Genomic DNA, 115,343 nt, shown 5'->3' with positions numbered 1-115,343 from the left:
CTTGATCCTACTTTATTGTTATCAGTTGATAACTATCTTATGTTGGTTAATAGTGGGGCAACAGTAAATTTGACATCTGATAAAATTTTTGCCTATGTTCTTGATCAGACTTCAGACAAGTTGAAAATTGTAAAAGAGAAGGCTAAGAGTATGGATAGTGATTATTTTTTATTTGGTATAGAAACTTCGGATACTACTATAGAACAATGGTTGAATAATATATATCATTCTAAGTTTGTCATTACGGATTCATATCACGGTACAGTATTTTCCATTTTGTTCAATAAACCGTTTATGTTTATAGGGAATGAACGTCGTGGAAATTTTAGAATTGAGTCATTATTCTCATTGCTAGAAATTGAAAATACTGATAATTGTATGTTTGAATGGCAAAAGTATAATGATAAAATTTCAGAACTTCAAAAAAAATCCTTTAGATTTCTTCATAATGCATTAAAATCTTGATTTGAAATACTTATGTATAGTTGCTGTTAATATCAAGTACATATCTTTTAGAGAAGAAAAAATAAAAAAATAAATTAATATGAGAAGATTTTTATATATTTCATTCACTAGCGAACAATCTTTTACGGGAGGGTTACAATGTAGCCATAGAAATCTCCAATCAATAGAGGAGCTTTTTGGGAAAGAATATGTGGATTCATATATTATTAAACCATATCAGAATAGGAATTTCTTATCTACTAAAATAAAAAGAATATATGATATTTTTCAAGGGTATATGGGAGGGCTACAAAAGGAAAAGGAAAATGAAATCCTGAGAAAAATAGCGAAGAGTCACTACACTGATGTGTTTATAGATAGTTCCTTATTAGGATTGCTGTCCAAGAAAATTAAAAAGAAATTTTCAAATATACGAATCTATACTTTTTTTCATAATATAGAATATAATTTTGTTAAAGCGTCTGTTATAGTAAATCATGATTATTTACGTTATTATTGGTTGCCATTAGCTAGAATAAATGAAAAGTCTGCTTGCAAGTATTCAGATAAAGTTATTGTACTTAATGAAAGAGATGCTGCAGAACTTCAGATTATGTATAAACGGATGTCAGATGCTTGTATTCCCATTACATTCAAATCCAACTATATTATTGATTCTAGTGAAAAAAAACAATTAGTCGACAATGTTCATAAACAAGCTTTGTTTGTTGGAAGTTATTTTTATGGCAATGTAGAAGGGCTAAAGTGGTTTTGTAAAGAGGTGTTGCCTAATGTTGATTTACGTCTAACAATTGTTGGGGCTGGAATGAATCAATTGAAAAGTGATGTAAAAGAAGATGAAAAACTCATTATTTTGAGTGATGTACCAGATTTGACTCCATACTATGAGAAGGCGGATTTTATGGTATTGCCAATATTGTCTGGAGGTGGCATGAAGGTTAAAACAGCAGAAGCACTTATGTATGGTAAATATATCTTAGCCACAATGGAAGCCTTAACTGGTTATTATGTTAATTCTTCTATGGCAATCCAGTGTGATAGTGCTGATGAATTTATTTGTGCTATTAGAAATTTAAATTTGAAGTATAAATATAATGAATGTTCTCGAAAATTGTTTGATGAAAGATATTCATTTGATGTATCGTTAAAGTTATTTGAATTAATATTTAATACGAAGTGATTTATCAACTTCTCTTTATTTTTTTGTCTCTTCTGGTTATAGGAGAGGAATGTATTAAGCCAAAACAACGTAAATGGCTATTATTATGTGGAATATTAGCAGTAGGTTTATTTCAATCTTTACGCTGGAAAACTGGTACGGATTGGACTTCATATTATGATTTTTTTATTCATTCTAATAATTCTATTTGGCGAGAAGAGGCAGGTTTTGAACTTGGTTATACTTGCCTAAACCAACTGATAAGAGGTTTTTCAGATTCGTTTACCGTTTTCTTATTCGTAGAATGTTTCTTGAACTTGTTTTTTATTGCTCGTTTCGCCAAAGATATGAAAGTGAACCAATGTATGGTATTATTGGTTTCATTTGCGTTAATGGTATTTCCTATTAGATATACATTGGCAAATAGTATAATATTATGTTCGTATAAATATATAATAGATAAGAAGTTTTTCCCTTTCCTCTGTTTCTTTCTATTGGCATTTTCTATACATAGAAGTGTGATTGTATTCTTTCCTATGTATTTTCTTGTTAGAAAAGAATATTCTTTTAGTGTACTAATAGGAATTTTTACTATTGCTGTTATAGTAGGGTTATTAGGTGAAACAACATTTGCTAATGTGTTAAAGTTAATAACTATTTTATATGCTGGTGTAGGTGATACATTTCAAGAGAAATTGAATGCTTATGTTACAGGAGATATTCCTGATCGTTTGTCAATGAATCCGATGCAATATTTATTGACATATTTAAGCAGTATATTTTTTGTGTTATTATTTTGCTATTATCGAAAGAAGTTCTTTATGGGTAATCAAGTATATAATGTGTTATTGAATTTATATGTTTGTGGTATTAGCTTTAATAGACTATTTCTACAGATTATTCCTGATTTTGCAAGGGCTACTTCTTTGTTTACAGGTGGTTTGTCAGTAATGCTATTATTAATAGTATCTCAATATCATCGTCGTACTACAAAAATTGTCTGGTACATGGTATTAATCTTATATTTTTATTTTCAATTTAGAAAAGGTTCTATTGAAGGGTATTACAAAGATATATATATACCTTATTATAATATTTTTTCAGAAGGAGAGCGATTCGGATCTACAATCTAAAATGCATGTTTTGATAATTTCCAAAGTACTATATGTTATGGAATCAGAATTAATAAATGCAAAAATATGTTTTGAATGCTTTCGGCAAAAAATGTCTTTCAGTAATTTCCCTGAACGATAAGTCAGAATTGGTTATGTACGAATTCGATAAATGAACCTCAATATTTTATAGAAATACAAGAAAAATGGAAACACATGTTGTTATTATGGCCGGTGGTATTGGTAGCCGTTTTTGGCCCATGAGTACTCAAGAGTATCCCAAGCAGTTTATAGATGTAGTAGGGTGTGGAAAATCGTTACTTCAATTGACTGTGGAGCGTTTCTCGATGCTTTGTCCTATGACAAACTTTTGGGTGGTAACTAGCGAGAGATATGTAGATATTGTAAAAGAGCAATTGCCGGAATTGTCAGAAGATAATATTCTTGCAGAGCCGCTTCCACGTAATACGGCTCCTTGCATTGCGTATGCCTGTTGGAAAATAAAGAAACTGCATACTTTAGCAAATATTGTTGTTACACCTTCGGATGCTTTGGTTGTCGATATAGTAGAATTTCAAAGAGTTATAAATGCTGCGCTTGAGTTTACTGCCTTGAATAATAGTATCGTAACGATAGGTATAAAGCCTAATCGGCCTGAAACGGGTTATGGCTATATATATGCAGCTGAAAAGATTGGAAATACGGAGCTTTATCGGGTTGAAGCTTTTAGAGAAAAACCAGATTTAAATACTGCAAAGTACTATCTTCAAGTAGGTAATTATTTTTGGAATGCAGGTATCTTTGTTTGGAATGTGAATACTATTGATGAGGTAATTAGGCGATATACTCCCAGCCTGTCGGAGGTAATGGATGAAATGTCATTAGACTTTTTTACAGAGATAGAAAAAGCAACAGTCAGTAAGTTATTTCCTAAATGTGATAAGATATCCATTGATTATGCTGTAATGGAAAAGGCAGAAAACATATACACTCTTCCTGCTATGTTTGGTTGGAGTGATTTGGGTAGTTGGGGCGCACTCCGAATGTTGTTACCGCAAGATGAGGATGGCAATGCTTGTATTGGTGAAGATGTGAGGATGTATAATTGTCGAAATTGCATTGTTCATACGCAGGGAGAGAAACAAGTCGTGGTAGAGGGCTTGAACGACTATATAATAGCAGAAAATAAAGATTGTTTGTTGGTGTGTAGCTTGAAAGAAGAACAAAAAATTAAAGATTTTACAAATAAATAATAAGTGTCTGATTTTGACATCTTATTGCTTAGGTATGTTTTAAAAGGCTCAAATCTATTTTGAATTTTATTGTACAGAAAGCATGTTAAAGTATCTTTTATAATTCTGTGAAGTAAAGTTGAATGTTAATTATTGATGATAAATTAATTATGAAAAATGAAAATTTGGATTGATAATATAATTTTTAGTTTACAAAAGACAGGTGGTATCTCTGTTGTATGGTATGAGATTATTAAACGATTGTTATATTCTGGTGTAAAAGTTACAATTATAGAATATTCTTGTGTGAATAATATGCAACGTATGCAACTGGTAGTTTCTCCGGATTCCATAATCAAATATCCTCGTTTTATGTTGAGATATAAGCGCTATCTACCTGTAAGTTGTAAAAATGTAAGTGAGAGTTTTATTTTTCATTCATCATATTTTAGAATTAGTTCAAATCCAAATGCCATTAATATAACGACAGTTCATGATTTTACTTATGAATATTTTTATCATGGTTTACATAAATGGATTCACTGTTGGCAAAAGTATTATGCAATTCGTAAATCAAAATATGTTGTTTGTATATCAGAAAATACTAAAAAAGATTTACTTAAATTTTTACCTGATGTAGATGAAAAGAAGATTCATGTGATTTATAATGGAGTATCTGACGATTATCATCCTTTGGAGAATGTGGCAAGTGCTAATTTACCATATAGTTATAGGTCTTATTTATTGTTTGTGGGAGAGCGAAAGGCTTATAAGAATTTTAAATTAGTAATAGAAAGTATGTGTGATAAAGATTGGAGAATTATAATAGTTGGATCTGCATTAACTCAGGAAGAGAAAACTTTTCTAGATTCAAATATTGGTAATCAACGCTATTATTATGCTGGACGAGTTTCAAATAAACAGTTGAATATTTTGTATAATGGAGCTAAAGCTTTAGTCTATCCTTCTTCTTATGAAGGGTTTGGTATTCCTGTATTAGAGGCCCAGAAAGCAGGTTGTCCTGTAATAGCTTATAATGCTTCTTCTATTCCAGAAATAATAGGTGATACACCTCTGTTAATGAACACCTTAGATAAGGTCGAATTATGTAGTAAACTGGAACTATTGTCGGATGAAAGTCTTTGTTCAGAAGTGATACGGAAGGGGCTTGAGAATGTCAAGAGATTTAGCTGGGATAAGATGTATGAACAACTGATGTCTCTATATGAAGAAGCTTATAATGGGAATTTAAAAAATACAAAATGAAGACTATATTAATTATTACTGCAGTTTTTCCTCCTGAGCCTATTGTGTCTTCTCGATTATCATTTGATATTGCAGATAAAATGTCGGAAGATTATAAAGTAACGGTTCTACATCCTCGCTCAAGTCGTCCTTATGGATTTTCTTTTAATAAAAAAGCAGATAAAGTGAGCCAATTTGAAGAAATTACGCTTGACTCTTATGTATGCCCTAAATCTAAATTAATAGGCCGTTTTTATGAAAGCTTTAGTTTTGGCTTACATTGTAAAAAATATATTGAGAGATATTGGAATCGCTTTTCTTGTATTTATGTAAACTCATGGCCGCTATTTTCACAGGCTTTGATAGTAAAAACTGCTAAGAAGTATAAAATACCATGTATTGTACATGTGCAAGATATTTATCCGGAATCATTTACTAATAGAATAAAATCTAAATTTATTTCATGGGTTATACGTTCTACATTGTTACCTATTGATCAGTACATCCTTAATAATGCTACTCATATATTAGCTATTTCTATCAATATGAAAACGTATTTGATGAGAAGTAGGAAACTGAATGGGCGTATGATTACTGTTGTGGAAAACTGGCAGAATGAGAGTGATTTTATTGCATATAAAAACAGCCATGAAATGAGTGAGAAGAATTCTATTTTATCCTTTATGTATTTAGGGAATATTGGTCCTGTAGCAGGAGTTGAATTCTTAATTCATTCTTTTGTTAAAGCAAATTTGAAAAAGGCGAGATTAATTATTGCTGGAAGCGGTTCTAGAAAGCAATCATGTGTGGATTTGGCAAAATATTACCAAAGTGCAGAAATTGAATTCTGGGATGTTCCGGATGGTAAAGTTCCTGAGATACAAAGTCAAGCGGATATAATGCTTCTACCTGTAAAAAAAGGGGCAGCGATGAGTTCAATTCCTTCTAAATTACCAGCATATATGTTTTCACAGAAACCTATAATAGCTTCTTTGGATTTGCAAAGTGATACAGCGAGAGCAATTCTGGAAAGTGATTGCGGCTTGGTTGTAGAAGCGGAAAATGAGCTGGCTTTGATTTGTGCATTACAGGAGACAATTCAATGGCAAAATAGCGGCATTTTAAAGCGAAAAGGATATAATGGTTTTAATTATGCAATGGAACGATTCTCGAAGAAACACAATTTATCTTTGATAACAAATTTGATAGAAGCATATGTGTGTTGAGGTAAAAGAAATATCTATTAAAGATATAAATGCACTTGTTATTGTTCATAAACGCGCTTTCCCGGATTTCTTTTTGACTAGTTTGGGTGATCGCTTTTTATCATTATATTATAAAACGGTGAAAAAAAATAATCAAGGAATTCTTTTGGGGTATTACAGAAAAGAGAAATTGTTGGGTTTTTGCGCTGCAACGATGGTATCGACTTCTTTCCATTCTCGCCTTATAAAAGAAAATCTGCTTGATTATTCCTTTATTGCTTTTCGTTTGTTATTCTTTCGTCCTTTGTCTATTGCAAGGTTGTATAAAAATTTAGTGAAAAAAGGCTCTTCAGTAAAAGATAAAGGTAATTATGCTGAATTATTATCTATTGCCGTTGATACTTCTTGTCAGGGGGAGGGAATAGGAAAAAAACTGCTTAATGAATTAGAAAAAATAGTGATTGAAAGAGGGGGTGATTGTCTATCTTTAACTACTGATTTTGAGGATAATGCAAAAGCACAAGGTTTTTATACTTCTATAGGCTATAAAGTATTTTATGATTTTGTAGCCTATCCTAAAAGAAAAATGTATAGATACATTAAGAATTTAAATAAGTGATCGAATGGGAAAAATAGCATTAATAACAGGAATAACAGGTCAGGATGGCTCATTCCTTGCCGAGTTTTTAATAGAAAAAGGTTATGAAGTTCACGGCATTCTTCGTCGTTCTTCATCTTTTAATACAGGACGTATTGAGCATTTATATCTTGATGAATGGGTGCGGGATATGAAAAAAGACCGTCTGATCAATCTTCATTATGGAGATATGACAGATAGTAGTTCACTAATTCGGATTATCCAGATGGTACAACCGGATGAAATCTATAACCTTGCAGCGCAAAGTCATGTAAAAGTAAGTTTTGATGTACCTGAATATACAGCAGAGTCAGATGCTGTAGGGACACTTCGTATGTTGGAGGCGGTTCGTATTCTAGGCTTGGAAAAGAAGACAAAAATTTATCAAGCTTCTACTTCCGAATTATTTGGTAAAGTACAGGAAGTTCCACAAAAAGAAACAACGCCATTTTATCCTCGTAGTCCATATGGTGTTGCAAAGCAATATGGTTTTTGGATTACAAAAAATTATCGTGAAAGTTATGGTATGTTTGCTGTTAATGGTGTCCTTTTCAACCATGAGAGTGAACGACGAGGAGAGACATTTGTGACTAGAAAAATAACACTTGCCGCTGCCCGTATAGCACAAGGATTTCAGGATAAACTTTATTTGGGCAATTTGGATGCACGTCGTGATTGGGGGTATGCAAAGGACTATGTGGAATGTATGTGGCTTATATTGCAGCATGATGTTCCAGAAGATTTTGTTATAGCTACAGGTGAAATGCATACGGTTCGCGAATTTGCTACGCTTGCATTCAAGGAAGCAGGTATTGAACTTTGTTGGGAAGGCGAAGGGGTAAATGAAAAGGGCGTTGATGTAAAAACTGGTAAAGTATTGGTTGAAGTTGATTCCAAGTATTTCCGACCTTGTGAAGTTGAACAGTTATTAGGAGATCCGACAAAAGCGAAAACATTGCTTGGCTGGAATCCAACAAGGACTAGTTTTTCTGAATTGGTGAAAATAATGGTGGTGCATGATATGCAGTTTGTTAAAAAATTGTATGTCAGGGCGCAATTAGATGATTAAAATTATTGTTAATTATATAGCCGAATATGAAAATTCCATTTTCGCCCCCTTATATTGACGAGGCGGTCATCAACGAAGTCGTTGATTCGTTACGTTCCGGCTGGATAACTTCCGGACCTAAAGTGAAAGCATTGGAAGAAGAAATCAGAGTCTTTTCTAATGCTCAAGAAGTGCTTTGTGTAAACTCTTGGACTTCGGGCGCTATAATGATGCTCCGTTGGTTGGGAGTGACAGAGGAGGATGAGGTAATTGTACCAGCATATACGTATAGTGCCACGGCTTTAGCAGTGCTTCATGCTGGTGCAAAGCCAGTCATGGTAGATTCCGGGGAGGATTTTAATATCTCCGTAGAAGCTATTCGCAAAGCGATTACTCCAAGGACTAAAGCTATTATTCCAGTAGATATTGCAGGTTTTCCTTGTGATTATGATCGTATCATGAAACTGGTTAAAGAGCCTGAAGTGCAGAGTTTATTTCAGGTAGCATCTCCGGTACAGGAAAAGTTAGGACGCATTCTTGTAATGAATGATGCAGCGCACTCTTTAGGAGCTTATTACAGCAAAAATCAGCGTACAGGATGTGAAACAGACGTCGCTATCTTTTCTCTTCATGCTGTAAAGAATGTGACGACAGCTGAAGGAGGAGCCATCTGTCTAAATTTACCTGAACCATTTGATAATACGGAGCTTTATAAAGAGCTTCGTATGATGAGTTTGAATTGCCAGACTAAAGATGCTTTTTCTAAGTCGAAAGCTGGTGGTTGGCGTTATGACATAGTAGGTTTAGGTATGAAAATAAACATGGCTGATGTAAATGCGGCTATTGGTCTAGCTCAGATACGAGAATACCCCAAATTACTGAAGGAAAGGAAAAGAGTCTTTAATGCTTACTCGGAAGCATTTGCTGATTGTGATTGGACTATTTTACCCCCTTCGGTTGCTGGAGAAAAGGAAAGTTCATATCATATTTACGCTCTACGTATTAAAGAATTTACAGAAGAACAACGCGATCGAATGATTAATGAAATTGCGAAAAGCGAAGTTGCTGTAAATGTTCATTTTATTCCAATGCCGATGCTTTCATTTTTCAGCTCATTAGGATATGATATAAAAAATTATCCGCAAGCTTATGAAAATTTTAAAGGAGAAATTTCTTTGCCTATTTATCCACAATTAGATGGAGAAAAATTGAATTTTATTATTAGAGTTGTAAAGGAAGCATATTGGAAAGTGATTGGTGATAAATGATGATTCGTTTTTTTGATATTCTCTTTTCTCTTTTGGGCATAATTGTGCTCTTTCCTGTTTTTTTATTGTTATATATAACTATTCGTTTGGAAAGTAAAGGCGGTGGTTTTTATAAACAGTTGCGTGTAGGGCGTAATGGTAGAGAATTTTATGTCTACAAATTCCGTTCAATGCGTATCGGTTCGGATAAACAGGGCTTGATAACAGTAGGTGGACGTGATCCGCGAATTACTCGTATTGGATACTTTATTCGTAAGTACAAATTGGATGAATTGCCACAATTATTCAATGTACTGAAAGGAGATATGAGCTTGGTAGGTCCTCGCCCGGAAGTTCGGAAATATGTTGACCTATATACGGAAGAGCAAAGAAGGGTACTGTCTGTTCGTCCTGGGATTACAGATTATGCATCTATAGAGTATGTAGATGAAAATACGATTTTGGGACAGGCAGAAGATGCAGATCGTGCGTATATGGAACAAATTCTTCCAGATAAAATTCAATATAATATGAAGTATATCAATCACCGTTCTGTGAAAGAATATTTTAAAATTATTTTTCTGACATTTTGGAGTATTGTACATTCGTAAAGAAGCTGTTGAAATGTATAAAGGTATTATTTATACCTTATTATATATGGAAAAAATAATATCTGTTTAAATATTTATTTTTGATAACATTTATAAGCTCAAAAATAATACTCATACTGGCTCCCGGCAGACAATTATTGTCTTGTCGGGATTTTTTTTGTCCATAATTGAACAGGTAGCATCAGCCGGTGTTCTCCGGTAGATGCTACCCAGGATGAGTAAGCTTTAAAGTTCAAATTTCACTGCTGCCCAACGGTTTTTCTCCTGATGGTGTACAAAGTGTAATCCGTTACGTTCGGCCTCTGCCTGGATCAGAGGAATGTCATCCACATAGAATCCACTCATAAAGAGTTGGGAGCCCTTGTGCATGCAACGCACATACTGTTTCATGTCATTCAGCAGAATGTTCCGGTTGATGTTGGCGATGACTACGTCAAACGGACCTTTATCTTCCAGTGAAGAGGCATCTCCCTGAAATACAGAAATATTGTCTACGTGGTTCAATTCGATGTTTTCAAGTGAGTTACGAACGCACCATTCATCAATATCAATGGCAGTACAAGGTTCTGCACCACGCATGCGAGCAAGAATGGCAAGGATAGAAGTGCCGCAACCCATATCGAGAAGGGACTTGCCTTGCAGGTCGCTGTCCAGTAGTTCACCGATAATGAGGCTGGTGGTTTCGTGATGTCCTGTGCCGAAAGCCATTTGTGGATTGATAACAATGTCATACTCTGTTTGGGGAACATCGTGATGGAAGGTGCTGTGGATGACACAGCGGTCACCAATCACAATCGGTTGGAAGAAGTTCTTTTCCCATTCCTCATTCCAGTCTTTATCTTCGGCTTCTGTAAAAGTATATTCGATTTGTGTGTCCGGTAGGGGGAACTCGTCAATAGCTGCTTTTACAGTTGCTTCATCATACAAATCTTTTTGTATATAGGCGGCAATACCATCTTCTTGCTCAACAAAACTTTCAAAACCTGCATCACCTAGGATAGCGGAAAGCACATCGTTTACTACTTCTGTACAAGGGGAAGTGCGGAAAATAAATTCTAAATATTTCATTGGAATATAATTTATTGTTAAATGCAAAGCGATTGTTAGCGAAGCGAACCAGTTTCTTTGTATATTTGTTTACTAGCTGCAAAGATAATGCAAATCGAATGCAGAACTTTCATGCTTGCATGAAAAAGTTATGCTGAGATGCAGCTTATCTTCTATAAAGATAGGGCATTTAGGGAAATCCCTATAATCATTTGGGGAAATTCTCCTGTATGCGGTAAAATCCATCGCTATCTTTGTGACGTGATAAAATGGATTAATGTAAAACCTATAAACCACACCCATATGAAAAAGATTGTTTTTTTATCGCTTTTTGCCTTGTGCCTCCCTTGGATGGTTTCGGCGCAGAGCATAGATGACGACCTTTACTACATTCCTTCTAAGGATAAGAAGGAAAAGAAGCAGGAGAAGAAAGTTACAAGCTCTGCTCCGACTGAAGAAATTGTAGTAAAGTCGAATGCACCAACTACGGTTTATACGTCGCCAGGTAATACTACTGTTGTAGTACAGGATCGTAAAGGAAATACACGTGATGTAGACGAATATAACCGTCGTTATGATTCTCGTGAGAATGACTTCGTAATGGAAGATGATACCTTATATATTAAGGAAAAAGCAGTGCCCGATCCGGATGGTGAATGGGTAAATGGCTTCGATGGTTCGGAAGATGATTATGAATATGCTATGCGTATCGTACGTTTCCGCAACCCGCGTTATGCGGTGAGCATCAGTAGCCCGTATTATTGGGATATCGTTTACGGTCTGAATTCATGGGACTGGAACGTTTATACTGACGGAATGTATGCGTATGCTTTCCCGACTTTCTCTAACCGCTTATGGTGGGATTGGCGTTATAACTCCTACGGATGGGGAGGCTATCCTTATTATGGTTGGGGTGGATACTCACCTTATTACAGTTACGGTGGCTGGGCCTATGGCTGGGGCGGTTTCTACGGTGGCTGGAGTTGGGGATGGGGACATCATCACCATCATTATTATCCTGGCGGTGGCTGGTATCCCGGTGGCGGTGGACACTGGGGAGGCAACCATTGGAGCAACAATAATGTTTATACGAGCAGGCGTTCTTATGGAAATAGAGTGTCCTCAGGAAATCGTGTATCAGGTTCATCAACTGCACGGAGATCTTCAGGTTCTACAAGTGGCTATCAAACAAGACGCAGTGCTGGTTCTACAAGTGGAGAAGTGAGAAGAAGCTCTGGTACAAGTTCAACTCGCCGTGTGGTAGGGACCCGTGCTTCATCCGAACGTCCGGGAATGAGTACACGGACAGACGCTGCTTCATCACGTCGTTCAACATATACTCGTCCGAGTAGCACTCGTAGTGGTGCATACAATAGCAATGTGCAAAGTGTACGCAGTAGTAGCAATCGTGGTAATTCTGCGGTTCGTCCTTCCGGTACCAGTACACGCAGTAGTAGTACACGTAGTTCGTCAACTTATAACCGCGGTAGTTCATCTGCTCCACGTAATTATGACAATGGTGCAAGTAGTCGTTCCAGTAGTCGTTCTTATGATTATAATCGTTCTTCTTCCAGCACTCGTTCTTCTAGCAGCTATTCATCAGGTGGCAGCTCACGCTCTAGCGGCAGCTATTCTTCAGGTAGTGGTGGAGGTTCTACCCGTTCAAGTGGTGGCGGAGGCGGTTCTTCCAGTAGAGGCGGTGGAAGAAGATAAACAGATACGTGAATGTAATAATAGTTTTGAACTAGAAAGAACATTGATTATGAATAAGAAACTGACTTTAGTCGCCCTTTCATTGCTTGTCTCAATGGGAATGGGTGCGCAGACTATATATGATGTTACAAAGATGACAGAGAAGGATTTGAATGGAACAGCTCGTTTTGTTGGTATGGGCGGAGCCATGGGGGCATTGGGAGGTGATATGTCTACCATTGCAACTAATCCTGCAGGTATAGGTATTTATCGTAGTAATGATGTTACTGCTTCATTTGGTTTTTCATCAACCGGAACAGAAAGTACGTATGGTGGTAATACTTTCAATTCAAATAAGAACCGCTGGCAATTGAATAATGCTGGTTTTGTACTTTCTAATAAAATTGGTAATGAGACCACCTTGCGATATGTAAACTTCGGTTTCAGCTATAACCGTTCCAAATCATTTAATAAAACGACGTCAATGGAGGGGTTGCTTAATCTGACACCTGACGGGCAGGTTGTTTCGCAAACTTTTTTGATGGCTTCACAAGCTGGAGGAATGTTGGAAAATGGGTATGATATAAAATATATAGATGATAATGCTACTCCTAATAATAATGTATTTAATAATAATAATGTAGGTTGGTTGGCTGCTTTAGGATGGGGTGGCTCACTTTATGATCCCTTATATGAGGATGTGAATAATAAAGACAGATTGACAGGATTTGGTGCTTTTCTTCCCCAACCTTATAGTAAGTTCAGATCACGTGAAACTGGTGGGGTGGATCAATATGACTTCAATATTTCTTTCAACTTTAATGATAGGGTGTATTTGGGAGTAACTGTAGGTGCTTATGACTTGAATTATACCAAAAGTTCCATTTATAGTGAGGATTATGACACAGGGGAATATTATGACTTAAATAGCTGGACAAAGATTGACGGAACAGGATTTGATTTTAAATTGGGAGCAATCATACGTCCTTTTGAAACATCTCCTTTGCGTATTGGACTTGCAATACATACTCCTACATTTTATAAGTTGACCTTGGCTACTAATGTTTTTCTTGAGTCTGGTATCTATGGGCAGAATGATAAGGGGGAAACTGAGTTTTATAAAACAACAGTAGATAGTTATGATTTTTTGGATAACAAAGATATGACTTATGATTATGAACTCCGTACTCCATGGAAATACAATCTAAGTTTAGGATATACAGTTGGTACAAATCTTGCTCTCGGTGCTGAATATGAATATCAGGATTACTCAAGTATACGTCTTTATTATCCTGAAGGGGATGAGATGGGGTATGAAAATTCTACAATCAAAGAAATGCTGAAAGGAGTAAGTACATTCCGCATAGGTGCAGAATATAAGGTGATACCTGAGTTTGCTTTGCGTGCCGGATACAATTATAGCACGGCAGCATATAAAGACGGAGCATATAAGGATTTGCCGCTGAACTCTGTTATGACAGATACGGACTATGCTAATGCTAAATCCAAGAGTAATTACACTTTAGGTATTGGTTATCGTGGTTCATTAGTTTATGCAGATTTGGCGTATCAATATAGTACTTACAAATCAGATTTTTATGCTTTTGATGATGAATATCTAAATAAGACAAAAGTGACAAACACACGTAGTCAAGTGATATTTACTTTAGGTATGCGCTTCTAAAAGAGTAACAATATAAGCAAATAACCTTTCATTGCAAATACCTTGTGTATTAACTAAATCCCCAGAGTCTGCATCACAGCACTTTGGGGATTTTTTATATTGCTATAAATTAGGCGAAAATTTATGGTGGTATTTGTATAAATTGTTAAAATGGTTGTATGTGGCTGCTTAATGATCTCTTTCTTGCTTTCTTTAAACAAAATTTACTAAAAATATATATGTTTAAAATAAAAACATTATCTTTATAACAGTTCTGCAGAATTAGATGAGACTTAATGTATTACTATTAAAAGATTAATATTATGAATATTAGATTGAAACAAGTAGGACTACTATTAGCTCTATTCATTGTAGGATCATGTTCTAATGATATGATTGAAACAAGTAATAATTCATCATTAATTGAAGAAAGTTATGATGAAATAGACCTAAACTCTTTAAAAAGTGAATTTTCATTTGCTTTGGCTAGAGTTCTTAATGAAAGTGAAGGTGCAAGAAAGCTTATAAAAGAAGAGGCGATAAAGCAGTTTGATCATGATTATGATGTCCTATACATGTTAGTTAAAGAAAAACGATTAAGTGGAGAGGGTACATTGGAAGAACTTTTATCGAAATATATGAGCAAAGAAAACTTGCAAGTTTTATATAGGAAAATGCCTACTCTTACAATTTTTGTTCCAGTTCTTCCAGAAGACATCTTTTCAGCAGAAAAGTGGAATGTTGCTCAAGAAATACCTTTCGTTGCTTATAAAAACAAAGAAGGTCAAATATGGTATGTGGATAATACTGGAAAAGTAGATATAATTGCGAATAATGAAATACCAGCTTTTCCTATTGTTGTAGTAAAACCATCTGAAAGGGTTGTGTTACAGTCTGCGTTAACTAGGAATTATGATAACTCTTGTGTTTTGCGTGCAGAAAATGGTATGAATTTTGTATTTGAATATAAGGAGTTCAATAATCTTGTTAAAGCAAATACTAGGGTTTCTTCTTTAGATATTCCTGCTAGGCTTCAGAAAGTTTTTGATGCAAAGAAATATGCAGATCGGAATGGAGTTTGGCAAAGGGATTATGTTTATTATGATATTATGGAGAATAATGGTAGAGGTGCCTTTTGCAAGGAAATGTCGGAATGTATATATTATCTTGAACTACTGGGAAACCCTAATACTGTATATGGTAATATATCTGATCAAGACGATGACCCACATCATTATGACGAGCAGCTTCAAGCAACAAGAGATCATCCAAACAATAGGGGGCCTGAGAATTTTTGGTTTAATGGGAATTATGAGTTTATTGTAAAAGTTTATGTTAGCAATATTAATTTAGTATCTAATGAGATAATAAAGGGAATATCCATTCCTCCATATGATTTATTTGAACTCGATTTACAAACTCAAGGAAGATATAGGCCTAATCTAATTAAAGGTGTTAAAAGTATAAAGAAATATTATCTGCCCGAACCTTTACCATTGTTTGATTGGAATATTGAGGAATATTCTACTTCTGTGAAAATATCTATTCAAGAAAAGGATTTGCAGACAACGACACAGAATGTAGTAGAAACAACAACTACTTTTGCTACTAATTTTGACTTTGATATAGGTTTGGAAGAGAAAGTGAAAATTGGGGCAAAGTTTGGTATTTCCACTACTGTACAACATAGGGTATCCACTACTGTTACAACGTATTTAGATAGTGATGAGCTAGGAGATGTGATCGTTAACTTTGGTGATGATATTATAATTAAGGATGAGATGGATAGTGTAGGATTTACTTATTGCGGAAAACGCGGTGAATATCATTGTCCTGTTTATGAGCCTGCTTTGAATCCCAAATATAACTCTGGGTATTATAGGATTGGAATAATTCCTTTGGCACAATATTAGATTCAGATACTACTATTTGAACTCTATATTCTTTTTTTAGATGAAGAATAAATTTGTGAAAATCCCCGGAGTCTGCATCACAGGACTTCGGGGATTTTACTGTTTTATAATACTTTGAAAATGATTGTTTTACAAGGAGTTAATTCCTTGTTTACAAGAAGTTAACTTCTTGCTGACAAACTCTTAACTTCTTGTTGACAGCCTCTTAATAAGTTATCTTATCTTCCTTCTCACTCCATGTTTCAAAAGCCTTGATGGCTTCATTGTGTAGTAATACTTCTGAGGGTAGTTTGCGATCGGCAGGTTTTAAAGCGATTTCATCATATATGAAAGAGTCGTCGAAACCTATATTTTTGGCGTCAGTCTTGTTGTTTCCATAATACATTTTGTCCAGTCGGGCCCAATAGATAGCACCGAGGCACATGGGGCAGGGTTCACAAGAGGTATAGATTTCGCAACCACTGAGGTTGAAAGTACCTAGTGCCGTGGCTGCTGCACGAATGGCACTGACTTCGGCATGTGCTGTCGGGTCACATGAAGATGTCACACGATTCGTACCGGTAGCTATGATTTCTCCATCTTTGGCAATGACAGCACCAAACGGGCCGCCACCGTTAGCGACATTCTCCGTAGAAAGTTCAATCGCTTTTCTCATAAGTTCTTCTTTGGTCATAATACAATGATTGGTTTTAGTAATAAGGCAAAGATAAGAAATCTTTTTGCTTTATCAGCTAAAACCAATCGATATTGCTGGTGTAGCGCTCTTACCAGTACCAGCCTATGCCTATAGAAGCCGGATAGAGCTCGGGTCCTTTATTCTTTTCAAACAAAGAAGTGAGAGCGAAACGGGCATTGAACCCCAAGCAACCGTAACCAGCCTGTAGCAGCAGATTCATGCCAAGCGGATGGGTATTCAGCTTGCTACTCAAAGTATGTTTCTTATCATCATATTTGGCTCTGGATTTAACCCCTACACGCCATTCCACTTCCGGACCAGCGGCAATGAAAGCACGGCGACTGCCGAATTTGGTTTGCCATTCCAGACTGACAGGCAGACGGAAAGCCCAATAGCGTAGCCAACTCTTTTGATAATCCACATCTTCGGCTTGCCGGCAAACGGTGATGTCGTCTACTTTCTCAAAGCCGTAATTGTCATCCAGTTTATAGACGATACGTGCTAAACCGAGGGTGGTGGTCAATCCCCAATGATTGTTACGGGTTATGGCAACTCCGGTATTAAACAGATTGATACCCCATTCCCAGGATTTCGAGCCAAGTTGAGGTACTTTGGCAGAGTACTGAAATGTATTGCTTGCCAGTTTGTTAAAGCCGAAATAGATGGCGGGGTAGTGAGGATCAAAGCGGTAATAGCCTTTTTTCTTCTTCACAAAAGGCACGGAAACCGTTGTGGTTCGTTCAATGCTGCGGCCGTCCAGATACACACCTTCAAATACCTGGGTGTTTTCGATGGTGTCATTGTCGGCTTTCGCCTCATACATTTTCACTTTGATTTTGCCATCATGTTCTTTAATGATGATCTTCCGTCCGTTGAGATAGAGAGTTGTATCTTGCGGGATGCTTTCTTGTGCCACGACTGTCATGGAAGTCATGATAAGGAATAAAAAGAAAATTCGTTTCATAAGTTTTATTATTTGTGATTTATAAATTTCAGAATTAGTCTTTGCTGAATATCAGTGTGACAAGGTCGTCACTGTCTATTTCGCCTTCGATATAGATAAGTGTGGCTTCTCCTTTCTTGCCGAGCCGGAATAGTATGAAGCGGTTTATTTTATCTTTTACCGGAGGCAACTGGTAGTATCCCGATTGAATACGTCCGTCTGTCACCACTTCTTTTATTTTTCTGGCATGTTCCCGGTCGGATTCCAGACACCGGTAGATATCCGGTAATGCTTTTTCTGCCTTTGTCAGTTTCAGGCTTTGGTAATGGGTGATGTCCCAATTCTTGGATAACATCTTGGACAGTTCCACGTAAGTGGCCCCTTTCTCATTGCCGTATTTCTGAAATACGGATGCTATTTGCAGTCCTTTCTGGGCATACATGCCGGTACTGAACAAGAGCAGCAGGCAGCATAGCAGGGTATGAGTGAACTTTTTCATAATTGTATCTATTAGTTCTTTTTATTATTCAAACATCAGATCAAGCACTTCATCTTCCGTAGTTCGCATATCTCGGAAAGCAGCAAGGGCTTGTTCATGCACCAGGTTTGCATCGGTGTATTGCTTACCGTCGATAATGACGTAATTTTCCGGAGTGGGGTGAAGGTATCGCTGCGTACCGGCAATGCCGATCACTAATAAAATTCCGGCTGCTATTCCTCCTGCCGTGTAAATAAAGCGACGGCGGAAGGTAAGTTTTTTAGCAGGAGTACTTTCTTGCCGGAATGCTTTTGCTTCCTGATCCAGGCAGACAAACAAGGGACGATATACTTGTAACGATTCCGGTACATTTTCTTGCGTGAAGAAACTGCGTAATTCGCGTTCTTCCTCACATGAGGTCTGTCCTTCGAAATAGCGGTCTATTAATTCTTCTATCTTCATGCTTGTTTCCTCCTTATTTTTTCTTGTACGGTTTGCAGGTAAATTTCTCTCACTTTCTTTCGCGCTCTCGACAGGTTACTTCGGATAGCTTCCGGATTACAGCCTGTGATGTCGGCAATCTCTTCCGTTTCGTACTCCTCGATGTCTTTCATCCGCATGATGGTGCGCTGCAAGGTAGGCAATGAATTAATAATTTCATGCATCAGACGGATTTCGTCTTTTATCTCAAGCAACCGTTCCGGTGTTCCACCGGGAGTGGCATCCTGTACATACTCTAACGGTACGCTGGCAGTATGCCTGGTGCGCCACATATCCATGCAGAGATTATGCGTCATGGTCATGGCGAATGCTTCAATGTTGCGGTACTGTTCCAGTTCAAGCCTTTTGTTCCATAGCTTGAGCAGGACTTCCTGTACGGCATCTTCTGCATCGTCCGGACTTTCGGTCAACTTCCGCGCATAATTCAATAGCTTATTGCGGAGGGGTAGAACGGATATTTTAAATTGTTTGAGTTCCATTTACATTACTAAGACGAACGTGTAAAGCGAACGTGACATCAAAAATAAAAAAAAGTGTTGCACAAAGCAATTTTTTGTTTTGCTTTGGCAACACTTACCATTTGGGGAGAATATGAACTACTTGAGTGGTTCCATATCACTTCATGCAATTATAAGGTCAACCGGACAGAGACTATGCTGTTACCGGACAACAGTACATATACACCCTCACCGGATTCCAGCATCTCAGTACTGATAACTTCCATATTTTTATTTTCATTTGTTTCAACGGCACTTGCACGCTTCATTCCTGCCAACGGTATTTCTATACACTGGGTGGCTCCGGTGAAATTCAGCAATACAACTGTTACTTCATTTCCTGCCTCATTGATGTAGGCTGTGGCACATACCCCTGTATTATTCGAGACAGCTTTAATGCGGGTAGTACCTGTGGCGTACTGCGCGTAATGGGCCATGATGTAACCATTCTTGGCAATTTCACCTTCACCCACCGGGCTGCGCTTGTCATTATCGCCCATCAATCCATAGAAGCGTTTTAAATACCAGTATACGTATGCACTGCAATAGCCCTCCATACACATGTGGATTTCTTTGCCAAGATGGTTGAGGCAGTATTGCCACTTTTGGAATTCCCATGCTGACGGATCATCTGATTTTTCTCCGTCATTAAAGAGATGTTCCGTCATCCACCAGGTCTTCCCTTGGATGCGAGGATAGAGACCGCAGATGTAATCGTGACGATTTTTGACGTATCCATTATCCAGGTCTGTAAAACCTTGATAAAGATGTCCTGCAATAATATCGGTCTGTGCAAATGCTCCGGCATCGTTGATTATCGGATCCGTGTATTCGGGCGGCGTACCGCATGCTTCGGGAGACATCAGTCTGACTCCGGTTTCACGGATTTTGGCACCGTATTGCTTCACAAAATCTACTACTTCCTGAGGAGTCCAGTAAGTAAAGTCCATATCCGGTTCGTTCTGAACAGATATGGCATAAAGATCTACTCCATTCTGTTTCATGAAATTGATGTAACGGATAAGATGATCGGCGTATGCTCCATAGTTTTCTTTTTTGAGATGTTTTACTTCTTTGCCGTTCACCTTGATTTGCTCGGAGAGAGCATCTGTACAGTCCCACGGACATGCAAAAACTATTGCTCCATTGGCCTGTGCCGCTTTAGCCGCTTCTACATCAGCATTCCAATCAGATTCGTTGGGATAAACCATCAGGCGAAGGATGGAGTAGCCCAATCCGCCCTCACCATACATTTGGTCTAATTGCCGGGCAGAAATGAGGTTTCCGCCACACCAAATTTTAGGATTGTACATTCCACCGAATCCTGCTATCGGCTGATATTTCACCGTAGGGTCAATATTAAGTGTAACAGACTTGAACGCTGGTTCCTGTTCTATCAATAAATCAGTAGTCTGTTTGTTGGTTTTGTCAGTAATGTGAATAGTCTGTGTACGTTGTTTCATTGAAGCGTTAGCATTGCAAACCACTTGAATTTTTGTGTACTGCTTTTCTCCATCACTGCTTCCACCTGACATCGGAGTTATACTTTTTACAATATCTCCCTGTTCGAAGGTTATCTCCCAGGAGGTTTTTGCCCACTCTATAACGACCTCCGTCTGATTTTCACCGGCACTCACTGTAATTGACTTTTTAGGGAAGAGCGCATATGCGCCCTTCCCGTTATCATCAGTCTCCGCATTATTATTATCAGAGCATGCCCAACATGACATTCCCATCAGAAAAATGCATAGATTTCTAATAAGTTGTTTCATTATACTTCGGGTTATTTCAATCCTTCAACTATTCCTTCATACATTCCATTTCGATTGTATCCCGAAGTCCAGGGGCAAATCTTGTTACCGGTACTGGTTTCGGTCATACTTGAAATGGATATGCCATATTGCTTGTCCGATGCGATAGTCTTCCGGTATTCTTTCATGATGAAAGCTATATAGTTGGCTGCGGCACTCCGTTCATCAGCAGTCAGTTTACTGGTCTGGATGAACTTACCCTCTGTATCTTCCACCATCATGCTGAGGTCGGATACACGTATCAGTTTACCGGTCTGTGCCAGCTTGTCGAACAATTCGGAAATCATCTCTTCATTGGCTTTCTGGGAAGTGGCATCTTTGGAATAAACCGCATGGAGAAGGATGTTGTATCCGTCAATATGGGTTACATCATCTGCTTCCCAGGATTTTACCAATGCAATCAATTCATCGGCTTTCTGTCCCATCTCATCAGATTGATTGAATGTATTGCTGACGAAGAGGTTGAGATCAATTTTCGCTGTGTCACGGGCTTGTTTCACGGCTGTACGTGCATATTCTACTTCGCCCAAGTATTCACCCCAGTTGAAGGTGTTGGCATCCATGGTTTTGTCAAGTGGTTCGCCTACAATATTCCATACTTTTACAGACTCACCACCGGCATTTACTATAGCACCGATCCATTTATTCATCTCTTCTGTGAAGATGTTCTTTTTCTCTTCGGGAGTTTTCTCGATGATGGTATCATCGGCTTTCCAGTGGAGGTTGATATTATCGATGTAAGCATGCCACTCGCCCGAGCCTGAACCTACGGCCAGTTCTATCTCGGTCAGATCCTTCAGGGAATTGGGAATGGCGATCTTTCCACTTCCCGCAGTTTCACCTTCTTTCAGGAATGTGATATAAATCTTGTCTCGTCCCCATTTGTTAGCTTCACAACCGAAGTTGAACGGTCCTTGGCCACAGTTGAACTCTTGTCCATTAATTACTACCCGCATGCCGTCACCCCAGCCACCTTTGCCATCTATCAGGTACATGTCGAGAGAAAGACCTATGTAGTCACCTAACGTTCTTCCGTTTTGCAATTTTACAGTGAATTTAGGATAAGATCTATTGCAAGGGGTGGCAGCCGTACCTACGTGTAATACTTTGCCACTGCCTTCTGGATCATTCTCTACAACGGAAGAGTTTCCGTTTGTCATCGGATAAGATGTACCAAGTTCATCTTTTTCAAAGTCAATTTTAGTGACACCTGTTCCGGGAAGCTCATAATTCATCACGATGTTATCGAGAAAATATTGTGCTCCTCCAGAGGCGGATCCAACGGCAAGCTCAAATTCAGTAAGTCCTTTCATTTCATCCGGCAATATGAAGCCTGGAGCTGTGGCGCTATTTAAGCTGATGACCGCTCCACGATTCCAAGTGTTGGGATTACAACCAAGTCCTTGGGCATTTGTACCTACGTTAAATTCTTGTCCATTGATAAAGACTCTCATACCTGCTCCATATATACCATCACTGTTTACAATACGCATATCAATGGTCAGATTGACGTAATCGCCCAGTTTTCGGCCTTCCGGTAACTTGACGTTGAACTTAGGATGTGAATAGGCAGCTTTGTTGTCATCGGTACCTACATGCAGTGCTTTGCCACTCTTCCCATCCGGATCGTTTTCCACCACAGCCAGACTTCCCCCGGTCATACCATAAGCTGTGCCGAGTTCATCATTCTCGAAGTCACAAATCACAGTTTTGCCTTTCTCGGGTACGAAGGGGATAATAATGGGCTGTATCAGTTCATTATAGTAAGCGGTGCGTTGTCCTTGGTTGGAACAGAGCGTACCACCATAAAGCGTTATGTCCGTTCCTTTGACAGCATCAGATACTAATTGCATTCCGCCAAAATCGAAGGAACCATCCTCTTTCAATGAATTGACAGGTATGAAGGAATCGCCAATATCTATACCATCAAAATTACTAAGTATGGTGCTGTAAGCAATGTCTTTTTTTAAAAAGTCTGTTGCAGACAAGTTTGCCGTAAACTTGAATGGTGAACCGGCATCGCGGGTAATGTACGATTTCAGCAAATCGAAGCTGGCCAGGTATTCGCTGTTGGCCACTTCTTCAGGCTTTTCTACCTGAAGGTTGCAATCGTACTTATCGGTGCATGCCATAACCGTTACACACATCATGGCAATACCGATTATCTTATGATTAAAGTATTTCATGTTTTCTTTGTTTAAACGTTTATACCAGATAATACTATCTTATTTCTATCTCGAATGACTTGCCACCTTGTACGGCACGACTGCTTAACACCAACGTATCTTTGGTGGCGTACTGCATGTTTTTGGTTTTAAAGTCAATTGTATAGTCCAGATAGATAGCATTACGATCTTTACCGCCAAGGCTGTTCTTTTCGCCCTTCTTCACAAATTTACCGGTACCGGAGATGATGAGATCGTCGGAAGTACTACCTACTGTGCAATTTCCATCTTCGGTAAAAGTCAAGCTGAGGTTGTAATTGAAAAGATTACCTTGCGCGTCCTTGGTTGATAAGGATAGAATATTGTCTTTCAGGCTTTCAGTTGTAATATTTACTTTCTCATCCTTCTCTACATATTGCTGGTGGCGTACCAATTGCGAAGAAACACCGTTTATCACAGCTTGATCCACTCCACGACGCAGGTATTCACCATGCCAGGGATTGACATACTTTACAGCATAAAGTACAAAATTCTTGGGTTGTACACTCCAGTCGCCACTATTTGTCAACATGGGGTTTGCTACGACTGCCTTACCCTGAAGGATGGAGTCTGCACCCTGTACGCCTGTCATCTTCAGAGGAATCACGTAATAATTATCAAGAGTCTTTTTATCGGCAAAGAATGCATCGGTAAACTGTACCTCCACACCACCTATAACTTCACCCTTGGGAATATTGATCTGGTTGGCGGCCAGGGTGTAGTAGGAGGTGGGCATAGGGGTAACAGGAGTGTTACTTCCTTTGAAATAGAGGTTTTCGCAAAGCGATTCATCTACTTGAGTATCAATAATTACATTCTTGCGGTTGGTATAACCACCACCCCAAGCTGCTTTAATGGATATTTTGTGCTGATTATCCAAAGAGTTATCGAGGAATTCGTCTTCTCCCAATTCAATGGTACGTAAACCATATTGATTGGCAAAATATACAGTTTGATAATCGAAGTCGGAGAATTCATTGTCAGAGCTTTCGCACGCAGTGAAAGACAAGAGTAATGAAGCCAGACCGATATATGCTAATTTCTTTTTCATATCATGCTATTTTATTAATAGTGTTCACAATTTTGTTTATTTCCATCCTCTATTCTGGATGAGGTTGCTGTACTTCAGTATCTCAGAGTTGGGGATAGGGCAACAGTACATATAATCTTCATACGAACGTTCTTCCACGGTTATTTTCTGATAACTGTTACCATTCCAGCTAATGCCATATACCGGTTCGTTCAGGTCGACTTTCCAGCGACGGAGATCCCAAAAACGGAATCCTTCGAAGCAGAGTTCCAATCGACGTTCGTTGCGGATCAGTTCACGCATTTTGTCTTTGCTTGCAGCGCATGCTTCCAGATAAGCATCATTGATACCACCTATGCCGGCACGTTTCCGGATGGCTTTGATTACATCGTAAGCGGAGTAATCTCTGCCGTTGGCGTTTTTCGGTCCCCAAGCTTCATTGGCTGCCTCAGCATAATTCAGGTACATTTCAGTATAACGGATACGGGGTGTGTAATGCGGCTGTTTGGAAATGGATGCCGGATTACAGTTCACATCCATGCGCAAGCGTTTTCTCATGTAATAGCCTGTTCGGGTTGAGCGGTTTTCGGTCACGTTAACGCCGTCTTGATTTCCCTCATTGATGTTGATTGTTATACTCTTCTCACTGATTGTACTTCCATTGTAAAAAATGTATTTGCCCAAACGGGGATCGCGTCCAGCATAAGGATTGTTGGCATCGTATCCGCTGGCTGCGTCATTGATGGGGTATCCATTGGCCATGGGGAATACATCGACCAGATTCTGCGATGGATTCATGTAACCATTACCGTACAAACTCGGTGGGAAATTTTGTGATTCCTGATCGTTATCACCACTTCCTTTGTTTCCTCTCCATAAGATTTCATTTGGATTGGCACCATCCTTAATTGTATTTATAATAGTGGGTGAGTAATATTCCACTCCGTCGGATGCTAATCCTGATAGACCTCCTTTGTAGTCTATTACAGCAGCTGCGGCATTAGCGGCATCCGCCCATGTGGCAGCGTTGGAAACATCTTCAAAGAAGGGACTGGCAGCCAGTACGGCTGTGCGTGTACGGAAGGCACGGGCTATGATTCCATTATACAACTGACGTGCTTTGGCACCCATAACGGTGTTGTATTTACCGACGTCTTGTGTGAGACTCTGGAAATCTGCAGGAACGCTTCCTGAAACATCTTCATACTCATAAGGAAGTCTTTTCTCTGCTTCGGAAAGATCATTGTAGATTTGTTCTACACAAGCCTGAAACGAAGCACGCGGTTGATTGAAATCCGATTCTATTGTCTGAGGTTCTGTAAATATGGGCACACCGAGCAGTTCGCCATTTGCACCAAAACCGGCATGGGCACGAAGCAGATAAAAATAGAACATCCCACGGAGTCCGTAAGCTTCGCCAGTGAGGCGTTGCGCAAACAATTTGTTCAGTTCTTCATCATCCGACCATTTTACGCCTCCCACATTCTCCAGGAAGAGGTTGATGTATTGAATGGCACCGTAGGAATTGGTCCACTGATTCTGTGGATTATATGAACTTGTAGTCCAGGCACCGGTGGCCATTTGCAGATACACATTACTTGGCTGGTTGGTTACGGCGTCATCCGTGCCATACTCGCTGTTATCGTAATAGCCCGGAATCAGACTGTATACATTGTGCAATATTCCCCGTGCGTATTCCGCATCGTTGTACATGTTTTCCACGCCTTGGAAGTTTTCGATGGCTGGTGAAAACAAATCATCACAACCGGTGAGCATCAGGGCACCTATTATAAAAGGTATAATTTTCTTTTTCATAATCTTCTTCTTTATTAATCAATAAAATCAGAATGCAGCCTTGAAACCTGCATAGAAGTTACGGCATTGAGGGGAACCGGTACTCAGCTCCATATGCTTCCGCTCTTTAGAGATGGTAAGCAGATTGCTACCTCCGCAATAAACACTTAAACCACGAACAAACGTTCCTTTGAAAGTATTTTCAGGGAAATCATACGTCAATTGCACTTGGTTCAGGCGGAAATAGTTACGCTTATACATCCAGAAAGTGGAATTGCGGTAGTTATTGTCACCATTGGTGGTGGTCAGGCGTGGGTAGGTGGCCACATCCTTTGTATCTTCGGTCCAACGTCCCCATACCACTTCTGAGAATTTGCTCGTACCGCGGTTCCAGTAGTAGGAACTGCTTTTAAAGTCTACAGAGCCGGTTTGACCTGATCCCATGGCAAATAGCGAGAAATTTTTCCACTTCACAGTTAAGTTCAATCCGAAGGAGAAAGGAGGAGCTGACCAACCGTTCTTTCCTAATTCAATTTGGTCCTTGCTGTCGATTACACCATCCTCGTTAATGTCTTTGTACTTCAGGTCACCGGGTTTTACCGTACCAAATGTTTGACGGGCATGATTGTCTATGTCAGTCTGATCCTGGAAGAAACCTTCGCATACATAACCGTAGGAAGCATCGAGTGCACGACCTTTGCGATACTGGTAATCTTCGTCGTAAAGTTCGTCACGTTTCAGAGCTTCGGAGGAGTACACCATACCATTGAAACCGAGTGTTACGTCAAAATCGCCGAATTTCTTGTTGGCACTCAGCGCGAAGTCAAAACCACTGCGTCTGTCCTCGTTATAATTGATCCAGGGCATGAAGGTGGAGTTACTACTTAAAGCAAAGTACGTAGGATATATGGAAGAGGAACCTTGGGTAAGTAAGCCTTTCGTGTCCTGCCTGAAATAGTTGACGTTCAACTTTAGCAGACGGTTGAATAGCGTAGCATCAATACCTGCACGGAACTCTTCACGTGTGACGAAACCAAGGTTAGGATTATCGCCACGTTTAGAGGCTGGAGTCCATCCGCCCGCTGTGCCATCGTGCCATTGTACATAGAATCCTTCATTTTGTCTTTTGGAGAAAGTTCCTTTATACAGGTAATAATCGGAGATGTCAAGATCTTGATGCAGGTTGGCATAAGATGCTGTGATTTTCAGATCGTTTATAAACTTTACATTTTCCATAAACTTCTCTTTGCTGATTCTCCAGCCCAAAGTGACTGACGGAGAGAAAGCGTTACGCTTGCCTTCGGGTAATTTGGCCGAATGGATCACGGCACCACTGAAATCGGCATAATACTTATGATTGTAATTGTAGGATGCCCGTAAGCCTAAGTTCACATTACTGGTACGGTGATAATCACTGCTTTCATGGTTTTCGTCAGCAGAATTCTGCGTTTGATAACCCCAGCCTATGAATGTGGCTGCTACGTTGTGGTATTTTGCGAACGTGCGGGCATAGTCAAACTGTGCACTGAACGTCATGGTCTGATCGTAAGTGGACTTGCCGACATATTCATTGGGATCTTTTTTGTCTTCATTGTGTTTCTTCAAGGCAATAATCATATCTTTGCCATTCACCTGAGACCATGTAGGTTCATAAACGGCGTAGGTCTCGCTGAAAGCTTCCGAATAGTAAGAAGTATAGTCTACACTATAAGAAGTCTTAAACGTCAGGCCTTTCAATAAAGAACCCAGATCGGCGGCAAGGCTGACATCGAACATAAACATACGTGCCTTTTCCTTGACATATCCGGCAGCCAGAAGATCTGCAAAAGGATTGGTCATGTCGGAGGAAGTTCCTCCAAGCAGATATTTGCCGTCAATCAGGTGATTACTGTTGGTAATATATTCCTGTATTTGAGCGACGCTGGTATCCATCATGTCGATGGGTAATAGCGGAGCAAACCAATTGGGACGCAAGGTGGATGCAGTTCCCCAAAAGTTTCCGCGACCTGCATACTGATTGGTAAAGACAACTGCCGCATTGGTAGTAGCCTTTAGCCATGAGGCAAGTGTCATGTCTACGTTACCGCGTACATTGAAACGCATATTGTAGGCATTCTTTGATTCACCATATTTCAGCAGGTCGTTACTATAATCCATACCAAAATTCAGGTAATAGTGTGTGCGATCATTGCCTCCATATACTTCACCTGTCACATCTGCATTATAATATGCCTTTTTCAGATAGTCCGAACTATAGAAATCAATGTTCGGATAACGATAAGGATTGGTTCCCATGGCAGTGTTGTAAATATCTGATGCGCTGTATTTGGGGGACAGCCCGTCATTACGGCAAGCTTCATTGTAAAGGGTCATGTAGCAGTCTGAATCCAAATATTTGGGATAAGATTTGGGAACATTAATGCCTGCATTGCCCCGTACGTCGATGCGCATCGGTTCATTTTTACCGCGTTTAGTAGTGATCAGGATAACGCCCTTTGCCGCACGACTACCATAAAGTACCACGGCAGCAGCATCTTTCATTACCGAAACACTTTCTATTTCCGAAGCGCGTACATTACTTGCACTACGGGGTACTCCATCCACTAGGACAAGTGCTTCTTGCCCCCATACGTTGCCGGTGTATCCACCTATCAGACTTTCCAGTCCAACTAAGCTACTGGAACTATTTACTTTTTTGATCAGTTCGGACGTGTTGACTGTAGAAATGGCATGCGTCAAGTCTTCCTGGGCAACCGTACCGAAAGCCACATTCACCAGGCTATCTTTGTTTTCTTCTTGCGCCTGGATGCCTCTTGCATGAAACAGAGACATGGCGAAAACAGTACAGCCAATATATATAAACTTTCTATTCATTTTTTGCGTCATTATTAGTTAATACGTCAAGATTACCATCCGGGATTCTGGTAGAACCCTTCATACATGCTAACATCCTTTTTAGGGAGCGGATACCAATAGTGTCTGTCGGTATATTTACGCTCAAGCAATACTACTTCACGCAAGTTCTTGATAGCATTTTCTTCCGGTTCGTCATAATTATAGTCACTAGGATCGGCACGGTCGAACTCAATCTTGGTCTTCAGTGTGTAAGGATATTGGGTGAGAAGCATCCAGCGGCGAAGGTCGGCAAAACGGAAACCTTCGAAGGACAGTTCCACGGCGCGTTCACGGCGTAATTCGCTCAGGAAGTCAGCAGTACTACCTAGGAACTTGTCGAGTACGGGAGCAACCCCGGCACGTTCGCGGATCTTGTTCAATGCCTCTTCGGCTGTGAGTGAGTAGGTAGCAGCTTTACCCTTCGGACCGTTGTAGCCTACAGCCGTAGCTTCAGCATACATCAGATATACATCTGCTAGGCGCATAAGGCTGAGGATCATGATATTGTTTTCTTTATAACCGTCAACCGTATTCATCAATTGCGGACAGAGTTTGCTGTTCATATAGGCTGTGAAGCAGCCTTTCTTTTCATTTGCTTCTTCACTCTCTCTACCTCCGGTGAAAAGTTCTGCCGTTCCACCTGCACCACCGGTACTTTTCCACTTCACACCATCGAACATGATGGTTTTATAGAAGCGTGGGTCGCGGTTTTTCCAGGGATGTGTGGGATCATAGCCTGATTCGGCATCTGCCTTTGTCATGTCATTAATCGGGTAACCGTTCTGCATGCCATAGTAGTTTACGTAGTTGGCGGTAGGATAGCATTTAATACCGGAATACTCAATGGATTGAGGTCGGAAGTCGTTAACCATATTCCAGCGCCAGCGTCCACTATAATCCTTGATATTCTCCATAAAGATGGACTCTTTTACTCCGTTCAGCTTGCCGCTTGAGTTATGCAACAGGAAGATGTCGTTATATTCGGAGAAGTCAGCCAGTTCGTAGCGGTTGGTCGATTCGGTGAGGGCAAGGGCTTGTCCGAGAGCATCGGCACCTCGTTTGCACAACTCTGCATTGTATTCCTTTGCGCCTCCGGAAGCCCAGTTCATCAACGGACTGCCTGCCCAAAGCAAGGTCTTGCCTTTATAAGCTAAAGCCATGATACGGTTGATACGCATATTGTTTTTGCCTAAAGTCACTTTACCGGCGGTGGTTGCATCCCAATCAACAGGAAGTAGACTGGCTGCATGTTCAAAGTCGGCTACGCATTTTTCCGCACATTCTTGCCATGTAAGACGGGCTAACGTGGGAGCTACATCCGAAGACAACACTGTATCAATATACGGCATGCCGCCCCACCATTCCATTAGCATAAAGTGGTACCATGCGCGGAAGAAGTAAAGTTGCCCTTCTATGAGATTACGTTCTTCCTCGGTGGCGCTTATCAGATTGCCGAGGTTGGCGATGCCGATATTGGCCTTACGGATAGCATACCAGGAGTTGGCCCATAAGTGACCTTTGTCAGTTCGGTTGTCTGAACCTGCCGAGCCTTGATTGTTGGGGTAACCATAGTAAACAGTAGTCCAGGCCCAGAAGTCTCCGTTGTCCACACTACGGGCTTGCATACGCATTTCCTGTGGTTCCCAGTATTCATCTTCACCATAGTTGAAGCAAGTATGTCCGGCATCTTTGTTGTTTGAAACTACCGGGATACAATTATAGAGTTCTTCAGTGAAACCCTGAAAGTTCTTAAAATTCTTGTAGGGGTCATTATCCTGGTAGTCACTTTCCGGAGCTTTGTTCAGATAGTCTGTACATGAGGTCATCCCCATTATGCCAGCCATTGCAATAGCCGACATCATAAATAGTTTATTTATATATTTATTCATAATTATCTCTTCGTTATTATAAGGTTATGTCGATACCAAAATTGAAGCGGCGTACCGTAGGGTAGGCACCGTCCGAAGAGCCTGTACCGTAGTTGGCTTCACGGTCATCCGGCATGTCGGTCCACATGTAGAGATTGTCGCCGTTCAAGTAGAGACGGCAGGAATTGATGCCCATTTTCTTCAGCCAATTGTTCTTGAATGTATAGGATAATTCAACATTCTTCAGACGAAGGTAAGCACCATCATACCAGTAACGTGTTCCGGTAGCAGCTGCGTCTACAGTAGTTCCCCAGCGTGGAGTGGGTAGGGTGGCATTACCTCCCGGTGTCCAGTATGAACCTTCTGCATAAGCTACGTGAGCTGTAGAACGGAATGTCGGGAAATTGACTTCACGGGTTACATTGGTTACGCCATAGAATTGGGCAAAGCAACTGAACCCTTTCCACTCAAAACCGAGAGAGGCATTATAGGTGTTCTGCGGTGTACTGGCATACTGATAAGGAGCACGGTCGTCGTTGTCAACTATACCGTCACCGTTGAAGTCTATAATATTGTAGTCGCCCGGTAACTTCATGTCATTTCCGGTTGTCCAATTACTACTACCTATCACATCGTCCCAGGTAGCCAGATTCCCATGGTCGATATATGAATATACTTGGTTAATTGTATGTCTGGCTCCCTTCTGATAAGCAGGTAGCAAAGGAGCGTCATCTCTGAACTTGATTTCATTGATGGCATGAGTCATACTGGTGTTCAGCCAGACACGTAGACCATTGTTGAATACATGATTCAAACGTAATTCCAATTCATAGCCGTGGCTGTTGACTTTACCTAAATTGGTTCGGGGAGCCGTTGTACCAAAATAAGACGGAATGGCACGGCTGTCACCACTAATTATAATGTCCGTACGGGTATCGTTGAATACATCTACTGAACCTGCTATCAGTCCATTAAAGAAAGCGTAGTCTAAACCAATATTACGTTTCTCTACAGTTTCCCAAGAGACATTCGGGTTACCCAGAGAAGAGATTTTCCAGTGAGTATAAGGAGAGTTGTCCGGATTGATGCTACCCATGACAGTGTTACCACTATAACTCAACTGATCTTTGTATAAGAAACGACCTGCTGTAAATCTCTGCCACGGAGCGACCACGGCATCATCACCTACTCGTCCCCAAGAAGCGCGAAGCTTTAACATATCGACGAACTTCAGTTTTTTCATGAAACTCTCTTCACTGATCATCCAACCCAGTGAGAGAGAGGGGAAGAAGGCGAAACGATAATCAGGACCGAATTTTTCGGAACCGTTATAAGCACCATTCGCTTCGAAGAAATAGCGCATGGCGTAATTATAGGTAAAACGGAATACCCAGTCTTCCCGATAGATAGGGAACACACTTCCCTGTGCCTCTTTTAATCGGCTGAAAAGGCCAAGACCGGTTACTTCATGCTTGCCGAAGGTACGGGCATAGTCAAACTGCATGGAGTAGTATAGTTTACGATAAGTGGCTCCAATGTTTGCACTACCGGATTGTTGTAACCAATAGATCGGATTAGTGACTTTGTCGAGTCCTGTTCCTGTATCAGGGTCATATTTATAGGAGATATTGCCTGTATCCGGATCCACCCAGATGCGTTGTGCATCGTTGTACTGGTCACTGAGGCCGCGTTTGTTTTCCGCAAAAGTGTAGTCCATAGAGAAGTTCGCCTTGAATCTCAGTCCTTTGGTCAGCATAGCCAGGTCCTGCTCCAAAATGAAGTCAGTGGTCATTTTGGTGGTGGTACGTTTCTCTTTACCGCCTACGGCCAGGAAATAGGCAGAGTTGGGTACGTCGGCATCACGCGGCGCGTACCATCCCCACATACCATTGGAGTAGACGGGACGCATGGCATCGGGAGCGGATTTATAAGCTGAGTTCCAGAAACCGGTGTCATTATCGCTCATATCCCAAGGCAGCTGACGTTGTGCATTCGAACCAAACAGGTTGGTAGAGAATTTGGTCGTTTTTGTTAAATGGAAGTCCAGGTTACTGCGTACGTTGATGCGGTTATAGCCAAAGCCGGAGTTGTAACCACGTCCGTTTTCAAAGCTCTTGAACAAGTCACCTTCGTTTACGAAATCTACAGCTGCGAAGTAACTTACAACTTTAGTACCACCTGATACGTTGACGCTGGTATTATAGGACATAGCGACTTTCTTGAAAAGCTCATCCTCCCAGTCCACATTAGGATAGCGGTCCCACTCTTCGGCATTGGCCGGATGACGATACTTATCGATGATGGCTGCCGGTGTGTAGTTTGCCCATCCGGCAGGATTGAGACAAGCTTCGCGCTCAATGGAGTTATTCATCAAGTAGAATGTGTCATAAGCATCATACTTTTCAGGGAGTTTTGATACTACTTTAGCTGTCATATTTGCCTTGATCTGTACGTTGGCTTTTCCTTCCTTACCGCGTTTGGTCGTAATAAGGATTACTCCATTAGCACCTTTTACACCATAAACAGCAGTAGCGGATGCATCTTTCAATACAGAAATGTTCTCCACTGAGGAAATGTCTACTGAACTCATCTCACGTTCGATACCGTCTACCAGTACTAGGGGTTCGCTATTATTCCACGAGCTCTGTGTGCGGATAATAATCTTCGGGTCTTCCGCACCGGGCATACCGGTAGAACTGGAAGTAATGACTCCCGGTAGGTTACCCGTTAAGGCAGCTCCTAAATTGCTTACTCCAGACCGCTCCAGCGTTTTTCCGGAAGTCTGTGTAATGGCTCCTACTACCGACGCTTTCTTTTGCTGTCCGTAACCTACTACTACAACTTCGTCCAGTAGTTGTGTATCATCTTTCAGAACTACTTTGATTGTCCCTTTTGAAGAAGCCTTCACTTCCTGCGGCTCCATACCTACAAACGAAACGACAAGGACAGACTTTTCATTGGGCACGGTCAACACAAAATTACCGTCTATATCTGAGATCGTACCTATTGAATTATTCCCTTTTACAACTACCGAGGCTCCAATTATTGTCTCGCCATTGTCGTCTACGACTGTTCCTTTCACTGTTATTCCTTGTTGTGCCGAAGCTGTCAGGCAGCTAAAAAGCATCAAAAGAAACAAGTAAGGAATCCTTTGAATTTTCTTTTTTACATTTTTCATTACCATTAGTTTAAGATAGTTAATAACTATGTTTTCTCTGATGTCATAAAGTCAGGATTAACTGTTGTCATACATGCTTTCCATAATTCTTTTAGTTTTAAGATTAATAAATAATGATAAAGAACCTTTTTGTTCCCGAAGCAAAAGTAGGAAGTATAATAATAGTAATAAATATGTTGCTATTGCAGAAAGATTAACTGATGTTGCATTCTATATTAGGGGTGTATCATAGACTTTAATTGATGTAACACAGCCTTATTTTTTTAACTCGTAATATGTTCAAAAGTATCTGTTACAGTGATCTTTGGCAGGCTTCTGGAAGCCGTGTACCTTTGTTTCATAGTATTATTAATCTAATTTATTTCTACATGATGAGAATATCATTAAAAACACGGATTGTCTGCCTGCAACTTTGTCTCACTCTGGCTTCGACACTGCAAGCGGCGGATAAGTTTGTCTCTTTCATTCGGGAAGAAGGTACGTTGGAGCTTGTAACATCTCAACAAAGGAGTTTCAGTATTTTATGTGCTGATGAGGAACATAAAGGAGTATTAACGGCTGTACATAATTTACAGGAGGATTTTTATAGAGTGGCCGATATACGTCCTGCGTTAGTGACCGATGCAAAACGGAAGGGAAGTACGGATGGGCAAAATGTACGTATTCTTATTGGTTCTTTTGACGAGTCTCCATTCATAAAGCAATTGGTGAAATCGAAGAAACTGGATGCCCGCGAGTTGAAAGGCAAGAATGAGAAGTTTATAATCACCACAGTAAAAGATCCGGTGGAAGGAATACCGGGTGAAGTGTTGTTAATTGCTGGTAGCGATAAGCGTGGAACTATCTATGGAGTTTATGAGTTATCTCGTCAGATAGGGGTATCTCCCTGGTATTGGTGGGCGGATGTTCCGGTGGAACGGCATGAGGAACTCTATATTAAAAAAGGTGTATATACCGACGGAGAACCGGCAGTGAAGTATCGCGGTATTTTTATTAATGATGAATGGCCTTGCATGGGAGGTTGGACCACGGAACGTTATGGTGGCTTCAATAGTAAAATGTACGTGTATGTGTATGAATTACTGCTTCGCCTGAAAGCCAACTTCCTATGGCCTGCTATGTGGAGTGCTGCTTTCTATGTGGATGATCCCATGAACAGTCCATTGGCTGATGAGATGGGGATCATAATCGGTACTTCCCACCATGAGCCTATGGCGCGTAACCATCAGGAGTATGCTCGCAATCGTAAAGTGTATGGAGCCTGGAACTATCAGACAAACAAAGATGGTATCGACCGCTTTTTTCGTGAAGGTATAGAGCGTATGCGGGGTAAAGAAGAAGTGGTGACCATTGCGATGCGTGGTGACGGTGATGCACCGATGGGACCTGATACGGATACAAAACTGTTGGAAAATATAGTGAAAGAACAGCGTCGTATCATAGCCGAGGTTACGGGAAAATCTGCTTCTAAAACTCCACAATTATGGGCGCTTTATAGTGAGGTACTGGAATATTATGATCAAGGTATGCAGATACCGGATGATGTAATGATTCTGTTATGTGATGACAATTGGGGAGATGTGCGCCGTTTGCCCGAGCCGGGTGTTAAACGTCATCCCGGTGGTTATGGCATGTACTATCATGTGGATTTGCATGGTGCTCCACGTGCTTATCAGTGGTTGAATATGACTCAAATCCAGCATATGTGGGAACAGCTTTATCTGACGTATACTTATGGTGTGGATAAGATGTGGATATTGAATGTAGGTGATTTGAAACCGAATGAGTTTCCTACGGATTTCTTCTTGAAAATGGCATGGAATCCTGATGCTTTTAATGCGGGTAATCTGATGGATTATACAAGAGAATTTTGCCGCCAGCAATTTGGCAATGAATATGCTGATGAAGCTGCGCGAATTTTAAATCTTTATTGTAAGTATTGCGCTCGTGTGACGGCAGAGATGTTAGATCACAAAACCTATAATTTGCAAAGTGGTGAATTTAAAGCTGTGGCCGATGAGTTTCTGGCATTGGAAACACATGCTGTCCGTCAGTTTGCTTTGCTGCCGGAGAATAGGCGCGATGCTTATAAGGAGCTGATATTATTCCCTGTGCAGGCTATGGCCAATCTTTATGAAATGTACTGTGCTACCGCCATGAACCGGCAGTTGGCTGCTGAAAATGATGTGCGTGCCAATGTCTGGGCGGATCGTGTGGAGTATTGCTTCCGGAGAGATGCGGAGCTATGTGCCGATTATAATAATAATATTGCCGGAGGCAAATGGAAACACATGATGGATCAGCCCCATATAGGCTATACTTCATGGGATGAACCGAAAGGAGGAAATATAATGCCGGAAGTAACCCGTGTGGATGCTTCCCGGAACGGAAATATGGCAATGGGGGGGTATGAATACGAAGAGAGCAGTAGGGTAGTGGTAATGGAAGCGGAGCGTTTTGCTACATCCGTGCAGGAACCCGGTACGCAATGGACTGTTATACCGGACTTGGGACGTACACTCTCCGGACTTGCACTGATGCCATATACCAAACCGGTATCCGGTGCTTCATTGACCTATCAAATTCGATTAAAGTCTGACTTGTCCGGTGTACGTGTACGTCTGATATTGGATAGTACCCTGCCTTTTATTAAAGGAGGGCATAGTTATGCCATTCGTTTAGATGACGGTGAAGAACAAATCGTAAATTACAATTCGGACCTGACTTGGGCCAACTGTTATTCAAAAATGTATCCTGCAGGAGCGGCACGGGTGATAGAGTCAAAAGTTACTTTTCCTGATGTCACTCTGGAGGCCGGGGTACATACTCTGACTATTCGCCCTCTCAGTCCGGCGATAGTATTGCATAAGATCATAGTAGATTGCGGAGGCGATATGCCCGGTAGGCTTAACCTAACGGAAAGCCCTCGGACAAGAACTTTAAAATAGCTATGTAAAAGATGCCATCTTTTTTATTAAAAGTTGGCATCTCTTGTTGCATAAGTTGGCATCTTTCACATCAAAAGATGTCATCTTTTGTTTTATCCTGTCCCATATGGCGTTCCATATACTCTGATGGTGATATGCCATACATTTCGCGGAATGCCGTGGCGAAATAAGTGGGATGCGTAAAACCGGTTAATGTGGCTACTTCTGTTATGCTATGCCGCTTGTCGGCCAACAGGGTGGCTGCCTGCTTCAGACGCAAGTTACGAATGAGTTGCTGTGTAGTCTGATTCGTGAGTTCTTTGAGCTTGCGATGCAGATGTACACGGCTGATACCTACTTCCGTACTGATCATTTCGACAGTTAATGCCGGATTACCTAAGTTCTCATTGATAACACGCATGACACGTTCCATAAGCCGGTCATCGGGAGATTTTACTTCTGGGAATGAGATTTGTTCCTCCTGATTCTGACGGCCACTGAAAGCATTACGCAATTGTTCCCGGCGGCGGATGAGGTTTAAGACAGTTTTTCTCAGCAACTCAATGCTGAATGGTTTCATCAGATAAGCATCGGCACCGGTATCCAACCCTTCCAGATTGTCCTCCTCGCTGGTACGGGCGGTAAGCAGGATGATGGGTAGATAGTTGATGTTCACATTCTGTCGTATCTTGCGGCAGAGTGTCAAGCCATCCATTTCAGGCATCATCACATCGCTGATTATCAGATCGGGCGTATGGGATAATATCGATGCTAATGCTTCTTTTCCGTTACTGCATTCGGTCATGTAAAAGTCATTGCTCAGTTCGCGGCAAATGTAGTGGCGAATCTCTTCATCGTCTTCTACCACAAGCACATGGCGACGACTGCGGGCACGGACTTTACCGCTGGCTTCTTCATCATCGTCATCATAAGGTAGCGGGGAAGCTATGGTGGCTGGTTCTGCCGCCGGGATATTTATTATGGTGTTGGCGGTTGTTGCTTCTTCTATTTCTTCCTTTTTCAAATGCCCGTTTCCTAGCGGTAGCCGTATGATAAACCGGGAGCCCGGTTTGCCTTCGCCATTGTCCTCTACGTGAATATTTCCGTAATGCAGCTCTACTAAAGAGCGCGTGAGGTGAAGTCCGATACCTGTTCCTATATTTGAGTTGTTCTGACTGTTGCGTATCTGGTAGAATCGCTCGAATATATGTTCTCGTTCAGTGGAAGCAATGCCGATACCACTGTCCGCAACTGTAAGCTCAACATATCGGCGCAGAGGTGCATTTTGGGGAAGGTGGGTATCCTCACCTGTGCTGAGGCTGATTTCCACTTGTCCGTTTTCAGGCGTGAACTTACAAGCATTCGACAGCAGGTTCAGGATGATCTTGTCAAAGTTCTTGGGATCTATCCACATTTCTATTTCAGGAGCAGAGGTGTGGAATTTTAAGTCGAGTTTCTTTACTCTTGTCTGTTGTTCGAAGGTTTCTAACAGGTTGCGGGTGAAACTAACTATTTCAGCTTTTTTAAATATGAGGGACATTTGTCCTTTATCTATTTTTCGGATATCCATTAATTGGTTTACCAATTGCAGGATGCGCTCGGCATTCCGTTGTATAGTATTGTAGAGCTTTCTGCATTCTGCATCCTTATCTTTTGCCATCAGTTGTTGCAAGGGACTGATGATAAGCGACATTGGAGTTCGTATTTCGTGGGAAATATTAATGAAGAACTGTAACTTTGCTTCGTTAATTTGTTCGGCATGAATGTGTTGCAACATCTTTTGATGCATACGGTAACGATGATGCACCTGCGTCACAATGAATCCGATGATTGATAATATTAATAAGACGTATATTAATTTAGCCCAACCTGATACCCACCATGCCGGATCTATCTGGATGATGATTTCTTTCTCTTCCGAGTAGGCTGTATAGTCTTTGGCTTTCATCCTGAAGTGATAAGTACCCGGTGCCAGATCACTGAAAGAAACTCTGTTGACGCCCGGAGCTAATGCCATCCAGGTTGCTCCATTCATGGAATAAAGATAGGTGATCCGTTCCGGATTATAAAATTCCATGGCTGAGAATTCGATGCTGAACGAGTTATCTCTATGACATAAACGGAATCGGCTGGCTTCCTGTACTGCTGTTTCTATAACTTCGTGGTTACCGGAACGTGTATCTTTCTTTACAGCTTTGTTATGGATGTAGAAGTCGGCAATTCTAACCTCGGGATTTTTGACTTCTGTAGTGATTTCTGCTGGTCGGAAAAAAGTGATACCATTGATACCTCCAAAGATGAGATATCCATCTTTATCTGTACAGGCTACATTTTTGCTGAATTCATTTCCTTGTAACCCATTGCCTGCATAGTAGTTGATAAAGGTACCTGTTTCCGGGTCCATGTTTGTGATACCGTAATTGGTGCTTATCCATAATCCATGTTGTTTATTGCCTTGAATGGCACAAATGGTATTATTGGGCAATCCATCGTGTGTAGTATAAGTTTTAGAGCTTCCACTTTTCCCGTCTATATGAATGAGCCCTTTGGTGGTACCTGCCCAGATGTCACCTTGTTCATCCTCGAAGAGGGTCAGTATGATACTGCCACTGAATATCCTGTTTTTCCCATAGGTTGAGGCGAAGTTCATTGTGGGTATGTCCAGACATCCTAAGCCATCGTAGGTGCCGATGTATAACTTATTGTTGCGGGTGTACAGCAATGAGGCTACCCAACGGTTGTGGAGTACATTGTAATTCTCCTGATATTCTTTTCCGCTTTCAAAAGTATCGCATCTGTTGACTTTTCCGGTTTTTAGATCGATGTAAAACACGCCTCCGCCCATAACGGCCACCCACAATCGTTCACCGTTCTTGTCTGATGTCAGATACGATATATTTTTCACTTCATTTTGATGATGGTCCTGTAATTTATAGTATCGGCACAGGCCGGTCTTGGGATCCATCTCTGCCAGTCCTTCCAAAGGTGAAGCCAGCCACAATCTGCCGTCTGCTGTCTGGTGGATGTGGTTAATTGTGGACGGCACGGAATTAGATGTTTCTTTGTGCTCAAAGTGCAGGGAAGGCTTATTCTTTCCTTTTATACCATATATACCGTCATTTGCCGTTCCGAGCCATAAAGTTCCTTCATTGTCTTTACATACTGCTTTTATACTGTTAGAACCTATTTTATTGGTTGTTACAGACTTGTAGCCCATGTACTTGAATTGGTTTGTTGTAGCCGGAAGAAGCATAACTCCTTTGCCATTGATACCCAGCCATAAGTTGCCAGCTCGGTCCTTTGTGATGGCGTGTACATCAGCTTTGCTGAAATCGAAAGTACTGAAACTGAACTCGCTTTCCTTTATCTTCTGTGTATGTATGTCATATACTTTTATGCCGTATCCTATGGTTCCGATATAGATTTTTCCTTGTCCGGCAGCATACATTGTATTGATAGGCAGGTTAGGAAGTACCGGACAGGAGATAGGGGTAAAAGAATCTTTCTGCTGGTCGTAGATGAATATTCCTTTATTTATGTTACTGGCATAGATATTTCCTTTTTCATCCAGACAAATAGAAGTGACAATATTCCAAGCATTCTCTTTTCCGATGAAATAGTGATAGGTTTGACCCGATCTGTCAATGCGGTATAACCCCTTGCCTTCTGTAGAAACCCACAGGTTTTCGTTGGGGTCTTCGAATAGATATGTTATGAAAAAGCTGGGAACTGGTAGTTGTGCCTCTTTGATAAGAGGTTCTGTTTCTCCTAATGTTAATGAGTAAATGCCATGACCGGAAGTACCAATTAATAACTCTCCATTCTTTCGCTCCAGGATCGTACTGATATGTGCGCTCATGTTGATTCCTGATTGGTACAGGATAGGGATTTCTTTAAAGAGGTCTGTTGCCGGGTCGTAAAGTTGTAGTCCGCGTTGTGTACCTACCAGGAAGTTCCCTTTGCTGTCTTCGAAAAGTATTCGTACATTGTTATCCACTAATGAACTGTCATTTCCTTCTTTGTGTTTGTACACACTGAACTTGGCGCCGTCGTAGCGATTAAGTCCGTCTTCGGTGGCTATCCAGATAACTCCGTCTTTGGCTTGATAGATCTGATTGATATTGCTGTTTGATAATTCACGGTCTACCGTAAATAGTTTTTCTGATTGACTGTATCCGTAGGTTGCAAAGAAAAGGAATAAGATGGATAATAGTGTTTTCATGATTACGTTGGGATTAGCAATTGTGATACAAAAGTAACTGAAAACATATATTCTCACAAACATAATATGGAGGAAAACCCCTTTATAAAAGGGGGATGTAACGTATAGCAAATGATGTGTTACATTTCGTGGGATAACTTGAGAGGGGATGAATAGTATTATAGAAAAAGAGGTTACCAGAATGGCAACCTCTTTCCCCTAAAAATACTAAAAAGGATTATTTCTTGAAGTAACGGTTGTACAGACCTTCAAAACCTTTACCGTGACGAGCTTCATCTTTTGCCATTTCATGAACAGTGTCATGGATAGCATCCAGATTCAGAGCTTTTGCACGAGTGGCAATACGTTTCTTGTCTTCGCAAGCGCCTGATTCAGCGTTCATTCTCTTTTCGAGGTTAGTTTTGGTATCCCATACACAGTCACCCAACAGTTCAGCGAACTTAGAAGCATGTTCGGCTTCTTCCCAAGCATAACGCTTGAAAGCTTCAGCTACTTCGGGATAACCTTCACGGTCAGCCTGACGGCTCATAGCCAAATACATACCTACTTCTGTACATTCACCCATGAAGTGGTTGTTCAGGTCTTTAATCATTTCGTCATCACAACCTTTAGCTACACCGATCACGTGTTCGTCAGCAAAAGACAGAGGACCGCCTTCTGTGGTTTCTACAACTTCTACGAACTTGCTTGCAGGAGCTTTACACAACGGGCATTTCTCAGGAGCGGCATCACCTTCATATACGTAACCGCATACAGTACATCTGAATTTTTTCATTTTCTTTTTGATTTAATTGAATTAGTTATTCGTTCGTTTTATAAAAACGTTAGTCTTCTTTACATTGTTTACAGATTCCTTTGTAATAATAATGGATTTCCTGCACTTCGTGTCCGTCCATATCCGTATCTACCACTTTTTTTATTGCATCGTCACACGGCAAGTCATAGATTCTTCCGCAACGTTTGCATAAAAAATGTGAATGTGGAGTGGTGTCGGCATCATAGCATGTGTTACGCTCATCGATGGTAAGCGTTTGTGCGGCTCCTTGTTCGCTCAAAATCTTCAGCGTGTTGTAGACTGTAGTTTTTGAGAGTGTCGGTATAGTAGGAGATAATGCCGTATAAATCTCATCTACCGTCGGATGTGTGCAGTGCTCCATAAGATATTTCATGATAGCAATACGCTGTACCGAGGGTTTAATGTTATGTCCTTGCAATCGTTCTACTACTACTTCCATATTTGCTTAATTCAAACTTGTAATAATTACATTTTTATTTCGCTTGCAAAGATAAAGACTTATTCGATTTTACCAAAAGATTTCCATTCTTTTTTCCTCCTTTTTATTAAATAGTGTGAATTGGCTGGTAAGGTATTTCTATCCAGAACTCGGAACCTTTACCTATTTCGGAAGAAACTCCGACGGTGGCATGCATCTTTTCGGCAATCATTTGGCAAATGGATAAGCCAAGGCCGGTACCTTGTTTGAAATTGTCCAGCTTTACAAAACGTTGGAAAATGGCTTTCTGCTTTTCGGGAGAAATTCCGCAACTGGTGTCCCGCACATAGAATCGCATGTTTCCGTCTTTGGGTGGATAGTAGCCGACGATGATACTTCCCTCGGTGGTGTACTTGATGGCATTGGAGAGATAATTGCCAAGTACTTGATTCAGACGATTCTTTTCTGTACGGATGTAACATTTCTTCATGCCAAACTCTGCAATACATTCCACATTTGCAGGCATTCTAAAATGGAAAGCATCTTCAAGTTTACGGATACAGCCGTTGATGTCTACTTCGGTATAACAGAAGTCCAGCAAACCGGCTTCTATCCTGGATAGGTCGAGTATATCGTTAATGAGTTGTAGCAACAGGCAGTTGTTGTCTTCAATAATCCGGATATATTCGTGGCTTTCAGGGGTATTAGCCGTTTCGGCAAGGATACTGGAAAAGCCCACGATAGCATTGAGCGGAGTGCGTATCTCATGACTCATATTAGCAAGAAAAGCAGATTTGAGACGGTCGGATTCTTCGGCACGTTCCTTGGCAAGAATCAGCTCCTTTTTATGCTTTTGGGATGAATATAATAGAAGATATATAGGATGAAAAATAAAGCGATAAATAGGGTTGTCATCCAGATATAAGTCTTATACTGCTGATAGAAAGTAGGAGGCTGGAAGAAGTAAATAGCGTCTTTGGGATATAAATTTTCTGATATCTTGCACCATTTCAGGTCGGCAAAGTTCAGATAAGTATGTGCAACTCCGCCATTCTGGTAAGGAATGGAAGAGGCTGTTTCTCCCGATAGGATGCGGCTGATTGTGGACATTACCGTATCCGTGAAATCGCGGATAGAAATATAATGCCCGCCAGCATAGAGATTTTCTTGCAGGTTTAAGTCAGCTAATGTAAATACGGGAACTTCCAGGAAACTGGGAAGTATCTTTTTGAGATGGTCCGACAGATAGTAATTCTTGTTATTTCCATATTGCCGGAGCCATGCGTAATAGATGACGCCGGTGGTTTTCCTGTAACTGGTAAGTGTATCCAGTAATTCTTCTGTACTTATTTGCTCTGAAGATAAAAGTTCCAGTTTCAGATCAGGAAAATCTTTTTGCATCACCGCACTCACGGCTTGGCGGGTAACTGTGCTGATATAGCGATTGTCGGAAATAAAAGCAATCCGGTTGACTTCCGGCTGAAGCTGTCTGATAAGTGTCAGAGTTTCCTTGATGTAGTAGGGTTGTTTCAGTACGGTGATATTATAGTTTTTGTTAAATTCTTCGATAGGGATACTGTTTACTTCTGTCAAAGGAGTTTTTGCTAATAATGTTTGCAGAGTAGAGGGAATCCGTTCGCGTGAATAGCAAAGTATGACAGGGATATTTTTCCAAGGACCGTCGAAAATGGGCGCACTGACCAACCATCCCGGATCTCCTACGATTATGACAACTTTAGGTGGTGTAGGAAATGTTTGCAGAAGATTATCTTGGGCTTGTTTGACTTCTTCTTCATTGGTAAGCACTGGGACTGCCAGAAAGTATTCACGTAATTCGATATTTCCTTCATAAGGGAACCGTTTTTGAAGTTCGTTCCGGAAACCGTGGATCCATGCTTCTTCTACATTGACGGAACTGAGGAATAATATATACTCTTTTTCTTTAGCGGAAACTGACAGGCACCCGATTAGAAGTATCAGGGAAAGTAACCATTTATGGACTGTACTAGGAGCTTTCATGAGTTTTGCATAACGTGTTTTAAAAATGCCGCTAAAAGTACTAATAATTTGGGATATACTGAGTGAAAGAAATGATAATTTTGTGTTTGTGGATAAATAAGCGTATTTTTGCCATCAAATATTATAAATGACATCCTTATGAATTACGGATATGTAAAGATAGCGGCGGCTGTGCCCCGTGTCAAGGTGGCGGACTGTAAGTTCAATGCCCGGGAGATTGAAAAGGAAATAATCATTGCCGAAGGGAAAGGCGTGCAGATTATTGCATTCCCCGAATTGTGTGTGACAGGATATACATGTGGCGATTTGTTTGCCCAGCAATTATTGCTTGAAGAAGCGGAAATGGGATTGATACAGATTGTAAGTAACACAAGGCAGTTGGATATTATAGCCATACTTGGCATGCCGATAGCGATGAACGGAGTATTGCTGAATGCCGCGGTCGTAGTTCAAAAAGGAAAGGTGTTGGGAGTAGTGCCCAAGACTTACCTCCCCAACTATAAGGAATTTTATGAGAAACGCTGGTTTACATCTGCTGTGGATGTGAGCGAAAGGAGCGTACGCCTTTGTGGACAGGTGGTTCCAATGGGAACTGACTTATTGTTCGAAACTGTGGATACAACGTTCGGCATTGAAATCTGTGAGGATTTGTGGGCACCTATTCCGCCCAGTTCTTCACTGGCATTGCAAGGTGCGGAAATTCTGTTTAATCTGTCGGCGGATAATGAAGGGATTGGTAAGCACAACTATTTGTGTTCTTTGATCAGCCAGCAGTCGGCTCGTTGCATTGCCGGTTATGTTTTCTGTTCGTGTGGGTTCGGTGAGTCTACTACGGATGTGGTATTTGCAGGGAACGGACTGATTTTCGAAAATGGCAGCCTAATAGCTCGCAGCAAGCGTTTCTCTTTCGAGGGACAGATGATTATCAGTGAAATAGATGTGGAACATTTGCGCACGGAACGTCGTGTTAATACAACTTTTTCCGCTTGTCGGGCGCATTGCGCGCCGGGAGAGGCGGTACGTGTTTCTACAGAATATGTAAATAGCAAAGAACTGAACCTGACGCGTAGTTTTGACCCTCATCCTTTTGTGCCGCAAGGAGTTGAGTTGAACGAGCGGTGCGAGGAAATATTCTCCATACAAGTTTCCGGTTTAGCTCAGCGTCTGGTACACACTGCTGCCAAGAGTGCGGTAGTCGGCATTTCCGGTGGCTTGGATTCTACATTGGCATTACTGGTGTGTGTCAAAACCTTCGATAAATTGGGATGGTCTCGTAAAGATATTATTGGTGTAACAATGCCGGGGTTTGGAACAACAGACCGCACGCATACGAATGCCGTAGATCTGATGAATTCTTTGGGAATCACTGTTCGTGAAGTCAGTATCAAGGAAGCCTGTATTCAGCATTTCAAAGATATAGACCATGATATCAATGTGCATGATGTAGTTTATGAAAATGCTCAGGCGCGCGAGCGTACGCAGATACTGATGGATATTGCCAACCAGACTTGGGGAATGGTAATTGGTACGGGCGATCTTTCGGAACTGGCATTGGGCTGGGCTACTTATAATGGAGATCATATGTCCATGTATGGTGTGAATGGAAGTGTGCCTAAGACTTTGGTTAAATATCTGGTGAAATGGGTAGCCGAGAATGATATGGACGAAGCTTCACGCATGACGCTGCTGGATATTGTGGATACTCCGATTAGTCCTGAATTGATTCCGGCAGATGAAAACGGTAATATCAAACAGATAACGGAAGATCTGGTAGGTCCTTATGAGCTGCATGATTTCTTCCTGTATTATTTCCTTCGTTGTGGTTTCCGTCCTTCCAAGATATTCTTCCTTGCAGCGCGTACATTTAAGGACGTGTATGATGAAGAGACAATCAAGAAATGGTTGCAGACATTCTTCCGCCGCTTTTTCAATCAACAATTTAAGCGCTCTTGTCTGCCGGACGGACCTAAAGTAGGTAGTATTTCCATCAGTCCGCGCGGGGATTGGCGTATGCCAAGCGATTCATCATCAGAGATGTGGCTTCGGGAAGTAGAGAGCCTTGCTTGATGCTATTAGTTTCAAGGCATGAAACTAGGAATGGAAAAGAATAAAACCGGAAGTTCCCTGTGCGGAACTTCCGGTTTTATTGTATAAGCTTGTTTGAAAGGAACTTATCTTTTATTTGAAGTCCGGTAATATTTACGGTAGATAGATTTAAACTCATCACTGTTCCGAAAAGTCTGAAGCCAGCTGTTGAGGCTGTCCAATAGAACAGGTGATTGTTTGCTGACTCCCCAGGAATAGAACTGGGTAAAGCTGATATCGGTATTGATATCTATCTGTGGAAGACTATCCGCCACGGCACGGGCGATGCTTTCATCGCATACGGCATAATCTATATCCCCATGAGCTACAAGTGATATCAGCTGTTCCGAACCGTATTTATCTATTTCCTTAATATATATAGTGTCACCAATTTCGTTTCCCAGATTACGAATACGGAGGATGGAAGGCGATCCTTTCACTACGTGCAGGGTTTTGCCTGCCAGGTCTAACTGACTTTTAACGAATAGAGAGTCAGTGGGAGATATGGCTTTGCGCTGTACGAGAACCTGTTTATTAAGTACAATCGGAGTAGTAAGGAGCAAAGAGTCTTTCAGTTCACTGGTGGCGAGAATACCATAAGCGATAACATCGAACTCGCCTGTTGCAAGTCCTTCCAGCCGTTTGTCAAAACTCATTTCGGGAGTGATGGCAGCTTTCCAGCCATGGTCACGGGCAAACGCTTCTATCAGTTCATAATGAAAGCCCGATAGCGTATCTCCGTCAACATAGAAACTGATGGAGTTATATTCTGTGGCAACACGGATTATTTTCTCGGCTGCAATTTCTGCATAGTCACGCGGATGCCCTTGCTGCTTCTCCTTTTTAAAAAAGAAGGTAGCAATGAAGGCAGCTATTATACCCATAGCAGCGTATTTCAGAATCTTGGCTTTCGGGATCTTCATGTGGAAAGAGTTTTAATCGTAGAAATTCCACGAAACACCTAGCTTAAGCAGGCTCGGGTTGATGGGGTAGTGCGGTACAAGGAAAGAATTACGCGTACCCATGCCTTGATTTACGTGAGAGTACATAGCGAATAGCCGCGTACGCTTCAGTTGCAGGTTTGCATAAATGTTCACTATAGGATAACCACCTATCTCTACCTGGTCATTTCCCGGTTGCAGGTGGAATTGTTGAACGGCAGGCGTATAGGCCGGCGCATTGTATTTGGTGAAATAGCGCACATCGGCTCCCAATTGCACCGTAAGAACTTTCTTTGCCAACTTGGTCAGAATGTATAAGTTGGAGTATAGTGAAAGTTGTGGCAATGGGAGAATTGTTTCATTGCTTGACTTTTGCCAGGTTACTTCGTTATCCAAATGGAAAATACCTGCACGGAAGTTCTGTTTCAGAGTTGCTGAAAGTATTTGTATATTACCGCTATACTGCTCGGGTACGGCTTTCTGGTTGAAATAGGTATAGTTCTTGATGTTTTCTACACCGGCACTAAGATTAGTACCCCAGCGGTCAATGTTTAATTCGCCTTCTACACGGGTACGGAATTCTTTCTCCATGTTGTCATTGTCCCAGAAGAAGTGGTTGGAGTGATAATGCCGCATATAGAAAGAGGGCAATGTATTCGTCACAAAACCTCGTGCGATAAGGTTTACCGTATCTTTTCCCAATCGGAAATTCAAATCCATATTACCATGTACACGGAATTGCCCCAGCGCTTTGTCCATAATACCTATTTCACCATCTATGGAATAGTGAAGGACTTTACCTTGTCGTTTGGCAAGTTCACCGCCCACAAATATTTCTTGTTCTGTAAAGCGGTCTACCGTCATGGAATCTGCATTCATCAGGTCATAACGGCTGAACTTATGAGAGATATAAGCGGTTAATCCTGCTTTGGCATATTTGTTGAAACCTTCCAACAGGGCTATGCCAAAGATGTTCTTTATGCTGAATGCTGTGGTGGAGTCCCGGCTGATACTTCCGTTTTTGTTGAAGTAAGTGTTTTCATACATACCCTCCGGTTCGTTGTATGATTGGAAACGATGGCGTGAGCGCTCCACTTTAAAAGTATGAATGAAACTTGTGACAGGGACGAATTCTTCAACGTAGTTGGTATCTTCTGCCAAGGCAGTGGCGTTGTTAAGGCTATCCAGACTCAGGCTTTTTCTCATTGCAAGCCTTTCTGCTGAAAGGCTGTCGGTGCCTAAACTGTCAGCACCTAAACTATCAATACCTAAGCTGTCTGTAATGGCAGTGTCGGGAATCATGGCAGTAGATGCTGCCGTGGGAGCGAAGTTCTGTTTAACATTATTGTTTTGGGCCACTTCTTTCAATACTCTCCGCTTGAATCCTAGCCGATAGCGTTGCGTAAGGTAAATATAGAAGTCTTTGTTACGGTTGGAAGTTTGTTCCAACTTCACAGGAATAGTGGTGGATTCGTATTCTTTCTTACCGTCAGCCATCGTATCGGGGCGGGTAATGTAGCCGTCATTAGCTATACCGCCGTTTTCATTCATCTTCATGAAGAAGTTGTTGTAGACGGCTTGCAGTTGGTAACGTTCGCCAATATAACTTCCGAATATGCCGGCATTGAAGTGCGAAGTAGACTGATTGGAGTAGTATCCACGTCCGTACAGGTAATCGAAATTGAAACCAAATGCCAACCGTTTGTTTACATTGACAGAAAAATAAGATTTGAATCGCTCTTCACCGTTTACTTTATTACCCGCTTTATAATAAGTCAGATTTGTATAAGGAACATTACTGTTAGTGAAGAATACCTGATCGGGACGAACAAAGAAACTGGAGAATGGCGTCATAAAAATAGTCGGTTCGGTGCTTTCACGATCAAAGAATATACGTGAAAGACGGGGAGAACCGAGATTACCCAGGAAATTATATTGTCCCGTCATACCGTCTACCAGATTTGTATTCTGGAAATTCAAGGAAAGAGTGTCGGCAGGAACGATGGTCCGGTTACCCAGAGTCTCGCTTAATTGCCACATATAGAGTTTAGGCGGAATACTTTGAACATCAGTGCTGGTATCTAGGCTATCTGGTTGTGTTGACGGGTCAACCTGATTCCCATAGCGGTCACGGTTATCCAATGTATTGAGTGTCCGCTGTGCCTGTGCCGCCAGCAATCCCAATACGAATAGAAATATATATGTCAGTAGAATGCGTCTCATAATTAGGCGCAAAGATACAATAAAAAATTATTCGCTTGCGGAATTCAGTCTTTTTTGCCTATTTTTACAAACGTACTTTTTATTTCTTTGATATAAATATGGTAACTTATAAAATAAGCCCTTGCAAAAAGAAACTATTGCAAGGGCTTATTGATTTATCGTGAGAGTCAATGGAATTATACCTCTTTAATCAATTCCATTCCTTTTTTAATCGCTTCCTCATTCATCGGTATCAAGTGATGATGACGTTCGGGCAATGTCTTCTTCAAGCCTTTGAGTACGCTATCCAGCGTAACCATCGGTTTCAGTTTCAGTAATCCACCCAGCACAATCATGTTGAATGCTTTGGCATTATTCATTTCATTGGCTGCATCCATTGCGTCAATACGATATACTTTGATATCCTTACGTGTCGGCGGGTTGATGATACCATATCCGTCGTAAATCAGGATACCGCCTGTCTTTACCTTACTTTCGAATTTTTCCAGTGAAGGCTGGTTCAGAATGATGGCGGCATCGTACTTGCTTAGGATAGGAGAGGAGATTTTCTCATCGCTTACGATCACCGTAACGTTGGCTGTACCGCCACGTTGTTCCGGTCCGTAAGCGGGCATCCAGCTCACTTCCTTATCTTCCATCAGTCCCGAGTATGCCAAAATCTTTCCCATAGACAATACTCCTTGTCCACCGAAGCCTGCTATAATGATTTCTTCTTTCATTGTTCTTAGTCTTTTAGCATGTGATTATTTGTCTTTCAAGTCACCCAGCGGATAGAACGGGAACATGTGCTCTTCCATCCATTTGTTAGATTGCGCAGGTGTCTGTTTCCAACCGGAGTTACAAGTAGAAACGATTTCTACCAGGTTGGAGCCTTTGCCTGCCATGGAGTTCTCGAATGCTTTCCGGATGGCTTTCTTTGCTTTGCGGATAGCACCGACTGTTTGTACACTCTGGCGGGTAACGTATGCGGTTCCTTCCAGTTGTGCGGCGATATCTGCCATCTTCAGCGGATAACCGTGCAAATGAACATCACGTCCGTAAGGACTGGTAGAAGTCTTCATGCCGACCAGGGTAGTAGGAGCCATCTGTCCACCCGTCATACCATAAATGGCGTTGTTGATGAAGATGATAGTAATGTTCTCACCGCGGTTCAGTGCATGGATTGTTTCTGCCGTACCGATACATGCCAAGTCACCGTCTCCCTGATAAGTGAATACCAGCCTGTCCGGCCACAGGCGCTTGATTGCAGTGGCAAGAGCGGGTGCACGTCCGTGTGCAGCTTCCTGCCAGTCAATATCCAGATAGTTATAGATAAACACGGCACATCCCACGGGGGAAATACCTACTGCTTTGTCTTCCATGCCCATTTCTTCGATTACTTCAGCTATCAGCTTGTGTACCACACCGTGGCTACATCCCGGACAGTAGTGCATGGGATTATCGTTCATCAGAGTAGGTTTCTTATAAACCAGATTCTCAGGCTTGATAATATCTTCTTTTGTCATAATCACTTCTCCTTATCTGTTGGTGAACCGTATAAAAAACTCCATCAGCTTAACGAATATTGCCGCGCCACAAACGTAGATGAACAGTTTGAAGTCATCCTTTGCAACAAAATATACGATGATAGCTGCCAAGGCAAGTATCATAAAGAGTATATTCAATACGCTTCTTATCTTATCAGGGTTCATTTCTCGATTAATTTTTCTTTCAGTGCACTTACAATCTCTTCCGGATCGGGTACGATACCGCCGAGACGTCCGAAGTGTTCTACTTTTATTTTACCATTCACAGCGAGGCGTACATCTTCAACCATCTGTCCCGCATTCAATTCGGTAACCAGCATGCCTTTCACTTTTTCGGCATAGGCTGTAATGGCTTTTGTGGGGAAGGGCCAAAGGGTAATGGGGCGCAGTATGCCGACTTTGATACCTTCTTCGCGTGCAAGTTCCATTGCTTTTTGTCCGATACGGGCCATTGAACCGAAGGCGATAATCAGGTAAGCGGCATCTTCACAATTGATTTCTTCGAAACGTACTTCGTTTTCTTCAATCAGTTTGTATTTAGCCTGGAAGCGGATGTTGTTCTTTTCCATCTCTTCCGGTTTCAATTCTAAAGAAGTAATGATATTGGGCTTGCGTCCGTTTACTCTGCCGGTAGTAGCCCACGGGCATTGCTCGATAACTTCTGCATCTGTGCGGCGGGGCTTTTGCGGAGGCAATACAACCTTTTCCATCATCTGGCCGATAACACCATCGGCAAGGATAATAGCCGGGTTACGATATTTGAAGGCAAGATCAAAGGCCAGTCCGACGAAATCAGCCATTTCCTGTACGGAAGCGGGAGCCAAAGTAATCAGACGGTAGTCACCGTGACCTCCACCCTTAACAGTCTGGAAGTAGTCTGCCTGGCTGGGTTGGATGGTTCCCAATCCGGGACCGCCACGCATTACGTTTATAATCAAACAGGGTAATTCGGCACCTGCCAGGTAGGAGATACCTTCCTGTTTCAGGCTGACACCGGGGCTGGACGATGAGGTTAATACCATCTTTCCACTTCCGGCACCGCCGTACACCATATTAATAGCTGCCACTTCACTTTCTGCCTGCAGCACTACCATGCCGGTAGTTTCCCAGGGTTTCAGTTCGGCAAGAGTTTCCAATACTTCCGATTGCGGAGTAATAGGATAACCGAAGTATCCATCAGCACCGCAACGGATAGCGGCGTGGGCGATGGCTTCGTTTCCTTTCATTAATACAACTTCTTCTGCCATATTCTACTGATTTACAGATTTATTCAACTTTTACTTTAAAAACAGAGATACATCCGTCCGGGCAAACCTGGGCGCACGACGCACAGCCGTTGCAGGTATCTTCCAATATTTGGTGGGCATAGTTATACCCTTTTACGTTCACCTCTTTGGTGAGGGCTATTACATGCAGAGGACAGGCTACCACGCATAGATTGCAGCCTTTGCACCGTTCGGTGTCCACTACGATTGCTCCTTTAATCTTTGCCATAATTTACGTTACTTTTATATGTTATTGATTATACATATCCTTATTGAAGAAATTCAGGATATCCATTGCCATACGATAGGCTTCACGGGCAGGGCTGTCGGGATTGAGGTCGATAGCATACTGGTAGTTGTTCAAAGCCAGTTGCCAGTTACCTTGTTTACGGTAGGCATTTCCCAGGAGATAGAAAGCTTCGTCCCGGTCGGTAGAGTCGGTGATCAGATATTCATCGAGCTGCCGGATAGCTTCTGCTACATCTCCTTGATTGATAAGCTCTTTGATAGTTTTCAGTTGCTCCATATCGTATTGAGTTCCGGATTATTGGAATACAAAGATAGTTTTTATTTAGAGACAACGAACAAGTATTCTGTGAAAAATAAGAAAAATGGGGAAATAAAAAGCCCGAAGTTGAATGAAATTCTGTCAGAATGTCACGACTTCGGGCGTATATGATATAAAATGTGGTTCCGCTACTTTACAAGTTTTCCATTTATATAGAGATTTTTGAACGTAACGTCTTTAGCTCCTTTTATGTCATTTCCATCTTTGGCAACATTATTAAAGTGGGAGTCTTCAACGCTGATATTGTACACATGATCATCGTCGTCGAGACCGATAATAAGGACACCAAGTTTGCTCTTTTCGCAGGTTACATTCTTTAGGTGAACGTTGCGGACAGTAGGAGTAAAACCGCGGTTGCAGTTCTCGCGGTTTTCGTATTGCAGGTTGATGCGCAGCACGGCTTCGCGACATTGCCCTACAGTGACATTACGCACGAACACATTTTCAATCAGTCCGCCGCGGCAGGTGCTGGTCTTGATGCGGATAACACGGTCGAGGTCCGGGCTATCCATCTTACAGTTTTCTACATACAGGTTACGGTATCCGCCGGAGATTTCGCTACCGATGACTACGCCTCCATGTCCTTTCTTCATGTAGCAACCGCGTACAATGATGTTCTCGCTGGGAACACCCCATTTGCGTCCGTCCTGGTTACGTCCGGACTTGATAGCAATACAGTCATCTCCGGTATCGAAGGTACAGTTCTCTATCAATACATTTTTGCAGGATTCAGGGTCGCAGCCATCGCCATTGGGACCGCGATTATAAACGTATACGCCGCGTACGGTAAGGCTTTCGCAGAATAGCGGATGAATAACCCAGAAAGGAGAATTCAATAAAGTTACATCTTCTATCAGCACTGTATTACATGAGTACAGGTTGATAAGTTGCGGACGTAATCCGTCTTCAGGTGTCATTACACGTTTATAAATAGGAGTGGAGGTTTCACCGTACATCAGCAGGCGTTCACGTCCTCCGTTGCGCTGTGCCACCATACCTTCTTTCCAGCCATAACGGGGAGCGCCACACATAGGCCACCAGGTTTCGTTGGAGCCTTGTCCGTCGATAGTCCCTTTACCGGTGATGGCGATATTTGTTTCACCGTATGCATAAATCAACGGGCGGGCATTATAGCAGTCTATTCCTTCCCAACGGGTGATAACTCCGGGAAAGTAGAGACTCGGATCGGTTGAAAATTTCAATACGGCTCCTTCTTCTACATGAAAGTTGACGTTGCTTTTCAGTGTGATGGGACCTGTGTAGAATGTACCTTTGGGAACTACAACCGTACCACCACCATTCAGGCAACATGTAACGATAGCTTGGTTGATTGCCTCATGACAGGGAGCATCCGGAGTGTCGGGGGTGGCGCCAAAGTCCGTAATGAGATACGTCTGTTTTGGGAAAGATGTTTTCTTGATTTGCTTTTCAATCTTTGCACTCTCTTTGAAAGCCTTATCGAAATCTATCGAGTTGGCGGTTGCCAATGTGGCCGAGAGAAGCAGGGAAATAATTCCGAGTACTTTTTTCATGCGTTTCCAGTTTTACTTTTAATGGTTATTAGATATGTGGGCAAAAGTACGGAAAGCGACTCTATTATAGGGAAGAGTTTTTGGCATAAAAGGTGTAAAAATTGATGTGTTTATACTTCTTTGCTCTGAAGAAGGTGTATAAACTAAACTAAAAAACACTTGCGGGTGTGTAAGCCTTCACTACTGCAAGTGTTGCCTTATACATCCGCAAGCGTTGCCTTACACTACTGCAAGTACCAGTTCCCGCACCTGCAAGTGTAATTTCAAGTTGAGATGATTATCTCACCGGTATCTTTTCAATACGTTTCTGATGACGTCCACCCTCAAACTGTGTGCTGAAGAATTCTCTCATAATCATATCAGCTTCTTCGGTGCTGATGAAGCGTCCCGGCATGACGAGTACGTTGGCATCATTATGCTGACGTGCCAGATGGGCAATTTCCGCTGTCCAGCAAAGTGCGGCACGAATGCCCTGATGTTTGTTCAGTGTCATGCTGATACCTTCACCACTTCCGCAGATAGCAATACCTGGGTAACACTCTCCGGCTTCAACGGCCAATGCCAAGGGATGAGCAAAATCTGCATAGTCGCAGCTCTCCGTTGTATAGGTTCCGAAGTCTTTGTATTCCCATCCTTTAGTTTCCAACCACCCCTTGACGTATTGTTTTAATTCAAATCCGGCGTGGTCGGAACAAATTCCAATTGTTTTCATTTTCTGTTGTAGTATGATTGATTTACAGGCTCTATAAGGATACCAGATGAAAAATATTTCGCCCCTACAAGCCTGTTACAACCTGTAGGGGCGAATAATTATTCGCCCGGTATGCACCAGGGCTTTTTATAACATTGCTTTTACTTGCTTATAAACATTCTCAGCAGTAAAACCTAACTTCTGATCCAGTACTTTGTAAGGAGCTGAGAAACCGAAAGATTCCAATCCCCAAATTTTGCCGTGAGCACCTACCAAACCTTGCAGGTTTACAGGCAGACCGGCTGTCAGACCGAAGACTTTGGCATCAGCTGGGATAACACCTTCCTGATATCCCGGAGCCTGGCTACGGAACAAACCTTCGGAAGGAGCAGATACGATACGTACTTTCACGCCGTCTTTGCGCAACAATTCGGTTCCTGCCACCAGCGTAGATACTTCTGAACCCGAGGCTACCAATATTACATCCGGGTTCTCATCAGAACCAGCTACGATGTAAGCACCCTTAGCAGCCTGAGAGTAGTCATTTCCAGCGGGCAGCATAGCGATATCCTGACGAGAGAAGATCAAACCGGTCGGAGTAGTAGTATTCTCCATAGCCAGTTTCCATGCAATTGTTGTTTCTTCTGCATCTGCCGGACGGAGAACCAACATAGAGTTGTGTCCTTTGTGGTTTTTCAGTTTTTCCATCAGACGGATCTGAGCTTCCTGTTCTACCGGTTCATGAGTAGGACCATCTTCGCCTACACGGAATGCATCGTGTGTCCAAATGAACTTCACGGGAACTTCCATCAGTGCAGCCATACGTACGGCAGGTTTCATATAGTCAGAGAATACGAAGAATGTTCCGCAAGCTGGGATTACACCGCCATGCAGCGCCATACCGATACAGCAGCAAGCCATAGTCAGTTCGGCAACACCAGCCTGGAAGAATGCACCGCTGAAATCACCTTTCTTGAAAGCATGCGTCTTTTTCAGGAAGCCGTCTGTCTTATCAGAGTTTGAAAGGTCGGCGGAAGCAACGATCATGTTTTCTACCTGAGTAGCAAGAGCGCCCAGTACGGTAGCTGATGCAGCACGTGTGGCAGCACCTGCTTTTTGCTCGATAGCTGCCCAGTTTACTTCAGGAGCTTTACCAGAGAAGAACAGGTCGAGTTTGGCAGCCTTTTCAGGATTAGCCTTTGCCCATTCTGATTTAGCTGCATATTTCTTAGCCATAATTTCCTTCAGTTCGGCGGCACGTTTTGCGTACAGTTCCTTCACTTCGGGGAAGATTATGAATGGATTCGTCGGATCACCACCCAGGTTCTTGATAGTATTTACATAAGCGTCACCACCCAGAGGAGCACCGTGAGTCGCACAGTTGGCTTCGTAGCTGCTGCCATCTGCCTTGCGTGCACCCTTACCCATTACGGTATGACCGATAATCAGGGTTGGACGTTCGTTTTCTGCTTTCGCTTCGTTCAAAGCGCCACGGATAGCATCGGGATCATTACCGTTGATCTTGATCACCTTCCAGCCCCAAGCTTCGTATTTCTTGGCAGTATCTTCGATGGTTACGTCTTTGGTTTCAGTAGAAAGCTGGATGTCATTGGCATCATAGAACATGATGAGGTTATCCAGCCCCAGTGCACCTGCGATACGGCCTGCACCCTGAGAAATTTCTTCCTGTACACCACCGTCCGAAATATAAGCGTAGATGGTTTGTTGCATCACTTCTTCGAAACGGGCTTTCATGAATTTAGCTGCGATAGCTGCACCCACTGCGAAAGTATGACCTTGGCCGAGCGGGCCGGAAGTGTTTTCAATACCACGCATGATGTCGCGTTCAGGGTGTCCCGGGGTAGGACTGTCCCATTGGCGAAACTCCTTCAATTCATCCAGTGTAAATTTGCCTGTCAATGCCAACTGAGAGTAGAGCATCGGTGACATGTGACCCGGGTCCAGGAAAAAGCGGTCACGACCTTCCCATGCAGGATTTTCGGGATCATACACCAGAAACTCAGAGAAGAGTACGTTCACAAAATCGGCACCGCCCATGGCACCGCCCGGGTGACCGGAATTAGCTTTCTCAACCATAGAAGCAGCGAGGATACGGATATTATCCGCTGCACGGTTCATAAGTTTGTTGTCGTTCATATTGATATTTATTTGATTTGAATACTATAATAAAGCTGGTTGAAGTGTCACATGTTAATTTTAACAGCGACAAAGATAACTCTTTATGCGTAATTCGCAACATAGAAAGAACCTCTTTTTTTGCGGCACTTCTACCTGCTTCTTGTTTAAAATACAATAAGCCTTTTCGACTGATTTACTGTAACTCTATAGTAACAATAGACTTGGCTGGTAGTTTTATCTTCAATACGCCTTTATTGATTTTTACCTCTTTGAACGGAGCTAATTTTATATTATTGGGGTTCTCAAAAGAGTTGTAATCCGTCAGGTTGGCAGAAGTTAGGATTTCACCAACGGCTTTCTTAGCCTTCACATCCGGCAGGTTGATAGTAACTTCCTGTGCATTGTCGGCATCGATATTAGACATTGAGATGTGAATTTTGCCGTCCTTGTCTTTAGAAGCTGTAGCACTTACCATAGGTACTTTACGATTGTCGCGCACATCCATGATCTCGCAGTTCAGATCGAGTGGGAGGTAAGTGGCATCTTGGTGTACATTGTACATCTTGAATACATAATAAGTGGGAGTCAGCACCATGTCTTTGCCTTTTGTCAGGATCATGGATTGCAATACATTTACTATCTGGGCAATATTAGCCATTTTCAGACGGTCGGTGTATTTGTGGAAGATATCGAAGCTAAGAGATGCGACGAAAGCGTCACGCAATGTATTTTGCTGGTAAAGGTGTCCGGGAATGGTGCCGGGTTCTTCGTCCCACCAGGTACCCCATTCGTCGAGCATAAGGGCTACGTTCTTTTTAGGATCATATTCGTCCATGATGGCGCAGTGCTTTTTGATAACGTCTTCTATCTCACGACACTTGCCCATTGTCCAGTAATAATCGTCTTTGTCGAACTTAGTGGCTGCTCCTTTACTTCCGCTCCAGCCGGTTACGGTGTAATAATGGAGAGAGAGTCCGTTCATACGTCCGCCTACACGGTCCATCAGGACTTTAGTCCAGTTATAATCGTAATCGCTGGCACCACTGGCTATCTTAAACAGATGGTTGCCGTCGTAGTTGCGGCAGTAGGTGGAGTAACGGCGATACAAATCAGCATAATATTCAGGACGCATGCTTCCGCCGCAGCCCCAACTTTCGTTACCTACACCGAGGTATTTCACTTTCCATGCTTTGTCACGACCGTTCTGGCGGCGGAGTCTTGCCATCGGAGAATCTCCTTCGGAAGTCATGTATTCTACCCATTTTGCCAGTTCTTCTACAGTACCACTACCTACGTTTCCGCTGATATAAGGTTCAGTACCCAGCATTTCGCAGAGGTTGAGGAACTCATGTGTACCGAAACTGTTGTCTTCAATTGTACCTCCCCAGTTATTGTTTACCATTTTGGGGCGATTCTCTTTCGGACCGATACCGTCCATCCAGTGATATTCATCGGCAAAACAGCCACCCGGCCAACGAAGTACGGGAACCTGAAGTTCTTTCAGTGCATTGAATACATCGGTACGATAACCTTTGATATTGGGGATATCCGAATTTTCTCCTACCCAAAGTCCACCATAGATGCAAGTACCGAGATGTTCGGCAAACTGGCCGTAGATTTCTTTGGGAATAACTTGTGTGCCTTGGTCGGCATGAAGCGTGATCGTTGCACTCTTTTGTGCGGACAGCGATACGGATGCAGCTAAAAGAACGCTGCTGAATAATAATTTGTTTCTCATAATGGTTATTAGTTATATGATGTTTGTAATGTTATTATTTGAGTAAGCGAACCTCATAAATGGCAGGTGTCCACTCTGTTCCGTCGGGGCTGAAGCGTATCGGATAGCTGCCTGCACTTAACTTTTGGGGTAAAGAATAACAGATCGTTATAAAACCCTCTTTATCAGGTTTGCTGATCGTAGGACTAACGGTCAGTTTTTCATTGTTAAGAAGGATGGCTACCTTGGTATAATCCTCTTTCCGTACAGTGATCATAAGCTGGGTGGCTTCTTCTTTTACTTTGAGGTTATAGCTGAACCAACCTTTGGCACGCCGGAAGTGACGGTCTTTATTGATTCCTGTTTCTGCCTGTTCATATAGAATGCCATGATCCGATTCAGGCTGTTGTTCACCAGGGAAAATGAGATCTACAGTCTGGTTGGCAAGTTCCATTGCTTTACGCTCGCTCAATGCCACTTCTTTGCGGATACTTTCTACTTCAGCTTCGGTTACCTGATGGAAATAAACAGCATAACGGGAATCGTGAAGGCGGAAGAAGGGAATCAATTTCAACGCTTCTTTCTGTGCCGGATAGACACTACCGGTATAGGTAAATGCAACCAGGTCGTCGTTTATCCTGCGGAGTGATTGAGGCAGAGACGTGGCGGAACCTATCAGCATCGGTATTTCTTGCAAGGAAATCTGTTTGCCATGGGCAATGTGTCCGCCACGGCTGTCATCTGCATAAAGCCCGTCCATATTCTCTGTCCCTGTGGGGCTGGCAAGTACGATAGGGCCATACATGAATGCATAGAAATTTTCCCGATCCGGTATTTGCTCCAAGGCAACCTGCATGGGCATATTCAGGGTGATTTCATCTCCGGCTTTCCATTTGCGGTGGATGGTCAGGTACTCTCCCGGTTGGGCGTTCGTTTCCTGTACTTTACCATTGACGGATACGCTGGCTCCTTTAGCCCAGGAGGGATAACGGAGTTTGAGGCTGAATGCTTTCTTCTTGCTCTTTTCCACGCGGAAGCGGATTTGCTCTTCGTCGGGGAAGCGGGTTTCCTGTACCAGGGTTACCTTTTTCTCTTGCCAGGTCAGACGGGAGGGGATGAAGAGGTTTACATACAGCGTATCTTTTGCATGGGCGTAAATAAACTCTCCGTATTTGGTGTGATTCTCCAAACCGGAACCGACGCAACACCACATGGATGTTTCCGGCTGCGAATAAACGCGGTAGTGTCCCGGACGCATAGGGGTGAAGTAAACAAATCCGCCCTTTGTAGGCTGTTGCGAGGCAAGAATATGGTTATATAAGGCACGTTCGTAATAATCGGCAAAACGAATGTCGGGAGAAGTCTGGTAAAGCATCTTCGTCAGGCGAAGCATGTTGTAGGTATTGCAGGTCTCCGGACCTTGCACATCATTGAGCATGGATGTGAAGTTGTCTGCCGGATGAAAGTGTTCACGTACACTGTTGCCGCCGATGCAGACGGAACGATGGTTTACCACGGTGTTCCAGAAGAAGCGGGCGGCGTGATCCCATTCGGAAGCATGATTCCAGTCTTTATCATTTTGTGCGAGGTCGGCGATACGCTTGTAGCCGATAACCTTTGGTATCTGTGTATTGGCATGCATGCCTGTCAGGCGATCTTCATCCTTCACAAGAGGGTCCAGAATCACTTTATGGGAGAAGCGGCGTGCCAGTTCCAGGTATTTCTTGTCACCTGTGATTTCGGCAACATCAGCGAAAGTTTCGTTCAGTCCTCCGTGTTCGCTGCGGAGCATGTCTTGCATTTGCTGGTCGGTGAGTCCGGCGGTGATGTCTATCATCCAGTCGGTGAGGGCCACTAACATCTGGCGGGCAAGGTCGCTTCCGGCGTAGAGGTAAGCGTCGCGCAGTCCGGCATAAGTCTTGTGTATATTGTATAGGGGTACCCATTTGCCATTGAGGTCGAAACCTCCGGCACGAATATTCCCGGCTTTAATTTCTTTCCAAAGTTGCAGGCTTCCGGGAGTGCCTCCGATGAATCCGGTGCCTACGGCTTGCTGTGCACGATGTAGTTCGTTCAGCATATAGTTCAGCCTATTGTATATGGCTGTGTCTCCGGTAGCGGCATACATCATGGAGAGTGCAGAAATGTAATGTCCGCCGATGTGTCCGTCCAGTCCGGTGTTTTCCCAGTTGGTATAACTTGGCGCTTTGGGCGTCAGTCCGGCTTCGCGCAGGAAAGGGGCGGTTAGGCGGTCGGGCTCCATGGCCATGATGTAGTGCAGGTCGGTCTGCTGGGCTTGCAGGAAGGGGCTTTCCAACAGCTTGACGTCTTGCAAAGGGAAATAGGAAACTTCTTGTTGGGTTTGAGCTTTCCCGGTCAGGAGAAAACAAAAAAGGAACAGGTAAGTAATAAGGATCGATTTCATATTATATTATATTTGAGGTATAGGGATTATTTGCTTACTGACGAAGGTGTTTCGTCAGAGCTGACGACGATGCTTCGTTAGGACGGGCAACGATGCCTTGCCTGAGCGGGCAACGGTGTTTTGCCTGATTCAATGCATTGTCCGAGCTTGTAGAACGAATGTATGGGGAGTTGCTTCGGTGCCAACAGCACCCACGTGGCAGCCGGAGCTTCTCCCTCTATTATTACATTCGTTTATTCCTTGAAGCAGGAATTACTTTTTGAATCTTACCGCCGCTTCTTCGATGGGCAGTGCTGCCTTGTAGTTTTCGATGTATGCGTTGAAGCCTGCCACATCTTCCGCTGTAGGCGCTATCTCAACACCCGCGTCTCCGCCAAACACTTGCTCGTCCAGGAAAGCGTCGAGAGGTTGCTTCTTCTGGTTGTTCACAAGGAATGAAGCCAGCAACGCAATACCCCAGGCACCACCTTCACCGGCAGTTTCCATTACGGAAATCGGTGAGTTTAATGCTGCTGCAAGTACTCTCTGACCCACATTCTTAGTCTTGAACAAGCCTCCGTGTCCTGTGATTCTGTCAACTTTCACCTTTTCTTCTTTGAAAAGAATGTCATTACCAATCTTGAGGACACCGACAGAAGCATACAAGTGCGTTCTCATGAAGTTCGCAAGGCTGAACTTGTCATTGGCCGAACGTACAAACATCGGTCTTCCATCTGCAAATCCTGTTACAGGTTCGCCTGAGATGTAATTGAATGAAATGAGACCTCCACAATCCGCATTGCCTGTCAGGGCATGGTTGTAGAGTTTTCCATATACTTCGTTCATATCTACAGGTATACCCAGCAGTTCCTGGTATTCTTTGAACAGGTTGATCCATGCGTTGAGGTCAGATGTACAGTTGTTGCAATGTACCATGGCTACGGGACTTCCATCGGGAGTAGTAACCATATCGATCATTTCGTAGGGCTTTGACAGATCTTTCTCCAATACAATCATGGAGAATGAAGATGTACCTGCCGATACGTTTCCTGTACGCTGCTTAACGGCATTGGTTGCAACCATACCGGTACCTGCATCTCCTTCGGGCGGGCAAACCGGTATTCCAGCTTTCAAATGGCCGGATACGTCGAGCATCTTAGCGCCTTCCGGTGTCAGGAAACCTGCATTTTCACCAGCCGGCAATGCCTTGGGAAGAATATCCAGCAATTTCCAGTCATATCCCTTCGGAGCGATTAACTCGTCGAACTTGGTCACCATTTCAGCGGAGTAGTTTTTGGTAACCGGGTCTATAGGGAGCATACCCGATGCATCGCCGATGCCCAATACTTTTTGACCTGTTATCTGCCAATGGATAAAACCTGCGAGCGTTGTCAGATAATTGATATCTTTCACGTGTTCTTCGTTGTCCAGAATGGCCTGATACAAATGAGAAATGCTCCAACGCAGAGGAATATTATAAACGAACAGCTCTGATAAAGCAGCCGCAGCCTGACCTGTATTGGTGTTTCTCCAAGTACGGAAGGGCACGAGAATCTCTTCTTTATCATTGAATGCCATATAACCATGCATCATGGCGCTGACACCGATTGCCGCCAAAGCTTCTATCTCTATGTCATACAGGCTCTTCACGTTTGAGCGAAGGTCGGCGTAACAATCTTGCAGTCCATACCAGATGGCCTCAACGCTATATGTCCAAAGTCCGTCAACCAACTGGTTCTCCCAGGTGTGACTTCCTTGAGCGATGGGCTTGTTTTCCTGGTCAATCAAAACAGCCTTGATTCGAGTGGAACCGAATTCTATGCCAAGAATGGCCTTGCCTGCTTCGATGGTTGATTTTGCGTCTGGTTTCATAATTAACAAAGCGCTTTGTTCAACATGTAATATACTTCATTCATGCGCAGTTCTTTCTTGAACTCGCTGATAGTTGTATTTTCATCGATAACTACCATTTCGATACCTGCCATTTCTGCATAATCTTCCCAATATTCTACGGTCAGATCATAAGAGAAACTGGTGTGGTGAGTACCGCCTGCCAGAATCCATGCAGCAGCACCTACTTCGAGGTTCGGCATCGGAATCCACAATGCGCTGGCAACAGGAAGTTTGGGCAGCGGTTTGCTCTTGATACATTCTACTTTATTCACGATGAGGCGGAAACGGTTACCCAGGTCAACGATAGTAGCGGCTACGCCTTCACCTTGTTTGCTGGTGAATACAAGACGTGCAGTTTCGCTATCGATACCAATGGCAAGACGGTGTACTTCCAGTTTCGGTTTTGCTTCAGCAATCAGCGGACAAACTTCCAGCATGTGTGCCTGGAGGATAGCGCTCTTTTCACCGTCGAAGTGCAGTGTGTAATCTTCCAGGAAGGAGCAGCCTTTCGGCATACCTTGGCTCATAAACCAAGTGGTACGATACAAAGCGGCAGTTTTCCAGTCACCTTCCGCACCGAAACCATACCCTTCTTCCATCAGACGTTGAGAAGCCAATCCCGGAATCTGATCAAAGTCACCAAGGTCGTTGAAGTTGGTAGTAAATGCTTTTGCACCTGTGTCTTTCAGGATACGACGGAGAGCGATTTCTGCTTTTGCAGAGTTCCAAACTTTGGTATAAGCTTCAGTTCCGGTCTTTTCCAGTTCAGGAGCATGGTCGTATTCTTTGAAGTAAGTATCTACCATTGCCTGTACATCTTTGTCTTCCACTGCATTGTAGTACTTCATCAGATCGTTTACCGGACAGTAGTCTACGTGGTAACCCAAAACTTGTTCAGCGGATACCTTGTCACCATCAGTAACAGCAACGTTGTTCATCTGGTCACCGAAGCGGATAATCAGCATATCCTGAGCGTCAGCCCATCCGGCGCAAACACGCATCCATGTTGCAATCTGGCCTTGTGCTTTTTCATCTTGCCAATGGCCTACCACTACCTTACGGTTTTTACGCATACGGGTTACAATGTGGCCGAATTCACGGTCACCGTGAGCTGACTGGTTCAAGTTCATGAAGTCCATATCCATGGTATCCCAAGGAATTTCTTTGTTGAACTGAGTATGGAAGTGCAGCAACGGCTTCTTCAGTTCCTGCAAACCGTGAATCCACATCTTGGCAGGAGAGAAAGTGTGCATCCAGGTGATAACACCGATACATTTCTCATCATTGTTAGCAGCTTTGAAAGCTTCAGTTACTTCTTTAGAAGAGTTTACCGTACCTTTATAAACCACCTTTACCGGCAATTTGCCGCTGGCGTTCAATCCGGCTACCATTTCATTACTGTGTGCGTCTACTGCGATAACTGCGTCACCTCCGTACAGGAGCTGTGCTCCGGTTACGAACCATACTTCATATTGATCAAATGCGTTCATAATTCTTTAATTTTTAGTTGTTAATTTTTAATTGTCGATTGTTTACTGTCCATAGTAAGCGTTAGGCCCATGCTTGCGGTTGAAATGCTTTTCTACCAACAGCGGATTCATGGTCAGTTTCGGATTGACGGCATAAGCAATGCTTGCCATCTTAGCCACTTGTTCCATTACCACTGCGTTGTGTACAGCATCGTGCGCATCTTTTCCCCAAGAGAAGGGACCGTGATTCTTTACCAGTACTCCCGGTGTGTGTACAGGGTTTAGCCCTTCAAAGCGCTTCACGATTACATTTCCGGTTTCCATTTCATACGCTCCTTCCACTTCTTCCTTTGTCATATCTGCCGTGCAAGGTATGGCATCGTGGAAGTAATCTGCGTGTGTCGTTCCGATATTCGGAATGTCACATCCGGCTTGCGCCCAGGCAGTAGCGTAAGTAGAGTGGGTGTGTACCACACCGCCGATTTCAGGGAAAGCCTTGTAGAGTACCACGTGGGTCGGAGTGTCTGAAGACGGTTTCAATCGCCCTTCCACTACCTTGCCATCGAGGTCAACCACCACCATGTCTTCCGCCTTCATATCGTCATAACTTACACCACTGGGTTTGATGACTACCAGCCCCGTTTCACGGTCGATAGCCGATACATTTCCCCAGGTGAAGATAACCAGTCCATGCTTCACCAGTTCAAGGTTGGCATGGAATACCTTTTCTTTCAGTTCTTCCAGCATAATTTATAATTTAAAATTCGGTGCCTTGCGGTATGCCTTCTCATTGAATTTGTATAAGGCAGCTCCGCGTTTGGAACCTGTTTTATCAATCTTATCTGTTTTTTCAATGTAGTCCATTTCGGCTATCCGTTTACGGAAGTTACGCTTGTCTATCTGTTCACCGTAAATAGCTTCGTAGAGGCTTTGCAGTTGAGACAGCGTGAATAACTTCGGTAACAGGTTGAAGCCGATGGGCTCTGTGGATGCTTTCTGTTGCATCAATTCCCGTGCTTGTTTCACCATTTGCGGATGGTCGAAGATCAAAGGCGGTAATTCATTGATGTTTACCCAGTAGGCATTATGCTGGTGCACCAGTTCGCGGTCGTACTCGTTGATGTTGATCAATGCATAGTAAGCAACAGAGATAACCCGTTCTCCCGGATCACGTTCCACTTCGCCGAACGACCCTACTTGCTCCATATATACATTTTCCAAACCGGTGAGTTCCGCCAGTACACGTTTGGCAGCATTATCCACACTTTCACCTTGTTGCACGAATCCACCCATCAGAGACCATTCACCCATTGCCGGCTGAAAATTTCGTTTCAGCAATAACAGGCTCAGTTCTCCTTCGTTGAAACCGAAGATGATGCAGTCGATACCAACGTAAAAGGTTGGATTTGAACTATAGTAATTACTCATCATATATTTTTAGTTACGAGCTGCATGCTACAAGCTACAAGTAGGTTGTGCTATCATACCCGGACGACACTCGTAACTTGTAGCCCGTAGCTTGTAACTGTTTTACCAGAAATAGATATAGAAAGCGGCAGTGATACCCAGGATAATAACCGTATGGATAATATCCCAATGGTTCCAACTGACGCGCGTTTCCGCTAATTGTTCTGGAGTTGAAGTACCAAATACCAAGCCTTGTATTTTCTCCGCACTTGGCGCTTTCGTAGCCAGGCTGACCAAGATAACTACGATGATACAGAATAAGAACATCCATCCACAGAAGAACAACCAGTTCATATCATAGAACAGATATTTGAATGTACCGCCTGCCACGTCGCCTGCGTTACTATAATATACTTTGGCTCCCAAACGAGTCAGACCAATAACCATACCGGCAATCAATCCCCACATACCACCTTGTGCAGAAGTACGCTTCCAGCAGATACCCAACAGGAAGGCTGCGGCGATACCCGGTGCCAATACAGACTGTACGTCTTGCAGGTAAGTATAAAGTACATCACCTACGCTACGCATGATAGGTATCCATAAAATACCCAGAATCACAATTACAACAGTTGCTGCTTGCCCGATACCCACCAATTTCTTTTCAGATGTTTTGGGCCTGAAGCGTTTGTAGAAGTCAATTGTAAACAACATAGCTGAGGAGTTGAAAAGAGACGCCAGTGAGCTCATCAAAGCTGCCAGGATACCGCAAACTACCAGACCTTTAACACCTGCCGGCAATAGTTTTGCTACCAATGTCGGGAAAGCTGCATCGGCATTTGCCACACCGTTGTCCAGCATCGGCAAGAAACCTTCACCACCGGCACCCAGATACTTCTGATGCAATGCAAAAGCAATCATACCCGGAATCAGGAATAAGAATACGGGTAACAGTTTCAGATAGGCACCGAAGATAGTACCGCGACGTGCTTCTTTCTGGTTCTTACCTGAAAGAACACGTTGCACGATGAATTGGTCGGTACACCAGTACCAGAAACCGATGATAGCTGATCCTATCAATGCTCCCAGCCAGGGGAAGTTAGGGTCACTATTGCTGCGGATTAATTCCGTCATAGTATTTCCTTGATCGTTTACGGTAACTGCACCACAAATTCTCATCATTTCGTCCCATCCACCTAATTCTTTGAAACCAAGAACGAGAATAATCAGTGAGCCCAATAACAAAATAGGTGTTTGCAATACAGAAGTATAAAGTACAGACTTCATACCACCAAAGATTGTATATAACGCAGTTATCAAAACCAGACCGATTGCTGCAATCCAGAAGAAATCAATTCCCCAAAGTTCTTTAATTCCGAATACTTGTTGGAAAACCAAACCACCGGCATATACCGTAACTGCTACCTTAGTCAATACGTAACTGATTAAAGAGATAACAGACAATATGGTACGTGATTGCGGATTATAACGACGTTCCAGGAATTCAGGCATCGTATATACCATACTTCTTGAATAGAAAGGCACGAATACCCATCCCAAAATAAGAATCATCCATCCCTGAATCTCCCAGTGTGCCATAGCCATACCACTGGAAGCTCCTGCGCCTGCCAAACCAATCAGGTGTTCCGAACCGATATTTGATGCAAAAATAGATGCACCAATCGCAATCCATGTAGCATCACGTCCACCCAAGAAATAATCTGCTGAGTCGTTCTGTTTTTGTCTGACAACCCAAACAATAATACCTATCAGAGCCAAAGCGAAGACTCCAATTACAATCCAATCTAATGCTTCCACAATACTTATGTTTAAAAGTTAACTATTATTTCTCTACTGAGAATTTAAAAATACATTCGCTGTTGTAAGTTTGTCCCGGCTCCAGTACAACGCTCGGCCATTCGGGCTTATTGGGACTGTCGGGATAGTGCTGTGTTTCCAGGCAAACGGAAGCACGTTGATTATAAGTGATACCTTTTTTGCCGGTTACGGTTCCATCCAGGAAATTGCCTGTATAAACCTGTATACCCGGTTCGTTGGTGTAAACTTCCAGTGTAATACCACTTACCGGTGATGTCATTTTTGCAGCTACCTGAGAGAGGTCGCCCTTTGTGTTCAGCACCCAATTGTGGTCATAACCGTTTCCATTCTTCAACTGTGCGAAATCGAAGTTTGTGATGTCTTGTCCTACAGTCTTGGGAGTAGTGAAGTCCATCGGAGTATCTTTCACGGTTACAATTTCTCCTGTAGTCATAAATGTGCTGTCTACTGGAGTGTAATTGTCTGCATTTACATATAAGATATGATCTGTTGCAGCATTTGCAGGATTACCGGATAAGTTGAAGTAGGAGTGGTTGGTCATGTTGATAACCGTTTTCTTATCTGTGGTAGCACTATACTTTATATCTATAGCGTTGTCATCAGTCAGTTTGAAAAGAACTTTAGCTGTTACGTTGCCTGGGAATTTTTCATCTCCGTCCGGTGAAATACGAGTCAGTTCCAAGGTAGTGTCGTCAATCGGATTGGCTTCATATACCTGATATTGCCAGCCTTTGGGACCACCATGCAAGCAATGCCCGAAGTTGTTTTGCGGTAATTGGATAGTGTCTCCGTCCAGTACGATTCTTCCCTGGTTGATGCGGTTTGCATAGCGGCCGATAGAAGCACCGAAGTCACTCGGAATGTTGACATAGTCGGCAATGCTGTCAAAGCCTAGAACAACGTCCTGCATATTCCCGTTTTTATCGGGAACCATAATAGAAACGATACGTCCTCCGAAGTTAGTGATGCATACTTCCATGCCCGACTTGTTCTTCAAGGTGTAAAGGTCTGTTTTGGCATTGTTCACTTCTGTTTGAAAATTCACCGGATTCAGACCGGACAAAGTCAACTTCTGAGCTGGCTTGTTATTGCACGCAGATAACATCAGTGCGGCAATTCCTGCAAGTAGAAAACTGTTTTTCATGGTTCTATTTTTAATGTAAATGAGATAATTATCTGATTTTGGGTGTAAAAGTAACACTTTATTTGAGTGTATTAGTAACACTTGTATATGTTATGTAACATAAAAGTAAAAAAATAGCCTTAGAAGTTGGATGTCCGAGGCTGTTTAAAAGCTCAGATTCCCCCCCCCTTCCTCTAAGTCCGTATCAACTCCTTATCAACTCTCTACCAAGTTCAAGTGTATAGATACGGAGCAGATATGGACTAGATACGGCTCAAATCCTATCCGGATGTTGACGGGAACTTATCTCATTTTTTCTTTTTACCCCAATATGTCTTGCTGTTGGTATATCCTGCATAGACAATCGTATGAGTTCTTGGGCTGACTTCCCAATCTGCTTCTCTTTGCAGGCATACCTCCACTCCATTGCTGAATGTGATACGCTGATTGTCTGTATCATAGTTCCATGTTGCACCTTTCCAAGAACCATCGGTTACTTTATGATCGGCAGAAAGTGTCATTGTATTGGATGTTTTCTGCTTTCCGTAAGAATAGGAGAGGTCTATATGTTCCCAACTCCCTGTCAGTTCATCTTCTGTTATAGGCAGTTGGGGCACGGCGCCATAACGTTCCGGCATTACTACCGGCCATCCCGTACTGGTCCATTTGATGGAACGTACATGCCCCATCATCACGGCATTGCTCGCATTGATACCCGGTATATCTTTGGGCAGACGTCCTTGCGAGGCATAATACCAATTCCCATTTCCATCGTCAAAAATAGCACAGTGAGCGATACCTACCCATCCGTTGCTGTTGCTGAACTTGTAGGGGTGTGTAACGATGGGGAGCATTTCGCCGCCGAATCTGGTGAGATCTGTTCCGTCAATGCCTAAGTAAGGCCCCAAAATGCTTTGAGAACGACACACGCGTGTGTTATAAGGTACATCCAATGCATCATAAGCCATGAACAGGTAATAATATCCAGTGTTTGGATTATAAATGATTTCCGGTCCTTCGGATGCCTGCCAGCGATTCCCAATTTGGCGGGTGACGAGTAGTTGCCCGTAAGGAGCTATATCTTCTTCCGTTCCCCAAGGCTTGGGCAATGTATTCAGTGGCTTTCCGGTGGCTGCATCTACTTCCAGCGCCGCTATGCCGCTATGCCATGAGCCGTAAACCAGATAGTGCTTGCCATCTTTGTCGATAATATAACTGGGGTCGATTGCATTCCATTTATAATAGCAATTTGTCCAGTCATCGGGCTTGACGTTGAAATTTAATTCTTTATCAGAGGCATTTGTGATGACGTATCCTTTGTCTTCCCAACCTCCATTATTGGCAGGGTCGGTGTTTTCCATCATGCCGATAAAGGCACGTTCGCCCCAAGTGTTCTCACCGTTGAGCAAGCCCGGGCATACGATGGAATAGTACATGCGGTAAAGCCCGTTTCTGACTTTCCGGACACAAGGTGCCCAATAACCAAAGGTATTTATGGCAGGCTGAACTTCATTCAACCCCATGGCTTTGCGTATTTCGTTCAATTTAGGAATCACCCAGCCGGGTAGTGAGTTCATGGTACCTCCCATGTATTCCCAATTCACGAGGTCTTTGGATCGACGGCAGTGAAAATGTCCGCCGTATTCATGCGCATTGCCATACGAGGCATCCGTCTGATACATATAATAATAACCGTCTTCAGCTAGTACTATACTGGGGTCATGTACATTGGCTAAATTCCATTGGCTTCTGTTGCTCCAGTCTGCAATGCTGGTATAATCATCAGGATAGGAAGGAGCTATGTATTTGTCCAATTCGGAAGTAATGCTGCGGGCTGCTGTTGTGAATGAAATTTCTGTTGAATAGACAGGACTTCCATTGGCTACAGTAGCAAAAGCCTTGGCATAGTATTTAGTTTCAGGCTCAAGTTCCGTTATGGTCAGGTTGAGTGACAGACCTGCGCTGCTCATTTCAACAGTCCGGTTGGAAATGGTCGGATTAGACTGGGTATCATAACAAATACCTTTCTTTAAGATAGCGGATGGGGTATTTGTTGTGATAGTCGCAATTATAGTTGCTCTATCTTCCGTAACATTTGACACAGATGGTGCCGAAATGGAAATAGTTGTCTCGTCTATGTCAGGCTCATTGCTTTCGCTGCTGCACGCTCCTGATAAAACTGAATAACTGAAGAGTAATAGGGTCCACTTGAAGAACTTCATAAGTAAATTGTTATTGGTAAATTAGTACTATAGAGAAACAAATTACGAGTTACAATTTAAAAGCGTTGCTTTTATAATTGTAACTCGTAATTAATATAGTTTTATTCAGTAGGGGTTTCTTCTGAAGGTGTTTCCGGTTCTGTTACTCCTACAGTCATTTCCATTTCAGGCGAATAAACTACTCCATTAGGGTAAAGAGTAGCAAAAGCCCGTACATAATATACAGTATTGTCTGCCAACTCAGTCAGAGTTGCTTCCATCTTTCCATTCTCAGGAAGAGTTTTCACTGTGGCACTGTAGATGGTAGGATTCTTGGAGGTATCATAGCAGAAACCATAGGTCATTACTCTGATAGTGCCTTCATCCAAATCTTTTTGACTGACCATTACATCAGAAGTTGCTATGGCAGTAGGGGCTGCAATCTCGGTCAGTACGGGAGCACCGAGTGAGAGTTCACCGTAATCGTTATCATCGTCGTCACAAGCGGTAAAACCGATTAGCAGTGAGCAACTCACCACTAGTATACTTAACCATTTATTAAGTTTCATATTTTCGGAGTTTTAATGAGTTTATTTTTTTATTGCATTTCCCAGCCGGGATTTTGTCCTAAGTTAGGCAATCTCTTGATTTCGGCATCCGGTATGGGGAAGTAGTAGTTCTTCGGACTGTTGAATGCACGTGATTGGTGCATTTCCGCCGGACCGTAATTGAACACCGTACTTTGCCCCGGAGTTACAGCTACACCGTAAAGGTTGTAAACCTGCTGGTAGTAGGGCAGATTCTTTTCGCTGGCGGCACTTTTGCTTTCGAATAACTTCCAGCGGCGCTCGTCGAAGAAACGATGGTCCTCGAAGCAAAGTTCGATGCGGCGTTCGTTGCGGATACGTTCGCGAAGCTGCGACTGGCTCATTCCACTGTAGGGTGGCATGCCTACACGGGCACGCACTTCGTTCACATATTGATAAGCATTGTCTGGACCTTCAGCTTCGTTGATGGCTTCGGCAGCATTCAGCAATACTTCGGCATAGCGGAAGATAGGACAGGCGTGTGTATAAGTAGTCGGACTCTTGAACGACATATTATTCAGGAACTTCTTAGTATAGTATCCGGTGAGTGTTCCACCGTGCAGTTCATGATAATCTTTGCCGGAACCATAAGTAACATCTACTTCACGTTCTTCATCTTGTTTTGCATCTCCCCAGATAGAACCGTGGTGCAGAATGGTTTGCTCCAAACGTGGGTCACGGTTGGCGTACGGATTCTGCGGATCGTAAGACGGATCTTTATCTATAGGAAGACCATTTTTAGTTTCATAGCTATCCACCAGGTTCTGTGTCGGATTGGTACGTCCGGTTGAGTTTACACTACCACTGAATCCGCAGGGAGCCAGGAACAGTTCAATTTCACGGGTTTGCCATTCTGAACGACTCAAGATATACTCGTTGTTCAGGTGAGGCGTGGAAACGAAACATTCATAATAGTTCTTGTCCGTATCATTATCTGCCGTAGTATACAGTCTGTACGGATTGCTCTGGGTTCTGTTTTTCGTGATGAAGTCTGTTGCAGCCGTTGCAGCTTCCCTCCATAGGGAAGCGTCATTGTTAGGATTGTGCAAAGGTGATGCTCTGTACAACAATGCTCTTGCTTTCAATGCATACGCTGCAGCACCGTTCACACGTCCCCAGTTCAGCTCTTCCTGTGCATACCGGAAAGGCAACACGTCTTTTATCTTATCACATTCGTCAGCAATCCATTTCAGTGCATCGGCGCAATTGGTGCGTGCCATGTTCATTTGTTCCGGATTGGTGTATTCGAAAATGATGGGCTCGCCGTTCTCATCTTCACCTACGATGGGGATATCGCCGAACCAACTGGCCTGGTCGAAGTGGAAGATGGCACGGAGCAGTCGGGCTTCAGCCATGTAACGGTCGTACAAACGGTTGTCGTCACCCTCCATTTCAGTATTCTTCACAACGCTTTCGCGGGCATACTTCAGAAAGTTGTTGGCGGCACGGATGCCTTTGAAGTTCTTTGGCCAGAAATCTTCTGCAAACGAATGTTTGGTTGCGGAATAAGCGTCTGTCAATACACTGTGATAGTAATGTACACTCCAGAAAGAGAGTGCATTATCCGTCATACAATCGCGTGATGCACCACGGAACTGGCCATCTGTATAACCTACGAACGCATCCGGTAGGTAGGTATATATATTTGCCAGATAGCCGCGGGTATTCTCAAATTTCTGGAACACCTGTTCCGCATCCAGGGTCAAGTCTACCTCTTTGTCTAAGAAGTCGCTGCAAGAGGTGAAATTTACAGCCAGCAGTGCGGCTGCCATATATTTGAATATCTTTTTCATATTTCTCTGTTTTTCATATTAGAAACCAATGTTTATACCGAATGTAAATGTCCGGGTTTTTGGATACCACCATACGTAGCTCATCGGCTTTTCCGGGTCACAACCATCGGGTACGCTGCTCCATGTGCAGAGGTTATATCCGCTGAAGTAGAGACGGCACTTGGTCAGGTTGGCCTTTGCAATCAACCGTTTGGGTAATGAATAACCTACTTCGACGTTGCGGAGTGACAAGAAGTTGCCGTTTACAATCCAAATGTCATTCTGATAAGTTCCCGTATCGCGGTCACTGTCGATGGCATTATAACTACCGTAAGTAGGACGAGGATAGGTTGCATTCACGTTGTGCGGATCAAGCGGATCGTCTGTATAGTAACCCCATGTTTTTACCACTTCGTGGGTACCTTGATTACCCCATCCTGACCAGGCAACAGCCGGAGACAAGAATACATCACGGTTCAGATAAGCGGTGAATACGGCACGGGCATCGAAACCTTTCCATTCGAAACCGAAGTTAAGGGTCGGAATCAACTCGGGGATAATGGTGTATGTATCCGGTATCATGTCGTTAGAGTCAATCTGGCGGTCGCCATTTAAATCTTTGAATACGGCTGTACCGAGTTTCTGTGCACCATTGGAGGCTGCATTATACGGATATTTTTCCGGATGGTCAATAGCATCCTGCTGGCTGGTTGCAATCAGGTTGGCGTCGCTGGCCCATTGAATGAATTTGTAACGGTTCCAACCGCCGACACCGTTGTTGAATGAGCTTTCGTATAGGCCGGCTACAGAAGTGTAGTCATAGATACGGTTGCCTGTTTTACGTTGCCATTCCACGTTAGGTTCTGTTTCGTCCATTTCGGTAATCTTATTCGTATTGTAGGTTAACATACCTTCAATATAGTAGTTGAAATCACCAATATGATGACGATGTCCGAGTGTAACTTCAAAACCTTTCGTTTCAGCTTTTCCGTATGAGTCTTTTGCTACGGAGATTCCTAAAAGAGAAGGTACACTGGTGCGAGTAACCAGAATGTTAGAACGCCATTCTTGGAAAGCATCTACCGAACCATAGATTTTTTTATTCCAGAAGTCGAAGTCCAACCCGATATTCAGCATGTCCGAGATTTCCCATTTGTTATTGGCGTTACCAGCCATTGTTTCCGCAAATCCGTTGATGTAAGAACCGGAATATCCAAAACCGTAACCGGTAGCGGAACCATACGTATTTTGATAAGCGTAACGACCTCCGCCTGTGGTGGATTGTCCGGCACGACCGTAAGAAGCGCGAAGTTTCAAGAGGTTGATATTTTTATTTTTCAGCCAAGGCTCTTCGGAAGCTACCCAACCTGCGGATGCACCGTAGAAAGTTCCCCAACGTTGGTCTTCCCTGAAATTATCACAACCCATGCGTGAGATGTTTCCAGAGAAGATATAACGGTTGGCGTAGTCGTAAGTTACTTGTCCGTTGTATGAAAGATAACGGTTGGAAGATGCATATCCGTTCGATTGGTTACGGTAAGCGCGAGCGAATGCGCGGGCTTCAACGGTGTGTTGACCGAATTTGTTGCTGTAACCTAAACCTCCCATCAAGTTCAGATTGTAGTAGAACTCACGCTGGTTAGGAGTCGGATCACTCAATGCGGAATACGTGGTGTACTGCGTATATTTGAATTGTGACGGATCGGTTACATCCATATTCATATAATCATAGTTATATGAATTTACACTGTTCCTTTGAGTGGATTCGAACGTTTCATAGGAGTCAAAACTAATGGTTGCATTCACTTTCAGACCTTTCAATATGGGGCTTAAATCACCGTTGACGTTCAATGTAGAATACAAATTACGACGACGGTTCTTTTCCTGACCCGAAGCGGCGAGGTAGCGACCTGCATTGTTAGCGGTACTGGAGGCGTAGATCTGACCATTCGGTGTGAATACCGGTTCCATCGGATTGGCTTCGACAACTCCAAATGTAGTTAAATTGAACACACCTTCTGTGGGCTGGGTAATGTTGTCGATACGTCCACCTAAGTCAAGAGATACGTTGAGGTGCTTGGTTACATCAATATCGATGTTCGAACGTAAGTTCCAGCGGTTCAATGTATGACCGGTGTTGTAGTTCTCGTTGTAATTAGTCCACTTGTCATTCCACATGCCTTCCTGACGGAGGTAAGAGAATGAAACATAATAGCGGGCACGTTCGTTACCACCACTGATTTGCAGGTTAGTCTTGTACATAGGAGCTGTTTCGCGATAAAGTTCGTCGGCCCAACTGGTATTGAAGTATCTGTATTGATCGATACCTTCCAGTGTTTCTCCGTTGCATACGCGGCGGTACATTTCAATCTGTTCGTCGGTGTACATGGGATCCTGACCATCCAAATATTTCACCCGGTTGCGTGTCAGAGCCATGTTATAAGAATTCTGGTTTTCCATTTTGTTACTCAACATCTGGAAACCTACCTCCTGCGTGAAGTCGATATTCGTCTTTCCCGCACTACCGCGTTTGGTAGTTACCAGGATTGCACCATTGGCACCGCGCATGCCGTAAATTGCAGTGGCGGCAGCATCTTTCAGGATGGTGATGTTCTCAATAGGGAACGCGTCGAGGAAAGAAAGGTCACGTTCCATATTATCCACCATAACCAGCGGGGCACGTGCACCGGTATTCATGGTACGGATACCACGGATATACATGGCTGTTTCCGTCCATCCCGGTTCACTGGACCATTCGTAAGTTTCCATACCGGTAACGGTAGAGGTGAATGCATTCTGAAGCACTGTGATAGGATGCTTTTGCAATTCTTCACCGGTTACTACAGAGGTTGATTCGGTAACCAGCTTTTTGGCTTTGCGCCCGAATGCCACAGGGGTGGTGTGGAGGTATTCGTCAAGGTCTGATTCCAGTTCAATCTTGAAACCTTCATTAAAGTCTACCGCTACTTGTGCATTTTTATATCCCACGCTGCTGATGCATATTTCATCCGACGCTCTTACATTCTTCAAACTGAAGTACCCGTTCTCGTCGGAGAGGACGATGCGGCTTTCTTCGGCTACATTCACCACGGCTCCGGCAATAGGATTGCCTTCCGTGTCCACAATACGGCCTTTCAACGTCTGTGTGTTCTGTGCCCAGACAGCGCCGGTGGCAAAGAGTAAAGTTACCAGCAGCAAGGCTTTGCCTGCTCCGGTCATTTTCTTTATGATATGATTCAAATTATACATATTCTATAGTTGATTTAAGGATTACCATTCCGGATTGTTTTCAATTCCTGTTTTCCAGTATTCACCTTCAGGGATAGGATAGAGGTACATCTTCTTTTGGAACACGCGTTTTTGGGCCACTTTGCGGGTGATGGTTCCATTGGCAGCTACATCGATACCGATGATATTGCGTCCCAATGCCTCTTCCGCTACATTCCAGCGGCGTACGTCCCATGCGCGATGTTCTTCGAATGCCAATTCTACCGTGCGTTCTTTGCGGATGAAGTTGCGCATCTTCTCTTTGGTGTTCAGATCTGTACGGTCGGCAACATTGCCGGTGATGCCTGCGCGATGCCGAATCAGGTCGAGTTGGTCGTATACTTCCTTACAAGGACCTTGCACTTCATTCAGTGCTTCGGCATAATTCAGCAGAATTTCCGCATAGCGGATGATAGTCCAGAGACGACGTGAATTACCGCTATGGTTTGCACTCAGGATGGTTTCCGGCATGTATTTGCGTACATAATAGCCGGTCGGGGTAGCGTTAGCATTTCCTACAGGATTATCACGCTGTCCCTTGACAACATTGATTACACCATTCCCCCAGGATACGCCATTATAAAGAATGGAAGCTGCCAGACGTCCGTCGCGATTAGCCCACATGTTGGCATCGCTGTAACCACTTGCGGCGTTGATGCTCGGATTAACCCCGTTATAAACTGGGGCTCCGGTTTCGTCGTACTCCTGAAAAGGAGAACTACCGTCAATCATGTCATACATGTCTATTAGGTTTTGGGACGGGCAGAGACCACCACTGCCTCCTTCACCTACCGGGACATCATAGCGAATGTTATTCCATGAGATGGTTCCATCATTGCGATAGAAAATCATTTCTTTATTGCTTTCTTCATATGGAGTCAATAACCAGGCATTGGTTAATGCTGTCTTTGAGTCCGTACCTTGCATCAACGAGTAGTTACCGCCGTAGGTTTCGATGAAACCTTTTGCTGCATCGGCTGCCTGTTGCCACGTGATGCTTGATTCGCTACTGTAGCGCGGGCTTGCCATATACAGCATAATACGGCTATAAAGCGCGCGAGCCATAGGTTGTCCGATACGTCCTGCAACATCTTGGTCTGAAGCGTCTTTATAAACCATCAGGCCTTCTTCACATTCGCTCAGTTCTTTTAGAACAAAGTCAACAACGTATTCCTTTATACTTGGACGGGTTGTATAATTACTCAATAAATCACCATTAGGGTCGAGTACCTCCGTTACTATAGGAATAGGACCGTAACGCAGGAAGAGTTCCCAATAGAACCAAGCACGCAAGAAACGCGCTTCAGAGATGATATAAGTTTTGTGTTTGATATACTCATCTTCTTTCAGGTCTATATTTTTGGGGACGCTTTCTATGCGCGTAAGTATCATGTTGCATTTGCGAATACCACGGTAATAATGTTCCCAAGTACCGCTTAGTTCGGATGCGCCACCGCTGCCGTAATAATTACCTATGTTGAATGTAGTACGCACGCCACCGGTCGCGTAACTGGTTTCTGCCAGGTCTGTAGCGGCATCCAGCCATGAATTATTGATGCGGCAGGCACCGTGGCGCAGAAAGTTGTAGGTATCGTAATGGAACTGTAACATCAGGTTCCAGTCGCTGAATACTTCTTCGCCCGTCAACTCATTACTGGGCTGCTTGTCAAGGAAGCCTCCAAACATATCTTCGCAGGAAGTAAGTGTGGCAGAGGCGATGCTCAGGGCAAATATGCCATATAATAATGTCTTCTTCATTTTATCAGAATTTAATGTTTACACCAAAGTTCACAGTCTTCATAATCGGATAGCGGTTGGAACCGTTACTTTCCGGGTCACACAGATCATCCAGATGATCCCAAGTGATGAGGTTGTTACCGTTTACGTAGAGGCGGCAGTCACTCATGCCTACTTTTTCTACCCATTTGGCAGGCAATGTATAGCTCAACTCAATGTTCTTCAGACGCATGAAAGCACCGTTCTTCAGGAAGAAGGAGTTCTGGCGCTGGTTGTGGTCACCGTAACTATCGTAGTGCAGCAATGGATATTTGGCACTTGCCAAATTCTCGGATTCCGATTTAGTAGGATTCCAACGATCCAGATGGTGTTCTTTCACTTTACCGCCACTGACGAAGGCATACATAGCTTCTGCATCATAATAACGGCTTACGTGATCGACGCCTTGGAACATTACGCTGAAACCGATACCTTTGTAATTGCATCCCAAGGTGAGTGCATATGTGTTTTCGGGCACATCGCTATAGCCGATGAATGTTTCGTCTCGTTCGTCAATAAAACCATCATTATTCATATCGCGATATTTCAAATCGCCTACCTGTACATTACCAAAGGTTGATGTCGGGAAATTAGGATCAGCCACGTCGGCGGCAGTTACGAAGCCGTCGCATACCAGTCCGTAGTACTGACCGATAGGATGACCTTCGCGCTTGCGATAGTCTGTTTTCAGTGCGGGCTCGTCCATGTTCTTAATTTCATTCTTGGCATGAGAGAATGTCAGGCCGACGTTGTATGAAAAGTCTTCGCCGATACGGTTGTTGTGCTTTAACTCAATCTCGAAACCGCTGTTTACGGTTTCACCCAAGTTACCGGCAGCCATTGTTACGCCTACCCATTCCGGGCGCGTCAGATAGTTGGTCAGGATATCGTTACGCTTTTCATAGAAAAGGTCGATGTTACCGTTCAGCAATCCGTTCCACAATCCGAACTCCAAACCGATATTGTACTTGTGGGCACGCTCCCAAGTAACGGCATAGTTAGGATATTGAGTTTCGTAGATGCCGGACTTACCACTGGTGCCGAAAATATAGTCATTGCTGATCTGGCTCCATTTCTCTTCATAGAGGAAGCGTTGTGCCACTCCGCCTACGGTATATACATCGTTACCTACCTGACCGTAAGAAGCACGCAACTTCAGATTGTTTAGCCACTCCTTAGTACTCTCCATGAAAGATTCATTACTGATGCGCCAACCTAAAGAGAAAGCGGGGAAGAAACCGAAACGTTTGCCTTTCATGAAGTTTTCTGAACCGTTGTAACCGAAGTTAACCTCTGCCAGATAACGATCGTCGTAGCCATAGGTGGCACGACCTACAAGACCTTGATAACGCTTGGCAAGATCAGCTCTGTAGCGATAGTCATTTTGATTGTAGAGCACCATAGCTGTTACATCATGTCTGCCGAACTTGCGAGCATAGTTGATTTGCGCTTCCATGTAAAGCTTATAGATTGTGTAAGAATCTTTGCTACCTGCTAATTCGCCATCAGCATCGAAGCGGTTGTAAGCATCGATATTTCCGAAATCATCGCGGTTGTTCAGCTCGTAAGTGGCGAAAGTGGCCTGGTAAAGGGTTTTGTCGTAGGAGTTATAGTCGAATGAAGCCATACCCTTTACGCTTAATCCTTCAGTCAGCCAGTCCATCTTGTAATCAAGGATGAAGTTGGTTTCATTGATGGTATTCGTAGCTTTATAATATCCGCCTTTGGCCAGGGATGCTACGATGTTTTTCTGATACTGTGAGCTACCGCCATAGATGGTTTCCTGTCTTTCACCGTTTTGTACTACTGTAGATACGGGGAAAAGCCATCCGGGGGTGTGGTTCATTTCATAGAATATCTGGCTATAATCAGATCTTTCAGTCGTATTGGAACCCTTACGTTCTTCAAAACGAGTACCGAAGTTGACAGAGAAAGTCAGATCTTTCGTCAGGAACAAGTCCATATTAGCGCGGAATGCATAACGACGGAAGCTTGGGCTTGAAGAATTGCCATATTTGTCATTACTCAAATTCTTAATCAACCCTTTTTGGTCGTATAGTTCACCGGAAGCATAATAGCGCATACGCTTTGTACCGCCACGTACACTGACGTTATAACGTTGTGCGGGAGAAGAACTCTTCAATACCTCATCATACCAGTCTACATTGGGATATAGCATTGCCTCTAAGCCGCTCAATTCGCCGGCAACCGATCTGCGATACATTTCCAGGTCGTTGGCGGAGAATTGTGAAGGAAGTCCGTCGTTGGCGAGGGCTTCTTCCAGCAGGCTGACAGACTGGTAAGAGTTCAGGTAAGTATCCGTGCGCGTTGGGCTTTGTATCTGCCAGTTGGCGGTCAGGCTTACTTCAGGTTTCTGTTCTCTACCACGTTTGGTCGTAATCAACATAACGCCGTTTGCGCCACGTACACCATAAACGGCTGTTGCCGAAGCATCTTTCAATACTGAAATAGTTTCAATATCGTCCGGGGCTATCTGTGAGAATTCACGTTCCACGCCATCTACCAATACAAGCGGTTGGGCATCACCGGCAAATGTAGCACGACCACGGATATAGATTTGTGTATCATCCGAACCGGGAGCGCCGGAAGTCTGTGATGTGATGACACCTGATATTTTACCGGCAATGGCTTGGGATACGTTGGCGGCAGGAGATTGGAGCAACTCCTTGGAAGATACTTGCGAGATAGCTCCCACAACACTTTCCTTTTTCTGTGCGCCATATCCTACTACCACAACTTCTTCCAGCATCTCTGAGTCTTCTTTCAATGTCACGACAAAAGAAGTCTTGCCTGCCGTGTTGATTTCTTGCGTCTGATAACCGACGAAAGAGATTTGCAATACGGCTTTGTCGCCTACTGTTAATTTGAAGTTTCCGTCAAAATCTGTTATAGTACCATTAGTAGTACCTTTTTCAACTACGCTGGCACCTATGACAGTTTCTCCGGTGACGTCTTTTATGACACCTGTAACTTGCTTTGACTGGGCGAACAGCATTTGTCCTGCCAGTAGGAAGACGAATGCCAGCAGCATACTCGCCAAGCGTGGGGCTGTTGATATTGTGATTGTTTTATTGTCCATAATATATTCTTGTTTATAGAGGTTATTACTTGAATAACGGAGTGTACAGATAGCAATTTGAATTATCCATCTTGAGATGAGCTCCATCCACGATAAGGAATGCCCGTACTGTCTGGTTTCCATCACCGCAGTCTGTCACAAAAGCTTCTTTATATATATTGCCATTTTTGCTGGTAGCTACCGCAGTAGTGGTTACCGTAGCACCGTTACGCTGGATGTCGATGACTACTGTGGCTCCTTCCATGTCGGTACGGAAAGCATCCCAGTCACCGTAACCCTCGCTGGTCCATGTACCCGAGGCATAACTGTCACCCCATCCGTAAAGATCGGAACGGATGACGAAGTATTCGGCATAACCATTGCCATTCCGCTCGGCATCGGTACAGAGGCAGAGATTCCAGTTGTTCCAGTTGCCGGTGCCATTGGTATGGTTCTCGAATTCGAGATGCAGATTCTGTCCGACGGGGATCTGGAAATAGTCTGAGAATTCCGTCCACCAGGCAGACGAACAGTCTTCGGCACCAATAGTAGTCTTTGTCAGTGGCACTGTGGTCAACGCTGCGGTTTCTTCAGTGTCGAATACTATGTGTGAGCCGTCCATTATAAAGAAGCCGCGGACTACTTGTGTACCGTCACCGCAAGTGGTGGTGAAAGTTTCTTTGTATACGTTGCCGTTGATGGCTTTGGCTACTGCCTCTACAGTTGCCGTTGCTCCGTTGCGTTGGACAGTTACAGTCACTTCTGCACCTTGCATGTCAGCACGGAATGCATCCCAGTCACCGTAGCCCTCATTAGTCCATGTACCTGAGGCATAACTGTCACCCCATCCGTAAAGGTCGGAGCGGATAACAAAGTATTCGGCATAACCATTGCCATCCCGCTCGGCATCGGTACAGAGACAGAAGCACCAGTTGTTCCAGTTGCCAGCACCGCTGGTGTAGTTGGTGAATTTGAATTTCATGTTGCCGTCGGCGGGCATCCTGAAATAATTGGAGAATACTGTCCACCAAGCTGCTGAATTATCTTCTGCACCTACAGTGATGATGGGGTCGCCCACAAGATATTCGAATGCTCCCTCTCCTATGTTCGGCATTTGGCATTGGCTGTCGGTAATTTGATTGCGGTAAATTGCGATATCATCTATCCACATTTCTTGAGTGGGAGTATCTGAACCATAACCTATATATATATAAGGTGTACTGGCCATGAACTGTACAATCTTTCCGAAGTCAAAGTTTGATTTCTCTACAGTTTTATCGATACGTTGTTTGCCATCCACATAGATGCTATAACCGTCATTGCGGATAGTAATGGCCATGTAGTGCCATTCTCCGGCAGGTAGCAGCAATGGATTTTTGGATACTTTGTTCGTTTCGGGGTTGTTGACCTCGTAATCACCATCCACACCTTCATACTTCAGCCAGCCGTTGGAGGTGAGAAACATGCGCTGTGTGCCGTTGCTGTTTTGGAAAGAAAAGAGGGCACCTGCCAAATCTGGCTCTAACTCTTCTTCCGTTTCTTCATCGATGCGGAGTGCCTGCTTCACCCAGAATGTCAGTGATACGCCATTCTGTACTTCCACATTATTTAGTGGATTGAACATACGGGCATAACCGTCAGGTAGGTGAAGAACTTTGCCATGTACATCGTCATCTTTAATCTCAGCTATGTCTCCGCCTTCGTAGGCATAATAGTTGAGGCTTTGAGGATCAAAATCTTTATCCTCAAAAGTAATCTTCGCGACTTGCTCTAATTTGGGATTTTTCTGATTTCCTGCCGGAGGATCCATTTGCCCCCAATCTTCGCAGGCCCAAAATGAAAGGACTGTAAATGCCACCAGAATGGGTACCGGCCATTTTCTTGTCTTCATAATACAGATATTAATGGTTTAACAATTAGTTATACTACATTCATATTTTAAGTAGTGATGCAAAAATACGCTCAAAAGGTGTTTCTGAGGTGGACAAATGAATTTTTGAGGTGGACAAATGAATATTTAAGTGTAGAAGTTACAATTAAAATTAGGCTTCAGTATATATCACGATACTTCAGGCTGATTGTGCTGTAAATAAAAGAAAACAGGAGAAGATTCAGGTAAGGAAGTCACCGAAAGGGTGTAGCCCTAACCACCAAAGGGTGTAGCCATATAGGGGAAAGGGTGTAGCCATCCCGACCTTAAGGCTACACCCTTTTAAACCATGCTCACAGGTACTTCTCAATGGGATAATGGCATGTTTGACAACAAGGGTTATATATGTTTTTATTCTAATAGTGTCAATATATTTGTCCCGTTCCGGCGGATTTGTAACTCGTTTCGCCGGAATGGCGTCCGGCGAAACTTGAGTAAACGGTTGAAGAAGGCGCTTCTTACGCTTTCTTTTCTTAAACATCACCTTTTCTTTGCTTTCACATCGCTTCTTCTTTGTTTCGGGATGCTTTGTTTTGGTATGCGTACAGACGTAGTGTACGTGCTTCACTATTGTAAAGCACGTGTATCACTACTGTGAGTCACGACGTTCACTATAGTAGTTATGTCTAAAACTTTGTATGTCAATAGAATATATATGTGTAGTTTGCGCAATGAACATAGGGGATTTACATTTACAATCCCTGCTTTTGATGGACAAAAGTAGGTGGAAAAACGCCTGAAATGAAAGGATGTAAAAACGAATGGTGTAGGCCAAAAAGAGGGTTAACGAAAAGGTAATCAATGATGTATCCCTGATGCAGGCAGAGTGTAGGCAAATCTGCCTACACTCTGCCTGCACTTACCTACACACCGCTCTATTGCTGATGAATAGGGCGATGCGGAAGGTGAGTGTAAGCGTGTAGGTAAAATAGTGATAAACTCAGTGTATAGACTTACTCTTCTTCATTCAGTAATGCGCTTGGTGTCGTATTAAACTGCTTGCTGAAACAGCGGGCGAAATACTTGGGGTCATTGAAACCAACCTCATATGCTATTTCTGCAATATTCATCTGTTTGCTCTCCCGGTTTTTGAGAATCAGTTCCCGGGCAGTGTTTAATCTGTAGTTACGTATGAATTGTCCCGCTGATTGCCCGATGAGGCTTTGAAGCTTTTTATTCAGCAGGCTTTTGCTGACTCCGACGGCCTCACTGAAATCACTCACTTCAAAGTAAGGGTTTTTATAGTGTTCTTTTATAGCTTCCATCACTTGGTTGATGAATTTCTTGTCACCGGATTCCTCCTCTATATTCAGTGCTTCCACGTCCATGTCCGTCTTGAACTTTCGTTGGTAGCGTCTGCGATTATCCAGGATGTTTTCGATACGGGTCAGTAACAGAGCTTCATCAAAAGGTTTTAGCAGATATTCGTCTACGCCCGTGCGGTAACTTTTCAGCCGGGTTTCCGGCGATGTTTTAGCAGTCAGCATCAGGAAAGGAATATGTGAGATACTAAATGTCTCTTTGACCCGTCGTGATAGTTCTATACCATCCATTACGGGCATCATCAGGTCGCTGATGATAAAATCTACAGACTGGTTGTTCAATACATCAAGGGCTTCTGCCCCGTTGGTAGCTTCGAGTACATTATAATAATCACGGAGAATGGAACGGATGTATCCTCTCATGTCTGCATTATCTTCCACTACAAGAATGGTCAGGGCCAGCCGTTCTTTGGGTAATTCATTCTTTTTCGTAGTTGCTGCCGGTGGTATATTGTTCTCAACGATCAGTTGGTCGCTTATGTTTTCTTCTTTTGGAAGTGGGAGTAGGATGCGGAAGGAGCAGCCGATAGTATGGTTATTACGAACGCAGATTTCTCCATCATGCATCTTCACGATGCGTTTGCAAAGATATAACCCGATTCCTGTACCCGTTTGGCTGTATACAGGATATTTCGCTTGCTTCTTGGATTGATAGAAACGGTTGAATATTTGTTCGGTGTCTTGCTCCTGAATACCTGTTCCCGTGTCACTGACGCAGAGATAAAGTTTTTCTTCTTTATCGTTTTTAGCCGGAAGGGTGGCTATATATATGGATATGCTTCCGCCATCCGGTGTAAATTTAATGGCATTGCTTAGCAGATTGGTAATAACCTTGTGCATCGCTTCTTCATCAAAGAAGATTTCGGAACTTTTCATGTGAAAATAGTGTTTTATTGAAATATTCCGTTCTCCGGCAAATACTTCAAAAGGAGTAAGCAATGAATGTATAAAACTCACAAAGTCACCTTTTGTCGCAACGATATTAAGCTTACCGGATTCTATTTTCCGGAAATCCATCAGTTGGTTGACAAGGGATAGCAGATATTTGGAGTTACGTTCCACGAAGTTTAACTGTTCTATTACCTGCGGATTATAACTTAGTTTTAGTGCACGCTCGATAGGACCGATAATTAAAGTTATCGGTGTCCGGAATTCATGCGTTATGTTAGTGAAGAAAGCTATCTTGTCTAATGTCAATTCTTGTACTTTGCGTGCCATACGGCTCAATTGTGCTTTTTGCCGGGTGATTTTCTCGTTTTGCAGTGTCAGCATCCTGTTCTGTCGGGAGAGTTCTTCTGTCTGGTTCTCTAATAATTGTTTTTGTTGTTCCAGTTGGTAGGTGCGTTCTTCCACGGTGCGGTGTAGTAGTTCCCGCTGCCGTTTGAAGTTTCGTATGCGCCATTGGTAAGTTTGCCAAGTGGCAAGTAGTGCCAAAACTACAAGAAGCAATATGAACCAAGTTGTTTTATAAAAATAGGGTAGGATGGTGACCTTTAGCTCTGCCATGTTCTCTGTCCCGTCTCCTCCGTCAGGTGTATATTTCACTTGCAGGGTATAGCTACCCGGACGCAAGTTGGTGTAGCTTGCAAACCGTCTGTTTCCGGGTGCCTGTACCCATTTGTCTTCAAAACCAAGTAGGCGGTAGCTATAAGTGGCTGTATTATCCGGTTCAAAATTCAAGGCGGAGAATTCCAACGAGAAGGACTTCTCTTTCTCATGGAGTTTTATTTCCTGAGTAACGGCTATGTCTTTGGGGAGATATTTATTACCGGGCAGGATATTTTCATTTCCGATTCTCAACCGCGTGAAGCGTATGTTGGCAGGTTGAGCAGTAACAACAGGCAGATTGCTATCGATGGCTGTCAGTCCTGCTACGCTGCCGAAATAGAGTGTACCGTCCGAAGAACGGTATGAGGCATTCCAATAGAATTGTGCATCCGGAAAGCCATCTTGTTTGGTGTAATTGGTGAAGCGGTTCTCGTTTGGGTGGAAGCAGGAAAGTCCGTTATTAGTTCCTATCCAGATACTTCCATTGATATCTTCTTCCAGACTTCGTACATTGTTGTTGATTAAACCTTGGTCCGTATTATAAGATATGAATTTTTCTTTGCCTTGCTTATCAATTATCCGTTTATATATGCCATATCCATTACTGCCCAACCATAATGTACCATCTTTAGCTTCGCAAAAACAACTGATTTTCTCTATCAGTCCCGATTGGGGATTATCGAGCTTATAGTTTAAGTGACGATGCTGGAATTCTCCTTCCTTTGACTGGGGAGATCGGGTGTTAAGATCTATGATGTAGACTCCTTCCGTAGAACCTACCCACAGTTTATTTTCTTTGTCGATAATGGCGCCGAGGCAACCACGGATGTTTTCTGCCATACGGTTAGCAAAAGGGGAAATGAACTTTTGAGTTGCCATATCATAGAAAAAGAGCCCTCGATTGGCGCCTATCCACATTCCATTATTGGTAGGGTCATAAACGAGTACTGCTATGAAGAATAATGGAAATCCGGTTTCAGGATGTGTGTATATTACTTGAAGGGGGCGATTCGGTGCTTTAGGATTCACTATGTTGATTCCGCCGCCCCAGGTGCCTACCCATAATCGGCCCTGGTTGTCATTGACAAGACTGCTTACTGAGTTATGACTTATCTCACCACGTTCCCATCTGTAATGAATAAACTGTTCACTTCCTTGTTTTTTCAGATTCAGTCCTCCCTCTACTGTGCCTACCCACAAACTGCCCTCCTTATCTTCATAAATGACATTTACCGGATTGTCGGACAGGCTTGCGGGATTTTCTTTATCATGTTGGTAATTGTGTATTACCAAGCGCTTCGGAGTCAGTTTATTAATTCCACCACTTTCAGTACCGAACCAAATGTGCTGCCCGTCTACTCTTATACAATTAATAAAGTTACTGTTCAACAGGCTGTTACCGGTTGAACTATGAGTAAAGCGTTCGAAGTTATCGGTAATAGGATTGTAGATGTTAGCTCCGCGCAAAGTTCCTGCAATCAACTGTTTATTATCAGTAATGGCAAGATTGGTCAGATAATTTTGCGATAAAGAATGAGGGTCACTTTGGATATTTTCGTAGAGTTTTCTTGTATTGTTGTTTTTGTTATAGCGAAACAGTCCTATGTGCGTAGCTATCCAGACTTCATTTTCTTTGGCTATCATATCCTTAAAATATATGCCAGGCCAAAAAGTTAGTTGCTCTGATATGGAACTTTTTTCTAACTGCCCTTGTGGTGTCGGGGAGATTTTATAGATAGTGCCATTAATGCCGGTCCATATCTTACCATCTTCGTCGATATCTTTTAATATAAGGTCAGGTTCAGATAGTTCGGGTAAATCTAATGTGGATAATGTATCGATGTCACCTTCGGCATTGAAGGATATTCGGTGAAGTGCATTGTCGCATTGCAGCCAGATGCAACCTTGCGAATCGAGAATGACGATATAGGTGGGTTGATTTATAAAGCGGGGCAAAAGTCCTTTAGGATCATTGGGCACTACAGATTGTAGAGTAGATAAGTCAATAATATCTGTGCCTCCTTCGGATACAATCCAAAGACGGTGGAATCTGTCTTCATATACATTGTGGATAAAGTTACTCTTGAGTTTGCAGTGAGGAGTATTGGGATTGAAATGAATGAATTCATAGCCATCATAACGTGACAGTCCGCCTCCGGCAGTGGATATCCATAGAAAACCATAGGTGTCTTTATAAATGTCGTCAATGGAATTATGAGGTAACCCGTCGTCCATGGTGATGTAAGAAACATTGTATCGGTCTGCAAAATGTTCTTGAGCCTGTAACGACATCGACATTATAAAACAGCTATATATAATAAGGTATATAAAGGAGTGACTTTTCATATTGTTTCGTATTACTATAGCAAAGTTAGAAGAATATCCGTTATTTCTAAAATACATAATGCGCTTTTTTACCGGAATTGTTTGATTGTCCACCTTAAATATCCGTTTGTCCACCTACCGACATGCGGCGGGGCGTATTTTTGCAACAGAATTTATTATTTGCTGATATTATGAGAAACTTACTACACGTAACTGTACTACTAATGGGCAGCCTGTTTGCCGGTTGCACTTCTTCTGTTTTTACCCCTACTGCTTCACCTAATCCGTGGGCAGATGATTACTCTTCACTATCTTCCATGGAGAATTACCAATCATGGGGAACCTACAATGTACACGATCCGTCGTGCCGCAAGATAGGCGATTATTACTATATGTATTCCACGGATGCTATCTTCCGGGAAAATCGTAAAGAAGCAAAAGAAAAGGGGGTGCCTTTGGGGGGTATTCAGATGCGTCGTTCCAAAGACCTTGTGAATTGGGAATTTCTGGGCTGGGCATTGCCCGAGATTCCGCAGGAAGCGGTGGAGTGGGTGCGCTCTCATACAGGAGGGCATGGGGCGACAAATATCTGGGCACCTTATATCATTCCCTATAATAATAAGTATAGGCTATACTATTGTGTGTCGGCTTTCGGGCGTAAAACATCCTATATCGGATTGGCAGAATCAGATTCGCCCGAAGGGCCTTGGACATTGGCAGGTTGTGTTGTTAAGACAGATGATACGACAGCCATGAATGCCATTGATCCCAGCATCACTGTAGACCCTTCAACCGGCAAGTGGTGGATGCATTACGGTTCATTTTTCGGTGGTCTGTATTGTGTGGAACTGAATCCGGAAACCGGTCTTCCTTTGGTAGAAGGAGATAGGGGACACTTGGTAGCTCGTCGTGCTAATTACAAGAAGGATAATCTGGAAGCTCCGGAAATTATCTATAATCCAGATTTGAAAGAATACTATCTGTTTGTATCCTATGATCCGTTGATGACAACCTACAATGTACGTGTGGGGCGTTCAGACAAAGCGGAAGGTCCGTTCATTGATTACTTCGGCAAAGAGTTGAAAGATACGACGAATAACTTTCCTATCTTGACAGCTCCTTATCGTTTCAAGAACCATCCGGGTTGGGCCGGCACAGCGCATTGTGCAGTATTCACTTCAGATGACGGACAATATTTCATGGCTCATCAGGGACGTTTGTCACCACAAAACCAGATGATGGATCTCCATGTGCGACAAGTCTTTTTTACTAAAGATGGATGGTCTGTCGTATCGCCTGAACGCTACGCAGGTACTAATCCTCGAGAGTTCTCTGCGGAGGATTTAGCGGGCGAGTGGGAAATTATCCGCGTACAGGAACCCCTGTATGAGCGCCAACTGGAAGCCGGACAGATATTGTGGGGCGAAGGCGAACTGCAAGATGAAGAATGGAATATGTCTCACCTTTTATATCTGGAGAAAGATGGAAAGTTAGGAGAGGATAAAGGAACCTGGGATTTTGCCAGAGAAGACCAATCCTTACAACTGACACTGGACGGAGAAGTGGTAAAGAATCTGATTGTGTTTGCCGGGCACGACTGGGAGAATGAAGCGGAAACTGTCCTCTTTACAGGGCTGGATAGCCGTGGGCGCTCCGTATGGGGAAAAAGAACTAAATAACCAATTATAATTTTATTTTAAAACCATGAAAAGATACACTGGATTATTAGCGACGCTAACCCTGACCGCAGGTATGGCGCTTCAGGCACAAACTAATGAGTTTGTGATACAAACCAAGAAATTGGGTGCAGAGATTCAGCCTACTATGTATGGGTTGTTCTTTGAGGATATCAACTATGCCGCTGACGGCGGACTTTATGCCGAGTTAGTGAAGAACCGTTCGTTTGAGTTCCCACAACATCTGATGGGATGGAAAACCTTTGGTAATGTAACGCTTCAAGATGACGGTCCTTTTGAAAGAAATCCGCACTATGTCCGTCTGGCCGACCCGGGCCATCCGCATAAGCATACGGGATTGGATAATGAAGGTTTCTTCGGTATCGGTGTAAAAGCAGGAGAGGAGTATCGCTTCTCTGTATGGGCACGTTTGCCCCAAGGCGGAACATCCGAAAAAATCCGTATTGAACTTGTAGATACCAAATCTATGGGTGAGCACCATGCTTTTGCTACTGAGACATTGACGATTGATTCGAAAGAATGGAAAAAGTATCAGGTTATCCTAAAACCGGGTGTAACTGATCCGAAGGCGACTCTTCGTATTTTCCTGGCATCAAAGGGTACGGTTGATTTGGAACATGTCTCTCTTTTCCCGGTCGATACCTGGAAAGGACATGAGAATGGTTTGCGTAAAGACCTTGCGCAAGCTTTAGCTGATATCAAGCCAGGTGTGTTCCGCTTCCCCGGCGGATGTATTGTAGAAGGAACAGATTTAGCTACACGCTATGACTGGAAGAAGTCTGTAGGTCCGGTAGAGAACCGCCCGTTGAATGAGAATCGTTGGGAATATACTTTCCCGCATCGTTTCTATCCCGATTATTTCCAAAGCTACGGATTGGGATTCTTTGAGTTCTTCCAGCTTTCGGAGGAAATAGGAGCAGAGCCGCTTCCTGTATTGAGTTGCGGCCTGTCTTGCCAGTTCCAGAATTCTGATGCAGAGGCACATGTGGCTGTTTGCGATTTGGATAGCTATGTGCAGGATGCTCTTGATCTGATTGAATTTGCCAATGGGGATGTGACCACGAAATGGGGAAAACTGCGTGCCGATATGGGACACCCTGCATCGTTTAACCTGAAATTCATTGGTATAGGTAATGAGCAATGGGGACCGGAATACCCGGAACATCTCGAACCATTTATCAAGGCTATTCGTAAAGCCTATCCGGATATCAAGATTATCGGAAGCTCCGGTCCGGACTCTGAAGGAAAACAGTTCGAATATCTATGGCCGGAAATGAAACGCCTGAAAGTTGATTTGGTGGATGAACATTTCTATCGTCCCGAAAACTGGTTCCTGAATGAGGGGGCACGTTATGATAACTATGACCGTAAAGGTCCGAAAGTGTTTGCAGGAGAATATGCTTGTCATGGTAAGGGGAAGAAATGGAACCATTTTAATGCCGCTCTGCTTGAAGCTGCATTTATGACCGGATTGGAGCGCAATGCAGATATTGTACACATGGCCACTTATGCTCCTTTGTTTGCTCATGTGGAAGGATGGCAATGGCGCCCGGATATGATTTGGTTTGATAATCTCAACTCTGTCCGTACTGTAAGTTACTATGTGCAGCAACTCTATGGGCATCACAAGGGCACTAATGTGCTTTCTTTGACGATGAATAAGAAGGTTGTAACAGGTGCCGAAGATCAGAATGGACTGTTTGCAAGTGCGGTCTATGATAAGGATAAGAATGAAATTATAGTAAAGGTGGCCAATACTTCCGATAAGGCCCAACCTCTGTCTTTGAAGTTTGAAGGATTGAAGAAACAGGATATACTGTCCGGTGGACGTTGCATCAAGCTTCGTTCGGCTGATCCTGACAAAGATAATACGATTGAGCAGCCGTCTGCCATTCAACCGCAGGAAACTCCGGTTTCAATGGATGGTCAGGTGTTGAATATAGAGTTGGAACCGAAGACATTTGCTGTTTATATCTTCGAAAAAGGATAAGGTTAATGGATTGGAAATTAGGTTAGCTAATTAGTTTTTTGAAAAAGGCTGAAAAGACAAGGGCGTCTCCCCGTGATGGGAAGACGCCCTTTTAAGATTGGATTGTTTTAGTTTTAAACTAATCTGCGAGCACCGTCACTGATGACTACATCATAAACTTTAGGGCTTCTGCCGAATTTCTCTTTGAACTTATCCTTGGCATTCTGGATGAATGTATCATACAACTCATCTTTCACCAAGTTGATAGTACAACCGCCGAAACCGCCGCCCATTACACGGGAACCTATTACGCCGCAATCAAATGCAATATCGTTCAGGAAGTCGAGTTCTTCGCAGCTAACTTCGTAGAGCTTGCTCATACCATGATGTGTTTCGTACATCTTCTGGCCTACAGTCTCGTAATCACCTTTTTCCAAAGCATCGCAAACGTCGAGTACGCGCTGGATTTCTTCGACTACGTATTCTGCACGCATGAAGTCTTCCTCGCTGATTTCAGCTTTTGACTCTTGTAGCATCTCCATGGTACAGTCGCGCAGGAATTCTACATGCGGATGTTTCTTCTGGATAGCGGCAACGGCAGCTTCGCAACTTTGGCGACGCTTGTTGTATGCTGAAGAAGCCAACTCATGCTTAACTACAGAGTCTACCAATACCAGACGATAGCCTTTCGGATCGAACGGGAAGTATTGATACTCCAGTGAACGGCAGTCCAGACGGATAAGGCTGCCTTTCTTGCCGAATACAGAAGCAAACTGGTCCATAATACCGCAGTTTACACCGCAATAATTATGTTCAGTTGCCTGACCTACTTTAGCCAGTTCAAACTTGTCTATCTTGTTGTCACCGAACAGATCGTTTAATGCATACGCATATGTACTTTCCAAAGCGGCAGATGAAGACATACCTGCACCCAAAGGTACATCACCGGAGAAAGCTGTATTGAAGCCCTTTACATCAACGCCACGCTTAATCATCTCACGGCATACACCGAAGATATATCTTGCCCAGCTTGCACGGGGAGCATCTTCTTCTTTCAAACCGAATTCCACATAATCCTTCAGATCAATAGAATAAGCTCTTACCATGTCAGTGCCATTCGGCTTAATTTCAGCAATCATGCCTTTATCGATTGCTCCGGGGAATACAAAACCACCGTTATAGTCTGTATGTTCACCAATGAGGTTGATGCGTCCCGGAGAAGCGTAAACTGCTCCTGTTGTTCCGTCAAAATGCTTGATGAAACGGCTTCTTACGTGTTCTATATCCATAATCTTTTTAAATTTATAAGTGAATAAATTAATTACCTATACCTTTTAATTGCGTTAATCCTCTACTGGGATATCTTTATTTACATTTTTGCAACCTACCAAGCCGTAGAACAGCAGATAAGCAAGAGCTGCGATAATCAGCCAGTAGCTGGCCATATAACCTACAGAGTCAGAGATGCTTTGTTGGATCAACGGCAATACACCACCACCAACAACCATCATCATAAAGATACCGGATGCTTGTGCTGTATATTTTCCTAATCCTTCTACTGCAAGGTTGAAGATACCACCCCACATTACAGAAGTACAAAGACCGCAGAGTACGAGGAACAATGCGCTGACGGGTACTTGTGCCATCATAAAGCCTTCACCTACAGTGTAACCGGGCATTGAAACTGTTACATCTTTCGGAGTGAAGATAGCAATCAATACAAAAACAATAGCAGTGGCAGATACAACGATTAACTGTGTACGGCTGGAAACTTTACCGCTGATAGCGCTACTTGCAGTACGTCCTACAAGCATCAGTAACCAGTAGATAGCAGCAATAGCACCACCGATAGCAGCGCCGTTCATCATAATTCCGGCACCCTTATCGCTTGCGTCGGCAAGATAGAAGTTCAGTGTACCCGGGATACCGATTTCGATACCTACATAGATGAAGATACCAACTACACCTAATACAGTGTGACGGAAGCTCCATGGACTGTGAGAGAATTTTTCTTTCTTCACTCCACCTTTCTGAAGGTGTGGTTCAGGAATAGCAACAAAAGAAATGATAATAAATGCAGCTACGAATACACCCATAGCGACAAAGAGGAGAGGAGCAACATCTGACATAGCTGTCTTGGAAGTTACTGTACCAATCAAAGCACCTACGAAAAGCGGAGTCAATGTACCGGACAAAGAATTAAGGGCTCCACCTGTTTGAATCAACTGGTTACCTTTGTTACCACCACCACCAAGGAGGTTCAGCATCGGGTTCACCACTGTGTTAAGCATACAAACACAGAAACCGCAGATGAATGCACCAAGCAGATAGATAACGAAATTTAATTTGATAACATATTCGCCGAATGCGAAAACTTCGGCATTTGCTCCGAATAAACTGGAAAGGTATTGTGTGAACAAGCCGAGGAAACCTACTGCCATTGCAATCAATGCAGTTTTCTTGTAACCGATCTTAACGAGCATATTACCGGCAGGAATTCCCATAAACAGATATGCCAGGAAGTTCATCATATTCCCCATCATACCTAAAGTGTTCGAACCCGCATATTCGTTTCTCCAAATCGTACCGAATGGTGCGGCAAGATTGGTAACGAAGGAAATCATCGCAAAAATGAAGAACATGGTAATAATAGCGACAAGATTACCGTTCTGTTTTTGTTGTGTCATGGTTTTTAATTAATTAAATTAGTTATAAAATTAGGTTAGTTATATTCATTCTTGTACACCGAACTTGTAAATGGTTACTTGTTGGTATTCATCGCCCGGGAGCAATACGGCCGATGGGAAATGTGGTTTGTTAGGTGTGTCGGGGAAACATTGTGCTTCAAAGCAAACAGCACTGCGTGCCGGGAAAGTAGCTCCGTGAGCACCTGCAAAGCCGCCTAGCCAGTTCCCTGTATAGAGTTGTACACCGTTCTCTGTGGTATACACTTCCATTGTACGTCCGCTTTCGGGTTCCGTATAAGTAGCGGCAAGGCTTAATTCACCACTCTCTGTCTTATTCAGTACGTAGCAGTGATCGTAACCTGCACCATTCACCAATTGTTGGAACTTATCATCAATACGTTCACCGATGGTATGCGGTGTACGGAAATCCATAGGAGTACCTTCTACCTTCAGGATTTCTCCTGTCGGAATGGACACTTCGTCAATGGGAGTATAATGATCAGCGTTGATAGTAATGATATGGTTCAGAACCGTAGGGGTGGGATTGGCAATACCTGCCAGATTGAAGAAGCCGTGGTTGGTGAGGTTGACAACAGTTGCCTTGTCTGTAGTAGCCCGGTATTCAATAACCAGTGCATTGGTTTCATCTTCCAGACGATAGGTCATTTCTACTTCCAGATTACCGGGAAAGCCCTCTTCGCCATCTGCGGATGTATAGTTGAATACAACAGTCGTCGGATCCGGTTGGACTGCATCCCACACTCTGGCGTGGAAACCTGTGGGTCCACCGTGCAAAGAATTTGGTCCGTTGTTGATTGTCAGATTGTGCTCTTCACCATAAAGAGTGAATTTTCCTTTGGCTATACGGTTTCCGTAGCGTCCGATAGTAGTGTTGAGGAAAGGTTCGGGGCTGTTGACTACATGGTCTATACTGTCATGTCCCAGAATTACGTTAGCATACTTCCCGTTTTTGTCGGGGACCATAATGGAAAGGATAGCGCATCCATAGTTAGTTACTGCAACTTCCATTCCCTGAGCATTTTTAAGAATAAATAAATCAGTCTTCTTGTTATTTATATCTTTTTGAAAGTCTTCCTTGTTCAAACCCGACAAGTTACTTTCCGTTGACACGGTGTTTATCATATCCATGGTATAAAATTAAATTTCTTGCAAATAAAAAGAAATTCTTCCGTACTCCCAAGGGTTTATCTTGAAATGTGAAGAACATTTTAGGAAAGTTTAGCGTTTAACATTTACGAGGCGAATTGATATTTTTTGTAAGTTTGTCGCGTTAATCTAAAAAAATGTAACATTTTTATTTAAAGCTCTAACAAAAACTACGAATGTATCCTTTGAAATTTGAGCCTATTCTGAAGCAGACGCTTTGGGGAGGCGACAAGATTATTGCTTTTAAGCAATTGAATGAAACGCTATCCGGAGTAGGCGAAAGCTGGGAAATCTCGGCTGTAGAAGACAACGAGTCTGTCGTCGCTAATGGACCTGACAAAGGCCTTACGCTCCCTGAGATGGTGGGAAAATACCGTCATGAACTTGTCGGTGAAGTGAATTACTCTCGTTTTGGCACAAAGTTTCCCTTGTTGATAAAATTCATTGATGCCAGGTTGGATTTATCCATCCAGGTACATCCGGGAGATGAGTTGGCGAGAAAACGCCACAATTCTTTCGGCAAGAATGAAATGTGGTATGTGGTATCGGCAGATAAGGGGGCAAAACTGATTTCCGGCTTTTCTGAGCAGATAACTCCGAAAGAATACAAGGAAAGGGTTTATAATGGAACCTTTGCTGAAGTGCTGCAAACGTGCGATGTAAAACCGGGGGATGTGTTCTATGTTCCTGCCGGTCGTGTGCATGGTATCGGTGCCGGTGCTTTTGTTGCTGAAATTCAGCAGACTTCGGATATCACTTATCGTATTTTCGATTACAACCGGAAAGACAAAGAAGGCAAATCTCGCGAGTTGCATACTACTCAGGCTACTGAAGCAATTAATTTTGCTGATGTGCAGGATGACTTCCGTACAGAATATGATCATTTGAAGAATGAACCGGTGGAATTGGTTGCCAGTCCTTACTTCACTACTTCTCTCTATGACATGACAGAAGAAATTACATGTGACTATTCTGAATTGGATTCATTTGTGATTTTCATTTGTGTGGAAGGCGCATGCCGTATCACGGACGACAGCCAGAATGAGATTGCTGTGCGTGCAGGTGAAACGATATTGCTGCCTGCGATTACGCAAGAAGTTACGATTGTTCCGGAAGACGGCGGCGTGAAGTTGCTCGAAACATATCTGTAATCATTGGAATTGAATCAATAAAAAGAGCCGCGTCTCTCAATGGAAGAACGCGGCTTTTTTTGCTTTATGGCGCCTGTTTATCTTCTGGTGGCAAACATGCTTCTGACCTTTCTCATCATCTTTACTCCCAGCATCAATCCGTCGAAGACAGCCATGCCCGTGTTGAAAGCGCGCATAATGGCGTTGCCCTTGTCGGCAGCGGGTGCAAGGGGTGCAAACAGTTCTCTTGCCGTATCCGTCATGATTTCTTTCTGTACATGCAATTTCTTCCGTAATTCTTTTTTTCGTAGCGCGATACTTTCCAGAGTCATGGAAGAGGAGTCAGGCATATTGTTCATGATGGTATCATTTTTCATTATCATTCTCAAAGAACAGTCCGGCAATGAAGTTCACCATTGGATTGATGATGAGTTTCTTGCGGAAAGTGATTACTAATAAAACGAGTAGAAGGTGGAAGCCGGCGATGATGCTGAAGCTTACCATAAGTCCGCCTACAAGCGGGTCTAATATATAAGCTAATGCAAATGACAAATAAAACAGTGCCACCATGCCAAGAATGATGACTACCGATAGTAGTACCAAGGCGGAAAGCAGGATTGAGAGTTTTTCGGTTATTTCCAGTTTGGTATATTCTTTTTGAAGTTTCAGATATTTCTTAAACTCAACGAATAATTGCTGGAGATTTTCAATACTTCTGTCGTCTGCGAACATCATAGTGGCTCTGTTTTTTTGTAGGTTTTGTTTTATTCGGCTCCTTCGCCTTTAATTTCTGCCGCGATTTCGTCTACCAGATTTTCCATCTCGCTACGGTTCAGACGAATTCCCTTTTTGCGGAGAATTTCCGCAATCTTATGGCGGGTGTCTTCTCCTTTTTCGGGAGCAAATAAAATACCAACGGCTGCGCCTACTGCTGCACCGTCCAGAAAAGCTACAAGTACATTTAATCCTTTCATAATTGTTCTCCTTTCTATTTATAGAGGTTTATACTACAAAACTAACATTTTTCTTTATAAAGTTGTTCGCTTAACTTCTTTTTTTTCGAAATATTTATTTTTCTGTTCCGGACTCGGTACTAATCCGAGAACTGTCCGGAATGTACTGGCTCCGTATCTGTTCCGTACTGGCTCCGTATCAGGTCCGTGCTAGCTCCGTATCAGGTCCGTACTAGCTCCGTAGCTACTCTAAGCGTATAGATACGGAGCAAGTACGGAGCAGGTACGGTTCAGGTAATGCCCGAGTACGGTTCGAACCTGGTTTTGTCTGTTAGAAAAGAAACGTGATTAGTTTAATTTAACTATAATGCTGCCCTTTGGATTGATTGTTCCACGTACATTTGTCCTATTATTCGGAATATTAGCTACATGGAGATAGGAAAGAGAAAGATATTTCTGATTATCGGGTTGATAGTGCTTGTGCTGGCAGCTTGTAGTAATGTTGACGGCGATTTGGATGATAAGTGGCAGTTGAGGCAATATCAATATGCTGACGGTTCTATTGAACGGCAAGATAGCATCTTTTATAATTTCCAGAAAGGTAGCTTTTCTGCTATTTGTTTGCTGAAAAATGGTCGCTATCAAACGTTTTTTGGAAATTATTCTTTGAAAGGAGATAAAATTTCTATTATTTTGCTGCCTCAAAGTATGGAAGACGAAAACTATTCATTCTATATGGGGTGGGAAAATGGAGAACGGACATTTACAATGGAAGATTTGACTTCTTCATCCCTTCATCTGGAATATGAGGGAGTTCGTTATATATTCCGCAGATATTAAGTATAGATTATAGAAATTACTAACAAAAACAATATGATTATGAAAAAATTAGCATTTTTAGGAATGGGATTGTGCATTGCATTTGCATTCTCTTCTTGTAAATCGAGTGAAAGCGCTTACAAAAAAGCATATGAAAAAGCAAAACAGCAAGAACTGGCAGAACCTCAGGTTACTGAACCGGTAGAAGTTTCTCCGGTAGTGAGTGCTCCGGTTGAAGCAAAGGTTGTGGAAAGTGTGCCTGTTGCAACTGCCGGTGTACGTCAGGAAAAAGTGGAAGTAATTTCTGGCGTGGGCGGTTTGAAAGATTACAGTGTGGTTTGTGGTAGCTTTAGTGTGAAGGCTAATGCCGAAAGCCTGAAAGATTTTCTGGATAAGGAAGGTTATAGCGCTGTGATTGCCTTTAATCCGGATGCAGCAATGTATCGTGTAATTGTGAGCACTTTTGCCGACAGAGCTTCTGCAGCTGATGCGCGCGATGCTTTCAAGTCTAAATACTCCAACCGTAAGGATTTCCAGAGTGCCTGGTTGCTGTATCGTCTCAAATAATATTAGATTTTATTTGATATTTGATTGATAGAAAGGAAAACTTCCCTTTCAAGATGAGAGTGTATTAAAAGAAATTTTGATACGCTCTTCTTTTTTGTGAGATGAACAAAGTCTCAATCAAGATTGATTATTCAACTGATTGAGACTTTAGGGGAAAGTTGATATTGTGTTAGGTCAATTGATTGTGATATGATTAAAGGACGATATCAAAGGCCTTGGTAGATCCGGCATAAATGCCACTGTTCCGGTAATCACAATTGATTGTTTTTGATTGTTTTCGCATCCGGATGTCTATGGTTATATTGGATTGCGTCTGTCCCGGATCTGCTATATGAAGTTGCATTTCATTTTGACCCTTTATTTTTACCATTAATGCACAGGCTTTATCTACCTTTACTGTGAGATCTTTGTATGTGAACTCTCCTGCGCAGTAAAATATCATTTGCAATAGATCTGATTTATTGCTTCTGACTGCTTGCAGATTTTCTGTGTTGGATAGAATTTCAATGTTTTTTTTCTTCTGATACTTTTTTACCTCATCGGCTGTTTGCATGCCAGGTACGATAATGTAAGCATAAGTTTCATCTGATGGTTGTTCGCCATGGTCAAGGCATATAGTGAAGACATCTTTTTGCACACTATCTTTGGGAGCAGTGTGATTGATATCATACCAGCTTCCTGTTTGCGGCTGGTTGGATACGAATAAATCTCCACCATTTGGGAATAAGTACCCTATTTTATTGTGAAGGATCCACTCAGGAGAAGTGTAGTTGAAATTGCCCTGTGCTATTTCAGTCTGTTTATTTTTGTGGCGTAATATAGCTTTTCCGGAAGTGGACAGGCACTGGTTTACGGTTGTATACACAGGATATTGAGACGTAGAGTGGATACCTGCTCCCAGACATACCACTTCCTCATCGAAGAAAAACCATGCTTTCCGTGCACTGGTATTGATGTCGGAGTATGAATCAGTGTATGAATAGACAGATGCTCCATAAAGGCTGTCGGACACTCCTCCGGCAAAAGTAGAAGTGCCGGGTGTTTGCCAGTCACTGGCTGCTAAAGGTATTTGGGGAACTTGTGGGGCTGTTATTCCTGGGATGCGAGTCCAGTTCCAGACCGGGAAGATATTGGCATATTCATTTCCTTCGGTAACTATGTTGGTACATCCATCGGACATGAAGTAGGTTTTCAGATTCTCTCCATTCCCATATTCGCAACGGGCTGTTCGTGTAGATACCATCCGGACATCAAAAGTGTAGGCAGGACGTATATGTAAGGTATAATCTCCACGGAAATAGTGGGTATGTCTGGGTGACAAAGCATAGTCAGCAGGCTGTTTTCCACTCAGGCGTGAGATGATTTCTTCGTATTCATTGGTGTGAGCCGGATCAAGTTCAATCATACGTTTGGCGAATAAGCCTGTATGGGATTTTTTAGTGACTCCAGGACGACTTACACCTCTTCCCAATACATCGAACAGCATATATTGTCCGCGCATGGTGGCATAATAAGTTTCACGCATGAATCTGCTCAGTAATGCCAGTTTATCCTGAGGAATTGCATATTGGGTTCCTTTGGTATACATGGCTATTTGGGTGACACCTTTCAGAATTTCGTCTCCATAGCCACCGATATAGAGTTGTGCACCATGCTGAAAGTAGCTGTTGTCGTGCTGAAAACCTTCTTTGGTGGTATATACTATGGGACTGTATGCGTTTTCGAGTGCAATTTTCAGGTCGGTTTCATTTTCAGAAAGACACGCCCGATAGATCCAGTGCAGTGCAATGTCGGTACGATTGGCGCCTGTCCATTTGGCAGGATGTCCGCCATCCTTCTCTATTCGTTCCAAAATCTTCTTTTCAAGTTCTGCCGGAAGCTGTTTCTCGCCTGTACGCATTTGTATCAGTATTATGCCCAGGCGTTGAGGTTCCGCTATTTGATTGTACCACCAATTGTGGCACCACGGGTTGCGTTCATGCCAGTATTCCAGCCCTTTTTGAATTTTAGTAAACAGATTTTCGTCTTTATAATACTTGTTTTGGGGATTGGTATAGGCGAAAGCAAAGTCGGAGAGACGGTCAATGTGTTTCATTGGCGGCCAGTTGGTTCGTTCGATACTGGCGTAATCCACATCTGTGAATGAGCCGTCAGCCTCGTTGTAGGTCTTTAAATCTTTATCAATGGAAGGGTTTTTGGCAAAGTCAAGCCTGATTTTCTGCATTAACGCTTCATACTCGTTATCGGGATCCGGAGTGTTTGGAGCAAAACTGGCCGAATAGGCTTTTGCTGACATCAGACTCCCTATGACAATTAATGTTATAAGCCGGATTGTGGTCTTCATATTATTTTCGGTTTAATGTATTATTTAAGTTGGGGCAAATATAGGTCGGTAAATTGATACCGACCTTATTATTTTATCTGTTTTATATGCTATAATTGTCCATTTGCGGCTCCATTCAGAAGCCGGAGTGTTCGTTCCGGTTTTCACGGTTATCGGTGCTCCGGCGTTGTTCACCTTGATAATGCCATGTTATTTCGTCGGCATATTTCTTTCCGTTCCGGTCTGTAATGACGGCTTGCAGCTTGTTTTCCCCATTTGCCAGTGTCACGTTGTCAATGATATAATGTACTGCCGTATATCCTTTCCGGATGTTGTCCAATGCTTTCCCGTTCAGGAAAACTTTCGGGGTGCCGAGGTTGGAATATACTGTGACACTGGTGGTTCGGGTTTCTCGCTGGTCGTTTCTCCTTTGAGTCAGATAGAGGACGGGATTTTTACTCCAGTTGGCTTTGTACCAGAAATAAGAATCCTTTAGGGTTTTACGGTCGAAGGTAACCAGGCCTTTCATGTTGCGTGCCGGTACCCCTCCGCGTTCCCACATCGGGCAGGCAAAGTCGAACATATTCCATACGTATGAGGCAATGATGTACGGGTGTTTTGCTATTACTGACCACTGATATTCAAGGGTTTTGGTCTGGAATGTTTCGGGATAAAACTCTTTAGTCCAGTTCAGCGATTCTCCCAGAAACTCAGTCTGATGTTGGAGGTTTGCATCGGCTCCGTACTCCGTCAGCATCAGTTTCATTTCGGGGTATTCCGTTTCCAAATGTTCTACCCAAGCATCAATATCCCGGATTTTCTTTTCATACCAGCCGAAATAGCGGTTCATGCCCTGGATGTCAGCTTGCATGTTTACCGGATGTTCGGCATGGCCATAGCCGTTCACGGCTACAGTGTATCGTCCGGGATCTTCCGTCTTAGCCAGGTCGTGCAGGGAGCGGGTAAGTTGTGTCGTATAGGCATGGGGGTGATAAACTTCATTGTGTAATCCCCAAACGTAGATGGAAGGGTGGTTGAAACTTTGACGGATCAATTCGCGCAGTTGGTTGTGCGCATTTTCCCACTCTTTGCCGGTAACGCGGTTTACGAATGGTATTTCAGCCCAAATGATCAGCCCCAAGCTGTCGCAACGTGAATAGAGGTACTCTGACTGCTGATAATGGGCGAAGCGAACGGTGGTGGCTCCAATATCCATGATGAAAGCCAGATCTGTATCGTGTTGCTCGTTGCTGAGAGCAGCACCGGTTTCCCACCAGTCCTGATGGCGGGCGACACCGTACATGGGATACTTTTTCCCGTTAAGGAAGAAACCTTTTCCGGCGATTATTTCATAGTTGCGCAGTCCCAGCGGTTGCGATATTTCATCAATTACTTTTCCATTCTGATACAGGCGGGAGGTGACCTTGTACAGATAAGGATCTTCCCGTCCCTGCCACAGGTGCGGTCGTTTTAGTTTGAAATGACTGGTACGTGCCTGCATTCCTTGGAATTGCAGGTCGAATGATTGGCGTTCAGCAGCAATCTGTTTGCCTGTGACGTCATAGATTACATTCTCCAAAATTACGGGAACGGGATATAGCCCGTTATTATCCAGTTTTACCTTTACCGAGATTTCTGCTGATTGCCGCGATACGTTCTTTTGTGAGATGTATACGCCCGATGAAGCATGATCGGTTACTGCAATGTTACAGCTATCAGTGATGATGAGCCATACCGGGCGATAGATACCGCCGTATATGCCGAACAGATTGTGATTGACAGGGACAACGTCAGGGCGTGCCGTGTTGTCCACCAGCACTTTGATTTCGTTTTCTTCACCGAATTTGATTTCGTTTTGGATTTCGCATGTAAAAGCGGAGTATCCTCCCTTATGGCTTCCGGTGAGTTTACCGTTGACGTATACCTCCGCACAACTCCCTACGCCTTCGAAGCGCAGGAAAAGGCGTTTTCCTTTCCAGGATTCGGGAAACAGACAGCTTTTCCGGTAACTGGCGCTTCCTTCATAAAAGGCTTTTGCCTTTATTTGCATATCCGTAGCATTCCAGGTGTGTGGAAGGGTAACTTCGGTAGAGAGTGAGTCTTTCTTGAAAAACCACTTGTCGTTGAAGGGCACGATGTCGCGTGCCTTCAGCGAAGTGATGCCACAAAGGCAAAATAATAAAAATATGAATACCGGTCTTCTCATAGTTATGGAACCATTTTATAAATCTGGTTGCCGGCCAGCAGGAACGCTCCTACACCATAGACCTCCGTCATTTCACGAGTCACTTTCTTGGGATCTGCACCAATGGGTTGTACATAACCCAGCTTGCCGTCTTTCTCCACTGCCTTGACGAGAGCTTGCCAACCTTTCTCGATGGCGGGCATCATGACTGTTTTGTCCAGTAACCCTTCATTGACACCATAGGCCAGTGCATAGACAATGAAGCCGGTGGCACTTGTTTCGGGTGAAGGATAAGAGTCGGGGTCCAGCAGACTTGCATGCCAATATCCGTCCTTGCCCTGCAACCGGACGATGCGGTTGGACAACGTGATGAAGAGATCCTGGTAGAATTGGCGGTGCATGTTATTTCGGGGTAGTGTCTGGAGAATTTCACAAAGTCCGCCTAACACCCAGCCATTACCGCGTCCCCAGAAAACTTTCTTACCATTGGCCTCTTTCTGTTTGAAGTAGCGGTGATCTCTGTAGAAAAGCTCTTCTTCTTTGTCAAAAAGGTAATCGTAAGTTGCTTTGTATTCCCGATTCATGAATTCGATATATTTCCAGTCATTCGTCAGCATATACATTTTGGCATATACGGGAGGAGCCATGAACAGTGCGTCACACCATGACCAGCGTTCCAGGCTTGCCATATTTCTGTAATCCAGTTCCAGCGTGCTGGCCGAAGGATGGTTGATGACGAATTCCGTGCGTGCCAGGGTAGGAAGCATCATATTGCGATCGTTATATTTCTGATACATTTCTAGGAAGACTTGTCCTACAGCGATGAAGTCTGCATGATACATGTACTTTCCCATTTGCCAGGCATTCCGCCGGCCTATTTTCAGGAGCCAATTGTAATATTGGCTGTCACCGTCTTCTTTTTCGGTCAATTCGGCCCAGTCTATCATTCCCATGTACAGTGCGGCATAGGTCCAGTTCAGGTCGTCATGTTCCGCACCTGTTGCCGGATTGGCTATTTGCCAGTCTGCCACACGTTTCATGATAGATTTTATTTCCGTTTTATTAAAATAGCTTTGTCCATAGGAACACAAGGCTGTAACGGACAGGATGGAATAGATAATTAAACGTTTCATTTTTACTTTTTTTTAGGTGAGTGCTTCACGATATTTATTGGTTTTACTTTCGGATGACTTTATTTCGAGTTTGATGACAAAAGGCTCGTTGAATTCATGTTTGGGCATACTTACATTATATTCATTGCGGGCTGTTTCGGTGACTTTTATGTTCTCTCCGTTCAGTAGGGAAGCCTTGATAATTTGGGTTCCCTTTGGAGTTTTGGCGGTCAGCTGTCCGGAGTAGGGACGATTGAATACCACCATGTAGACATGGTGGTTCTTGGCGGTGTAGTAACCCCAGTCCTGTTTCTCCCAGCCGGCGTAGCCACAGGCATAGATGCATTCACCGTTCCGGGTTGTCCATTTACCGATAACTTTGGCAAGTTCTTTTTCTTCTGCACGGAAGTCTCCGTCCGGTTGGGGGCCGAAGTTGACTACCATGTTACCTCCCATAGATACAGCGTGAACAATGCGTTCCAGTACCTCAACCGGATTCTTGATATAGCTCAATGACCAATCCTTGTGGTATCCCCATTGGTTTTCGGGGATGGTCATGCAGGCTTCCCAATCCCATTTCGTTACTTGCAGGTCCTTTACGGGATCGGGTAACCGGCGTTCGTAGGCCGATTCGTAGTCTCCCATCAGGTGTCCGTTGCTGTCGAAGTGTCTTTTGCCATAATCATCGGCGCGCAAACGACTGTTGACGGTTACGCCGGGGATGAGGTCTTTTAGCATACGTTCGGCATGCGCAGTCCACCAGCCGTTTTTCTTGATGCTTGCATCCCAGGTTCCGTCGAACCAGAAGTCTTTGACGGTGGGGTAGCGGGTGGCGAGTTCTTTCAGTTGATTGTCCGTGAACGTAAGAAAACGTTGGAAAGCTTTTTCATCTTCCTCGTTCTTAAGGTCGTATCGCCAGTCCGGATGGCTCCAGTCCATTACGGAGAAGTAGAAATGGACATCAATGCCTGCATCGTTATAGGCTTTTACCAGTTCTCCCAAGATATCTTTCTTGTAGGGCGTATTGGCTACCGTGTACTTGGTGAACTGACTTGGCCATAGGCAGAAGCCCTCATGGTGTTTGGTAGTGATTTTTACATATTTCACTCCCATTTCTTTTGCCATTTGTGCCCATCTTTTTGCATTGAATTTCTCAGGTTTCCATTGCTGCATCAGTTGTAGCCATTCATCAGCGGGAACTTTGGCCCACGACTTAAGCCACTCGGCGGCTCCGTTATATACTTTGCCTTCCCATTCGCCTCCTGGTATGGCGTATAGACCCCAGTGTATGAATGCTCCCAAGCGGTTTTCTCTGAATTTCTGCATAGACTGATCGAGACGTTTACCTAAGCGGTCGGCACCATAGTGCAGTTCTATTTCCATATCGGCAGGTAACGTCTTTTGTGCCTGCATGGAGGAAGTAAGTAAGAACAGGATTAGGAGTGTGGCGATTGCTGGATAATGTTTCTTCATAATGTTAGTAAAATTATTGATTTGTTAATCTTCCTGGATATTGATTTTATAGGTTTCTCCTTTTCTTGTATTGAATTCTATGATATTGCTGTCGGATACCTTGAATTTTACAGGTTTCTCTTTGCTGTCCGTTATATAGGCTTTCTTGCTACATTTCAACCGGCAGACTTCGCCCATATTGGAGTGAATGAGAATTAACCGGATATTGCTAGCCTTCCATGTAGCTGATACCTGAAAGTTGCCGCGTGCCATAAGTCCGCTGAAACTGCCATCTTCCCATTTGTCGGGGATAGCAGCCAGTGGGGCTATATATCCCTCGTGACTTTGCAATAACATCTCTGCAATGCCGGCAGTGGCTCCGAAATTGGCATCTATCTGGAAAGGTGGATGAGTGCCCCAAAGATTTTCCAACGTTTTGTAAGTTAGTATGTTCCGATACAATTCATAGGCTTTATTGCCATTCTTGGCCCTTGCCCATAAGTTCTGCCTGTGTGCCATGCCCCATCCGGTAGATTGGTCGCCTCGCTTTTGCAAAGTCACTTTGGCAGCTTCCAGCCATTCGGGGGTGTTTGAGTTGATGAGGGTGCCTGGATACATGGCGCATAGTTGGGATATGTGGCGGTGTTCATATTGTCCGATCTCTCCATATTCCTTCTCTTCGCGGAACTCCTTTATTTGCCCGGATGTTCCGATTTGTATGGCATCCAATTTATCGATCTGTTTTCTTATCGTTTCGAGGAAAGGATCCTTCTTATTCAGGATTCGCGCGGCTTCTAATAAGTCATGATAGGTTTCCAGAATCATGCTTTGGTCGAATATACATCCTTTGGTGCGATAATATGTTTGCTGGTGAACCTGCTCGGGCGAGAATGAGGGATCAACCAGGAGCGTACCATCTTGTTGAGGCTTCAATGTCTTGGACAGGAACTGCGCCATGCCCAGAAGGGTGGGATATATATGGTCTTTCAGGAGTTGCTTGTCGCGTGTGAAGTCATAATAATCCCAGAAAAGTTTGACTGTGAACCCTCCTGTTCCCGGTCCGGAATGGCCTCCGGGACCTGATATACCAAAGGCAGTAGCACCTGTACCGATTGTCCATCCGTTTTCTTCGGCTATGGGAGAGAGTGCCTGCGGGTTATTTTGAGTGATGTATTTTATGGCTTCCTGAACAGCTGCTTTACGGAATGCTTCATTATATTCCATATATGGAATAAATGATTCGGCCAGATTTGTATTGAAAGCCGGCCAGTAGTTCATCTGCACATTCACGTTATGCCAGTATCCCCCCGACCAGGGGGCATATTGATATTGATTCCAGGCACCTTGCAGATTAGCAGGAAGTGAACCCGGACGCGAGGAAGCTATCAGCAAATAGCGCCCATACTGAAAAAACAGTTCTTCCAGGTAAGGATCTTGTTTTCCGTTGCGATATTGGTATAGTAACTTATCAGTGGTAATGGAGGGAATATGGTCGGTTAAACTGAAATTTACACGGTTGAAAAGCCGCTGATAGTCGGCAATGTGTTCTTGACGAAGACGTTCGTATCCTTTCTTCGTAGCAGTATGGATACATTTGGCAACTTTGTCGTGGGGTAAGGCATTACCTTTGAATTTTTCGGCATTGGGCAATAGGAAAACATTGTCCTGCAACTGATATGAAGTTGCTACGGATATATATAGCACAACACTGTCAGCCTTGTTTATGCTAATTGTAGCCGGTTCGCCTTCTTTATCATTGCATGTGGTGGTTCCTCCATAATTCACTACCTTAATCTGACCTTCATACGCCAGATGAAAATATTGTATTTCACCCTCCAGCATTATCAAATCATTTTGTGAACGTATGTATCCGCTACGTCCGTTTTGCTCTTTGTCAAAAGGATGCAGATAGGGCAATACCGGACGTACTGTGAATGTCATCATGCCTGGTTGACTGGCTTTCAATTTCACGGCAATTACATTATCCGGATAGTTGGCAAAATATTCCCGTTGATATTCTACGCCTTCATGCTTGTAGCTGACTGTAGAAATGGCGTCATTCAGGCGTAAGGCTCGTTTGTAATCTTGCGCATAATTATGATGGATATCCAGATAGATTTCTGCAAAATTAGTGAAGCCACCTATGCCGTAAGCGCCTTTGTTGCCCATTGTTTTTTCTGCCAACTGGATACGTTCCGTATCAGTCCGTCCGAAAAGACATGCTCCTATAGCTCCGTTTCCTATCGGGAGTGACCATCTTTCCCAATCTTCATCGTACGGAAATCCTCTTGAGACGGTTTGACTGAAATCTCCTCCCCGGTTATAGGCCGGACGATTGTACCATAGTATATAGTCTTTAATTAACTCTCCACTTTGCATACTGGAGATGAGTAAAAACAAAAGAGTTGATAGGAAGAATCTTTTCATGTTTTTTATAGTTGATTTTACTGCAAAGGTAGAGAAACTTTTATCGTAAATATTCTCAATACGTTTTGTTTTAGGAATATCGGACAATATGTGCTATAGAATTGGATATTATTGATACCGTTTGAAACTATTAATGTGGAGAAAGTTATAATCTTTGATGTTTATTTGTCTTATATGAGCTTTTTTCATAAATTTGTTTTTGTGAAAATTAGTACCTTATGAATAGATCTAAATGCTATGCTACTTTTGTCCTGTTGTTATTGTGCACTCATGTATATGGACAATATTTTAAAAAATTAGACATGAAAGATGGCCTTTCCAATCTTTCAGTTTTAGCCATTTTCCAAGATACTTTGGGGCGCATGTGGTTTGGTACCAATGAAGGCGTTAATGTGTACGATGGTGAACGGCTTTCTACTTATAAATCTTATGATGTTATAGATAATGCACTCCGGAAAAAGATTTTTATTAATGGAGTGGTTGATCAGATTGTAGGGGATTCTCATGGAGATGTATTCCTGAAAACTGACGGTACATTGACTAAATATGATATAAGGAAAGAGAGTTATCAGGAACTGCATTCTGCCGGAATCAGTTCTATCGCTGTTTTTGACAATGAGATATGGTGTGCTGCGTATGACTCATTGTTCAGGTATGATTCTCAGTCTGACTCATTATGTTTTTATCGGAAGCTGAATACACCTACTATCTGGTGTATGGTTAAAAATGATGATCGGATATGGCTTGGAACAGCTAAGGGACTTTATGTGTTGGAAGAAGGGGAGATTAAGTGCTTGTTGCCGGGAATTGAAATATTTAAGTTGTTTGTAAGTAGCAGAGGAGAATTGTGGATTGCCTCCCGCATGAATGGATTGTACCGGATGGGACGAGATAGGGTTTTGAAAAAAGAGATATATTCTCCGGAACGTGTAGTGAGTGAGCAGATTCGCAGTTTCGTTGAAGATGATCAAAATAATATCTGGTTCGGTACATTTGACGGGTTGCAGATGTATAAGCCCAATTTGGATGTCTTTAGTGTATATCGGCCTAACTATCATCCGGGGTCATTGGCACATGAATCTGTTTTTTCTCTTTATAAAGATAGGCAGGGAACTATTTGGGTAGGTACTTATTATGGAGGTGTTAACTATTTTAATCAGGAAAAGGATTTGTTCCGGTATTATGTTTATGCCGAATCGAATGAGAATTGTTTGAATTACCCTATTATCGGTCAAATAGTGGAGGACAAGGATCGTAATCTTTGGATCTGTACAGATGGGGGAGGGGTGAATCATTTCGATCGGAAAAGGGAAACGTTTACCTATTATACTACTAAATCCGGTAAGAATTCAATCCTGCATGATAATGTGAAGACTATTTCGTATGATGAGAGCCGCGATCAGATATATATAGGTACTTATACAGGAGGGCTCAGCCGTTATGATAAGAATACTCATCAGTTTTATAATTACCTGGATGATTGCAAGCGTACGGGAAAGGGACCTGACCATATTATTTATTATTCGTTGTTTAAGGATGGTTGGTTGTATGTAACGGCACGGAATGGATTTTGGCGTATGCATCCAGATAAAGGAGAATTTCAATTGATCAGCAATAAAGATTTTTTTCAAACTTTTGAGATTGATTCTCAGGGATACGTTTGGTTAGCGGCGGATATGAATTTATATAAATTGTCTTTGCATGATTGGAGTAAATTGGAAATTGTTCAGTTTGATACTTTGGAGAACCGCAAAGTTCGGATAACGAAGATTATGGAAGCTACAGATGGGACCGTTTATTTTTCAACCATAGGTAATGGGGTATTCTCATATAGTTATGAAACAAAGAAGTGGGAACATTACACCGTCGAACAGAATAATCTGTTGAGTAATTTTTGCTATAATCTCGCAGAGTCTCCTTTAAATAATATATTGATAACTAATGATAAGGGGATTTCTATTTATTCTCCTTTCAATCATTCTATGTATTCGATAGAGCTAGGAGCTATTAAAGGGATGATTTCTGCGGTTGCAGATGGAGGGGGAATTTGCGTAGCAGATGATGATATGGTTTATATAGGTGGAGTGGATGGTATTATTTCGTTTTGTGAGCGGGATTTATATACGGAAAGTACGGAAAGCAGTAGCTCAGAACTTTATTTTTCAAATCTTTATATCAATAATATCAAGATATTTCCGGGGGATCGATACCATGTATTGGACAAATCGTTGCCGTTTGTACAACACATAGAGTTGGCATCAGACCAAAATAATTTGATGGTTGATTTTTCCAGCTCCAATTATATAGAATTGGAGAAAAGCATTTGGTATCAATATAAGTTGGAAGGATTTGATAAGGAGTGGTTTTTTACCAATCAGTTACGACTTATTTATACCAATCTTGCTCCGGGAAGCTATGTCTTGAAAGTGCGTGAGGCCAAAAATAGATTTGGAGATGAAAGAGGAAGGGAGATTGCACTTGCTATCACGATACATTATCCGTGGTATCGCACATTATGGGCTTATATGATATATTTTCTGGTAGTAGCAGGGGTCATTTGTGTTTTTCTAAGAGTAAGAAATGCCCGTAAAGCGTTGGCCCTTTCTTTGGCTAAAGAGAAGGATGAAAAAGAACGGATAGAAGAGGTTAATAAAATGAAACTTCGTTTCTTTACTAATATCTCTCATGAATTCCGTACTCCGTTGACTTTGATAATAGGGCAGATTGAAATGCTGATGCAGTCAGAGCAAATTTCATCTGTTATTTATCGCAGATTGAACAATGTACATAAGAATGCCATGCATTTGCGTATCCTGATTACCGAGTTATTGGACTTCAGAAAGCAAGATCAGGGATTCGTAAAATTGAAGGTGGAGTGTGTAGATGTAATTCCTTTTTTGGAAAATATAGGGCGATCGTTTACAGAGCTTGCCCGGAAAAGGAATATTGTATATTCTTTTGAGCATACAAAGGAGGAAATCGAGGTTTGGTTTGATCCTGTACAAATGCAGAAAGCTGTATTTAACCTCTTATCTAATGCCTTTAAATATACATCTGACGGTGGAAGCATTAAGGTTGTTGTCAAGAGACAACAGCAAAAGGTTGAAATAGCTGTGGTTGATACGGGATGTGGAATCCTTCAGGAAGATTTGCCCAAGATATTCGAACGATTCTATCAGGGAAGCGAAGGGACACAGAAGGGAAGAGACGTAGGGAGTGGCATAGGATTGGCTCTTACGAAAGGAATTGTCGAGGCCCACAAAGGTCATATCACTGTAGAGAGTGTGCTGAATGAAGGAAGCTGTTTCAAAATACACTTGCTTATGGGCAATAATCATTTCAGTCAGGAAGAACTGGAACATAAGAAGGCAGTGATGACCGTACCTGACTGGCAGGAAATGATTGCTGATGAAGCTGATTTATTACCGGAGGGAAAGTTGCAAGAAGCAAGTACAGAGGCAGAACAGGAAAAAGAAGAATCAGCGAAACCTCGTATACTTCTGGTAGAAGACGATGAAGGAGTATTGGACATGCTGGAGGGAATCTTCGCTCCCTCTTACACGGTGTACAAGGCTATTAACGGACAAATGGGATTTGAATTAGCACAGCAACTACAGCCGGATTTGGTAGTGAGTGATGTGATGATGCCGGTGATGTCAGGCAAGGAGATGTGCTTTAAAATTAAAAATTCTTTGGAGCTGGCATATATTCCGGTCATATTACTTACAGCACAATCTTCGGTGAATTATACGATTGAAGGGTATATGTTTGGGGCAGATGACTATATAACTAAGCCTTTTAATGTAAAATTATTGTTGGCACGTTGTAACAGTTTGCTGAAGAACAGGCAGTTGTTGTTAAAGAGATTGAGCAGATCAGAAAGCATAACTTTGCAGGAAGTGGGAGGTATCACTGCCGCAGACCAGAAATTGCTGGATACAGCTATAGCAGTTATAAGACAAAATTTCGATAATCCGGAATTTGATATGAATATGCTGGCTGCCGAATTAAATATGGGGCGGAGCAAGATGTTTGCTCGTTTGAAAGAAGTGGTGGGGTTAACTCCGAATGAATTTACATTAAAGTTGAAGTTGGAAGAAGCTCTGAGAATGTTGCAGGAAGAACCGCAATACAATATATCAGAGATATCCTACAAATTAGGATTTACTTCTCCACGCTATTTTAGTCGCTGTTTTAAATCCTTTTACGGGGTTGCCCCATTATTCTATAGGAAAGATAGCCCGAAGGATGAGGTTTAACAGGAGGACGAGGAATGAAAAAGAACTCTTAATAACTGAAAGAATGCTGCTAATTTTATCTGATTAGGAGCATTTTTTATTTGACAGGATTAGAAAATTGTGATTGTACGCATGGACTTTTAGAGAGATTATGTGTGAAAAATGTCCTAAGTGTGGCACTTTTTGTCTGCAATACAATTTGTGCCCCTCTATCTGATTTAAAGGGAGGATGCTTCTTCTCTAAATCCTGTTGATTTGCATAGTTTTTAATGTATGGCTTATTGTAGTACACTAAAAGCTACCAAAGTTATTCCTTATATTAACAATGTTAAGTAAATCACTTTTTATGAAAAACAAATTGTGGCTTTTTATTTTTGCTTTCTTGGCTGTATGTCCAGGGAGAAGCTTCGGAAATAGCAATCGCTCCGAAGCAGTGTCCGTGACACAGCAAGATAAGGAAAGAGTCGTGACGGGAGAGGTTATTGATGACCAGGGCCCGATTATTGGTGCTACTGTCAGGGTAAAGGGGACCCAAAACGGTAAAATTACGGATGTGGACGGAAAGTTCACATTAAGTGTCCCGATTGGCGCTACAATCGTGGTGTCCTATGTCGGTTACAATGATAAAGAAATCGTCTATAAAGGCGAAAGTAAGCTGAAGATCACCATGTCTGAAAGTTCTACACTGTTACAGGAGGTGCAGGTCGTTGCTTATGGTACTACTAAGAAAGTAACCGTTACTGGTGCTTTATCCTCAGTGAAATCTGATGAAATTATGAAATCTCCGGTGGGAAGTATTGCCAATGCGTTGAGCGGCAAAGTTCCCGGATTATCCAGCGTACAGAGTAGCGGTCAGCCGGGTGCCGATGATGCCACCTTATATGTACGCGGTGTAGGTTCTTTATCTACAGGGTTGTCTACTCCGTTGTGTCTGGTTGATGGAGTGGAACGTTCGTTCACCCAATTAGACCCGAATGAAGTTGAAGATATCACTGTACTGAAAGATGCGTCTGCTACGGCAGTGTTCGGTGTGCGTGGTGCTAATGGTGTAATCTTGGTGACTACTAAACGTGGACAAGCCGGTAAGGCTAAGATTTCTTTTTCTACCAGTGCAGGCCTTCAGATGCCTACTAATATTCCGGATTTTGCCAACAGTTACGATTATGCGACGACTTACAATGCAGCTCAAAGGCGTGATGGTGTAGCGGAAGATAAGCTGATGTTTACGGAGGAAATGTTGGAAGGATTTCGTACGTATAGTAATCCGATTCTTTATTCGGATACAGACTGGACGGATTTATTAATTAAAGATCTGGCATGGCAGTCACAACACAACTTGTCTATTTCGGGCGGTTCCGATCGGGTACGTTATTTTGCTTCATTAGGTGTGTTTACTCAGAAAGGGCAATTCGAAACATATCATGAAAACGACCGTGGTTTTAGTTACAATCGTTA

At 42.9% G+C, this 115,343-nt stretch carries 77 protein-coding genes (2 of these 77 cut by a window edge); 22 read left to right on the top strand and 55 right to left on the bottom strand.

The features are described 5' to 3' along the window. The 10 genes from VYM24_RS22230 to VYM24_RS22185 form a co-directional block, all read left to right on the top strand. On the top strand, positions 1 to 465 hold the end of the coding sequence (locus tag VYM24_RS22230; protein WP_330940963.1) for a polysaccharide pyruvyl transferase family protein. Its footprint begins 621 nt before the window's first position; the window shows 465 of its 1,086 coding nt (coding positions 622-1,086); its start codon lies off the left edge, out of view; the stop codon is at positions 463 to 465. 79 nt (positions 466 to 544) lie between these two features. Continuing rightward, positions 545 to 1,645, top strand: coding sequence for a glycosyltransferase (locus tag VYM24_RS22225; RefSeq protein ID WP_291548881.1), 1,101 nt, complete (start codon positions 545 to 547; stop codon positions 1,643 to 1,645). Further along, positions 1,642 to 2,757 carry an EpsG family protein gene (locus tag VYM24_RS22220; RefSeq protein ID WP_291548883.1) on the top strand — a complete coding sequence of 372 codons (1,116 nt, stop codon included), beginning with the start codon at positions 1,642 to 1,644 and terminating at the stop codon, positions 2,755 to 2,757. Before VYM24_RS22225 ends, VYM24_RS22220 begins: the two co-directional genes overlap by 4 nt. A gap of 185 nt (positions 2,758 to 2,942) precedes the next feature. Continuing rightward, positions 2,943 to 3,989 carry a mannose-1-phosphate guanylyltransferase gene (locus VYM24_RS22215; protein ID WP_291548884.1) on the top strand — a complete coding sequence of 349 codons (1,047 nt, stop codon included), beginning with the start codon at positions 2,943 to 2,945 and terminating at the stop codon, positions 3,987 to 3,989. A gap of 156 nt (positions 3,990 to 4,145) precedes the next feature. Beyond that, positions 4,146 to 5,234, top strand: coding sequence for a glycosyltransferase family 4 protein (locus tag VYM24_RS22210; RefSeq protein ID WP_291548886.1), 1,089 nt, complete (start codon positions 4,146 to 4,148; stop codon positions 5,232 to 5,234). After that, positions 5,231 to 6,439: a glycosyltransferase family 4 protein gene (locus VYM24_RS22205; RefSeq protein ID WP_291548888.1), complete on the top strand. Its 1,209-nt coding sequence runs from the start codon at positions 5,231 to 5,233 to the stop codon at positions 6,437 to 6,439. The genes VYM24_RS22210 and VYM24_RS22205 overlap by 4 nt, the downstream gene beginning before the upstream one ends. Continuing rightward, complete coding sequence (locus tag VYM24_RS22200; protein ID WP_291548889.1) at positions 6,429 to 7,037, top strand: GNAT family N-acetyltransferase; 609 nt, start codon at positions 6,429 to 6,431, stop codon at positions 7,035 to 7,037. Before VYM24_RS22205 ends, VYM24_RS22200 begins: the two co-directional genes overlap by 11 nt. Positions 7,038 to 7,041: 4 nt before the next feature. Beyond that, the gene (gmd, locus tag VYM24_RS22195; protein ID WP_291548891.1) at positions 7,042 to 8,124 is read left to right on the top strand and encodes a GDP-mannose 4,6-dehydratase; all 1,083 of its coding nucleotides are present in this window, start codon (positions 7,042 to 7,044) and stop codon (positions 8,122 to 8,124) included. Between the two features lie 26 nt (positions 8,125 to 8,150). Then, complete coding sequence (locus VYM24_RS22190; protein ID WP_291548892.1) at positions 8,151 to 9,371, top strand: DegT/DnrJ/EryC1/StrS family aminotransferase; 1,221 nt, start codon at positions 8,151 to 8,153, stop codon at positions 9,369 to 9,371. Beyond that, a complete protein-coding gene (locus VYM24_RS22185; RefSeq protein ID WP_291549010.1) occupies positions 9,371 to 9,961 on the top strand; it encodes a sugar transferase in 591 nt (196 codons plus the stop codon). Before VYM24_RS22190 ends, VYM24_RS22185 begins: the two co-directional genes overlap by 1 nt. Before the next feature lie 225 nt (positions 9,962 to 10,186). Here VYM24_RS22185 and prmA read toward each other — a convergent pair whose 3' ends face one another. Then, positions 10,187 to 11,029: a 50S ribosomal protein L11 methyltransferase gene (gene prmA, locus VYM24_RS22180; RefSeq protein WP_291548894.1), complete on the bottom strand. Its 843-nt coding sequence runs from the start codon at positions 11,027 to 11,029 to the stop codon at positions 10,187 to 10,189. A 282-nt stretch (positions 11,030 to 11,311) separates the two neighbouring features. Here prmA and VYM24_RS22175 point away from each other — a divergent pair, with 282 nt between their 5' ends. The 3 genes from VYM24_RS22175 (at position 11,312) to VYM24_RS22165 (ending at position 16,276) form a co-directional block, all read left to right on the top strand. Continuing rightward, positions 11,312 to 12,721, top strand: a complete 1,410-nt coding sequence (locus VYM24_RS22175) for a hypothetical protein (protein WP_118434719.1) — start codon at positions 11,312 to 11,314, stop codon at positions 12,719 to 12,721. 49 nt (positions 12,722 to 12,770) lie between these two features. Then, entirely contained in the window at positions 12,771 to 14,384 is a 1,614-nt protein-coding gene (locus VYM24_RS22170; protein ID WP_022210026.1) for an OmpP1/FadL family transporter, read from the top strand. Between the two features lie 302 nt (positions 14,385 to 14,686). Continuing rightward, positions 14,687 to 16,276, top strand: coding sequence for a hypothetical protein (locus tag VYM24_RS22165; protein WP_291548902.1), 1,590 nt, complete (start codon positions 14,687 to 14,689; stop codon positions 16,274 to 16,276). Between the two features lie 205 nt (positions 16,277 to 16,481). On the opposite strand, the gene VYM24_RS22160 is transcribed toward VYM24_RS22165, so the two are convergent. The 12 genes from VYM24_RS22160 to VYM24_RS22105 form a co-directional block, all read right to left on the bottom strand. Next, a complete protein-coding gene (locus tag VYM24_RS22160) occupies positions 16,482 to 16,949 on the bottom strand; it encodes a nucleoside deaminase (protein WP_291548904.1) in 468 nt (155 codons plus the stop codon). Between the two features lie 91 nt (positions 16,950 to 17,040). Further along, positions 17,041 to 17,916 (bottom strand): hypothetical protein, encoded by an 876-nt coding sequence (locus tag VYM24_RS22155; RefSeq protein ID WP_291548906.1) that lies wholly within the window; start codon positions 17,914 to 17,916, stop codon positions 17,041 to 17,043. Positions 17,917 to 17,950: 34 nt separating this feature from the next. Continuing rightward, complete coding sequence (locus tag VYM24_RS22150; RefSeq protein ID WP_224320019.1) at positions 17,951 to 18,394, bottom strand: DUF6108 family protein; 444 nt, start codon at positions 18,392 to 18,394, stop codon at positions 17,951 to 17,953. Between the two features lie 24 nt (positions 18,395 to 18,418). Next, positions 18,419 to 18,835 carry a DUF2214 family protein gene (locus VYM24_RS22145; RefSeq protein ID WP_195653629.1) on the bottom strand — a complete coding sequence of 139 codons (417 nt, stop codon included), beginning with the start codon at positions 18,833 to 18,835 and terminating at the stop codon, positions 18,419 to 18,421. Then, complete coding sequence (locus VYM24_RS22140) at positions 18,832 to 19,353, bottom strand: RNA polymerase sigma factor (protein ID WP_195653630.1); 522 nt, start codon at positions 19,351 to 19,353, stop codon at positions 18,832 to 18,834. Before VYM24_RS22140 ends, VYM24_RS22145 begins: the two co-directional genes overlap by 4 nt. Before the next feature lie 149 nt (positions 19,354 to 19,502). Then, positions 19,503 to 21,143, bottom strand: coding sequence for a glycosyl hydrolase (locus tag VYM24_RS22135; protein WP_291548909.1), 1,641 nt, complete (start codon positions 21,141 to 21,143; stop codon positions 19,503 to 19,505). Between the two features lie 11 nt (positions 21,144 to 21,154). Continuing rightward, positions 21,155 to 23,368: an endo-1,4-beta-xylanase gene (locus tag VYM24_RS22130; protein ID WP_291548911.1), complete on the bottom strand. Its 2,214-nt coding sequence runs from the start codon at positions 23,366 to 23,368 to the stop codon at positions 21,155 to 21,157. Between the two features lie 34 nt (positions 23,369 to 23,402). Beyond that, positions 23,403 to 24,437, bottom strand: a complete 1,035-nt coding sequence (locus VYM24_RS22125; RefSeq protein ID WP_291548913.1) for a DUF5627 domain-containing protein — start codon at positions 24,435 to 24,437, stop codon at positions 23,403 to 23,405. Between the two features lie 36 nt (positions 24,438 to 24,473). Continuing rightward, complete coding sequence (locus VYM24_RS22120) at positions 24,474 to 26,231, bottom strand: RagB/SusD family nutrient uptake outer membrane protein (protein WP_291548915.1); 1,758 nt, start codon at positions 26,229 to 26,231, stop codon at positions 24,474 to 24,476. A 27-nt stretch (positions 26,232 to 26,258) separates the two neighbouring features. Next, a complete protein-coding gene (locus VYM24_RS22115; RefSeq protein ID WP_330940962.1) occupies positions 26,259 to 29,084 on the bottom strand; it encodes a SusC/RagA family TonB-linked outer membrane protein in 2,826 nt (941 codons plus the stop codon). Positions 29,085 to 29,116: 32 nt separating this feature from the next. Then, entirely contained in the window at positions 29,117 to 30,994 is a 1,878-nt protein-coding gene (locus VYM24_RS22110) for a RagB/SusD family nutrient uptake outer membrane protein (RefSeq protein WP_330940961.1), read from the bottom strand. 16 nt (positions 30,995 to 31,010) lie between these two features. Beyond that, the gene (locus tag VYM24_RS22105; RefSeq protein WP_330940960.1) at positions 31,011 to 34,157 is read right to left on the bottom strand and encodes a SusC/RagA family TonB-linked outer membrane protein; all 3,147 of its coding nucleotides are present in this window, start codon (positions 34,155 to 34,157) and stop codon (positions 31,011 to 31,013) included. 362 nt (positions 34,158 to 34,519) lie between these two features. On the opposite strand from VYM24_RS22105, the gene VYM24_RS22100 reads away from it, so the two are divergent. Then, the gene (locus VYM24_RS22100; protein ID WP_425286615.1) at positions 34,520 to 37,099 is read left to right on the top strand and encodes a glycosyl hydrolase 115 family protein; all 2,580 of its coding nucleotides are present in this window, start codon (positions 34,520 to 34,522) and stop codon (positions 37,097 to 37,099) included. Positions 37,100 to 37,169: 70 nt separating this feature from the next. Here the strand turns inward: VYM24_RS22100 and VYM24_RS22095 are convergent, their stop codons facing one another. From VYM24_RS22095 to VYM24_RS22075, 5 genes are all read right to left on the bottom strand, one after another. After that, positions 37,170 to 41,300 (bottom strand): hybrid sensor histidine kinase/response regulator transcription factor, encoded by a 4,131-nt coding sequence (locus VYM24_RS22095; protein ID WP_330940959.1) that lies wholly within the window; start codon positions 41,298 to 41,300, stop codon positions 37,170 to 37,172. A 217-nt stretch (positions 41,301 to 41,517) separates the two neighbouring features. Next, a complete protein-coding gene (locus tag VYM24_RS22090; RefSeq protein ID WP_022210016.1) occupies positions 41,518 to 42,075 on the bottom strand; it encodes an NADH peroxidase in 558 nt (185 codons plus the stop codon). Between the two features lie 49 nt (positions 42,076 to 42,124). Continuing rightward, positions 42,125 to 42,535, bottom strand: coding sequence for a Fur family transcriptional regulator (locus tag VYM24_RS22085; RefSeq protein ID WP_291548921.1), 411 nt, complete (start codon positions 42,533 to 42,535; stop codon positions 42,125 to 42,127). Positions 42,536 to 42,641: 106 nt separating this feature from the next. Then, on the bottom strand, positions 42,642 to 43,289 hold the full coding sequence (locus VYM24_RS22080; RefSeq protein WP_330940958.1) for a sensor histidine kinase: 648 nt from the start codon (positions 43,287 to 43,289) through the stop codon (positions 42,642 to 42,644). 59 nt (positions 43,290 to 43,348) lie between these two features. Beyond that, positions 43,349 to 44,533: a hypothetical protein gene (locus VYM24_RS22075; protein ID WP_330940957.1), complete on the bottom strand. Its 1,185-nt coding sequence runs from the start codon at positions 44,531 to 44,533 to the stop codon at positions 43,349 to 43,351. Between the two features lie 138 nt (positions 44,534 to 44,671). Between VYM24_RS22075 and VYM24_RS22070 the strand changes: the two genes are divergently transcribed. After that, the gene (locus VYM24_RS22070) at positions 44,672 to 46,600 is read left to right on the top strand and encodes an NAD(+) synthase (RefSeq protein WP_330940956.1); all 1,929 of its coding nucleotides are present in this window, start codon (positions 44,672 to 44,674) and stop codon (positions 46,598 to 46,600) included. 104 nt (positions 46,601 to 46,704) lie between these two features. Here the strand turns inward: VYM24_RS22070 and VYM24_RS22065 are convergent, their stop codons facing one another. The 26 genes from VYM24_RS22065 to VYM24_RS21940 all read right to left on the bottom strand — a co-directional run bounded on the left by VYM24_RS22065 (position 46,705) and on the right by VYM24_RS21940 (position 89,183). After that, positions 46,705 to 47,541 (bottom strand): transporter substrate-binding domain-containing protein, encoded by an 837-nt coding sequence (locus VYM24_RS22065; protein WP_425286614.1) that lies wholly within the window; start codon positions 47,539 to 47,541, stop codon positions 46,705 to 46,707. A 12-nt stretch (positions 47,542 to 47,553) separates the two neighbouring features. Next, positions 47,554 to 49,782 (bottom strand): putative porin, encoded by a 2,229-nt coding sequence (locus VYM24_RS22060; RefSeq protein WP_330940955.1) that lies wholly within the window; start codon positions 49,780 to 49,782, stop codon positions 47,554 to 47,556. A 176-nt stretch (positions 49,783 to 49,958) separates the two neighbouring features. Next, positions 49,959 to 50,501, bottom strand: coding sequence for a 2-oxoacid:ferredoxin oxidoreductase subunit gamma family protein (locus VYM24_RS22055; RefSeq protein ID WP_291548927.1), 543 nt, complete (start codon positions 50,499 to 50,501; stop codon positions 49,959 to 49,961). Between the two features lie 24 nt (positions 50,502 to 50,525). Beyond that, complete coding sequence (locus tag VYM24_RS22050; RefSeq protein ID WP_044264126.1) at positions 50,526 to 51,287, bottom strand: thiamine pyrophosphate-dependent enzyme; 762 nt, start codon at positions 51,285 to 51,287, stop codon at positions 50,526 to 50,528. Between the two features lie 182 nt (positions 51,288 to 51,469). Beyond that, on the bottom strand, positions 51,470 to 52,555 hold the full coding sequence (locus tag VYM24_RS22045; protein WP_330940954.1) for a 3-methyl-2-oxobutanoate dehydrogenase subunit VorB: 1,086 nt from the start codon (positions 52,553 to 52,555) through the stop codon (positions 51,470 to 51,472). A 19-nt stretch (positions 52,556 to 52,574) separates the two neighbouring features. Further along, positions 52,575 to 52,802 (bottom strand): ferredoxin family protein, encoded by a 228-nt coding sequence (locus VYM24_RS22040; RefSeq protein ID WP_007217729.1) that lies wholly within the window; start codon positions 52,800 to 52,802, stop codon positions 52,575 to 52,577. A gap of 21 nt (positions 52,803 to 52,823) precedes the next feature. Next, the gene (locus VYM24_RS22035) at positions 52,824 to 53,099 is read right to left on the bottom strand and encodes a tetratricopeptide repeat protein (RefSeq protein ID WP_007214998.1); all 276 of its coding nucleotides are present in this window, start codon (positions 53,097 to 53,099) and stop codon (positions 52,824 to 52,826) included. Between the two features lie 170 nt (positions 53,100 to 53,269). Beyond that, positions 53,270 to 54,673 (bottom strand): glycoside hydrolase family 28 protein, encoded by a 1,404-nt coding sequence (locus VYM24_RS22030; protein WP_291548932.1) that lies wholly within the window; start codon positions 54,671 to 54,673, stop codon positions 53,270 to 53,272. A gap of 277 nt (positions 54,674 to 54,950) precedes the next feature. Next, positions 54,951 to 55,385 (bottom strand): ribose 5-phosphate isomerase B, encoded by a 435-nt coding sequence (gene rpiB / locus VYM24_RS22025; protein WP_007663877.1) that lies wholly within the window; start codon positions 55,383 to 55,385, stop codon positions 54,951 to 54,953. A gap of 126 nt (positions 55,386 to 55,511) precedes the next feature. Next, on the bottom strand, positions 55,512 to 57,521 hold the full coding sequence (locus tag VYM24_RS22020) for a transketolase family protein (protein ID WP_330940953.1): 2,010 nt from the start codon (positions 57,519 to 57,521) through the stop codon (positions 55,512 to 55,514). 175 nt (positions 57,522 to 57,696) lie between these two features. Further along, entirely contained in the window at positions 57,697 to 59,241 is a 1,545-nt protein-coding gene (locus VYM24_RS22015) for an alpha-N-arabinofuranosidase (protein WP_217714301.1), read from the bottom strand. A 34-nt stretch (positions 59,242 to 59,275) separates the two neighbouring features. After that, entirely contained in the window at positions 59,276 to 61,645 is a 2,370-nt protein-coding gene (locus VYM24_RS22010) for a beta-L-arabinofuranosidase (protein ID WP_330940952.1), read from the bottom strand. Between the two features lie 252 nt (positions 61,646 to 61,897). Continuing rightward, positions 61,898 to 63,496 carry a xylulokinase gene (locus tag VYM24_RS22005; RefSeq protein WP_330940951.1) on the bottom strand — a complete coding sequence of 533 codons (1,599 nt, stop codon included), beginning with the start codon at positions 63,494 to 63,496 and terminating at the stop codon, positions 61,898 to 61,900. A gap of 2 nt (positions 63,497 to 63,498) precedes the next feature. Further along, positions 63,499 to 65,007: an L-arabinose isomerase gene (gene araA / locus VYM24_RS22000; protein WP_007663865.1), complete on the bottom strand. Its 1,509-nt coding sequence runs from the start codon at positions 65,005 to 65,007 to the stop codon at positions 63,499 to 63,501. Positions 65,008 to 65,049: 42 nt separating this feature from the next. Then, on the bottom strand, positions 65,050 to 65,733 hold the full coding sequence (locus tag VYM24_RS21995) for an L-ribulose-5-phosphate 4-epimerase (protein WP_007663863.1): 684 nt from the start codon (positions 65,731 to 65,733) through the stop codon (positions 65,050 to 65,052). A 3-nt stretch (positions 65,734 to 65,736) separates the two neighbouring features. After that, complete coding sequence (locus VYM24_RS21990; RefSeq protein ID WP_291549017.1) at positions 65,737 to 66,414, bottom strand: NUDIX hydrolase; 678 nt, start codon at positions 66,412 to 66,414, stop codon at positions 65,737 to 65,739. A 102-nt stretch (positions 66,415 to 66,516) separates the two neighbouring features. Beyond that, positions 66,517 to 68,211, bottom strand: a complete 1,695-nt coding sequence (locus VYM24_RS21985) for a sodium:solute symporter (protein ID WP_294605961.1) — start codon at positions 68,209 to 68,211, stop codon at positions 66,517 to 66,519. 25 nt (positions 68,212 to 68,236) lie between these two features. Then, entirely contained in the window at positions 68,237 to 69,376 is a 1,140-nt protein-coding gene (locus VYM24_RS21980; RefSeq protein WP_299096325.1) for an aldose epimerase family protein, read from the bottom strand. 287 nt (positions 69,377 to 69,663) lie between these two features. Beyond that, complete coding sequence (locus tag VYM24_RS21975; RefSeq protein ID WP_299096327.1) at positions 69,664 to 71,577, bottom strand: arabinan endo-1,5-alpha-L-arabinosidase; 1,914 nt, start codon at positions 71,575 to 71,577, stop codon at positions 69,664 to 69,666. A gap of 101 nt (positions 71,578 to 71,678) precedes the next feature. Beyond that, entirely contained in the window at positions 71,679 to 72,125 is a 447-nt protein-coding gene (locus VYM24_RS21970; protein ID WP_299096329.1) for a hypothetical protein, read from the bottom strand. A gap of 29 nt (positions 72,126 to 72,154) precedes the next feature. Beyond that, the gene (locus VYM24_RS21965; protein ID WP_007663853.1) at positions 72,155 to 73,936 is read right to left on the bottom strand and encodes a RagB/SusD family nutrient uptake outer membrane protein; all 1,782 of its coding nucleotides are present in this window, start codon (positions 73,934 to 73,936) and stop codon (positions 72,155 to 72,157) included. 18 nt (positions 73,937 to 73,954) lie between these two features. Beyond that, the gene (locus VYM24_RS21960; RefSeq protein ID WP_330940950.1) at positions 73,955 to 77,164 is read right to left on the bottom strand and encodes a SusC/RagA family TonB-linked outer membrane protein; all 3,210 of its coding nucleotides are present in this window, start codon (positions 77,162 to 77,164) and stop codon (positions 73,955 to 73,957) included. Between the two features lie 21 nt (positions 77,165 to 77,185). Then, the gene (locus tag VYM24_RS21955; protein WP_294605973.1) at positions 77,186 to 78,940 is read right to left on the bottom strand and encodes a RagB/SusD family nutrient uptake outer membrane protein; all 1,755 of its coding nucleotides are present in this window, start codon (positions 78,938 to 78,940) and stop codon (positions 77,186 to 77,188) included. Positions 78,941 to 78,944: 4 nt separating this feature from the next. Then, entirely contained in the window at positions 78,945 to 82,010 is a 3,066-nt protein-coding gene (locus VYM24_RS21950) for a SusC/RagA family TonB-linked outer membrane protein (RefSeq protein ID WP_330942281.1), read from the bottom strand. Between the two features lie 73 nt (positions 82,011 to 82,083). Further along, positions 82,084 to 83,928 (bottom strand): LamG-like jellyroll fold domain-containing protein, encoded by a 1,845-nt coding sequence (locus VYM24_RS21945; protein ID WP_330940949.1) that lies wholly within the window; start codon positions 83,926 to 83,928, stop codon positions 82,084 to 82,086. Positions 83,929 to 84,920: 992 nt separating this feature from the next. Beyond that, positions 84,921 to 89,183, bottom strand: coding sequence for a hybrid sensor histidine kinase/response regulator transcription factor (locus tag VYM24_RS21940; RefSeq protein ID WP_330940948.1), 4,263 nt, complete (start codon positions 89,181 to 89,183; stop codon positions 84,921 to 84,923). 203 nt (positions 89,184 to 89,386) lie between these two features. On the opposite strand from VYM24_RS21940, the gene VYM24_RS21935 reads away from it, so the two are divergent. Together VYM24_RS21935 and VYM24_RS21930 are read left to right on the top strand one after the other, a co-directional pair. Beyond that, complete coding sequence (locus VYM24_RS21935) at positions 89,387 to 90,841, top strand: arabinan endo-1,5-alpha-L-arabinosidase (protein WP_425286666.1); 1,455 nt, start codon at positions 89,387 to 89,389, stop codon at positions 90,839 to 90,841. Positions 90,842 to 90,866: 25 nt separating this feature from the next. Beyond that, the gene (locus VYM24_RS21930; protein WP_330940946.1) at positions 90,867 to 92,849 is read left to right on the top strand and encodes an alpha-L-arabinofuranosidase C-terminal domain-containing protein; all 1,983 of its coding nucleotides are present in this window, start codon (positions 90,867 to 90,869) and stop codon (positions 92,847 to 92,849) included. Positions 92,850 to 92,962: 113 nt separating this feature from the next. Here VYM24_RS21930 and galK read toward each other — a convergent pair whose 3' ends face one another. From galK to VYM24_RS21915, 3 genes are read right to left on the bottom strand one after another with little or no spacing between them, the layout of a single operon-like run. Continuing rightward, complete coding sequence (galK, locus tag VYM24_RS21925) at positions 92,963 to 94,117, bottom strand: galactokinase (RefSeq protein WP_330940945.1); 1,155 nt, start codon at positions 94,115 to 94,117, stop codon at positions 92,963 to 92,965. Positions 94,118 to 94,171: 54 nt separating this feature from the next. Then, a complete protein-coding gene (locus VYM24_RS21920) occupies positions 94,172 to 95,515 on the bottom strand; it encodes an MFS transporter (protein WP_217716137.1) in 1,344 nt (447 codons plus the stop codon). Positions 95,516 to 95,560: 45 nt separating this feature from the next. Beyond that, positions 95,561 to 96,658: an aldose epimerase family protein gene (locus VYM24_RS21915; RefSeq protein ID WP_330942280.1), complete on the bottom strand. Its 1,098-nt coding sequence runs from the start codon at positions 96,656 to 96,658 to the stop codon at positions 95,561 to 95,563. 200 nt (positions 96,659 to 96,858) lie between these two features. Here VYM24_RS21915 and VYM24_RS21910 point away from each other — a divergent pair, with 200 nt between their 5' ends. Then, positions 96,859 to 97,833, top strand: coding sequence for a type I phosphomannose isomerase catalytic subunit (locus VYM24_RS21910; RefSeq protein ID WP_217716138.1), 975 nt, complete (start codon positions 96,859 to 96,861; stop codon positions 97,831 to 97,833). Positions 97,834 to 97,910: 77 nt separating this feature from the next. Here VYM24_RS21910 and VYM24_RS21905 read toward each other — a convergent pair whose 3' ends face one another. The 3 genes from VYM24_RS21905 to VYM24_RS21895 are packed head-to-tail and all read right to left on the bottom strand — an operon-like array spanning position 97,911 to position 98,786. Beyond that, the gene (locus VYM24_RS21905; RefSeq protein WP_291533300.1) at positions 97,911 to 98,171 is read right to left on the bottom strand and encodes a hypothetical protein; all 261 of its coding nucleotides are present in this window, start codon (positions 98,169 to 98,171) and stop codon (positions 97,911 to 97,913) included. A 7-nt stretch (positions 98,172 to 98,178) separates the two neighbouring features. After that, entirely contained in the window at positions 98,179 to 98,544 is a 366-nt protein-coding gene (locus VYM24_RS21900; protein WP_149926246.1) for a phage holin family protein, read from the bottom strand. Positions 98,545 to 98,576: 32 nt separating this feature from the next. After that, a complete protein-coding gene (locus tag VYM24_RS21895) occupies positions 98,577 to 98,786 on the bottom strand; it encodes a YtxH domain-containing protein (protein ID WP_330940944.1) in 210 nt (69 codons plus the stop codon). A 408-nt stretch (positions 98,787 to 99,194) separates the two neighbouring features. Here VYM24_RS21895 and VYM24_RS21890 point away from each other — a divergent pair, with 408 nt between their 5' ends. Both VYM24_RS21890 and VYM24_RS21885 read left to right on the top strand, forming a co-directional pair. Then, positions 99,195 to 99,605, top strand: a complete 411-nt coding sequence (locus VYM24_RS21890; protein ID WP_330940943.1) for a lipocalin-like domain-containing protein — start codon at positions 99,195 to 99,197, stop codon at positions 99,603 to 99,605. Between the two features lie 39 nt (positions 99,606 to 99,644). Then, positions 99,645 to 100,151 carry an SPOR domain-containing protein gene (locus tag VYM24_RS21885; protein WP_217716141.1) on the top strand — a complete coding sequence of 169 codons (507 nt, stop codon included), beginning with the start codon at positions 99,645 to 99,647 and terminating at the stop codon, positions 100,149 to 100,151. A 193-nt stretch (positions 100,152 to 100,344) separates the two neighbouring features. On the opposite strand, the gene VYM24_RS21880 is transcribed toward VYM24_RS21885, so the two are convergent. The 5 genes from VYM24_RS21880 to VYM24_RS21860 form a co-directional block, all read right to left on the bottom strand. Beyond that, complete coding sequence (locus tag VYM24_RS21880; RefSeq protein ID WP_330940942.1) at positions 100,345 to 102,495, bottom strand: polysaccharide lyase 8 family protein; 2,151 nt, start codon at positions 102,493 to 102,495, stop codon at positions 100,345 to 100,347. 115 nt (positions 102,496 to 102,610) lie between these two features. After that, complete coding sequence (locus VYM24_RS21875; RefSeq protein WP_330940941.1) at positions 102,611 to 104,680, bottom strand: glycoside hydrolase family 2 protein; 2,070 nt, start codon at positions 104,678 to 104,680, stop codon at positions 102,611 to 102,613. Positions 104,681 to 104,682: 2 nt separating this feature from the next. Continuing rightward, entirely contained in the window at positions 104,683 to 105,792 is a 1,110-nt protein-coding gene (locus VYM24_RS21870; RefSeq protein ID WP_330940940.1) for a glycoside hydrolase family 88/105 protein, read from the bottom strand. Between the two features lie 12 nt (positions 105,793 to 105,804). Further along, the gene (locus VYM24_RS21865) at positions 105,805 to 107,184 is read right to left on the bottom strand and encodes an alpha-L-fucosidase (RefSeq protein ID WP_330942279.1); all 1,380 of its coding nucleotides are present in this window, start codon (positions 107,182 to 107,184) and stop codon (positions 105,805 to 105,807) included. Between the two features lie 84 nt (positions 107,185 to 107,268). Then, on the bottom strand, positions 107,269 to 109,650 hold the full coding sequence (locus VYM24_RS21860) for a glycoside hydrolase family 95 protein (protein WP_330940939.1): 2,382 nt from the start codon (positions 109,648 to 109,650) through the stop codon (positions 107,269 to 107,271). A 302-nt stretch (positions 109,651 to 109,952) separates the two neighbouring features. Between VYM24_RS21860 and VYM24_RS21855 the strand changes: the two genes are divergently transcribed. Beyond that, on the top strand, positions 109,953 to 113,909 hold the full coding sequence (locus VYM24_RS21855) for a hybrid sensor histidine kinase/response regulator transcription factor (protein ID WP_291548976.1): 3,957 nt from the start codon (positions 109,953 to 109,955) through the stop codon (positions 113,907 to 113,909). Positions 113,910 to 114,234: 325 nt separating this feature from the next. After that, positions 114,235 to 115,343, top strand: partial view of a SusC/RagA family TonB-linked outer membrane protein gene (locus VYM24_RS21850; RefSeq protein WP_291548978.1) — the beginning only. The gene runs 2,029 nt beyond the window's last position; the window shows 1,109 of its 3,138 coding nt (coding positions 1-1,109); the start codon lies at positions 114,235 to 114,237; the stop codon falls past the right edge of the window.

Source organism: Bacteroides sp. MSB163, from assembly GCF_036416795.1.
GTDB lineage: Bacteria > Bacteroidota > Bacteroidia > Bacteroidales > Bacteroidaceae > Bacteroides > Bacteroides maternus.
This window is presented reverse-complemented; position numbering and strand designations above follow the sequence as displayed.

Bases quoted from the DNA above. Each gene is read 5' to 3' on its own strand.
- VYM24_RS21900 (WP_149926246.1), bottom strand. From the start codon at position 98,544: ATGTTCGCAGACGACAGAAGTATTGAAAATCTCCAGCAATTATTCGTT.
- rpiB (WP_007663877.1), bottom strand. From the start codon at position 55,385: ATGAAAACAATTGGAATTTGTTCCGACCACGCCGGATTTGAATTAAAA.
- araA (WP_007663865.1), bottom strand. From the start codon at position 65,007: ATGAACGCATTTGATCAATATGAAGTATGGTTCGTAACCGGAGCACAG.
- VYM24_RS21960 (WP_330940950.1), bottom strand. From the start codon at position 77,164: ATGTATAATTTGAATCATATCATAAAGAAAATGACCGGAGCAGGCAAA.
- VYM24_RS21890 (WP_330940943.1), top strand. From the start codon at position 99,195: ATGGAGATAGGAAAGAGAAAGATATTTCTGATTATCGGGTTGATAGTG.
- VYM24_RS22085 (WP_291548921.1), bottom strand. From the start codon at position 42,535: ATGGAAGTAGTAGTAGAACGATTGCAAGGACATAACATTAAACCCTCG.
- VYM24_RS22045 (WP_330940954.1), bottom strand. From the start codon at position 52,555: ATGGCAGAAGAAGTTGTATTAATGAAAGGAAACGAAGCCATCGCCCAC.
- VYM24_RS22175 (WP_118434719.1), top strand. From the start codon at position 11,312: ATGAAAAAGATTGTTTTTTTATCGCTTTTTGCCTTGTGCCTCCCTTGG.
- VYM24_RS21885 (WP_217716141.1), top strand. From the start codon at position 99,645: ATGAAAAAATTAGCATTTTTAGGAATGGGATTGTGCATTGCATTTGCA.
- VYM24_RS22205 (WP_291548888.1), top strand. From the start codon at position 5,231: ATGAAGACTATATTAATTATTACTGCAGTTTTTCCTCCTGAGCCTATT.
- VYM24_RS22065 (WP_425286614.1), bottom strand. From the start codon at position 47,541: ATGAAGATCCCGAAAGCCAAGATTCTGAAATACGCTGCTATGGGTATA.
- VYM24_RS22120 (WP_291548915.1), bottom strand. From the start codon at position 26,231: ATGAAAAAGAAAATTATACCTTTTATAATAGGTGCCCTGATGCTCACC.
- VYM24_RS22200 (WP_291548889.1), top strand. From the start codon at position 6,429: ATGTGTGTTGAGGTAAAAGAAATATCTATTAAAGATATAAATGCACTT.
- VYM24_RS21865 (WP_330942279.1), bottom strand. From the start codon at position 107,184: ATGCAGGCACAAAAGACGTTACCTGCCGATATGGAAATAGAACTGCAC.
- VYM24_RS22130 (WP_291548911.1), bottom strand. From the start codon at position 23,368: ATGAAATACTTTAATCATAAGATAATCGGTATTGCCATGATGTGTGTA.
- VYM24_RS21990 (WP_291549017.1), bottom strand. From the start codon at position 66,414: ATGAGTAATTACTATAGTTCAAATCCAACCTTTTACGTTGGTATCGAC.
- VYM24_RS22140 (WP_195653630.1), bottom strand. From the start codon at position 19,353: ATGGAACTCAAACAATTTAAAATATCCGTTCTACCCCTCCGCAATAAG.
- VYM24_RS22155 (WP_291548906.1), bottom strand. From the start codon at position 17,916: ATGAAACGAATTTTCTTTTTATTCCTTATCATGACTTCCATGACAGTC.
- VYM24_RS22165 (WP_291548902.1), top strand. From the start codon at position 14,687: ATGAATATTAGATTGAAACAAGTAGGACTACTATTAGCTCTATTCATT.
- VYM24_RS21875 (WP_330940941.1), bottom strand. From the start codon at position 104,680: ATGAGAAGACCGGTATTCATATTTTTATTATTTTGCCTTTGTGGCATC.
- gmd (WP_291548891.1), top strand. From the start codon at position 7,042: ATGGGAAAAATAGCATTAATAACAGGAATAACAGGTCAGGATGGCTCA.
- VYM24_RS22005 (WP_330940951.1), bottom strand. From the start codon at position 63,496: ATGAAACCAGACGCAAAATCAACCATCGAAGCAGGCAAGGCCATTCTT.
- VYM24_RS22055 (WP_291548927.1), bottom strand. From the start codon at position 50,501: ATGAAAGAAGAAATCATTATAGCAGGCTTCGGTGGACAAGGAGTATTG.
- VYM24_RS21955 (WP_294605973.1), bottom strand. From the start codon at position 78,940: ATGAAGAAGACATTATTATATGGCATATTTGCCCTGAGCATCGCCTCT.
- VYM24_RS22030 (WP_291548932.1), bottom strand. From the start codon at position 54,673: ATGAAAAAAGTACTCGGAATTATTTCCCTGCTTCTCTCGGCCACATTG.
- VYM24_RS21975 (WP_299096327.1), bottom strand. From the start codon at position 71,577: ATGAAGTTCTTCAAGTGGACCCTATTACTCTTCAGTTATTCAGTTTTA.
- VYM24_RS21870 (WP_330940940.1), bottom strand. From the start codon at position 105,792: ATGAAACGTTTAATTATCTATTCCATCCTGTCCGTTACAGCCTTGTGT.
- VYM24_RS21905 (WP_291533300.1), bottom strand. From the start codon at position 98,171: ATGAACAATATGCCTGACTCCTCTTCCATGACTCTGGAAAGTATCGCG.
- VYM24_RS22090 (WP_022210016.1), bottom strand. From the start codon at position 42,075: ATGAAAAAATTCAGATGTACTGTATGCGGTTACGTATATGAAGGTGAT.
- VYM24_RS22020 (WP_330940953.1), bottom strand. From the start codon at position 57,521: ATGAACGACAACAAACTTATGAACCGTGCAGCGGATAATATCCGTATC.
- VYM24_RS22010 (WP_330940952.1), bottom strand. From the start codon at position 61,645: ATGAAATCGATCCTTATTACTTACCTGTTCCTTTTTTGTTTTCTCCTG.
- VYM24_RS21945 (WP_330940949.1), bottom strand. From the start codon at position 83,928: ATGAAGACAAGAAAATGGCCGGTACCCATTCTGGTGGCATTTACAGTC.
- VYM24_RS22015 (WP_217714301.1), bottom strand. From the start codon at position 59,241: ATGAGAAACAAATTATTATTCAGCAGCGTTCTTTTAGCTGCATCCGTA.
- VYM24_RS22040 (WP_007217729.1), bottom strand. From the start codon at position 52,802: ATGGCAAAGATTAAAGGAGCAATCGTAGTGGACACCGAACGGTGCAAA.
- VYM24_RS21965 (WP_007663853.1), bottom strand. From the start codon at position 73,936: ATGAAAAAGATATTCAAATATATGGCAGCCGCACTGCTGGCTGTAAAT.
- VYM24_RS22095 (WP_330940959.1), bottom strand. From the start codon at position 41,300: ATGAAAACACTATTATCCATCTTATTCCTTTTCTTTGCAACCTACGGA.
- prmA (WP_291548894.1), bottom strand. From the start codon at position 11,029: ATGAAATATTTAGAATTTATTTTCCGCACTTCCCCTTGTACAGAAGTA.
- VYM24_RS22035 (WP_007214998.1), bottom strand. From the start codon at position 53,099: ATGGAGCAACTGAAAACTATCAAAGAGCTTATCAATCAAGGAGATGTA.
- VYM24_RS22105 (WP_330940960.1), bottom strand. From the start codon at position 34,157: ATGGTAATGAAAAATGTAAAAAAGAAAATTCAAAGGATTCCTTACTTG.
- VYM24_RS22070 (WP_330940956.1), top strand. From the start codon at position 44,672: ATGAATTACGGATATGTAAAGATAGCGGCGGCTGTGCCCCGTGTCAAG.
- VYM24_RS22160 (WP_291548904.1), bottom strand. From the start codon at position 16,949: ATGACCAAAGAAGAACTTATGAGAAAAGCGATTGAACTTTCTACGGAG.
- VYM24_RS21930 (WP_330940946.1), top strand. From the start codon at position 90,867: ATGAAAAGATACACTGGATTATTAGCGACGCTAACCCTGACCGCAGGT.
- VYM24_RS21895 (WP_330940944.1), bottom strand. From the start codon at position 98,786: ATGAAAGGATTAAATGTACTTGTAGCTTTTCTGGACGGTGCAGCAGTA.
- VYM24_RS22210 (WP_291548886.1), top strand. From the start codon at position 4,146: ATGAAAATTTGGATTGATAATATAATTTTTAGTTTACAAAAGACAGGT.
- galK (WP_330940945.1), bottom strand. From the start codon at position 94,117: ATGGATATAGAACACGTAAGAAGCCGTTTCATCAAGCATTTTGACGGA.
- VYM24_RS21950 (WP_330942281.1), bottom strand. From the start codon at position 82,010: ATGCTGCTGGCATTCGTCTTCCTACTGGCAGGACAAATGCTGTTCGCC.
- VYM24_RS21980 (WP_299096325.1), bottom strand. From the start codon at position 69,376: ATGAAAAACAGTTTTCTACTTGCAGGAATTGCCGCACTGATGTTATCT.
- VYM24_RS22185 (WP_291549010.1), top strand. From the start codon at position 9,371: ATGATTCGTTTTTTTGATATTCTCTTTTCTCTTTTGGGCATAATTGTG.
- VYM24_RS22215 (WP_291548884.1), top strand. From the start codon at position 2,943: ATGGAAACACATGTTGTTATTATGGCCGGTGGTATTGGTAGCCGTTTT.
- VYM24_RS21935 (WP_425286666.1), top strand. From the start codon at position 89,387: ATGGGCAGCCTGTTTGCCGGTTGCACTTCTTCTGTTTTTACCCCTACT.
- VYM24_RS22225 (WP_291548881.1), top strand. From the start codon at position 545: ATGAGAAGATTTTTATATATTTCATTCACTAGCGAACAATCTTTTACG.
- VYM24_RS22080 (WP_330940958.1), bottom strand. From the start codon at position 43,289: ATGAGTCATGAGATACGCACTCCGCTCAATGCTATCGTGGGCTTTTCC.
- VYM24_RS22050 (WP_044264126.1), bottom strand. From the start codon at position 51,287: ATGACAAAAGAAGATATTATCAAGCCTGAGAATCTGGTTTATAAGAAA.
- VYM24_RS21910 (WP_217716138.1), top strand. From the start codon at position 96,859: ATGTATCCTTTGAAATTTGAGCCTATTCTGAAGCAGACGCTTTGGGGA.
- VYM24_RS21920 (WP_217716137.1), bottom strand. From the start codon at position 95,515: ATGACACAACAAAAACAGAACGGTAATCTTGTCGCTATTATTACCATG.
- VYM24_RS22135 (WP_291548909.1), bottom strand. From the start codon at position 21,143: ATGAAACAACTTATTAGAAATCTATGCATTTTTCTGATGGGAATGTCA.
- VYM24_RS22075 (WP_330940957.1), bottom strand. From the start codon at position 44,533: ATGAAAGCTCCTAGTACAGTCCATAAATGGTTACTTTCCCTGATACTT.
- VYM24_RS21940 (WP_330940948.1), bottom strand. From the start codon at position 89,183: ATGAAAAGTCACTCCTTTATATACCTTATTATATATAGCTGTTTTATA.
- VYM24_RS21880 (WP_330940942.1), bottom strand. From the start codon at position 102,495: ATGAAGACCACAATCCGGCTTATAACATTAATTGTCATAGGGAGTCTG.
- VYM24_RS22125 (WP_291548913.1), bottom strand. From the start codon at position 24,437: ATGAAAAAGAAATTAGCATATATCGGTCTGGCTTCATTACTCTTGTCT.
- VYM24_RS22060 (WP_330940955.1), bottom strand. From the start codon at position 49,782: ATGAGACGCATTCTACTGACATATATATTTCTATTCGTATTGGGATTG.
- VYM24_RS21915 (WP_330942280.1), bottom strand. From the start codon at position 96,658: ATGATAAACACCGTGTCAACGGAAAGTAACTTGTCGGGTTTGAACAAG.
- VYM24_RS22190 (WP_291548892.1), top strand. From the start codon at position 8,151: ATGAAAATTCCATTTTCGCCCCCTTATATTGACGAGGCGGTCATCAAC.
- VYM24_RS21995 (WP_007663863.1), bottom strand. From the start codon at position 65,733: ATGCTGGAAGAACTGAAAGAAAAGGTATTCCATGCCAACCTTGAACTG.
- VYM24_RS22110 (WP_330940961.1), bottom strand. From the start codon at position 30,994: ATGAATAAATATATAAATAAACTATTTATGATGTCGGCTATTGCAATG.
- VYM24_RS21855 (WP_291548976.1), top strand. From the start codon at position 109,953: ATGAAAGATGGCCTTTCCAATCTTTCAGTTTTAGCCATTTTCCAAGAT.
- VYM24_RS22170 (WP_022210026.1), top strand. From the start codon at position 12,771: ATGAATAAGAAACTGACTTTAGTCGCCCTTTCATTGCTTGTCTCAATG.
- VYM24_RS22100 (WP_425286615.1), top strand. From the start codon at position 34,520: ATGATGAGAATATCATTAAAAACACGGATTGTCTGCCTGCAACTTTGT.
- VYM24_RS21970 (WP_299096329.1), bottom strand. From the start codon at position 72,125: ATGAAACTTAATAAATGGTTAAGTATACTAGTGGTGAGTTGCTCACTG.
- VYM24_RS22115 (WP_330940962.1), bottom strand. From the start codon at position 29,084: ATGAATAGAAAGTTTATATATATTGGCTGTACTGTTTTCGCCATGTCT.
- VYM24_RS21860 (WP_330940939.1), bottom strand. From the start codon at position 109,650: ATGAAAAGATTCTTCCTATCAACTCTTTTGTTTTTACTCATCTCCAGT.
- VYM24_RS22145 (WP_195653629.1), bottom strand. From the start codon at position 18,835: ATGAAGATAGAAGAATTAATAGACCGCTATTTCGAAGGACAGACCTCA.
- VYM24_RS22150 (WP_224320019.1), bottom strand. From the start codon at position 18,394: ATGAAAAAGTTCACTCATACCCTGCTATGCTGCCTGCTGCTCTTGTTC.